Here is a 110,138-nt window from a genome sequence, read left to right as displayed (position 1 = left end):
GAACTCCTGGAGTCGGTCGTCGCCGACTACGACGGCTTCGAGGTCGGCGACCCCGTCGATTGTCTCGGCGGCGTCGTCGTCGAATCCGACGAGTCGCGCGTTCGTGTCGACAACACGTTCGACTCCGCCCTCGAGGATGTCTGGGACGACAACCTGCGCGAGATAAGCGCACGCCTCTTCGAAGAATGAGCATCAAAACGGAAGGGAGTTCGAACTACGAATACGTCACGGCGCGAGTCCGTTCGCGGCGGGCGAAACTCTTCGACGCGGACGATTACCGCAAACTGGTCCGGATGGGCCCGAGCGAAATCGCCCGCTTCATGGAGGACACCGAGTACGAAACCGAGATGAACGCCCTGGGTGCGCGCCACTCCGGGGTCGACCTCATCGAGTACGCCCTCAACCGGAACCTCGCCAAGCACTTCGACGACCTGCTTTCGTGGTCCGAGGGCGACCTCTACGGGTACATCGCGAACTACCTCCGGAAGTTCGACGCGTGGAACGTCAAGACGGTCATCCGTGGCGTCTACACGGAGGCCGACCGCGAGGACATCGAGGACGACCTCACCCGCACGGGTGAGTTCTCCGAGCAACGCCTCGACCGCCTCGTCGAATCGACGAGCATCGAGGACGTCGTCGAACAACTCTCCGATACCATCTTCGGCGACCCGCTGGAGGAGGCCTTCGAGGACTTCGAAAGCGAGGGCGTCCTCGTGCCGCTGGAGAACGCCGTCGACCGCGCGTTCTACGCGCACCTGATGGACGATATCGGCCAGCCGGAACCCGACACGCCGAAGGCGCTGTATCGGGAGTTCCTCGAAGCCGAGATCGACTTCCGGAACCTCCGGAACGCCCTGCGTATCGCACGCAGCGGCGCCGACATCGAGCCGACCGCCTACTTCATCGAGGGTGGCCAGTTGTTCGGAGGCGAGGAACTCCGTCAACTGGCGACGAATATCGACGAGTTGGTCTCCCGCATTCGTGAGAGCACCTACGGCGACGACCTCGAGGAAGCGCTGACGAAACTGGAGGACGCCGACAGCCTCATCCAGTTCGAACACGGTCTCGACGCGGCGCTGTTGGAGTACTCGAGCAAGCTCTCGAACCGCTACCCGCTTTCGGTGTGTCCGGTTCTCTCCTACATTCTCGCCAAGGAGCGGGAAGTCGAGAACATCCGCGCCATCGCCCGCGGCCGCGAGGCCGGACTCGACGTCGAGGAAATCGAGGAGGAACTGGTGATAGAATGAGCCAGGAGATCGCAGTCATCGGCAGTCCGGACTTCACGACCGGCTTTCGCCTCGCCGGCGTCCGCCGGTTCGAGAACGTCCAGGACGCCGACAAGGAGGAGCAACTCGACGACGCCGTCGAGTCGGTGCTGGACGACGACAACGTCGGCATCGTCGTGATGCACGACGAGGACACCGAGTACCTCTCCCGTACAGTTCGACAGCGCGTCGAAACGAGCGTCGAACCGGTCGTCGTCACGCTGGGTGGCGGGACCGGTTCGGGCAACCTACGCGAGCAAATCAAACGCGCCATCGGCATCGACCTGATGGAAGACTAATCATGAGCCAAGCAACTGCAAGCGAAATCACGGACGAGGGCGTCATCGAGAGCGTCAGCGGTCCGGTCGTGACCGCGGTCGACCTCGACGCCCGGATGAACGACGTCGTCTACGTGGGCGAGGAAGGCCTGATGGGCGAGGTCATCGAAATCGAGGGGAACCTCACCACCATCCAGGTGTACGAGGAGACCTCCGACGTCGCCCCCGGCGAACCGGTCGAGAACACGGGCGAACCGCTGTCCGTCGACCTCGGACCGGGGATGCTGGACAGTATCTACGACGGCGTCCAGCGTCCGCTGGACGTCCTCGAAGAACAGATGGGCGCCTTCCTCGACCGCGGTGTCGACGCCCCCGGTATCGACCTCGAAAAGACCTGGGAGTTCAACCCCGAAGTCGAGGAGGGCGACGATGTGTCCTCCGGCGACGTCGTGGGTATCGTCCCCGAAACCGAGAGCATCGACCACAAAGTGCTGGTACCGCCGGGCTACGAGGGCGGCGAGGTCGTCTCCGTCGAGTCGGGTAACTTCACCGTCGAGGAGACGGTCGTCGAACTCGACAACGGCGAGGAAATCCAGATGCGACAGGAGTGGCCGGTCCGAGAGGCCCGACCGACCGTCGAGAAGGAGACCCCGACGACGCCGCTGGTGTCGGGCCAGCGCGTCCTCGACGGCCTCTTCCCCATCGCGAAGGGTGGGACTGCGGCCATTCCGGGCCCGTTCGGCTCCGGGAAGACGGTCACCCAGCACCAACTCGCCAAGTGGGCCGACGCGGACATTGTCGTCTACGTCGGCTGTGGCGAGCGTGGCAACGAGATGACCGAGGTCATCGAGGACTTCCCGGAACTGGAAGACCCCAAGACGGGCAAGCCCCTGATGTCTCGGACCTGCCTCATCGCGAACACGTCCAACATGCCGGTCGCGGCGCGTGAGTCCTGTGTCTACACGGGCATCACCATCGCCGAGTACTACCGCGACATGGGCTACGACGTCGCGCTGATGGCCGACTCCACCTCGCGGTGGGCCGAGGCCATGCGCGAAATCTCCTCGCGTCTCGAGGAGATGCCCGGCGAGGAGGGCTACCCGGCATATCTGGCCGCGCGCCTCAGCGAGTTCTACGAGCGCGCCGGCAAGTTCCAGAACATCAACGGCAGCGAGGGCTCGATTTCCGTTATCGGCGCCGTCTCGCCGCCGGGCGGGGACTTCTCCGAGCCGGTCACCCAGAACACCCTGCGTATCGTCAAGTGCTTCTGGGCGCTGGACGCCGACCTCGCGGAGCGTCGGCACTTCCCATCTATCAACTGGAACGAGTCGTACTCGCTGTACAAGGAACAGCTCGACCCGTGGTGGCGGGAGAACGTCCACGAGGAGTTCCCCGAGGTACGCCAGTGGGGCGTCGACGTCCTCGACGAGGAGGCTGAACTGCAGGAGATCGTTCAGCTCGTCGGGAAGGACGCTCTGCCGGAAGACCAGCAGCTCACCCTCGAGGTCGCCCGGTACATCCGCGAGGCGTGGCTCCAGCAGAACGCGTTCCACGACGTGGACACCTACTGTGAGCCGGAGAAGACCCACGAGATGCTCGTGGCGATCCAGCACTTCAACGACGAGGCCTTCGAGGCGCTGGAGGCCGGCGTTCCCGTCGAGGAGATCATCGACGTCGACGCCCTCCCGCGGCTCAACCGGATGAACACTCAGGAAGAGTGGGAATCGTACATCGAGGAGCTGAAAGACGACATCACCGAGCAGCTCCGGGAGCTGTACTAACGATGCAGAAGGAATACAAAACTATCACGGAGATCAGCGGACCGCTGGTGTTCGCCGAGGTCGACGAGCCGGTCGGCTACGACGAAATCGTCGAGATCGAGACGCCGAACGGCGAAACGCGACGCGGCCAGGTGCTGGAATCCACCTCCGAGTACGTCGCGATTCAGGTGTTCGAGGGTACCTCGGGCATCGACCGCAACTCGTCGGTTCGGTTCCTCGGTGAGACCCTGCAGATGCCGCTGACCGAGGACCTCCTCGGCCGCGTCCTGTCGGGCTCCGGCGAACCCATCGACGGCGGTCCCGAAATCGAACCGGACGAGGAACAGCCCATCGTTGGGGCGGCTATCAACCCGACGGCCCGCGAATATCCCGAGGAGTTCATCCAGACGGGTGTCTCGGCCATCGACGGCATGAACACCCTCATTCGGGGTCAGAAGCTCCCCATCTTCTCGGGGTCGGGGCTGCCGCACAACGACCTCGCACTGCAGATTGCCCGTCAGGCGACGGTGCCCGAGGAAGAAGGGGACGACGACGAATCCGAGTTCGCAGTCATCTTCGGTGCGATGGGCATCACGGCCGAGGAGGCCAACGAGTTCATGGACGACTTCGAGCGCACCGGCGCGCTGGAACGGTCGGTCGTCTTCATGAACCTCGCGGACGACCCCGCAGTCGAGCGGACGGTCACGCCGCGGATGGCCCTGACCACCGCCGAGTACCTCGCCTTCGAGAAGGATTACCACGTGCTGGTCATCCTGACGGACATGACCAACTACTGCGAGGCGCTGCGCGAAATCGGTGCCGCGCGTGAGGAGGTCCCCGGCCGCCGTGGCTACCCCGGCTACATGTACACGGACCTCGCACAGCTCTACGAGCGGGCCGGCCGCATCGAGGGCCGTGAGGGTTCCGTCACGCAGATTCCCATCCTCACGATGCCGGGTGACGACGACACCCACCCGATTCCGGACCTGACCGGCTACATTACCGAGGGGCAGATCTACATCGACCGTGACCTCAACAGTCAGGGTATCGAACCGCCCGTCAACGTCCTGCCGAGTCTCTCGCGGCTGATGGACGACGGTATCGGCGAGGGGTACACCCGCGAGGACCACGCCGACGTCTCCGACCAGTTGTACGCCGCGTACGCAGAGGGTGAAGACCTGCGTGACCTCGTGAACATCGTCGGTCGTGAAGCGCTCTCCGAGCGTGACAACAAGTACCTCGACTTCGCGGACGCCTTCGAGGAGGAGTTCGTCCAGCAGGGCTACGACACGGACCGCGACGTCGGCGAGACGCTCGACCTCGGTTGGGACCTGCTGAGCGAGTTCCCGAAAGAGGAACTCAACCGTATCGACGAGGACCTCATCGACGAGTACTACGTCGAAGAGGAAGAAGCGACTCAGACCGCGGACTAACCTGCTGAGTCGGCCAACGCCTTCTTTACCGACCGCTCGGATAGGAAACGTACATGGAAGAGCACCTCGTGGGGGGTATTCCGGACGATGCCACGACGGTGCTGGTGTTGTCGCCGACTATCGATAGTGACGCCGGCGTCTGTTCGGCGCTCTCCGCGCGCGCGAAGGATATCCTTCTGGTCGGATACGCCGGCGCCGACGTGGCGACGCTCCGCGAGCGACTCGCGGCCGACGGCTCCGAGGGGCCGCGAATCGATACCCTCGATATCGGGACGGACGTCGAGCCGAACGACCTGACCGGACAGGGTATCGCCATCACCGAGGCGCTGAGCGCCGGAACCGAGGTGTGTTTCGACTCCCTGACCGCCCTCCTGCAGTACGCCGACCGCGAGCGGTCCTTCCAGTTCCTCCATTCGCTCGGCGAGCGGTGTGTCGACGCCTCGGCGACGATTCATTACCACCTCGACCCCGCAACGACCGACGACAGGACGGTCGCCGCGCTGTCGATGTTGATGGACGCGGTCGTCGACACCGAGGCCGACGAACTGCGTGTTCGGCCGGAACTCCAGAAGGATTAACCCGGTTCGGACAGAATCGCCTCGTAAGAATGGCCCAGGACGTCAAGCCGACGCGGAAGAACCTCATGCAGATCGAGGACCGCATCGAACTCTCCGAGCGGGGCCACGACACGCTCGAAAAGAAGCGTGACGGCCTCATCATGGAGTTCATGGACATCCTCGATCAGGCACAGGACGTTCGCTCCGACCTCGATGCCGACTACGAGCGCGCCCAGCGGAACATCAACATGGCCCGCGCCATGGAGGGCGACGTTGCGGTCCGCGGTGCCGCGGCGGCGCTGAAGGAACACCCCGAAATCACGACCCAGTCGAAGAACATCATGGGCGTGGTCGTTCCCCAGATCGAGTCCACGAAGGTCAAGAAGTCGCTGGACCAGCGTGGCTACGGACTGGTCGGCACCTCCGCGCGCATCGACGAGGCCGCCGACGCCTACGAGGAACTGCTGGAGTCGGTCATCCTCGCCGCGGAGGTCGAGACGGCGATGAAGAAGATGCTCGACGAGATCGAGAAGACCAAGCGGCGCGTCAACGCCCTCGAGTTCAAACTCCTGCCGGACCTCTACGAGGCACAGGAGTATATCGAGCAGAAACTCGAAGAGCAGGAGCGCGAGGAGATCTTCCGCATGAAGAAGATCAAGGCCAAGAAGGAAGAGGAAGAAGCGGAGGAAGCCGCCGAAGCCGAGGCCGCCGAGGCCGAACCGGTCACCGCCGACGACTAAAGCCCGGTTCTTTCCGGCAGTACCTTCATTCCCCTGGGTTCGAAATCGCCACCAACAGATGCTAGTGGGCTGGACCACCGTTGGCGGCGCGGCACGGCGCCCGCGAACGAACGGACGGATGGGGGGTCGAGCGAATGCCGGGCGCTGACCCGCTGTCGGGCGCCGACAACGCGTGGCGGCGACTCGGAGCCGTAGAGAACCTGACGACCATCACCGGCGTACTCTGGTTCGAGGAGCGGATAACCTACGAGGAGTTGTGCGACCGGCTCGAAGCCCGCCTCCTCCGGTTCGACCGGTTCCGACAGTGCGTCGATACGAGCGGCGTCGGTCGGCCACGCTGGACGTTCAACGACGAGTTCGACATCGAGACGCACGTCTACCACCTCTCGCTGCCGGAACCGGGTGATACGGCGACGTTCAAGCGGTTCGTCAGTAGCCTGTTGAGTCGGCCGCTCGACGAGTGCCGGCCGCTGTGGGAGGCCTATCTCGTCGAGAACGCGGGCGACGGCAACGCCGTCGCCTTCCGCATCAACCACAGCATCGGCGACGGGTTCGCGCTGCTGTACGTCCTCTTCGGGCTGGTCGATTCCCCGGGGGAAATCGAGATGCCGATGGGTATCGTGCCGGACCCGCCGAGCGCCGACGCGTTTCGGGACGACGCGGCGGAAGCGGACGGCGGGTTACAGACGGCCGCTGCCGACCCACCCTCGGAGACCGAATCGGCGGTATCTACCGGCGAACAGAGCGTTTCCGTCGGTCCCGACGGGCCGCTCGATGCGGCCCGGTTGGCCGGCAAGGCGGTCAAAACCGGCTGGAACCTGCTGACACAGAAAGACGAGATTGAGACCTCCCTGCGTGGCGACCTCGGGACGGCGAAACGGGCCGGTTGGACCGACGAGATCGACCTCGCGAGGGTCAAGGAGATCGGCGCGGCCCACGATGCGACGGTCAACGACGTGCTGCTCGGGACGCTCGCCGGCGCGTTCCGGCGGGTACTGCAGGCCCGTGGTGACCCCGTCGAGGGGCGGGAACTCCGGGTGAGCGTTCCCGTCAACCTGCGGCCGATGGAGCGGCGGGACGGGACGCTGGGCAACTACTTCGGACTGGCGTTCGTGCCGCTGCCCATCGGCGAGGCCGACCTCGACGAGCGCATCCGCATCATCCACGAGCGGATGGACGCGGAGACGGCCGGCATCGAGGCGTTCCTGATGTACCTGACGCTGACGCTCGGCGGTCACACGCCGGATTTCGTCCTCGACCGACTCCTCGAACAGTTCGAGAATCAGGCGACGGGCGTCGTGACGAACGTCCCGGGACCGATGGAGACCGTCGAGTTCGCGGGGCACGAGGTCAGCGACATCATGTTCTGGGTGCCGCAGGCCAACGACCAGGGCATCGGCATCAGCATCTTCAGCTACGACGGCAGCGTCCGACTGGGCATCGCGGGCGATTCGAACCTGCTGGCGGACCCCGACGAACTCTCGGAGGCCTTCCGGGCGGAGATCGACGCCGAATCGGCGGCAATCGAGTAGGACCGCGCCCCCTATCCGTCGGCGCTGGCTACGGCCGGTATGGACTGTCCGAACTGCGGTGCCCCGATGGTTTCGTTCGCCGTTCCCGAACGGTTCCGCGAGCACGCCCCCGAGGAGAGCGACCACGCTGCGCTCTGTCCCGAGTGTCTCACGCTTTCGGCCGCCGAATCGGCCCCGCCGACGCCGCGCTTCGACCGCATCACCGGTACCTTCCCCGAGGACGAAGCGGCCGTACCGCTGGCTATCGCTATCGGCCTGCTGGACTCGCTGGCGCTGCACCGCCGGGACATCGAGGCCCTGCTGGAAGCCGTCGAGGAGGCGGGAACCGACCCGCTGTTGATTTTCGACCGGCTTCAGGCACAGGGCGGCGTCGACCCCGTCTTCGACCTCGAACGGCGGCGGGTGCAGGTCGAGCAACTGCTGGAGTGACCGACGACTGAATACGCACGTCTGCGAGGGTAAGCGACGAAAAGCGATGGTGGTCGTGGGGAGCCACCTCGACTCTGGCCGTCGTTAGACGCCCGTCGAGTAGCGGAGGATGCCGGCGATGCCGCCGAAGGCGGTCAGGAGCTGTTCGCCCTTCTCGAAGTCCGTCGAGATGAACTGCATATCGGAGCCGCGCTGCTCGGCCAGTTCCATCAGGTGGTCGATGGCGTCCTCGCGTTCGACCACGTCGGCCTCGCCGCCGCCGTCACAGGTGTGGTCGGGCGTGTCGGCGCGGCGGTCGACGAGTTCGAACTCCTCGCGGCCGTCGCAGTCGTAGGTGACGACGTCCTTTCGGAGGTCCTCGCTGATGAGCAGGCGGTCGACAGAGCCCATCATCAGGTTCTGTCGGGTGGCATCGAAGCCGTAGGTCGCCTTCTGGCCGTCGTGGAGTTGCTCGAAGAACTCCTCCATCTCGGCCTTGTCCTGCATGAGTTCGGCTTCGGCCAGCACGTCCTGTCCGGCGTCGACGAGGTCGTAGAGCCCGGACTCGTCGGTGTAGGAGACGTCGAACTTGCCCAACACGAGGTCCTGCAGTTCGTGGTGGAGGTAGTCGCCGTCGAGGAACTCGTCTTTGGTCGGGGAGGGACCCCCCACGAGGATGCCGTCCATCTCGTGGCGCTTGGGGACGAAGAGGTCGTCGGCCATCTCCGCGACCTCCTGATAGAAGTTGTCGATGGCCTCCAGTCGGAGTCGGGCGAACCGCTGGGCTGACTGACCACCTTTCCGCTGCTTGCCGGGGACCAGCGAGGAGGCCGACTTGACGGGCTCGACCCGCTTGCCCTTCAGCCAGCCGACGTTGGCCTCCCGGCGGTCCAGCACGATGAGGCCGTAGAGGCCCTTGTCGCCCAGCATCTCCTGGAGCGGCTCGGTCAGGAAATGCGAATCGCAGTGATACCGGAACGACTCGATGGGGTCCGGCGGCGATTCGAGGACCTCGGTGACCATGTCGGTCTGACCGCCGCCGGCGTCGACCGCCCCGGAGAAGATGACCATCCCGTTCTCCGGCGGGTAGACGTCGTAATACTTCAGACGGTCCTTGATGCTGGTCAGCGCGTCCTGCACCGCGGTACGGGTCTGCTTGGATTTGATGTTGGAGGCTTCGCTGTGCTCTTGGGTGACGTGGGCGACCACGTCGCTTATCTGTCTGTCCTCGGGAATATAAATCGAGACGAGCTGCGTGCCGGACCCAGAGTAGTCGTCGAGTTCCTCGATGACCTTCTGGAATTCGTACTTTTGTTTGTCCGACTGCTCCCCTTCGTCTTCGCTCATTACTTTTCGTTTTGCTCCCCGAACGGTAAAACTCCGTCCTTTAGGACGGGGCCTCGGTCGAGAGGACAAAACCTATCGGTGGACCCTCCCAACCGTCGAATATGGCAACATCGGTGGACTCGAACGGTGGCGTTCCGGTCTCGTGGATAGCTATCTTCCTGCTGTTGGCCCTCGGTATGGGCGCCTCGGCAGTCCTGTACGTCGGTGGGAGCATCCTTCCGACCATCGCGCCGCTCGTCTAGACGCTCGGTGTCCCAATCGGCGGGGCGGCGGCCGTCTCGGTCGTGGTTTTATACGTCTCATCGACGTTGACCGAGGTATGGTAGACCGTCTCCTCTTTCCGACGGACGGCAGCGACGCCGCACAGGCCGGCCTCGAGTACGCGGTCGCGCTGGCGGCGGATACGGGCGCCGAACTCCTCGTTCTCCACGTCGCCGACACCTCCGAAATCAGCCACACGCGCGTCGACGGTGAGGTGGTCGACGCCTTCGTCGACGAGGGCGAATCCATCGTCGAGGAGGCGGTCGCGGGTACCGAAACGAAGGACGTCGACGTGACGACGGACGTGGTACAGGGCGTCCCGGACGAAACGATCGTCCAGTACGCCGAGCAGTACGATATCGATACCATCGTGATGCCGACGCAGGGCCGACAGGGCACCCAGCACCTCGTCGGAAGCGTAACCGAACGGGTCCTTCGGCGAGCGCCGATGCCCGTCGTCGCGCTCCCGCCCGAGGCGGATGCCGCCGCCCACTTCCCCTACGCGGAGGTCCTCGTCGCCATCGATGGGAGCGCTCCGTCGGCAGCGGCGGTAGCGGCCGCCGTCGAGACGGCATCCCGCCACGGCGCATCGTTGCATCTCGTACACGTCGTCGAGGAGTCGCTTCTGGGCGGTCGACTCCCCGGGGACGTCGACGCCGAGGCGGAATCGCTGGTCGAGGCGGCCGTCGAGACGGTCCCGTCCTCGTTTGCGGGGTCGGTGACCACGAGCATCGAGCGGGCGCTGTCGGCCGAGCAGGGCCTGTTGAACTACGTCGAGGCCAACGACATCGACCTCGTGGTCTCCGGTTCCAGCGCGGGGTCGGGACTGAGCCAGCACCTCATCGGCAGTACGACGGAGCGCCTGATTCGGAACGCGTCGGTTCCCGTGATGGCGGTCCCCGAGGAATCGTAGTTCGACGCTTCTTTGTCGCTTTGCTGTGCTTCAACCCCCGACCGCGAGCGAATCGAGGGGGCCGTGCAAAACGTGAGTTAGAACTGGTCGATGTCGGTCCCGACCGAGCAGACGTATTCGCCGGTCGCGACCTGCGGGAGTCGGCGGTGGCGCCAGAAGACGCCCTTGGAGTCGGCGGTGACTTCGGCCTTGACGGTGCCGAAGGGGTCGGTCACCTCGAAGAGGGTGTCGCCGCGTTCGACCTCGTCGCCGAGGTCGACTCTGAAGGAGACGAGGCCGCCGGCGGGTGCGCCGTGCTGTTCGAAACTGGAGGCTCGCGTCTGCGGCTGGCGTTCGATGTCACCATCGAGGAAGCCGTAGTAGTGGAGGACGTTGAAGACGCCCTTGACGCCCTTCTGGATGGATTCCTCGTCCCAGCCGACGGCGCCGCCGAGTTCGGGGTCGATGGTGGGGATGCCCTCGTCGGGCGCGGCGCGGGCGAGTTGGCCGTCGGGGCCCTTCTGGTCGAGGATGTGACCGCAACCGAAGACCTTCGCGAGTTCGAGGCAGTCCCGATGGAGCCGGTGGCGGCTGCCACAGCGAACCCGGGTCTCGTTTATCATACAGGAGGTCGAGCCCTGATGGAGGTCGAGAACGAGGTCGGCGCGGCTGGCGGCGTCGAAGGTCGCCGCCGCGATGCGTTCCGAGGCCGTCCCGGAGCTATCGCCGGGGTAGGCGCGGTTGAGTTTCGTGTCGTCGATGGGGTTGCGGTGTTCGGCAACCTGGAAGCCGTAGTAGTTCACGATGCCGACGATGAGGATTTCGCCGGCCAACTCCGCTGGGTCGAGTTGCGGGACGAGTCGCTGGAGGACGCCCAGTCCGTTGAGTTCGTCGCCGTCGGAGACGGCCTGCATATAGAGGGTCTTGCCGTCCCGGGAGCCGTTGATGACGGCGACCGGCAGCCCGACCTCGGACCCGTCTCTGGCCTCGCCGACCGACAGCCGCCCGGTGTCCATCTCGCCGGGGTCCGCATTCGCCGTGCCGAGGGTCGTCATTACTACCAATCGTCGGCCGTGTGTTCTTAGACCTACTGATACCCGCCGAGTTTTCCGAATGCCGCGCTCGCTTCCTGTTCCCACCCTTTCGACAGGCTGAGGAAAAGGCCTATCCCGACGACCGACCCACCTACCGATAATGAGTGTCGACCTCGCCTTCGACGAACAGGACCTCCTGCCCGCGGTCGCACAGGACGCCGACAGCGGCGACGTCCTGATGTTGGCCTACGTCTCCGAGGAAGCCTTCGAGGAGACGAAGGAGACGGGCTATGCCCACTACTACTCCCGGAGCCGCGACGAACTCTGGAAGAAGGGCGGCTCCAGCGGCCACACACAGGCAATCGAGGAGATACGCGTCGACTGCGACGGCGACGCGCTGCTGTACATCGTCGACCAGGAGGGCGGCGCCTGCCACACGGGCTACGAGAGCTGTTTCCACCGGACGGCCGACGGCGACGTCGTCGGCGAACGAGTCTTCGACCCCGACGAGGTCTACGAATAAGTGTCCGACGCTGCCGCGGAACTCCGAGACGCCTGCGAGCGACTCCGGGAGTACCGCGAGCGCGCCGACGAACGCGAGGGCCTCGACGAGGTGGCCGACGCCTACGAGGCCGTCGAGCGGGTGCTGGACCGCTGGGAGGAGCGGGCCACCGACTGGGACGACTTCGAGGGCTACGTCGAGTTCCGCAACGACATCTCGGAGACGCTCGAATCGATTCCCGAGGACATCCCCGAGAGCGACGCCTTCGTCGAGGCCGACCGCCACGTCAAGACCAAAGGGGTCTCCAAATCGCTCGACGAAGGGGATTTCGAGGCGGCCCGCGAGGCGCTGTCGCCGGCCGCCGAATACGCCGAATTGCGCGAGGAACTGGCGGCCGCCGAAAGCGACCACCGGAAGGCCCGCCAGCGGGCGAAGGACCGCCGCCGCGAACTCGACGACCGCATCGACGACCTCGAACGGCTGGTCGAGTTGGGCGAGGCCGACCTCGACGCGCCGGTCGAGGAGTTACGCGAGCCGATAGCGCGATACGACGAGGCCGTCCGAGAGGACTTCGCGGCGTTTCGTCGCGACGCCTCGGCCCGCGAGTTCCTCGAATGGGTGCGGACCGCGGCCGCGACCCCGCTGGTCGAGTACGACGCGCCACCCGAGCGACTGCTGGAGTACGTCCGCGCGCAGCCGGCCGGGACGGAGTCGGTCACCAAACTGCTGGAGTACGCCGACTACTCGGGGTCGAAACTGAGCCACTACGTCGACGACGCGGACCGCCTCAAGCGCCGCGTGGCGACCAACCGGACGTATCTCGAAGGCCTCTCGGCGGACCCGCTGTGTATCGGGTGGCCGCCGCCGGCCGCCGACACCCTCCGATTTCGGGCCGACGAACTCGTCTCGGTCGTCGGACGGTTCGCCGACGAGGAGACGGTCGCGACGCTTCGTGAGGTGCGGGCCCTGACGCGGCGCGAGGAGTACGACCGCCTGCGGACGGCCGCGGTCGCGCGCGCTGAGATGACCGACGAGGAGCGACGGCGGGTAGCAAGCGGTACGGTCGCCGAGGACCTCGAATCGGCCCGCGAAACGCGACGGCGCATCGAGGCGGCGCTGGAGGATTGCGAGTTATAACCGGTCCGGCCCGTTACTCCCGTGCGGATTCCATCGCCTCGCGCATTCCCGCAAGCAGTTGCTCGGCGCGGTCGCGGTCCCGCGCCTCGGCGTAGATGCGAACGAGCGGTTCGGTGCCGCTGGGGCGGGCGAGCACCCACGCGTCGCCGTAATCCAGCCGGTAGCCGTCGATGGTCGTCAGGTCGGCGTCGGCGTCGGCGGCGTAGGCTTCGGCCGCGGCGAGCATGGCCTCGCGTTCCTCGGCGTCCGCGTAATCGAGGTTGACGCGGACGTTGGCGTAGCCGGCGTGGGCGGCAGCGATCTCGCTGGCCGGTCGGTCGGCGAGCAGCGAGAGGAACTTGGCGGCGGTGTAGGCGCCGTCGCGAGCGATACGATACTCCGGGAAGATGATGCCGCCGTTGCCCTCGCCGGCGACCGGTACCGCATGGCCCTCGTTGCGGAGTTTTCGAATCCGAGAGATGATGTAGGTGCTGCCGATGGGCGCGAGTTCGAGGCCGGCCTCGGCGTCCTTGACGGCGTCGACGAGGCGCTGGGAGACGTTGACCGCCGAGACGGCTATTTCGCCCGCATCGATTTCGGCGGCCGTGAGGGCCGCAAGGGCGGCGTCTCCTTCGATGTGGTCGCCCGTCTCGTCGACGAAGATGGCGCGGTCGGCGTCGCCGTCGTGGGCGATGCCGACGTCGGCGTCGGTCGCCGCGACGAGTCGGCGGAGGTCAGCGAGGTTCTCGGCGACCGGTTCGGGGTTCCGACCGGGGAAGTGGCCATCGGGTTGCCCGTTGACGGTGACGACGCGACAGCCGAGTTCGCGGAAGAACCCGGGATTTGTGAGACAGCCGGCGCCGTGGCCGGGGTCGACGGCGACGGTCAACTCGGCGTCGGCGATGCGCTCGCGGTGGCCCTCGCTGTCGAGGTGGGCCAGCAACTGCTCGACGTAGGCCGTATCCGCGCTCTCGATTCGGCGGTGGCCGCCGGTGTCGTCGTAACTGACGAGGTCGAAATTCTCGGCGAGCAGCCGTTCCTCGATGCGTTCGAGGGTTTCTTGGGGGAGTTCGACGCCGTCACCACCGATGAGTTTCACGCCGTTGTATTCCGGTGGGTTGTGACTCGCCGTTATCATGACGACGGGGATGCCCTCGCGTTCGGCGTAGGCCTGTGCGCCGGGCGTGGGGACGATGCCGAGGCGGTGGACCGTACAGCCGACACCGGCGAGCGCGCTGGCGGCGGCGTCGGCGAACATCCGGCCCGTCGTGCGGGTATCACGGGCGACTGCGACCGCCTCGGCGTCGAGGACCGTGCCGGCGACGGCCGCGATTCGGCCGACGAAGGGTGGCGTCAACTCCTCGCCTGCGATGCCGCGGACGCCGCTCGACCCGAACACTTGCATGTGCGACTACTGGGACGGTGACGGCAAAGGGGTTCCGGGACAGGGGTGAAACCCCGAACTGCTGGAGGGCAGCGCCAGCGGGCGCGTCTATTCGTGGGGTCGGTTGGGCCTTCATGTTACGGCCCGACCGTTGTCTCGTACTGCGAACGATGTTTCGCGAGGCGAAACGTTCAGTATCGCGCCGCCCGAAAACATCGGGAAATGAGCAACCCACAGGACGTGGGCGTCGAGCGACCGGTCGTCGCCGACCTGCTGGACAAGCGGGCGGACCTGCTGGCGTGTCTGGCCGACGGGGCGAAATCCCAACGCGGTCTCCGCGAGGAACTCGACCGGTCGCGGTCGACCGTCTACAAGGCGGTGACCGAACTGGAGGAGGCCGGCCTCGTCACCGAGGGCGCCGACGGCTACGAACTGACCGGTGTCGGGCGGTTGGCGTGGCGTCGCCACGACGCCTACCGGGCGCGACTCGACCGCCTCGTCACGGCCGAACCGATCCTGAACGCGATTCCGGCCGACGCGCGCGTGCCGCTTTCGGCCTTCGAACACGGACGGGTCATCGTCCCCGGCCGACACGCCCCCGAGCGACCGCTTGACCACCTCGAAACCCGTGCAGAGGGCGCCGACACCCTCCGGTGTTTCTCGCCGGCCGGCATGCCCCGATACTTCTCGGACATCCACGAGCAGGTCGCCGCCGCCGACCTGACGGCGAAACTGGTCATCGAAGACGACGGCATCGACCGCGTCAAAACCGCGTACGACCACTTCGAGGCGGCCGTCGAGGACCCCTCGTTCGACGTCCGAATCGCCGACGACGAACTCCCCTTCGCCGTCGTCGTCTTCGACGAGGCCGAACTCGGACTGTTCGTCTACGAGGACGGCAGCCTCGCCGGCGCGGCCTTCTGTGACGACGAGGCCGTCCTGACGTGGGGCGAACGGCTGTTCGAACGGGTCCACGAGCAGGCGAGGCCGGTATAAACGCTTTCGGCGGATGCCGCCCCGTCTACACACATGACCGACGAGGACATCACCATCGACGAAAAGCGGGTCTACGACGAGAAGTCGGGGGCGACGACGACCTACGTGGCGACGAGCGCCGGCCTCGCGCGCGTGAACGTCTCCGACGACATCGTCGGCGAGTTCAGCCTCGACTACCGCGGCGAGACCGTCGACGTGGCGGCCGACGACCGCCTTGCGGTCGCGACGCCCGAGGACGTACTTCTGGAGACCGCCGACGGCTTCGCCGAAACCGGCTTCGGCCCCGCCACCGCGGTCGGCTTCGACGGCGACCTGCTGGCGGCCGGCGACGGCCGACTCGCCCGCTACGATGACGGCTGGGAGCCCATCGCCGACATCGAGGACGTCCGGGCCATCTCCGGCGGCCTCGTCGCCGCGGCCGATGGCGTCTACCGGACCGACGGCACGTCGGTCGGCCTCGATGGGGCCAACGACGTGGCCGCGGACGGCGACCTGCTGGCGGCGACCGACGCGGGACTCTACTACCTCGCCAACGGCTGGATGCAGGCCCGGGAGGGAGCCTTCCTCGTCGTCGCGGCCGGCGACGACCGTGCGCACGCCGCGACCGCTGACGGACTGTTCGAACGGACGGACGGCGGTACCGAGAGCGGCGCCGGCGACGACTGGGTGCCGGTCGACCTCCCGGTCGGCGGCCGGATCGCGGACGTGGCCTACGACGAGGCGACCTATGCGGTCACCGAGGACGGAACGTTCTTCGCGGACGCGGGTGACGGCTGGCGGCACCGCTCGCTGGGGCTGCCGGGCGTCGTGGGGCTGGCGGTGCGGTAACGCTCAGCCGATTAGTTCCGATTCCGACTCGGAGTCGCCGGTCGGCGAGAACCGCTGTTCGGCGACGGCGAAGGCGAGCGTGCTGGCCAGCCCCAGCAGCGTGCCAGCGGTCAGCGTCGCCGCGAGATACGAGAGGCCGACCGACTCGACGTCGAGGAAGAAGGCACTCAGTCCGTGGAGGACGATGGCGATAGCGACCACGTAGAAGGGCGCGTTGAGGTAGCGCCACCGGAAGTTGCCGGCCAGATACTCGTCGGTGATGCGGCCAAGGGCGGCGACGATGCCCGCGGCGGCGACCCACTGAACGGCGCCGAAGACGAAGCCGGCGACCGCCGAGAGCGGTCGGGGGTCGCCCATCCGGTCGACAGTGTCGAGACCGCCGACGCCGCCGACGACCATGAGCGCCGCCGCGACGACGTAGGTGATGAGCTGGGCCCGCCCCGAGAACAGTCCGACGCGGACGCGTTCGAGTGCGCTGTCGATGGCGTCCTCGAGGCCGAGGCCGCGAAAGAGGACGTACAGGCCGATGAGCGCGGAGACGACCCCCAGCGTCGACCCCGGCAGGCCGATGATGTCGGCGACGATGGCCACCGGATAGATGAGCAGGAGAATCCCGAGTGGGATGAGGATGGTCCCGCGGGTCTCGGGGTCCGCCAGCACCTGCTTGAAGGTGTAGTACATCGATTCGAGGTCCTGTGCCTGCCGGACGACGACCCGGCGGACGGCGTCGATGGGCACCCGCGAGCGGATGACCGGCAGGACGGATTCGTCCTGTGCGCCGTCGGTGACCACCAGCGCCCGGACGTCCTCGCCGGTCGACAGCGAGGCCAGCACGGTGTCGACCTCCTCGCCGACCTTCCGGTTCGCGGAGACGTCGGCCTTCGCCGTGCCCGTGACGACCGCGACCTCGACGCTTTCGTCGTCGATGGCGTCGTGGAGGTGGACGCCCTGAAAGCAGACGTTGACGTCGGAGTCCTCGGGGTCGGCGTTCGCGAGGGCGACGGCGGCCGCCTCGACGTTATCGCGGCCGACGACGGGGGTATCGAACTCCGTCTTCCGGCCGAGGTCGTCGTCGAGGTCGACACAGAGGATGAGCAGCATCGCTCGTTGTCACTCCTTTTCACGCGGGCGCTTAAGTTCCTTCCGTCGAACTTTTTGCCGGTCGCTCGCCGCCGGCAAAAACCCACGTGAATCGCCCTCGGCGATTCGCTGGATGACGAGAGTCGCCGGAGGCGACTCTCGAACCACTTCGATGAAACCCCCCCGCCCCCCCCCCCTCCCGGGGGGCGGGGCCCGCGGGGGCCCCGCCCCCCCCCCCCCACGACCATTCGGTTGCGGGCTCCGCCCGCAACCCGCGCCTCCCTTCGGTCGGCGCGGAGAACCGCTCGGTCGCTTCGCTCCCTCGCGGATGCTTCTCCAACCGCGTAAATTCCTGTTACTCGTGCGTGACGCCGCCCATCAGGGTCCGAACGGTCTCCTCGTTTCGGCCGAACGCCGTCGGATGCCCCGCAAGCGTCACGACGAAATCCTCGCCGACCTCGACCGGTTCGCTAACGTAGAGGTAGATCTCGACGCCCTGCCCGATTTCGACGAGGCGTGCGTCGGCCGTAAACCGCGTCACTGCCGTCGTCTCCCCCGCGACCTCGGTCTCGAAACTGGCGTCTTCCTGTAGGTTCCGGATGTTGTCGTACCGCTGTTGAATCATGCCCGCGATGGCGGCGGCGTCCATCTCCGCGACGGGATTGAAATCGCGGCCGAGAATCGTTATCGTCGGCGTCGATAGCGTCGCGAAGATGGCCGCCTGAATCCGCGTCCCGAGGAAGCCGAGTTCGATGGCCCGGTCGTACTCCGAGATGGAACTCGTTACCTCGACGGTCCGGGAGATGCCGAACCGACTGAACTGCCGGGTTCGTGTGTCCTCGACCGTCCGGTGGTGGGAGTAGCCCGTCTCGCTTTGGACGCTCGCCGACAGACTCGCCTCGGCCGCGCCGAAGGCCGCCCCCTCGGCGGTGAGTTGTCCGGTGCAACCAGCCAACCCCGCCGCACCGGCGAGGCCGGCCGCGGCAAGGAACTCGCGTCGCGTCTCCTTCATCGTGTGTAGGAACGTGATTCGCAGTCATGAGTTCGTTGGCTAGGACGGTATCACGCCTCACGCGAGCTCCGTTTATAAGGAAGCGCGGCGAATCGCCGTTCAGAAATCCACAACGCACGACTTTTCCCGTTCGACGGATAAACAGGGATAACGAATGATTTCGAAGGGCTGTGAACAGTGCGCCGTGGGGGGCAAGATGGTACTCTTCGTCTACGGGTACTGCGACCAGCGTGACTGTTTCTACTGCCCGCTGGGCGAGAACCGCAAGAACGTCACCCAGACCTACGCCAACGAGCGGCCCATCGAGAACGACGAGGAGATAATCGAGGAGGCAAAGCGCATGGACGCACTCGGCTCCTCGATTACCGGCGGCGAACCGCAGGAAGCCATGGAGAAGACCTGTCGATACATCGAACTCCTCAAAGACGAGTTCGGCGAGGACCACCACATCCACCTCTATACCGGCATCACGGGCGGCCGCGAGAACATGCGCCGCCTCGCCGAGGCCGGCCTCGACGAGATTCGCTTCCACCCGCCGCTGGAGCTGTGGGGCGACATGCACGGCACCGAGTGGGAGGACATCCTCTATATCGCCCGCGAGGAAGGCCTGACGCCGGCCTTCGAGATTCCGGGCATCCGCGCGGAACCGGAGTTCCTCGAGTTCCTCGACGAGGGCGCCGCCGACTTCTGCAACATCAACGAGTTCGAGATGTCCGACGGGAACTACCGCCGGATGCAGGAGGAGGGCTTCGAACTGCAGGAAGACCACATGTCGGCCGTCGAGGGGTCGAAGGACGACGCCATCCTGGAGGAGATGGGTTCCCACGAGAAGGTCTACTTCTGTACGAGCGTCTTCAAGGACGCCGCCCAGCATCGCTCCCGTCTCAAGCGAATGGCCCGGAACATCCAGCGAGAGTTCGACGAGATTACCGACGACGGCACCATCGTCTACGGGAAGACGTGGGTGACCGAGAAGCGCCTCGAGGAGTTGGGCGTCCCCGAGGAGTTCTACACCGTCAAATCCGACCACGTCGAGTTGGCGTGGTGGCTCCTCGAGGAGATGGTCGAGGACGGCGACGTCGAAGACGGCGAAATCGTCGAGCAGTATCCGACTTACGACGGGACGGTCGTCGAACGGACGCCGCTGGCGTAATCGGCGAATTTATCTAAATACTCCTACGCCGCGAGCACCTGATTTTTGAGGAACGCTCGCACTGAGTTAGTGAAGAACGGGGGATTATCGAGATTCGAGGCGTGGCCGGCGTCGGGAACGGCCTGTACCGTCACGTCGGGGACGGTTTCGGCCAGTGCAATCGCATGCTGTTTTATAAATGGCGGCTCGTTCTCGCCGTAGAGGACCAGCGTCGGGACGGCGATGGCAGCGTGTTCGACGTTGGTTTCGTGAAACGACGCGAGCGCGCGGATGACCTTGGCGAACTCGGCTGTTGCCATCGGCGGGCCCTCCTCGCGCAGTGCTTCGACGCGGCCGTATTCGCCGCTGACGCCCTCGCCGTGGACGCGCTCGTTCACCCAGACCATCAGTTCCTCGACGCGCTCGTAGCCGACCAGCCGAACGATGGGAATGATTCCCCGCATGGACGTCGACCGCTGGAAGCGCTCCCTGCGGCTGAAGTAGGGTGGCGTGAACGTGTCCGCGAGCACGAGACCCGAGAGGCTTTCGGGGTATTTCGTCGCGTAGACCTGCGCGATACAGCCGCCGAGCGAGAGCCCGCAGATGACTGGCCGGTCGAGGTCCAGGGCCTCGACGAGGGCATGGAGGTCGTCGGCGAGGAGTTCGACGGAGTAGACGTTGCGGTCGGAACCGCCGGTTCGTCCGTGCCCCCGGACATCGTAGGTAACAGTAGTGTACTCATCGCTGAGGGCGTCGGCCTGCTCGAGCCAGGCGGCGGAATCGAGAATCGCGCCGTGAACGAAGACGATGGCCGGCCCCTCGCCGTTGCGTTCGTAGTACGTATCGATGTCGCCGGTTCGGACGGAAGCCATAGGTCTACTACGTGCCACAAGGAGATAGCTTGGTCCTCGAACAGCTACGATGCGAGTCGAACGTTTGCAGTGGCCAGTATCCCTTTTATATCCCCAGCGGTACGGCTCCTATGGGAAGCGACAAGCCGCCGCTGTTGGGGCTTTTCGGCATCGGGAGCGACAACCGCATCCCGGCGCGGGTCGACCTCCACGAGGACCTGAATCTGGTCGACGCCGTCGACCGCCTCGAACTCGGTGGCATCCTCCTCTTCGGACAACTGGTTCTACTGGGGCTGTTCACGAACCTGCCGGTCACCGCACAGGTCGGCATCGCGGGACTGGTCGTCATCGTGCTGGACCTGCTGGACCGGAAACTGCTGGCGCGGTACCTCGGTTAGGCGGATTCGGCGCCGAAGGCGACGAACGCGCCGATGACGACCAGCACGCCCCCGGCGGCCAGTCCCTCGGTCGGCCGGCCGGTTGCCGCCAGTACGCCGAAGGCGAGGAGGCCGCCGCCGAGACAGCCCACGAGCGCGATAGTTCGGGTGCGGCGCTCGATTGGGCCGCCCCGCTGGCGCCGATAATCGACCGCCGCAGCCCCGAGGATGGCGGCTGACGCCGACCCGACGAGCAGGCTCGACACCGCGGCGTAGGCCAGCAGGCCGGCAGCCCCGAGCAGGCCTGCGGCGAGGGTTTGGTCGGGCGACAGCGGGTTGACCGACTCGCCGAACCGGGCGTGATACAGGGTCGGCGGGACGCCGACGACGAGCGCGACGAGCGCACCGAAAAGGGCTTGCCCGATGGCGATGCCGTAGAGGAGGATGGGCGCGCTCCCGAGGAACCCGGCGGCGAGGACGTAATCCGGGACGAAGACGTTCGTGGGGTCCGCCGAGCGGACGATACCGAAGGCGACGAAGGGATAGAAAACGAGCGCGCTGACCAGCAGGGTGCCGAGGTGGTTCGACGAGAAGAGGAGGCCGAACAGCGCGAAGGTGAAGGCGAGGACGAGGCCGACGAGTGGGGCGGCCTCGGGGACGCGACGACTCATCTACCCACAGGTTGGGCGTCGACCGGCAAAGCGCTGGCGTTGGCGGCGGACGTGTCCGACCCGCAAGCGTTTAATCGACAGCGGGGCAAGCCAACCGTATGCCGGACTGCCCACTCGCGGACGATTGCCCGCAGTTCTCCGAACGCATCGAGGGCATGGGATGCCAGCACTACGGCGACCGCGGCGGTGCCGAGTGGTGTTCTCACTACAACCAGCCCATCCGCGACCTGAAACAACAGCCCGTGAAGATGGGCGAGACGGTCGTCGTCGACGTCGAGGACATCCACGAGTCCGGCGCCGGCGTCGGCAAGACCGAGGACGGCTTCATCGTCATGGTCGACGGCCTGCTGCCGCCCGTCCGCGCGAAGGTGCGGATTACCGAGGTCCGATCGAGCCACGCCCGCGCCGACATCGTCGAGAAGATTCCTGACGAGGAAGAGGAGGCGGACGACGAGGAGGCAGACGCCGAGGATGCCGACGAGACCGAAAGCGAGGGCGATACCGGGGACGGCGAGGAGAAAAGCGACCGTCAGAAGGCACTCGAACGTGAGCGACTGGGCAGTCGCGAGAACTTCTGGGGCAACTGAACCAGCCGTGCCGTCCCGTCCTCCTGTACCGACCTTCGAACCCGCCGCCGGATACGACCCATGAGCCTGCCGAACGTCGACGACCTGCTCGACCGCGCCGGATTCGACGCCGACGAGAGCGTTCTGACCCGCCGGCAGGCCGAGGTACTCGCGCTCCGCGAGCAGGACATCCAGCAGGCGACCATCGCAGAGGAGTTGGGTACCTCCCGTGCGAACGTCTCAAGCATCGAGGCCAGCGCCCGCGAGAACATCGCCAAGGCCCGCGAGACGGTGGCCTTCGCCGACGCGCTGTCGGCGCCCGTCCAGTTGACCGTCGAGGGCGGCACCGACCTCTACGACGTGCCGAACCGCGTGTATTCGGCCTGCGACGACGCGGGCGTGAAGGTAAACCGGACCGCCCCCGAGTTGATGAAACTGGTCGGCGACGCCGCCGGCGATGCCGTCCACGGCCGCGAGGTCCGACGGGATATCACCGTCACCGTCACCACCGACGGGACCGTTCAGGTCCGCGAGTAACAGAGGCCGCGCGCCGACGACGTGACGCCGACGCTGCCGCGAGGAGCCCTTTTATACTGCCGGCGGGCGATTTCCCGATATGGACCTCGGAATCGACGGTAACGCTGCGCTCGTAACGGCCGGAACCGCAGGATTGGGGCTCGCAAGCGCGGAGGCGCTCGCGCGTGCGGGCTGTGACGTGGCGGTCTGTGGACGGGATACGGACCGCCTCGCGGAGGCGGAGGCCCAACTCGAATCACTCGGCGACGGCGACGTACTCGCTGTCGAGGCCGACATCACCGACGAGGCGGCACTGGAGGGCTTCGTCGGGGAGACCATCGAGACGTTCGGCGGCCTCGACCACGTCGTCACCAGCGCCGGCGGCCCGCCCTCGGGGCCCTTCTCGGAGACGACCGACGAGGAGTGGTACGACGCCTACGACCTGCTGGTGATGAGCGTCGTCCGGACCGTCCGGGCCGCCCAGCCGACCCTCTCGGAGGACGGCGGCGGCACCGTCGTCAACATCACCTCCCGGTCGGTCAAGGAGGTCATCGACGACCTCGTCCTCTCCAACTCCGTCCGGCGGGCCGTCATCGGCCTGATGAAGACGCTGTCCCACGAGTTCGCTCCCGACGTGCGGGTCAACGCCGTCATGCCGGGCGCCCACGAGACGAGCCGCATCGAGGAACTGGTCGAACAGGGCGTCGAACGGGGCGATTATCCGGACTACGAGGCGGGACTGGACGACTGGTCGGAGGGCATCCCGCTGGAGCGAGTCGGCGACCCTGCGGAACTCGGCGAGGCGGTCGCGTGGCTCGCCAGCGAGCGCGCCTCCTACATCAACGGCGCGGCGGTGCCGGTCGACGGCGGGTCGACCCGGAGCGTCTGATACGACTCGATTCGGCCGTGAATTCTCGCCCGCCGTTTAAATATCATCAGCCCTATCCTCCATAACGAATGGACGCGAACGGACCCGACTCGCTTCGGTGGTTTCTTTCGGAGCGGGACCTGCCGGAACGGACGCTCGTCGTCATCAATCGTCGACAGCCCGAGCCGGTACAGCGGCTCTTCGAGGAATCCTTCGGGGCGCTATCGGTCGACATCGAGGAACGGGAACTCCCCGAGGAGACGGACGACGTCGTCGTCCTCCTCGAAGACGGGGAGGTCGTCGCCACCTCGCCGCTCGAGAAGCTCCAGAACGCGGTGCTGTACGTCAACGCCGACCTCTACCGGACGGGGCTGAGCGGCGTCGATAAATACGAGGCGCCCGAGGTGCTGACCGCCCTCGACGAGATGGTCTTCTCGCTCCGTGGCTTCCCGAAATCGAACAAGGAGAAACTCCTGCTTATCGTCATGTCCCGGTACATCGAGAACCGGGCGCTCACGGCCGACGGCGGCCGACTCGACGTCGCGTTTCAGGAACTCTCCCGGATTCGAGACGAGCGGGGAACCGAGACGGTTTATAAACGCTTGGCCGAAAGCGACGTCGAAACCCACATCTACGGTCTGCCGGACATCACCTACGAGCGGGACGGCCTCGACATCCACACCGGCACCGACGAGGAGTACCAGCGGTCGTGGTTCGTCGTGTATACGCCCGATGGGTCCGACGCCGACCCGGCGGCGCTGGTCGCCATCGAGACGGGGCCGAACATCTGGGAGGCGATGTGGACCTACGAGCCCGGGCAGGTCGGGAACATCCAGCAGCACATCATCGAGAACTTCTGATCACGCCGACCGGACGATGAAGACGTCGTATTCGAGGCCGCCCGCGACCGAATCGCCGACGCTGGCGATGGGTTTGACGATGCGGCCGGCGTTGTTGCTGCCGACGAAGACGACATCCGCTCCCTCCTGTCGGGCCGCTCTCCGTATCTTGGTCGCGATCTGTCCCTTGCCGGCATAGCGGTCGATATGCTCGGCGCGGAACTCGGCGTCGGGAGCGATATCCAGGGCCGTCTCCCGGAGGCGGTCGGCGGCGGCCTCCGGGTCGTATTCGTCGCCCTCGACCAGTCCGTACTGCTCGGCCAGCGACCGGTCTGTCGGGAGGACGCTCACGACGACGAGGCGTTCCCCGTTCGTCTCGGCGAACGACGCCGCCCGGCGGAGCGCGGTGCTCGAAAGGTCGGTCCCGTCGAACGCGACGAGATAGCTCATGCTCGTCTCCAGGGACAGGGGCGTAATATAAGACCGCGGTCGCGGGTCGGCCTGCGGAGTGTCTGCCCTCACATCTCGTCTTCGTCCTCGGTTTCCCGAACCACGAGCCAGTAGACCGGCAGCGCGATGGCCAGTCCGAAGGCGACGAGGGCGACGAGGCTCCCGAGGGTCCGTGAGTCGGTCACCTGTCTCACGGCCAGCAGGGTTCCGACGAGGACCAGCACGCTGAAGCCGACCCCGAGACCGACGGCGAGCGTATAGACGAACAGCCGGAGGCCACGACGGGCGAGTGCCAGCGGGCGGTCGACGGGGAAGGGGTCGGTTCGAGCCATCGGGCGGTTACAGCAAGCCGACCGTCCCGTTCCTAATAACGGTTACTGGACCGGACGCCGACGGCGGCCTACCACGTTTCGATGCGGTTCTCACGGATGTCCTCCATACAGCCACGGCAGTCCTGATGGTCGGCGTCGAAACACGCCGGCCGGGCCTCCGCATCCAGGGAGACGGCGCGTTTCTCGGCGTATCGGCGGCAGACGATTCTCGCCCGGCCCTCCTCGTCGGTCGGCAGCCCCGCGAGGGTCGCCGTCTTGGCGCCGCTGTAGGCCTTCTTGGCCTCCTCGTACTGCTGGCCCGCCGACTGCAGTTTCGTCCGCAGGAGCCGTTTGAGGCGACGACGGTTGCTCACACGCGCCGTTTGGAACGCGGACCACAAAGAGCCGTCGGCCCCCCGCGTGTGACCGCGGCGGGGCAGATACCACGGCCAACCACTCGCCTCCGGCCGGTTTTCACTTTCACTACGCTACCGACGACTTTTATATCATCAAGCACCAACCGGCGTACGTCTCCCACTGAAAACACGCGGAGACGGACACACCATGACAGACCTGCGACAGCACGCGGACGAGATACACGAACAGTTCTCCGACTCGCTCGATGTGAGCGTCGACGAAATCGAAACACGCCTCGAGACGCTGGTCTCCGAATACCGCGTTCCCATCGAGGAAGCGCGCCGCAGCGTGGTTTCGACCTACCTCGACGAGGCCGACATGGACCGTGAGGAACTGGCCGGCGGCGGCAGCGAGGCCGCGAACGTCGAGGACATCGACGCGCCCGAAGAGTGGCTCGACCTCACCGTCAAAGTGGTCGATTTGTGGGAGCCACGCGCGGACTCCATCGCACAGGTCGGCCTCGTGGGCGACGAGACCGGGCGCATCAAGTTCACCAAGTGGGCGAAAAGCGACCTCCCCGAACTCGAAGAGGGGACGGTCTACCGCCTCGGTAACCTCGTCACCGACGAGTACGAGGGCAGTTTCTCGGTGAAGCTCAACTCGACGACCACCATCGAGGAGGTCGACGAGGACATCGAGGTCGGCGACAACGCCGACGAAGTCGAGGGCGCGCTGGTGGACATCCAGTCGGGCTCGGGGCTCATCAAGCGCTGTCCCGAGGACGACTGCACGCGCGTCCTTCAGAACGGCCGCTGTTCGGAACACGGCGACGTCGAAGGCGAGTTCGACCTCCGTATCAAGGGCGTCATCGACGACGGCGAGGCCGTCCACGAGGTCATCTTCAATCAGGAATCCACCGAGGAATTGACCGGAATTACGCTCGATGAAGCCCAGGAGATGGCGATGGACGCCCTCGACACCGAAGTCGTCGTCGAGGAGATGGGCGAGACCGTTCTCGGCCGCTACTACCGCGTTCGCGGCCCGACGATGGGCCGGTACGTGCTGGCCGACGACATCGAGACGCTGGGCGCACCGGACGATGCCGAAAGCGTGCTGATCAAAGCGAGGTCCCTGTAATGAGTGAATCCGCACCCACCCGCGAGGTCGCCCGACGCGCCTTCGCGGCCGAGTTCAACGACGCAACGTACACGTTCAAGGAATCCGACGACGAGCGCGCGCCCGTCTACTCGCTGCTTCCCACGGGCGAGCGGGCCAACCGCGTCTTCATCGTCGGGACGCTCACCGAGACGGAGGACGTCGGCGAGGACTCCGAGTACTGGCGCGGCCGCATCGTCGACCCGACGGGCACGTTCTTCACCTACGCCGGCCAGTACCAGCCCGAAGCCGCCTCGGCGCTTCGGGAGGCCGAAACGCCGGCCTACGTGGCCGTCGTCGGCAAGCCCCGGACCTACGAGACCGACGACGGCGAGGTGAACGTCTCGCTGCGGCCGGAGTCCATCACCGTCGTCGACGCCGGCACTCGCGACCGCTGGGTCGTCGAGACCGCAAAGCGAACGCTCGACCGCATCGAGACGTTCGATGGGACGGGCGAGTACGACGCGATGTCCGAAACCCAGTACGGCGTCGACCTCGGCATCTACCGCGACCAGGTCGTCAAGGCGCTGGAGGACCTCGAAGAAGACGCCGAAGTCGCCGCCGAAGCCTAACCTACGCGCTCTTTTCCCCTTTCGAACCGTCGATGCACCGACAAGCGACGCCTCCAGCCCGCTCAGGCCAACCCCACGACCCGCATCAGCACGAACAGCAGGTCGCCGAACGTGAATGCGAGGACGAGGCCGACGAACATCGGGACGATGAACGGGATGCCGGGCGTAATCCAGACCTGCCCGCGGTCGGGGGCGGTGAGCGTCTCCAGCCCATCGCGCAACTGCTCGGGAGTCGTCCCGTAGGCGCTGTGGTCGTCGAGGAAGCGCTCGGCGCCCCACTCGTCGAGCGGCCGGACGGCGGCCGTCGGGGCCTCAACGGTGGCGTCGCCGCCGTCGGTCAACGCGCGCTCGTCGGCGGCGATGGAGCCGTCTCCGGGGTCGTTGCGCTCGGTGGGCAAGGGGTGCCGATACCGGTCGGGGTTCCCACGGAGTTCAGCGAAGGAGACGCCGCGCCAGCGCAGGTACATCCGGAGGGCGTCGATATCGAGGCCACGACGGGTGAAGCCGTCGGCCGTTTCCAGCAGGCGGCCGTACTCGCTCAGAACGTCGTCGATGGCAACCGGCCGGCCGATGAACATCGCGGGCGTGAGTTCGCCGTTCGGGAGGTTCCGCACCGCGAGCGCGACGGGATAGAAGAGGCCGACGAGTACCGTATTCGACAGCACCGTCAGCGAGAAGACGCCGAGCGGCGGCATGGTGGCGGGATAGGCGCCGCTGGCGAGGTAGAAGGTCGGATAGACGGGGACGACCACCGCCAGCGTGATGACGGCCTTGGCGTCGGCGCCGCCGAAGCCGCCGAGTCGCCAGAAGACGTAGCCGAGGGGGGCGACGAGTCCCAACGAGAGGACGACCCGAATCACGAAGAACTGCTGTTCGTAGGCCGAAAGGCCCGTCGCGAGCCACGCGTCCCAGACGAGCGCGAGAAAGCCGACGACCAGAAGCGGCGCCCACGTCCGGTTCGGGACCCGACGCGTCCGAACGTCGCGGTAGGCCGCCCACGCGAAGACGGGTACCGCGAGCAACCGCAGGAGGTCGGGACCGGTCGCGATACCGAAGACGGGCGAGGACACACGCCGTCCTGCGGCGAGCGAGTATATAAACGCCCGGCTTCCAGCCGGCCGAACGGCGTCGGTGGACGGACGTCCACTCGTTCGGAGATACCGCCGGAGAGGGAAGCTATATCCCCGCCGCTCGGGTACCTGTCGGTAGATGCCGTACCGGGATTACGAGACGCTCGACCTCGAGCGGGTCGCGCTGGTGCCCATCGACGTCCAGCAGGGGTTCGACGACGAGCGATGGGGCGACCGGAACAATCCCGACGCCGAACGCCACATCGGGGAACTCATCGCGGCGTTCCGCGAGGCCGACCTCCCCGTGTTTCACGTCAAGCACGATTCGACGGAGCGCGGGTCGCCGCTCCGGCCCGACCGGCCCGGCAACGCGTTCAAGCCCGAGGCGGAACCGGCAGACGGCGAACCCGTCATCACCAAGGAGGTAAACAGTGCGTTCATCGGGACGGACCTCGAGATGCGGCTCCGGGGGGCGGGGGTTCGGCGGCCGGTCTTCGTCGGCTTCACGACCGACCACTGCGTCTCGACGACGACGCGGATGGCGGAGAACCTCGGCTTCGAGCCGTTCGTCGTCGGCGACGCCTGCGTCACCCACGACCGGGAGTTGAACGGGACGCGCTATGCGGCCGAACAGAACCACCGCATCGCGCTGGCGCAACTCTCGGGGGAGTTCGCCGAGATAATCGAGACGGCGACGCTTCTGGCGGCGCTGGAAGCACGCCACTAGGCCTGTCGATACTCGCCGTCGTCGCTCCCGTCTCGACTGCCGACCTGCGAGACAGCCGTTCGATGCGGCCCGTGGGGCGGCTATACTGATTCGTCGTCGGCTTCTTCCTGCGCTTTCGTCTCTCCCCCGCGGTCGGAGTAGCGCTTCCGGCCGATAGCCCCGTCGCCGACCATCCCGACGACGTTCTGTTTGACGTCTTCAGCGGACTCGAACGTCATTTCACCCTGTGGTTCGAGCACGGCCTGGAGCGTCTCGGTTCCGTCCTCGAGTTCGAGTTCGCGGTCCCCATGAGTTTCCAGCAGTTCCGCTCCGGTCATCGGGTACTCGGCGTCTTCGAGGGCCTCGGCCAGCGGCCCGAACTCGACGCCCTGTCGACGGCTGTCGTCATCGTTGGTCATACATGAATAATGGTGGAGGATACGCAAAGGGCTTGCGCAGGCTGATATCGTCGTCGGTTATACGGTCCCCGTGCTACGGGCGTGTTCCGTCATCGCACAGAATCGAGAGAAGTCGGCGTTTAAACGCCTCTGCACGCAAAATCTGCCAGAACCACATTCGCCATGATTCCGGCGATACCGCAGTCGTCGGACGCGGGGAAATCGGCTTAGATGACGCGGTTCTGCAGGTAGTCGAGGTGCTTGGCGTTGTAGACGATTTTGACCGTGTCGGCAGCGGGGCTACCGATACAGGTCAGGCGGACGCCCTTCTCCTCGACTTCCTCGTCCGAGAGGATCTGCTGCATGTCCATCTCGATTTCGCCCTCTTTGATGATGGCGGCGCAGTTCGCACAGGCACCGGCACGGCACGAGAAGGGCCAGTCGTAGCCCTGGGCCTCGGCCGCCTCGAGGATGTACTCGCCCTCGGCGACGTCGAGGGTCCCGTAGTCCTCTCCGTCGAGGCCCGCGTCAGCGGCCTGCTCGAAGAGGTCGTCGTCGTCCATGTCCATCCCGTGGTCGTCCAGTACTTCGTAGTTGAGGTATTCTACCGTGGGCATCAACACGTGAGTTCACGCCCCTGTGTGTTGAAGGTTGCTGTTACAGCCAGTGCACCCTCCGTACACGAACGATTGTGCACTTTCTCCCGACGACGTGAGAAGCATCCGCCGAACGGTCGGGGAAAACATCGCAAACGACCGCGAGGGCGACCGAACACGGAATCCGCGAACAGCGCTTCAGAACGGGAAGAACCGGAAGACCAGAAACGCGCCAGCGGTCGCCAGCGTGGGGACGAAGTTCTGCATCAGGATGACCCGGCCCGTGGTTTCGGGGTCGAAGAGGTCCGAGGCCGCGGGGATGTCGTCGGGCTCCTCCTCGCCGATTGGCGGGGCGTTCTTGCCGCGCTTTTCGGCGTCGCCGACGGTTGCGGCCTCGTCGGCCGCGAGGGCCCCGACCGAGACGTTGGCGCCCTCCCCGCGAACCGCATCGCGGGCGGTCGTCGTCCGGGTCGCCCGCCCCCACCCGAGACCGACGATACTCATCGTCGCGATGATGACGAAACTCGCGGGGATGCCGATGGCCGCCAGCGCCGCCGTCGCCGTTGAGGAGACGACGGCCACGACGATGGCGGCGGTCAGCGGCAGGTCCGTCAGGTCGTTGCCCATCGTATCCAGCGTCTTCCGAGCGATGGTGAAGGCGCCGACGCCGACCGCTCCCACCGCCAGCAGGATGGCGATGTTCATCGAGAGTTCGCCGCTGCCGACGAGCGGCGCGACGGCGTTGGCGGCGTTGGAGGCGCCCGCCGAAAAGGCCATCAGACAGCCGATGGCGATGACGACGACGGCGCCGACCATCTCCCGACGGGTCGCGTCCCCGGAGAAGGGGCTGCCGTCGGATTCGGGGATGGCAATCCACTCGTTGAGCATGGGATAGAAATATCGGCCGATGACGCCGCAGATCCAGAAGGTGATGATGGGCGAGACGATCCACCACGAGACGATGCGGCCCATCACGCCCCAGTTGAGCGACCCCGTCGCCATCCCGAGGCCCGCGATGGAGCCGACGGCGGTCATCGACGTCGAGGCGGGGACGCCGAAGGAATTGGAGATGAACAGCGCAAAGCCGATGAAGAACAGCACGACGATGCTGGCTTCGAGCGTAAAGAGCGCGCTCGGGACGATGCGACCGCCGAGGGTCTCGATGACCTCCCGGCCGATGGTCCAGCCACCGACGAAGAAGAAGACCGTCATGAGCGCGGCCGCGAGGAGCTTCGAGAGCACGCCGGCCCCGACCGCCGGCCCGAAGGCCGGTGCCGTCGAGGAGCCGCCGATGTTGTATCCGACGAACGCGGCGACCACGATACCGACGACGAGCAAGAGTTCCACCATACGGAGCGAAACGATGGGGCGGCAGATAAGCGCCGTGCTTGCGACTAATGGGTGGGTTTTTGATGCGGCGCTGCCCCGCTTCGAACATGTTCCCGGAGTTCGAAGTGATTCCGGCCGTCGACATGCAGGACGGACAGGTCGTCCAGCTGGTTGGCGGCGAGCGCGGCACCGGCACGGAGTACGGCGACCCGGTCGAGGCGGCCGAACGCTGGGTCGACGCGGGCGCCGAGACGCTCCATCTGGTCGACCTCGACGGGGCCTTCGAGGGCGAGCGAGGGAACGCACCGGCCGTCGAGGCGATACTGGACGCCGTCGACGTCGACGTGCAGTTGGGCGGCGGCATCCGGACCGCCGAGGACGCGACGGGCCTGCTGGCGTTGGGCGTCGACCGCGTCATCCTCGGAACTGCGGCGGTCGAGAATCCCGACATCGTCGGCGAAATCAGCGAGGAGTATCCCGGCACCGTGATAGTCAGCCTCGACGCAAAGGGCGGCGAAGTCGTCGTTTCGGGGTGGACCGAGGGGACGGGACTGGACCCCGCCGAGGCCGCCGCCCGCTACGAGGAACTGGGTGCGGGCGCGATCCTCTTTACCGACGTGGACGTCGAGGGGCAACTGGAGGGCATCCGCCGCGAACCCGTCGAGCGAGTGGTCGAAGCGGTCGATATCCCGGTCGTCGCCAGCGGCGGCGTCTCGACGCTGGATGACGTGCGCGCGCTGAAGGAGGTGGGTGCGGCCGCCGTCGTCGTCGGCACGGCCCTCTACGAGGGACGCTTTACGCTCGAAGAAGCGATGGCGGTGTAGCTCACCCCCGGCCTCATCGGACCAGCGCGTGGAACCGCCGGTAGACGGCCGCCGCTCGCGCCAGCAGGCCGGCCTTCGTCGTCGGCGGCAACGCGGGCCTGATGGGGTCGGTGAGGGCTGCCGCGACGGGCAGCAGGTTGCGGGCGCTCATACGCCACTCGTCCTTTATCCGCCCACCACAAAACGTTCAGTCAGACGGCCGTCACGCGGTCGTCGGACCTAGACGGCGTCGTCGACCTTCTTGCCGATCTTCGGGTAGCGCTCGCCGACCCAGTCCCGAAACAGGACGAACCCGACGACGACTGCCAGCGCGAAGACGACGCCGCCGACCGGTCCGAGTCGCTTGACGCTGAGTTTCCACGCCGACCACGCGAGACCGAGCAGTTCGAGCATGCTTCGGATTCGGTCGCTCGGCATAAAAATAGGCGGTCCGATAGAGATGTAGGGGCCGCATACCCCGGCAGTAATCGTCAACACTCATTACGGGCCCGGTCCACAGACTGAGTATGTCTTTCGAGGAAATGGACGTCGACACCATCTGGCAGGACGGTGAGTTCGTCGACTGGGACGACGCACAGACCCACATCCTGACGCACTCGCTGCACTACGGGACGGCCGTCTTCGAGGGCGCCCGCTGTTACGATACGGCCAGCGGCCCCGCGCTCTTCCGGTGGGAGGAACACCTCGACCGGCTGTTCGATTCGGCGAAGGTGCTGGACCACGACATCGAACACACCCGCGAGGAACTCACCGAGGCGACGCTGGAACTCATCCGCCGGCAGGACCTCGAATCCTGTTACATTCGGCCGCTCGTCTACTACGGCTACAACTCGCTGGGCGTCTCGCCGAAAGACTGCCCGACCGAGACGATGGTCGCCTGCTGGCCGTGGGGCACCTACCTCGGCGAGAACGCCATCGAGAACGGCGTCGACGTGATGGTCTCGTCGTGGCGCAAGCACGCCTCCAGCCAGATTCCGACCAACGTGAAGGCCACCGGCCCCTACGTCAACTCCATGCTCGCCGGCGAGGAGGCCCGCCGCAACGGCTACGTCGAGGCCATCGTCCTCAACAAGGAGGGCAACGTCGCGGAAGGCCCCGGCGAGAACATCTTCATGGTCAACGACGGCGAAATCTACACCACGGGTCTCTCCGAGTCCATCCTCGACGGCATCACCCGCGATACCGTCATCAAACTGGCCCGCGACATGGGCTATACGGTCCACGACGATACGGCCATCTCGCGCGGCCAACTCTACACCGCCGACGAACTGTTCTTCTCGGGGACCGCCGCCGAAGTCACCCCGATTCGGAGCGTCGACGACACCGAAATCGGCAACGGCTCCCGCGGTCCCGTCACCGAGCAGATCCAACAGCAGTTCTTCGACCTCGTCAACGGGGAACTCGGCGGCTACGACGACTGGTTCCTGTACGTCTAGCCACTTTTTGCACGACCCGGCGGCATAGCCGCCGGGTCGGCAAAAACATGGGGAAAATATGCGCGACTCGTTCCTGCCGCGCCCTTCGGGCGCGTTAGTCACTCGTCGCTACGGCGCCTCCCTTCGGTCGGCGCCGGGAACTGCCTCGGGGACGACCTCCGGACGCCCCACTCGGCGGATGCTCGTATGCGGATTAATAAATGGGGTGTTGGTTATGCGACCTGCTCGTTGCTCCCCGGTTCGATCGGTGTAGGAGATAAAAATATGATTTCGGAGTACGATTGCACCGTGGATGAGAGAGAACAATATCAAAGAGAGGCTACAGGAGGTACAGGAAGGGGACTATCTATTGTGGAATGGAAGGACGAGTCCACAACCCGTTACAAGCGTCGACGGTGACACGTTTATCGTGGAAGGGAGGCAAGGGGGACGGTATCGGTTCTACACCTCTGGGTTCCCGAAGTTGACTAATTTAAGCAGTAGAAATGACTTCGATATTGACGAATTAACGGTTCTACGTCCTCTCTGCTCGATTGATAGGTAAGAACTTCCCTTCGAACGGACACCTCACCTCAGACCCGCCAGCGAACGACTCTACGAAATCTTCAGACGAACCTACTCAAGCTTTTTCGGTTTCCAGGGCCTGCTCGATACGCCGCTGTGCCTGTTCGAGGCGGTTCTGAACGGTCGCGTTCAGCGTCTCGTCGAAGTCGTTCTTTTGCAGCGCCTCGCCGACCTTCTCCAGCCGCGTTCGGGCCGCCTCCAGCGCGCGGTCGGCGCCCCGCGTGTCGGACTGTTCGGCGCGTTCGACGGCCCGCTGGGCGGACTCGGCGACCGCCTGAAGCGCGCGCTGAAGCCCCGTGACGCCGCTGACGTCGATGTCGTCGGTCGGGCCGCCACCGCCGCCGCCGTCCGTCGGCGTCTCCGTGAGGTCGTCATCGTCGTCGTCGGAATCGCCGTCGTCGCTGGTATCGTCGTCGCCCGAAAACGCGGGAGCCTGCTCGGAGGTCTCGGTCGTGATGTTCGCGACGAACTCGGCCAGCGAGGCCTTCCCGGTCCGTGGGTTCTCGATGGTCCGGCGGTTCTCCTCGCCCGGGTTGACGCGGTAGGCGCCGGGCGTCCCCTCGGTGTCGCGAATCTCGGTCGTGTAGGCGCCCCCGCTGTGGACGTAGGCCGCGAACTTGTCGGGGGAATCCGGCTTGAATTCGAACAGGCGGCCGCCGAAGTCGTCCTCGATGGCGACCCGCTCGATGTCCGGGCCGTCGCTGGAATCGCCGTCGATTTTGACGGCGTTCTCGTTCGCGACGAGCGTGACCTGTCCGTCAGCTCCGGGAGTGGTGGGCGTCTCGCTTTCCTCGCCGACCGAGAGCCGTTCGCTGTAGGGGGCTGTTCCGGGAGCGTTGACCGTCAGGCGGTGCTCGCCGGGGTCGACGTCCTGCATCACGACGGCGCCGCCGACGCTCGGCACGGCCGTCGGGTCGCTTTCCAGCAGACAGAAGGCGAGCGTGCCGGTGGCCGCCGTCGTCACGCCGTTGCCGTCCGGGGCCTCGGCGTCCTCGACGGCCTCGCCGATGGCGCCCACAAGCGAGGTGGTCGGGCCGCCGTAGTCGATGGCGTCGTAGCGGTCCGCCAGCATCCGCCGGTGGTTCGGGTCCGTGATGTCCGCTCCGGGGTTCTCGTAGCGCGGTTGGTCCCACGGGACGCCGGAGGTGGTGAGGTGGCCGGCGATGGCGTCCTCGGCGAAGTCGGGAATCGAGAACTCGAAGCGGAGCATCGGCCCGACGAAGCCGCCGATGTCTTCGAGTTCGGTCGAGGGTTCGAGTCGGTACTCGTGGTCCGGGTCCGCGTCGTCGTCCACCTCGGCCGCGAAGTGCAGGCCCGTCTCCCGCGTCGGGAAGTCGGTCGGCGGGGCGGCGAGGTCGCTGAAGGACCGGACCGTCAGGTCGGCGTCGATGAACGCCTCGCGGGGCACGTCGGGCAGGCGGTCGTCCTCGTAGAGGGGTTGGCCATCGAGGGTCGGCATCGCGAACGCCAGCGTCAGGTTCTCGTCGCGCGGGAGGCCGTAGGCGAGCGGAATCTCGGCGAGTTCCTCGACGCCCTCGACGAGCTGGTTCGTGATATCGGCACCGAGGTCGCCGGTCGGGAACCGCTGGAAGCGGTCCGGGTTGGCGTTGACGCCGAGGCCGCTGGCGTGGGCTCCGAGTTCGGTAACGATAGCGGGTTGGGCGTCGGGGTCGAGATATTCGTTGTTCGGTATCTTCCGACTGTGGGCGCTGGCGACGTAGAGTTGGACCTCCTCGGTTTCGGTGTCGACGAAGACGTGCAGCACCTCCCAGTCGTGCCAGTGGAAGTTCGTCGCGAACTGGTCGAAGGCCGAGTACATCCAGTACTGGACGACCGCGAGCGGTGAGTCCTCGTACTGGACGGCGTTGTAGAAGACGACCGACTCGGGCGGTTCGCCCGCCTCCTCGAAGGCGCGGGTGTAGTCGTTGAGAGCGGCGAAGCCGTCGACGACCGTCTCGCCGTCCCGGTCGGTCGTGTAGGGACGGGGGTCAGTCATGAACCACTTCTCGTAGCGGTCGTAGTAGACCTCGGGGGCGAACTGCTCGGCGAGCGCGCGGGACTCCGCCTCGTCGACCGAACTCGTCTCGGCGTCCTCGGGGTCGGAGAGCATTCGCCCGCCGACGGCGGCGCCACCGAGGCCGCCGGCGCCGAGGACCGCGAGCAACTGGCGTCGGGTCCACTCGCGCGGGTTCGCACGAGCAGGGAGGGACGCGTCGGAGCCCGATGTCATCGTAACCCCTGTTAGCGGGAGCCAGCGGAAGTACCTGCCGGCCACGCGGTTCCGACCTACCACCCGCACACCGAAGCGGGTTTATCCGCGCCGCCGCTTGCCCCGGGTATGTCTCTGTGTGTGACGTTCCTCGGGACGGGTGGGGCCGTGCCGACCACCCAGCGGAACACGAGTTCGGTCTTCGTCCGCCGGGAGGGCGACCGCTTCCTCTTCGACTGCGGCGAGGGGACCCAACGGCAGATGATGCGCTTCGGCACCGGCTTCGCCGTCGACGAGATGTTCGTCACACACCTCCACGGCGACCACGTTCTCGGCATCCCCGGCCTCCTTCAGACGATGGACTTCAACGAGCGGGAGGCGCCCATTACCCTCCACGTTCCGGTCGGCACCCAGCCCGACATCGACCGTCTCATCTCGGCGACCGGCACCGACCCTTCCTTTCCCGTCCACATCGACCCCGTCACCGACGGCGACGTGGCCTACGAGGCCGACGACTACGAAATCCGCGCCTTCGAGACCGACCACGACGCCCGGTCGGTCGGCTACGTGCTCATCGAGGAGAAACGCAAGGGCCGGTTCCACCGCGACCGCGCCGAGGAGTTGGGCGTCCCCGTCGGCCCGAAGTTCCAGCAACTCCACGCCGGCGAAAGCGTCGAACTCGAAGACGGCACCGTCGTCGAACCCGAACAGGTCGTCGGCGACCCCCGCCCCGGCCGCCGACTCGTCTACACCGGCGACACCCGCCCCTCGGACCGTACCATCGAGGTCTCGGAGAACGCCGACCTGCTGATTCACGACGCCACCTTCGCCGCCGACAACGCCGGCCGCGCCGGACAGACCGCTCACACCACCGCCGCCCGCGCCGCCGAACTCGCCAACGAGGCCGGCGTGAAACAGCTGGCGCTCGTTCACGTCTCCTCTCGATACGCCGGCAACGTCTCGCCCATCGAGCGGGAAGCGCGTGAAGTGTTCGAAGGAGAGCGTGCTTTCGTGCCCGACGACGGCGACGAAATCGAGGTTCCGTTCCCGGAGTAGTTTCAGGCTCTGTCTATGGCGGTTGTTTATAAATGAAGTCTGGTGACTGCGTGACCGCCAACAGCCAGAAAGCCCTCGGCGCGCTGGCGGTCGCTCAGCGACATATCCTCACTACGTTCGGATAGGGGTCGCTGAGACGACTATATAAACGCCAGCGCGCCTCGCCCTTTCATTCCACCAAGGACTGCACAGCCCTGCCCTTCCCCGGGTTGCGCGGGCCTGCGGCCCGCGGACCTACATCGCGGCGCGTAGCGCCGCGCATGTCGCGCGACGGCCTCCGGCCGCACGCGCTCCCGGCCGATTGATTTTATAAATAGCGCGCGCTGGTCGACCGCCGCGAGGCTCACCCGAGCGGCGGTCGGACGAAACCGTGCGAGGGACGACTGAACCCGAGCGAAGCGAGGGTGAGGGAGTCGGCTGGGGAGGTGTGTGGATGCGGTTTCCTGGCGGACTCGAAGGGCGAGGTGGTTCGAGAGAGCGAAGCTCTCTCGTCATCACGAAAGGCGCGGAGCGCCTTTCGAACGACCGGGTGGACGAAGCACGGCGACGCAAGCACCGAGCGAACAGGGTGAGCGAGGCGCGCAGCGAGCCGCGCGAGTCGACCCGGCCGAGGGCTTCGGAGGCGTTGCTACCGGGAAAGAATACTGAAAATCAGCCCAAATCCCAAGAAAACCAGACTCCTAGTCGCTTTTCGCGTAGGTGCCCTCACTCCAGAACTCGGAGCCGCCCTTGAGTTCGGGCACCCACGTATCCTCCTCGCGCGCGAGCAGCGCCACCCGAGACGCCTCGATGTCCCGAATCACGGGGAACTCCGGCAGGTACTCGCCGACGGCCTCGGTGAATTCGAGGACGTCCTCGTGTTCGGGCATGATGTCGCGGTCCAGTCGGTCGCGGGAGTTGCCGACGTGCATGTAGGCCTTCATCTCGACGAAGTCTGCGTCGGCGCGGTCGACCATCGCGGCGTACCACTCGGGCGTCTCCATGTTGTACCCGTTCAGGAGAGTGGTCCGAAGGACGGTGCGGGTCTCGTCTTTCTCGGCCAGCACGTCGAGCGTCTCGATGAGGTTGTCCCACGCGTCGTCGTCGACGGCCTTGACGACCTCGTCGAAGGTCTTGCGGTCGGGGGCGTCGACGCTGACGTAGAGTTGGGTGGGGTCGCATTCGGCGAGCACCTCGGGGTTGGTGCCGTTCGAGACGAGGAACGTGGTGATATCGCGGTCGTGGAAGGCCTCGATGAGTTCCGGGAGGTAGGGATAGAGCGTCGGTTCGCCGTCCAGGGAGATGGCGACGTGGCGGGGTTCCATGGCCTCCTCGAAGACCTCGCGGGGGACGTCGTCGTTGCCGCCGAAGCCCGAGAGGAGTTTTCGCTGGAGGTCGATGGAGGCGTCGACGACCGCCTCGGGGTCGTCCCACTCAACGCCGTCGAGTTCGTAGGCGTGGCCGGAGTGGTCCCGCCAGCAGAAGACACACCGCTCGTTGCATTTGACGACGGGCGTCATCTGGATACAGCGGTGCGATTGGATACCGTAGAAGTGGTTCTTGTAACAGCGGCCCTCTCCCCGGAGGGCGTTGGCCGTCCACCCGCAGGTCTGGGCGGCCGTGTGGTTCTCGCTGTGGTAATCGGGGTCGCTGACCTGCTTGGGCATATCCGCCCCTAGACGCAGGACGCCCTAAAGGCCGTGGTTCGGGTGTCGAGAACGGCGTTGGTCCTGCCCGAACGCAGGACGGTACACCCGCTAGCAGGTGTGTCGGGTGTTCACGTAGAAACCCCTAATACACATTGTACAGAATCCTTATGGGTCGTCTCGGAGGTTCTCAGATATGCTTCGCGGACTCGACGTGTGGGGGACATCCGACGGGGAACCGACCATAATCAAGGCGGCCGGAAGGGACGCACTCGACGGTACGGTGACCGTCTACGTCGCCGACTCCCTTTCGGCGGAGAGCCACGACCGCCTGCGCTCGGTGCTGGACAACTTCGACCGGCTCGAAGCCGCCGAAGTCGTCGACGAGGTTCGCGTCACCCGCTGGCCGAAGACGGTCGAGGCACCGACCGACGGCCCCGCCGCCGCGGCGCTTGCCTGCTACGACGAGTTCGTCGAGGCGGTCGGCGCCGATGCGCTCGAACCGGGCTTCGAGGAGCGTAGCGGTGATGGTTCACACGGACGCACCGTCGAGTTCGCCGACATCTGCATCGCCATCCGCGAGGACGGCGAACTGACCGGTCTCTACCCCCGCGCCGACGAGGACGCCTCCGTCGAGGACTGTCTGACCGCACTCGCGGCCGGGAACCCCGTCGAGAACGTCTAAGCCGTCACGAGCACCGTCTCCCGCGCGTCCGCAGTCGAGAACCCCCGACTTACCTCAGTCTGTTCGTTTTCGAGAGCGTCGATACGCCCCCAGTAGTACGACCCACGAGAACTGATTCGCGCCGCTAACCCGTTATCCCTATACCCCGCGCTCGGGAAGTGCAGGTATGTTCCTTGCGTTCCGCGAGTCGGTTACCCGGGCGCTTCGGGAGGCCCTCGAAGCCAACGGCTACCCGACCGACGACCTCGGCATCGAGGAGCCCCCGGAAGACGTCGACGCCGTGTTGGCCTCCAGCGTCGCCTTCCGGTTGGCCGGCGAAGCACAGGCGCCGCCACCGCAGGTCGCCGCCGAACTCGCCGACGAGATCGACACCGACGACTACGACTACATCGCTGCCGTCGAACCACAGGGCCCCTACCTCAACTTCCTGCCCGACGAGTCCTACTTCGAGGGTGCGGTCGAGGCCGGACAGGCGTCCGACTACGGCGCACTCGACGACCGCGACACCTCCGTCGTCGTCGAACACACCTCCGCGAACCCGACCGGCCCCGTCCACGTCGGCCGCGCGCGCAATCCGATAATCGGCGACGCCGTCGCGAACCTGCTAGATTACGCCGGTTACGACGTCGAACGCCACTACTACGTCAACGACGCCGGCCGTCAGATTGCCGTCTTCACGTGGGCCTACGAGACCTTCGACGAATCGGACCTCCCCGAACCGGCCCGTGACCGCGCCGAATACCGGATGGTCCGCTACTACCGGAAGGGCAACGACTTCCTCGAGAACGCCGACCCCGAGGCCGTCGAGGAAGCCGAAGACGAGATTCAGGCCATCCTGCAGGGCCTCGAAGAGGGCGACGAGGCCGTCTACGAGCGCGTCGAGGAGGTCGTCGACACCGTCCTCGGTGGGATGAAGGAGTGTCTCGGTCGCCTGCCCGCCGAGTTCGACGAGTTCGTCAAGGAGACCCGCTTCATGCGAGACGGCTCCACGGACGACATCGTCGGCCGACTCAAAGACCACGACCGGGCCGTCTACGAGGAGGACGCGTGGCAACTCGAATTCGAGGACATCGACAAGAACCTCGTCTTCCTTCGCGCCGACGGCACCTCCCTCTATACCACCCGTGACCTCGCCCACCACGAATGGAAGTTCGACAACTTCGACCGCGCCGTCACAGTCCTCGGCGAGGACCACAAACTCCAGGCCGACCAACTGCAGTCGGCCCTCGAACTGCTGGGCAACGATACCGACCAACTGGCGAACGTCATCTACTCCTACGTCAACCTCCCCGAGGGCAAGATGTCCACCCGGAAGGGCACCGGCGTCCAACTGGACGACCTGCTCGACGAGGCCATCACACGCGCCCGCGAGGAAGTCGAGGACCGCGTCGAGGACCGCCTCCGGGACGACGAACTCGACGAAGAGGATATCGAGCGCATCGCCCGACAGGTCGGCGTCGGCGCCGTCCGCTACGACATCGTCTCCAAACAGCCGACAAAGGGCATCACCTTCGAGTGGGAGCAAGCACTCGACTTCGAGGCCCAGTCGGCGCCCTACGTCCAGTACGTCCACGCGCGCTGTTGTGGAATCCTGGACGAGGCCGGCGACATCGAACCGGTCGCCGACACTGGGCACCTGACGACCGACGCCGAACGCGACCTCATCCGCGCCGTCGCCCGCCTCCCGGGCGTCATCGACGAGGCCGCCGAGGACCTCGAACCCCATCAACTCGCCACCTACACCCGCGAACTCGCCGACCAGTTCAACACCTTCTATCGGGAATGTCCCGTCCTCACCGCCGACGATGAGGACACCCGCGCCGCGCGCCTGGCGCTGGTCGCCGCCTCCAAACACGCGATGGCCAACGCCCTCGACGTGCTCGGTGTGGAAGCGCCCACGTCGATGTAGAACTGGCCGACTCTTTTTAAGTGATAGCGCGGCCAGACGGCCCGTGACCTGACGAGTCGCCGGCTATCCGCCGAGACAGTAGCGTGGAATACGGATAGTCGCCCGGAAGCGTTCCGCCTGTTCGCCACCGAAACCCACAGGGATGCGTCCGCCGACCTACCGGTATGGACCTCGCCTGTCCTGAGTGCGGTCGGACCTACGCCGACCGCTGGCGCTGTGAATGCGGCGCACCGTTGGCGTTCGCCGACCAGTCGCTCCCGTCGGTCGATTCGCCCGAGAAAGCGTCCCTCGACCCCCGCGACGGCCTGTGGACCTTCGAGGAGTTCCTGCCCGTCGGCGCGGAGTCCGAGGACCGCGTCACGCTCGGAGAGGGCTATACGCCGCTGGTCGAGGCACCCGAGTGGGACGCGACGTTCAAACTGGAGTACGTCTTCCCCACCGGGTCGTTCAAGGACCGCGGCGCGACGACGACGCTCACCCGCGCGAGGGAGGTCGGTGCGGACCGCGTCGTCGAGGACTCCTCCGGCAACGCCGGCGCCGCCATCGCCACCTACGCGGCACGCGCGGACATTCCTGCCGAGATCTACGTTCCCGCAGGCGTCAAGGAGTCGAAGGTCAAGGCCATCCGCCGCGCCGGAGCGACCGTCACTCGCATCGAAGGAACGCGACAGGACGTCACCGATGCCTGCATCGACGCGGTCAAAGACGGCGACGCGTGGTACGCCAGCCACGCGTGGAACCCCGCCTTCTTCGCCGGGACGGCCACCTTCGCCTACGAGGTGGCCCACCAGCGGGACTGGTCGGTCCCCGATGCCGTCGTCACGCCGCTGGGCCACGGCACGCTGTTCCTCGGTGCCTACTACGGGTTCCGAGCGCTTCGGGACGCCGGCTGGACCGACCGCATGCCGAAGCTCCTCGGGGCTCAGGCAGCAGGGTACGCGCCCATCGCCGCGGAACGCCACGGCGAAGACGCTGTGGAACAGCACAACGACATTGTGGATGGAATCCAGATTCGAGAACCGGTCCAGCGGGACCGCATTCTCGATGCTATCGAGGAGACCGATGGCGATGCCATCGCGCTCTCCGAGAAGGCCGTGGCGACCGAACTGGAGCGTCTCCACGAGGCCGGCTTCTACACGGAACCGACCTGTGCGGTCGCCCCCGCGGCGCTCCGTGCCTATCGAGACCGGGGGGTCATCGAGCCGGCCGACGACGTGGTCGTGCCGCTGACTGGCAGTGGCCTGAAAGGATAACGGCCCCCTACGGTGGCTCGTTCGAGCCGTCCGCCCCGTCTATTTTTCGGGGTGAATCGGTGCGTCGAACCCGCTGCGGACGAGCGGCTTGGCGATGTGCCGCCGCGCTCGCGGTGGGACCTCGTACCAGCCGACCTCCAGGTCGCGGTCGATTCGGCGTTCGGCTTTCCCCTCGGCCGACGTCCCGCAGTCCCGACAGCGATAGCCCTGTCCGCGGCCCGCTGATTCCATCGTCCGCCCGCAGTCGGGACAGGTCGGTGTCACCAGTTCCGCCCGGTTCAACGCACGGACGGCGAACTTCTCGAGTTTCAACGTCCCGTCGCCCACCTCGCCGCAGACGGTGAGGCGGTCGCCGACGCGAAGCTTTCGGACCCGATCGCGGAACCGCTTTGTCGGCTCGAACGCCGCACAGGTGAGGGCCGCCTCGTCGTCCTCGATGCCGAAGAAGACGTGGCCCCCGCGGCGCGTCTCGGGAACTTCGGCGACGCGTCCATCGAGATGATAGGCGTGGCCAGCGCGGGCACCCGAAACCGTGCCGGCCCGGAGATGGGCGTCGGTGCCCTGATTCGTCACGAAGGTTCGTGCGCGGGCGACCGGTTCGCTTTCGATGCGGTCCGAAACGGCACGACACGATTCGGCGTCGTCTCCACGAATCCCGTAGAGTACGGGCCCCGGCGTCCGCGGAACGCAAACTGCTTCCCCGCTCTCCCGGTCAACGGTATCCCACACCTCGGGATAGTAGTCGTCTGCGGCCTCGAAGACGGAATCGAAGTCAACGTTGCGGTCGGTTCCCCAGCGACTCGGCTCCCGGTAGGCGATGTGCTCGTAGGTCCAGTCGTCGAACGCGCGGCAGGCGCCGACCGCCGCGAGCGCGCCGATGACCCCGCGGCCGTTCTTCCAGCTACGGGTCCGATAGCCGGCCGCTTCGATGTGCTCGAGGGCCGTCTCGCGGGTGTGATGACTCCGGGCGGCTTCGCGAGCGAACGAGGCGACACCGTCCGGAACGCCGTCGGGACTGCCGGGGGCGCCGACGAGGCCGGGATTGGTCCGGTCGTCGGCGGTTTCCGCGTGCTCGTCGACGATTCCTTCGGCGGCTTCGAAGGCCGTCTCGACGGATGCGTCCGTATGAACCGCCAACGCCGCGTTCCCTCGGGTCTTGTGTTCGACCGCGGGATTACAGCGAATCAGGAGGACGCGCTCGACGGTCGCGCCATCGTCGACCAGTCGGCGAGCGACGGTATCGGCGACGTAGGTCGTACACATCCCGCGTTCCCGCGAATCCGTGTCATCGAGGCCGAGGACGGTCACTACCGGCCGTAGACGGCGCTATCCCAACGGGGTTTCGGTCCCGGTCTCTTGATTTCCACTTCGATTGGGTAGATAACCGCCGGATAGCGGCGGTTTGACTCGGGGAAACACATTTAACCGGCGAAACGCTTACATACCACTATGTCACGGTCCGCACTGGTCGGTAACATCACCGCGATGCTCGATGACGCAGGCTTCACGGTGAGCGACCGGTGTGCCATCCGGCCGAAGAGCTTCGATATCGCCGCTCGCCGCGGTGACGACGTGTTGCTGTTGAAGATACTGGCGAACATCGATGCCTTCGACGGCTACACCGGCGCCGAGATGCGTCGCCTCGGCGAATATCTGGATGCCACCCCCATCGTCATCGGGCTTCGGACCCGCGACGAGGACCTGAAACCAGGGGTCGTCTACTTCCGACACGGCGTCCCGGTGTTTTCGCCGGAGACCGCGATGGACCTCTTCATCGAGGAGGTGCCACCGCTCATCTACGCCGCCCCCGGCGGACTCTACGTCAACATCGACGGCGAGTTGCTCGAAGACGCCCGCTCGGAGCGGGACTGGTCGCTCGGCAAACTCGCCAACGAACTCGGCGTCTCGCGACGCACCGTCTCGAAATACGAGGACGGCATGAACGCCTCCGTCGAGGTCGCCGCGGAACTTGAGGACCTCTTCGACCAGCCGCTGGCCAGCCCCGTCGAGGTCCTCGACGGCGCCGACGAGGTGCGCGACGAGATGGACGACCCCGACGAACCGGAGGCCGACCCCGACGACTCCCATCTCATCACCGTCCTCACTCGCGTGGGCTTCGAGGTCCACCCGACGATGCGCGCGCCGTTCAAAGCCGTCAGCGAGGACGAACAGCGCGAACGCAAGATGCTCACCGGCCACTCGGATTTCAACCGGACGGCCGAAAAGCGCGCCCGCATCATGTCCTCCGTCGGCGAGGTGACCCGCACCCGTTCGGTCTACGTCGTCGACCGTGCGCGACAGGACTCCGTCAAGGGAACGGCCCTCATCGAACGCGAGGAGATCGAACGGATCACCGACCCCGACGAACTGGAAGACCTCATCCGCGAGCGCGCGGAGATGGCCTGACCGCGCCGTTCCGCACACCGATTCTCCGCTGTTCGACGCGAACGTCGACAGTGACTTCGATGCGATTTGTCTATCCGAAACGCCGAGGGCTTCTATCCGAGCGTATAACGTGGACGTAGTAGTAGCCGGTGGAGACGGACAGCAGCGATTTGCTATATCGAATATTCGTTTATCGTCGCCGCCCTCGGAAACACGGGCTCCCGTTCGGAGAAGCCGAAGGGCGTTTCAACCGGCGCACCGGAGATTCGGGTATGACCGAAACGATACGGCTGGCGACTCGCGGGTCCGACCTCGCCTTGCGGCAGGCCCAGTCGGTGGCCGACCAGTTGCGGGGTCGCCGCCGCGAGGTCGAACTCGTGGAGGTGTCGACGACCGGCGACGAAGTACGGGACGAACTCATCCACCGACTCGGCAAGACCGGCGCCTTCGTCCGCAGCCTCGACGAGAAGGTCCTCGATGGCGAGGTGGATGCGGCCGTCCACTCGCTGAAGGACATGCCGACGGAGTTCCCGGAGGACCTCATCGTCGCGGGCCTGCCCGAACGGGCGCCGCCGGGCGACGTACTCCTCACGCCGGAGGGCACGGCGTTGGATGACCTGCCCGACGGCGCGACGGTGGGTACCTCCAGTCTGCGGCGGAAGGCACAACTGCTCGCGGCCCGCCCGGACCTCGACGTCCAGCCGCTGCGAGGGAACGTCGATACGAGGGTCCAGAAACTGCTGGCGCCGACCCTGCAGGCCGAACACGAGCGCCGTGTCGATGCCGAGGAGGGCGAAACCGATGCGGTCTTCAACCGGACCGTGGACGAGTGGTTCGACGACTGCACCGAACTCGAACGGCAGGCACTCGGCCGCGAGGTCGACACGGAATTCGACGCCATCGTGCTCGCTGAGGCCGGTCTCGAACGGAGCGGCCTGCTGTCCCAACTCGACTACGAGCGATTCCCGGAGACGTTCGTTCCCGCGCCGGGACAGGGTGCCATCGCGGTGACGGCCCGAGACGACGAACTCGCCGAACGCCTCCATGCCGACCTCGACCACCCGCGAACACGGGTCGAAACCACCGTCGAGCGAGCGATTCTCGGGACACTTGGCGGTGGGTGTGTCGCACCCATCGGCATCCACGCGGTCCTGCAGGGTGAGTACGTCCACACGCGTGTGCGCGTCCTCTCACAGGACGGCACCGAGGAGATCGAGGCGACCGAGGACATCCCGGCCGAACAACACCCCTCGGCCGCCCGGGAGTTCGCCGAGGAACTGGCCGACCGGGGTGCAGCGGAGCTCATCGAACGGGCCCGCAAGGAGACGGGCGAATGACCGGCAAAGTCTATCTCGTCGGAAGCGGCCCCGGCGACCCGGACCTGCTGACCGTCAAGGCCAAGCGACTCATCGACGAGGCCGACGTCGTCCTCCACGACAAACTGCCGGGCCCCGAGATTCTCGGCTCGATTCCAGAGGCCAAACGCGAGGACGTGGGCAAGCGGGCCGATGGCGAACGCACCTCACAGGAGTACACCAACCGGCGCCTCGTCGAACTGGCCGAGGCGGGCAACACCGTCGTCCGTCTCAAGGGCGGCGACCCCTTCGTCTTCGGTCGCGGCGGCGAGGAGGCTGAACACCTCGCGGCCAACGAGATTCCCTTCGAGTATGTCCCCGGTATCACGAGCGCGGTCGCCGGCCCCGGAGTCGCCGGGGTCCCGGTCACCCACCGCGACCACGCCTCGTCGGTGACGTTCGTCACCGGCCACGAGGACCCGACCAAAGACGAATCGGCCGTCGACTGGGAGGCGCTGGCGGCGACCGGCGGGACGCTCGTCGTACTGATGGGCGTCGGCAAGTTGCCGATGTACACCGATGCGTTGCTTTCGGCGGGGATGGCACCCGACACGCCCGTCGCGCTGGTCGAACGGGCGACGTGGCCCGACCAACAGGTCGCAGTCGGAACGCTGGAGACTATCGTCGACGTGCGCGACGAGGAAAGTATCGAACCGCCGGCGATTACCGTTATCGGCGGCGTTGCGGCCTCACGAGAGCGAGTCGCGGCGTTCCTGCGGAACGGCCGTAACCCGGCCGACGAGAGGTGATGTATCCTATGACGCTATATCAAATCGAATACACGCGGCAGACGGAGGCCACGAGCGATGGGTAAGATAGCCTTCTTCCGTCCCGACGACGAGCGTGCGACCGAAGCGGCCGAAATCGTCCGCGAACTCGGTCACGAACCGGTTTCGGACCCGATGCTCGAAGTCGACCCGACGGGCGAAGCGCCCCGGGTCGACGCTGACTACACGGTGTTGACGAGCAAGACGGGTGTGGAACTCGCCGCCGACGTCGAGTGGGAGCCGTCCGGCGAGGTAGCTGCCATCGGCTCGCCGACCGCCGACGTGTTGCGTTCGGCTGGCTACGCTGTCGACCACGTTCCCGAGGAGTTCTCCTCGACTGGGTTGGTCTCTCATATGCGCGATATGGTCGAGGGGTCGCGCGTCGAAGTCGCCCGCTCGGACCACGGCTCACCGGTGCTGACCGACGGGCTGGAGGACGCCGGCGCGTACGTCCATGAAACGGTGCTCTATCGACTGGTTCGGCCGCCGACGGCGGGGAAATCGGTCGAACTGGCCGCCGACGGTGAACTCGGCGGCGCCTGCTTTACCTCCTCGCTGACCGTCGAGCACTTCCTCGATGCCGCCGACGAGCGGGGCATCCGGTCGGAGGCCGTCGCCGGCCTGAATCGGGCCGTCGTCGGTGCCATCGGCGAACCGACCGCGGAGACGGCCGAAGCAAACGGCATCGATGTCGATGTCGTCCCCGAGGTAGCGGCGTTCGAGACGCTGGCCGAAGCCGTCGCCGAGCGACTTTAATCGAGCGGCTTCCGCATTTTCACGGACTCGACTTCCGTGTTGGCAGTCGTCGTGTTCGTGACTCGTTTGACCCGTTCGTAGCCAGCGGCCTCGTAGAAGCCAACCGCGTTCAGTACTGCTTCGAGGCAACTGGTTTCCACACCGAGGTCCCGGAGGCGCGTTTCACACTCGTCCAGAAGCGCGGTGCCGATCCCCGATCCACCGTGTTCGGGGGCGACGAACAGCGCCTCGATTTTCTCGTCAGCACGGTCGAGTTCCGCGAAACCGGCCACCTCGCCGTCGGCTTCGGCAACGAGTAGGTCCGTGGTCGGATCTTCGACGGCCTGCTCGTAGCGTGCCACGCCTTCGGTTTTGGCTGCCCACGTCGCCACCTGCCGGTCGCTGTAGGCTTTCGGCCCGTGTTCGATGATGGCGCCGACGTGGACGAGCATGATCGCTTCGCAGTCCTCGCGTTCGGCCGGACGGATCCGCATGCAAGAACCGACTGTGCGGAGGTTTAAATTCCATACCGCATTAGCAACCCTACGATGAGTCTCGCCGACGCTCCCGTTCCGACGCTACAGGCTCGCGCCGAGGCGTGTGCCGAACGGCTCCTACAGGCCGACCGCGTCCTACTCGCCTCCCACATCGACGCCGACGGCCTGACGAGCGCCGCCGTCGCGTCGACGGCGCTGGAACGGGCGGGACTGGCATTCGAGACGGTCTTCGAGAAGCAACTCGACGCCGACTCCATCGCCGGAATCGCAGAACGCGACTACGAGACCGTGCTTTTCACCGACTTCGGGAGCGGCCAACTCGATATCATCGCCGACCACGAGAAGGCGGGCGATTTCACCCCTGTCATCGCCGACCACCACCAGCCGGCCGAGGCCGAGACGGAGTTCCATCTCAACCCCCTGCTGGAGGGTATCGACGGCGCCTCGGAGATGTCCGGCGCGGGCGCGGCCTACGTGCTCGCGCGAGCGCTCGCAGCCAACTCCGGGCAAGACGAACGGCTGGACAACCGCGATTTGGCCGCGCTCGCCGTGGTCGGCGCGGTCGGCGACATGCAGGCCTCCGGCGGGGAACTCCACGGCGCCAACGAGGAGATAGTCGCCGACGGGGTCGACGCCGGCGTTCTGGAGGAGACCAAGGACCTCGCGGTCTACGGCAAGCAGACCCGGCCCCTGCCGAAACTGCTGGAGTTCGCCTCCGACGTCCGCATTCCGGGCATCACCAACGACGAACGGGGTGCCGTCTCGTTTCTCGACGACCTCGACGTCGAGTGTCGGGCCGACAGGTCGTGGAAACGGTGGGTCGACCTGACCGACGACGAACGGCAGACGGTCGCTAGCGCCCTCGTCCAGCACGCGGTCAGCCGTGGCGTCCCGGCGTTCAAGATCGACCGCCTTGTCGGGACGACCTACGTCCTCCGTGAGGAGGCGGTCGGGACGGAACTGCGGGACGCAAGCGAGTTCTCGACGCTTCTGAACGCGACGGCCCGATACGAACGGGCGGACGTCGGCCTTGCCGTCTGTCTCGGCGACCGCGACAGTGCCTACGACCGCGCGAAGGAACTCCTGCGGAACCACCGCCGGAACCTCTCGGAGGGCATCGAGTGGGTCGAACAGAACGGCGTCACCACCGAAGACCACCTCCAGTGGTTCGATTCGGGCGAGGAAATACGCGAGACCATCGTCGGCATCATCGCGGGGATGTCGATGGGTGCCGACGGCGTCTCCCGAGAGATGCCCATCATCGCCTTCGCTCGAAAGAACGACGAGGAGACGAAGGTGTCGAGTCGTGGAACGGGCCCGCTCGTGAGTCAGGGACTGGACCTCTCGGTCGTGATGCGGGAGGCCTCACAGGCGGTCGGCGGGGACGGCGGCGGCCACGACGTCGCGGCGGGCGCGACGATTCCGGCCGGCGAGGAGGAGGCGTTCATCGAACACGCCGACCGCATCGTCGGCGAGCAGTTGTAACGGGCGGGGTCCGGTGCTGCCCGTCAAAGCGCCAGTGAGATACTTCCGAAGAACCCGACCGTGACGATGAGTCGCCCGAGACTCCCGACGAAGGTCGCCGCAGCGAACCGAACGTAGTCCCGTTCGAGCACGGCGAAGGCGTATATCGAGATGGTATCTGGGAAGAAAGGGACCGACAGCGCCATCGCGAGCCCGCCGTAGCCGTACCGTTGTGCGAGCTGGACTGACCGCCGCTCCGACCATTCCATGACGTTCCACCGGGATCGGCGGAGCCACCGGACGATTGGTCCGGCCTGTTTGACCTCCTGACCGATGTGGAACGCCAGTACGCTGCCGGCGGCCTTTCCGACCGCACTGACGAGCATGATGCTCCCGAGGCTGGCCCACGTCGGGAGCCCGAGTTCCAGCGGCGCGACGAGAACGACCTCGCTCGGGCCGGGGAGTACGAACGCGATCAGAAACGAGTACACGAAGATGATGCCCATACCGGGCCACCCCGTCGCTGACTCGACGAGCGCCTCCACACCCCCCGCGAGGGAAAGCAGTAGCGAACTCAGCGGCAATGACAGTGTTATGGGCAAGTCGCTAGGTACTCCATCTTTCTCGTCCGGCTAGTACGTGTCGGTGTCGGACGCTGATGCCGACTACCGTGTGTGCCATTTATTGCCACAGTTGACGCCGTCGCTCGTATCCGTCGACGCGCCCGTGGTCTCGCCGCGTTCCCCATATTCGTAATTCTATATCGTGGTATATAGTTTATCTTGTGGTTCCTGCCATGCTTTTTATACTTATATCGGTCGTTCGGCGAGCCATGACGGTTCACTACGAGCGAGAGGGTCCGGTCGCCGTCGTCAGGGTCGACCGGCCGGAGCGGCGCAACGCCATCGACAACGCGACCGCGGAGGAACTCGGTCGGGCGTGGGAACGCTTCGACGAGGACGACGACGTGTCGGTCGGCGTGCTGACTGGCAGCGAGGGCACCTTCTCCGCGGGCGCGGACCTGAAGGCGATGGACCTGCAGGACCGCCCGGATGGATGGCTCGGCTTCACCCGCACGCGCGTTTCGAAGCCGACCATTGCCGCCATCGAGGGCCACTGTGTCGCTGGCGGTCTGGAGATGGCACTGTGGTGTGACCTCCGGGTCGCCAGCGACGCCGCCACGTTCGGCTGTTTCGAGCGCCGGTTCGGCGTGCCGCTGGTCGACGGCGGCACCCAGCGACTCCCGCATATCGTTGGCCTCGGACGAGCCCTCGAACTTATCCTGACCGGCCGGGAACTCGACCCACAGACGGCCAAGGAGTGGGGACTCGTCAACCGCCTCGCCGACGAGGGCGAGGCGCTCGATGCGGCCGTCGAACTCGGCGAGGTCGTCGCGGGATTCCCACAGGAGACGGTTCGAACCGACCGGCAGGCGGTCTACGACGGTCTCGGGGAGAGCCTCGAACGAGGGTTGGCCGTCGAGGGCTGGCACGGTTCTCGTGCGCTGGAGACCGCCCGAGAGGGTGCCGACCGCTTCGCCGGCGGCGACGGCCGAAGCGGCGAGGGCGTGCCGGACGAGGAGTGAGGTCTCTCGAAATACGCCGGCGTATCTACGCGCAGTGTGAGGCTACAGCCGACTTTCGTAGAGGTTCGCCTGCCCGGCCTCGCCGAACCACCGGACGACGACGCGCTGGCCCGCCTCGAAGCGCGGGTCGTCGAGTTCCAGTCGGTCACCCGGCCGGACCGTCGTGTTCGTCTCCCACGTCGTCCGGTGGACCGTGCGGTCGGGGACGACCGGCCGGTCCTCGTAGACGATAACGGCGAGTTCGCCCGACTCGAACGCGTCGCCGTCGGCGTATTCGACGACGAGGCTGTCTTCGGCGGGGTCGCTACTCACATCGAAAGACGCGTCCGGGACGGCCTCCGGTGGCGCTCGTAGAAACGCCGGGAGCAACCAGAGGCCGGCGGCGACGACGGCGATCAAAACCAGCGCGACAGCGGAAGCGCGACGCATTCGGGGGTCTCGTTCGAGCCTCGTTACTCCTCTCGGAGCAGTCGGTCGACGATTTCGTCAGGGTCGAACCGTTCGAGGTGGTCGTAACCCTGTCCGGTGCCGAGGAAGAGGATCGGCTTGCCGGTGACGTGGGCGATGGAGATGGCCGCACCACCCTGCGAATCGGCGTCGGCCTTCGTCAGCACGACGCCGTCGATTTCGGCGGCGTCGTTGAACTCCTTGGCGCGGTTCGTCGCGTCCTGGCCGGCGACGGCCTCGTCGACGAACAGCGTCAGGTCGGGGTCGACGACGCGGTCAATCTTCTCCAGTTGGGCCATCAGGTCGTTGGAGGTATGCAGGCGACCGGCGGTGTCGCCCAACACGACGTCGACGTCGTTGGCTTCGGCGTACTCGACGGCGTCGTAGATGACGGCCGCCGGGTCGCCGCCCTGCTCGTGGGTGATGATCTTGGTATCGAGGGCGTCGGCGTGCTCCTCGATCTGCTCGTTGGCGCCCGCCCGGTAGGTGTCGCCGTTGGCCATGACCGACGAGTAGCCGCGCTCCTCGAGCCACCGGGACATCTTCGCGATGGTGGTGGTCTTGCCGACGCCGTTGACGCCGGTGAAGACGACGACGACGGGCTTGTCGGTCTCGGCGATGCGCTGTTCGAAGTCGAACTGGCCGACACTGATGACGTCCCGAAGCGCCTCCGCGATGGCGCGTTCGACCACCTGCTCGCCGGACTCGACCTGCTTGCGGGTCTCGCCGACCAGTTCCTCGTGGATGCGGTCGGTGATCGCGTTCGCGACGCTCATCTCCACGTCGCCCTGCAGGAGTTCGAGTTCGAGCTGTTCGAGGGGCTCTTCGAGCTCCTCCTCGGTGATGACGGTCCGGCCGGTCGCCGCGAGGGCGGCCTTCTTCGCGAGGCCCGGGCCGTCGTCTTCCTCGTCCGCGTCGGGCTCTGCAGCCGGCTCCTCGGCCGTCTCGGCCGACTCCTCGGGGACCGACTCGCCCGCTTCGGCTTCGGGCTCGTCGGATTCCTCTTCGACGTCGTCCTTGAACCGGCCGAGTTTATCCTTCAGTCCGTCGAACATCTACCCTACTCGTCTTCCTGCTGCATCTGCTGTTGCATCTGCTGCATCTGCTGTTGCTGCATCTCCTGGGCCTGCTCCTCGAGGTCCGAGGTCTCCTCTTCGACCTCCTCGATTTCGGCTTCGAGTTCCGCGATGCGGTCGTCGAGGGTGTCCTTCTTGGTTTCGAGGGACTCGACGGCGCCCTCGCTGTCTCGCTCCGCGGCGTAGCCGCCGCCCAATCCGACGACGACCTCGTCCATGTCCTGAACCTCCGCGCGGACGTAGGCGCCGCCGCCGAGGGGGACCTGCACGGTCGCGCCGCTTTCGAGCGTCTCGATGGCCTCGATGGCCTCGTCGATCTCGTCCTGCTCTTGCTCGACGCTCTGGATTTCGGCCTCGATGGCCTCTTTTTCCTCTTCGAGGGCCTGCATCTGCTGTTGAATCTGCTGCATCGCGCCGCCGCCACCGCCGCCACCGCCGCCACCGAGGCTCATGCGTCCACCTCGGCGATGTCGATCTGGGTGCGCTTCAGGCCGTGCTGGGAGCCGAAGTTCGTGTAGACGCGCTCGACGGCCACGTTCTCGTTCGGTGCCTCGACCTGCTTCTCGAAGTCCTGCTCGCCGAAGCGAGCGGGGAAGGAACCGCGGACAGTAAACTCACTCATATACGTGACACGGCGCGCGAGCGGGAAGTATCTTCCTAACCCGACTCTGTTGGACCCCACACTGAGGGCGTGATTCGTCCCGCCGTTTCTTTGTAAGTCGAGCGTGGCGACGCCCTGACCGCAAACAACCGGAAAGCCCTCGGCCCGCTGGCTAGCAGTCGTCTGTTTATAAGGAGTGCTCGGGAGTAAGCCGACCGCAACCACCTCGAAAGCCCTCGGTGAGTTCGCGGTCGCTAAGCGGGATATCCTCCCTGCGGTCGGATAGTGCCCGCTTAGCGACTATATAAACGCGAACCCACCTCGCCCTTTCATTCCTCCAAGGACCGCACCTGCCCTTTCCCGGGTTTCGCGGGCCTACGGCCCGCAGACCTACACCACGGCGCGTAGCGCCGTGCATGTCGCGCGGCGGCCCAAGGGGCCGCACGCGCTCCCGGCCGAGTGGCTTTTATAAATGGCGCGCGCTGGCCGACCGCTGCGAGCAGACCGCGAGCAGCGGTCAGGCCAGCCAGCGCGCGAGGGACGACCGAGCGGAGCGAGGGAGTCGGTTGGGGAGGTATGTGGCTGTGGTTGCGGTGCGGTCCTGGCGGAATCGAAGGGCGAAGCCGGGTGGCGCTTGCTTGGTCGTCTGAGCGACCACTATCCGAGCGACCGCAGGGAGCGAGGATATGTCGCTCAGCGACCGCCAGCCGGCTGAGGGCTTCGGGGGTGGTGTTAACGGGTGAGAGGCCACGCTCTATTTATAAAAAAACAGAGCTGAAACGATTCGAAAGCTCGTACTATCCAGACCAGAATCGGTCCAGAGCGAAATCGAACATATCGGTGCTGACGGGCTGGAACTCCTCCCGTTCGGCCTCGCCGAGCAACTCCCGAACGCTGTCCCACGAGTCTCGGGCGAATCGCTCGTCACACAGCACCCGCACGCCCGTCTCCTCTGGGCCGCGAATCACGCGGCCGATGGCCTGTCGGGCCTTCCGGACGGCGGGCACCGACAGCGCGTATTTGAAGCCGTCGCCGAAGGCCCGGTCGTAGGCGGTCCGCACGGCCCGCGTCCGGGGACTGGCGGTGTTGATGATGGGGACGCCGCAGACGATGGCCGCCGACAGCCGGTCGCCCTTGTAGTCGACGCCCTCGGTCAGCGTCCCGCGGAGGCTCGTCACCAGCACCTTCGGATCGCCCTCGAAGAACTCCTGTTTGAGGTTCTCCGTGGCCACGTCGTCGGTCGCCTCGTCGAGGAGGACCTCCTTGTCGCAGTCGTCCAGCACGGAGGCGGCCCACTCGGTTTCCCGGTAGGAGGGCATCCCGACGAGGACGTTGCCCGGCGAGTCGGCGACCCGTCGAATCGCCGCAGCGTGGGCCCGCCGGGTGTCGGTCTCCTCGCCGGGGTCGCCGCGGTTCGCGTAGGTGAACTTCGGCGCCGACAGCGCGAAGGAGGCGCGGTTGTCCTCGGAGAATTCGAGGCCGTAGGTCCGCTCGACGACCGGCCGGTCTTCCTCCCGTTCCAGATGCTGGAGGCCCGTCACCTCGGTGAAGACGTCCAGCGGCTCCAGCGTCGCGCTCATCAGCACGCCCGCGCCGAACTCTCCCAACTGCTCGCCGATGGCGCCCGCCGGCAGGCAGTTGTGCAGCGAGAAACTGGCGGTGTAGGCCCGCTTCCAGGATTCGGCCGGTTGGGTGTCGTCCCAGGTGCGTTCGAGTTCGATTTCACGGAAGAAGTCGGTGTGGTCGACCCGGTACCACGTCGCCAGCGTGCGGCCGACCCCCGAGACCGCGCGGCGCTTGTCGTCGTCATCGATGGTATCGAGGACGTGCTTGGCGACCGCACAGACCGTCTCCGCGCGCGTCCAGATGCGTGCGTCGAAGCCGTTGCGCTCGGCCCACCGCGTCAACTCGTCGGTACCGGGCGTTTCGGGGTCTCGAAGCGGAATTTCGTCGTCTTCGAGGTCGGTCAGGTCCCGCTTCCAGCCCGGTCGTTCCTCGTCCAGATGGTCGGTCACCCGTCGGTCGAGTTCGTCGCCGAGGGCGGCGAAGAAACGGCGCGTGTCGCGAAACTCCGAAAGGGAGACCTCGGTCTCCTGGAGTTCCTCCCGAATCGTCGCGGCCTTCTGTCTGGCCTCGGCGCCGTGCTGGGCGCCCTGGCCGGCTTCCTCGATAGCGGCGACCGGTTGGATGACTCGCGAGAGTTCGTTTTCGGCATCCCGCAGCGACCGGTCGGAGACGCTGTCGCCGACGAGGTCCCGGACGCGGGGTTCCAGCATGTGGGCCTCGTCGCAGACGACGAACGTCTCGTCGTCGATGAGCGCGCCCGTAAAGGACTCGACTGTCGTCGGGTCGAAGGCGTGGTAGTAGTTCCCAACGAGGACTTCGACGTGCGGCAGGAGCGCACCCATCACCGAGTGGGGGCAGGAGCCGTGGCCACCGGCCCGGCGGACGAGGTCCTCGCTTTCGATGAGACCCATCTCGGTGTGGTCGAAGGGGACGGCTTCGACCGGGTCGCCGTCCTCGGGCAGGTCGTCGAGGTACTGCGCGTAGAAGGGGCAGTACTCGACGTCGTGGTCGCCGGCCTCGGGCGTGTCGTGGGGATACGGCGTCGGTTCGCCCGCGGTTTCCAGAAAACTCGCGCCGTTGCCCTGGGCCCCGGAATCGGCGAGGCCGACCTGCTGGCTTCTGGCTTGGTCGACCAACGACCCGGGTGTCGTCTCGTCGGCCAGTCCCCGCGTGCGCTCGCGGAGGCCCTCGCATCGCTCGTAGACGTTCGTGTCGTCGATATCGCCCGCGTTGGCGAGGTTGTAGGGACAGACGTCGGCCTTCCCGACCAGCGTCATCGCCGAAATCGGTTGCCAGTCGTCGGGCAGGTTGTCGTTGATGGTCCGGAGGTCCTCCTCGAACTGTCGGAGTTGCTGTTTGACGCTCGTGAGGACGAACACGCGCTCGAACGTCGAGTCGGGGTCGCGGACGAGGTGGATGCCGGCGGTCAGCGCGAGCATCGTCTTGCCCGTCCCGCAGGCACCCTCTAGGGCGAGAAAGCCGCCGTCTTCGGCGGTGTCGATGGCCGTCTCGATGCCGTCGATTTGGTCGTCGTAGGGCTCGTCGTGGCCGAATATCGGCCGCCAGTCGGGGCGGGCACTCGTCTCGTCGTCGGCGGTTGCGGCCGCCTCGTCACCCTCGGAGGACACACCGCGAACTGACGCGGCTTCACCTAAAGACGTGTCGTCTAGACGAGGCTGGCGCCGTCGAACTCGTTGCGGTCGACCTCGATGTCGAGCAACTCGAGGATGGTGGGCGCGATGTCGTAGAGGTCGGCATCGGAGATGCTGGCGTCGTCGTCATCGACGAACAGACACGCGTTGTCGAAACTGTGCATGCCGTTGCGAGGGCCGGTATCGAAGACCTTGTTGCCGCCGCTGAATCCGGATTTGAGGTCGAAACCGTGGTTCGGGATGACCACGAGGTCCGGCGCGATGTCGTCGTGGTCGCCGCGGAAGGCCTTCTCCTTGGTCACGACGCGGTCGGCGACCTTCCGGCCGTCGGGACCCTCCAGTTCCTCCAGTTCGGCTTTCAGTTCGGCGCGGACCTCCTCGTAGTCGTCTTCGGGGACGGACCCGCGCGGTTCGCGGCCCTCGAGGTTGATGTAGAAGCGGCCGGGAATCAGCGAGTAGGCCGTCGTCTCGTCGCTGATGTCGCCGAGGCTGTCGTGGTCGTCGTCCTCGTAGGAGAGCCAGTCGTTCTCCTCGAGCCAGACGTTGCATTTGACCTCGTGGTCCAGTTGCGTGAAGCCGTGGTCGGAGGCGACGATCATCGTCGTCTCGTCGTCGAGCATGTCACGCAGCTCGCCGAGATAGCGGTCGACCTTCTCGTAGAAGTCGAGGAACTCCTGTTTGTACTCGCCGTCCTGGGTGTAGTGTTTGAACAGGAAGTGGTTGACCCGGTCGGTCGTCATGAAGACGCCGAAAAAGAGGTTCCAGTCGTCCTCCTGGATGTAGTGTTTGAACGCGTCGAAGCGGGCGTCTAGCGTCCGGTGGGCGTCCTCGATGAACTTCTCTTTGTCCTCCTTGTGGCCCAACTTGGCGTTGACGTCGATCTTGTAGTCGAGGTCCTCCAGCGTCTCGCGGAGTTCGTCGGGGTAGGCGGCCTTCTCGACGCCGGGCGAGAGGAACCCGGAGACCATCCGCTGGACGTCCCGGTCCGGCGGGAACGTGACGGGGACGTTCATGACCGTCGCCTCGCGGCCGGCGTCGTCGACGCGACTCCAGAGGCGCTTGGCCTGTACGTCACGGCCCATCGGAACGTAGGTGTCGTAGCTGCCGACCTCCCGGTCCTGGAAGCCGTAGACCCCCGTCTCGCCGGGGTTGACGCCGGTGGTCAACGCGGGCCAGCAGGCGCTGGATTCGGGCGGGACGATGGAGTCTATCGCGCCGCCGCTGCCGGCGGCACCCATCTCGTTGAGGTTCTCGAAGACGTCTTCGTTGTCCGCGATGAGGCTGTACGGAACGCCGTCGATACCGAAAAAGGCGACTCGCGGTCCCTCGCCGCCGCGAAGTCGGTCGAACAATCCCATACACGCGTGTGGGACTGGCGGCTACAAGAAGGTTCGTTTCGCGTGCGAAAAGCGGCACCCCTCGTCGAAACCGGCAAACGCGTGGCGGAACGTTACGATTCGTCGTCCTCGTCGTCCTCGTCGTCGGACGGCACCTCGAAGTTCTCCGGAACGACGGTCATGTGTTTCATCCCCATTGGGGCCTGCTTTTGGGCGCTCATACACGAACGTAACACGCCCACCCCCATATATCACTCCATAAACATAATGTATTGTCCGCATACGGGGTATGCTTGGTGGGTATACTGTATGAGGAAAACGCAAGATGACGGTTGATTCTATGGCTATTACTAAAGGGCATTTAACGTGGGCCGGTATGTCTACAGCGAATCCATCGTTCGGTTCGTAGCCCGGTTCGCGCGGGCACGAGCAGTCCGATGGACTGAGCGAGCCGTGGCTGTCGACAGCTACTAATAAAAAACGAGACGGCGCGGCCGCGTTACTCGAAGTGTTCCTCGTAGAGGTCCTGAGCGTGTTCGATGGCCTCTTTGGCGGCCTGTTTGTCCTCCCAACCCAGCGTCTCGACTTCCTTGCCCTCCTCGAGGTTCTTGTAGGTCGAGAAGAACTCGTCGATCTCGTCGAGCTGCTGTTGGGGGATGTCCTCGAGGTCCTGGATGTGGTCGTAGCGGGGGTCCTCGCTGGGGACGGCGATGACCTTGTCGTCCTGCTCGCCGTCGTCGTCCATCTTCATGAGGGCGACGGGGCGGGCCTCGATGACACAGCCGGGGAAGGTCTGGTCTTCGACCAGCACGAGCACGTCGAAGGGGTCCTCGTCGTCGTAGTAGGACTGCGGGATGAAGCCGTAGTCCGAGGGGTAATGGACGTTCGAGTGGAGCACGCGGTCCAGCACGACGCCGGGGATGTCCTTGTCGTATTCGTACTTGTTGCGCTCGCCTTTCAGACACTCGACGACGGCGTAGATCTCGTCGGGGGCGTTCGGCCCCGTCTCGAGGTCTTCCCAGAGGTTCGCTCCAGCCATGTTCGGCGATGGGCGTGACGCCCGCAAAGACCTTTCGACACGCGCTTGACGCCCGAGGACCTCGGTAGCCCGTTGCGGCCGCCCCTCGACGTCCGTACATCCGCGACTCTCGACAGATACCTGATATCACGGTTCGAATACCTCTCCATTGTTCGATGTTTTATAAATAATATGCCCAGAATGTGAATGGAGGAGGACAATGCCGGTCGTTTCGTTGTTGTTGGATAAATGTTAAGTAGGTTCCTAACGTGTTGATTCGTATGTCAGAGGCACAGACAACTGCTCCCGACCCGGGCATCGCACGGGAGCTCACGGCGTTCCAGCAGAACATCCTGACCATCCTCGCGGAGGACCCACGGTACGGGCTCGCCATCAAGCGCGAACTCGAAACGTACTACGGCAGCGAGGTAAACCACGGGCGGCTCTACCCCAATCTCGACGACCTCGTCGAGATGGGCCTCGTCGAGAAGAGCGAACTCGACAAGCGAACCAACGAGTACGGCCTGACGGACGACGGGCTCGAAGCGGTCCTCGACCAGCTATCGTGGACCTTCGCGAAGGTCGCGACCGACGACGAGCGGGCCGACCGGCTGCACGACCTCGTCGACCAGCACGCCTAACGGAGTTCTCGACCCGTTCTTTCGACCAGTCGCAGCGACGCAGCGACGGCCTCTAGCTGTTCGTCGGTCGGCCACGCGTTCCGGGGGAGATACTCGGCGGTGAACTCCTCGCGTTCGCCTTCGGTGGCCTCCTCGACGCGTTTGGCGTAGTGATTGCTCATGAAGTCCGCGAAGGCGTGGGCCGTCGGGCCGTGTGGCTCGCCGTGTTCGGCCTCGATTTCGTCGGCGACGCGGCGGTTGTGCTCGGCGACGGCGTCCCAGTCGTCGGGGTCGCCGACCCCCGACAGGGACGCCTCGACGGCGCGGTCGGTGTCCTCGATGCGGTCGAGTTGGACGACCCCGTCGTCGACCCACTCCTCCGGATACAACACGAGCGTTTCGCCGGTGTCCTCCTCGCGGACGCGGGGGACGTAGTCGTGGTCGGCCAGCAGGGATTCCCGTTCGTCCAGATACGCCTCGCGTTCGTTGTCGTCGACGGCCTCGCGTGCGCGCCGAGTAAGCGTCGTCACCCGGTCGATAACGTCTCCGGAGAGGCCGTCGCCGCTGGCCTCCTCGTCGGTGGTGTTCCCGTCGTCGGCGTCGCCGTCGGTGGCGGTTCCATCGCTGGCGTCCTCGTGTGTGCCGGTAGGTTCGTCAACCATCGAGTGCGTCGTTGACTAGGTCGTCGGCGCGCTCGTTTATCTCCCGCGGAACGTGGTCGATGGACCACTCGTCGAACTCCCGGAGCAACTCGCGGGCCCGGACGCGCTTCTCGCGGAGCGTCGGGTCGTTGGTGTCCCACTCGCCGCGGACCTGTTTGACGATGAGTTCGGAGTCGCCCTTGACGAGGAGTTCCTCGAAGCCGATGTCGGCGGCCGCTTCCAGCGCACGAAGCAGCGCCTCGTATTCGGCCTGATTGTTCGTCGCGTTCCCGATCCGTTCCGACCCCTCGGCGGCGATGCCGTCGCTGGTGACGATGACCCACCCGATGGCGGCGGGGCCGGGATTGCCCCGAGAGCCGCCGTCGAAGTAGACGTGTGCGCGCCCGCCGCCGCCCTCGATGACGCCGACGAGTCGGCCCGGCGACCCGCCCTGGACGACGACTTTCCCCTCGTAGGCGACCGCCGTCGCCCCCGCGTGGCTCGCCCGCCACAGTTCGTGGTCGGTATTGCCCGGTTCGACCTCGATACCGGCGGCTTCGAGCCGTTCGCGAGCGGTCGCGGGGTCGCAGTCGATGACGGGCATCGTTCCCGCTTCCCACCGTCCCGGTTTTAGCCCTTCCGGTTTCCGACCCGTTCCCGGGGGGCCGACAGTTTTCGGACGGTCGCTCTCTTGCGGTTCATGTCAGATTTAATAATAGGTTTGCGAGGGTTTAAGTCGAATGCTCGTATCACTATAAAAACGCGATGACACGGCCCACCCGTCAACGGGAGCGCGAGACCGAAACCGAGGGGGAAACCGCCGACCAGGACGAAGCGACGGTCTGCCCGGAGTGTTCTTCCGACAACATCGTCAAGGACGCCGACAGGGGTGAGATGGTCTGTGACGACTGTGGGCTCGTCGTCGAGGAAGACCACATCGACCCCGGGCCGGAGTGGCGCGCGTTCAATCATTCGGAACGACAGGAGAAGTCCCGCGTCGGCGCGCCGACCACCCAGACGATGCACGACAAGGGGCTGACGACCACCATCGACTGGAAGGACAAGGACGCCTACGGCCGCTCTATCTCCTCGAAGAAACGCTCCCAGATGCACCGACTCCGGAAATGGCAGGAACGCATCCGGACCAAGGACGCCGGCGAACGCAACCTCCAGTTCGCCCTCAGCGAAATCGACCGGATGGCATCCGCACTCGGCGTTCCCCGCTCGGTCCGCGAAGTCGCCTCGGTCATCTACCGGCGCGCCCTCGACGACGACCTGATTCGGGGCCGCTCCATCGAAGGTGTCGCCACCGCCGCGCTGTATGCCGCCTGCCGCAAGGAAGGCATCCCCCGCTCGCTGGAGGAAATCAGCGAAGTCTCCCGCGTCGAACGGAAGGAAATCGGCCGGACCTATCGCTATATCTCGCAGGAACTCGGCCTCGAGATGGAACCTGTCGACCCCAAGAAGTACGTCCCCCGCTTCTGCTCGGAACTCGAACTCTCCGAGGAGGTCCAGACCAAGGCCAACGAAATCATCGAGACGACCGCCGAGAAGGGCCTGCTCTCCGGCAAATCCCCGACTGGCTACGCCGCCGCGGCCATCTACGCCGCCTCGCTGCTCTGCAACGAGAAGAAGACCCAACGCGAGGTCGCTGACGTCGCGCAGGTGACCGAAGTCACCATCCGTAACCGGTATCAGGAACAGATCGAAGCGATGGGCATCCACTCCTGACCTGAGCGGCCCGCCGTTTTCGGTTCTCCCCTCGCCGTCCGAACAGTCTTTATTAGTCCAACCGTAAGGACCGCCATGCGCCTCGACGAGTACGTCGACGACCTCGACCGCGACGAGTCGGTCGAGTTGCGGAAACTCGCCGAGGAGAAATCCTACGCCATCACCGACCACCTCGATTCGGCCAAGACGCGGTTCGACGAGACGCTCTCGGACGACACGCTGGTCGGCTCGACCGCCCCCTCGGTGTTCGTCGGCAGCGGCTCCTATCCCAGCGTCTCCGCGGGCCTGCTGGCCCCCGTCGGCGACGAGGACGACGCCGAACAGTACGTCACCTCCGGAAAGTGGTACCGGCAGGGCTACTCCATCGACGACGTCTTCCAGCGGCGGACCAATCTCCTAAACTCAACGCGCCGCTCGAACGTCGACGTCGACGACGTCTGGGACGGCTTCGTCGGCACCCAGCGAGAGGTCGCCATCGCCGACCGGCCGGTCGACGTGGAACTCGGACTCGACGAGCGACCGGGCTTCGACCTCGACGGCACGCTGGAGGACATTGCCGCCCCGCGCGGTCCCCGCGCCAGCGCCGAATCCGCCAGCCTCACCGAGAACCCACACGTGCCCCGCGCCATCGAGAAGACCCTCTCGGACGACGACTGGCGGGCCGAGGGCGCGATGACCTACCTCTACCGCAAGGGCTTCGACGTCTACGACATCAACAACGTCCTCTCGGTCGGCGCGCTCGGTCAGGGGGACAACCGCCGACTCGTCCCCACGCGCTGGTCGATCACCGCCGTCGACGACACCGTCGGGAAGTACCTCCGCGGTACCATCCGAAACGCACCTTCTATCGACCAGACGCTCGTGTGGCACAACAGCTACATCGGCAACGACTACTGGGTCATCGCGACGCCCGGCGACTGGGAGTTCGAGTTGGTCGAACTGAAAGCCCCCGGCTCCATCTGGAATCCCGACCCGAACGGCCAACTCTACATGGCCGCCGACAGCGAGGGCTTCGAGGGCCGCACCGACTACGTCGACGAGACCTCCGGCGCCTACTACGCCTCTCGCCTCGGCGTCCTCGAAGAACTCGCCGACCGCGGCCGACAGGCCAAGGTGTTCGTCATCCGCCACGCCACCAACGAGTACTGGGCCCCCGTCGGCGTCTGGCAGATCCGCGAGTCGGTTCGGGACGCCTTCGACTCGGAACCGGCCGTCGCCGAAACCTTCCACGATGCCGTCCGGCAACTGGTCCCGCAACTGCCCGTCTCCCTGAATGACCTCCGCAGAAAATCGACGATGGCCGCCGGCATCCAGACCGACCTGTCGGCCTTCGGCATCGAGTGAACCGCTCGTTTAGAGCAACACGAGCGGCGCCATCATCCCGACGAAGGCGATATCGAGGTACGCGAGGATGATGACCAGTATCGCGCCCGGAATCCCGCCGACCGCACAGACGAGTATCGCTATCAGCGAGATATCGATTCCACCAGCCAACCCGAGGAAGTTGGCGATAAAGAGGATGATAACGCCGACGATGGCGTTGACGATGAGCGGCTTGACCGCCTTAATTATCCGGTAGGCGCCGAACAGCAGCGCCAACACGAGCACGAGCAGGCCGATTTCGACGGGCGTGACCATACCCGCGATTCTCGGGGATGACAAAAAGCCGTTCCGGCCGGAACGAAACGTTTTCACGGGGGCGGGAGTTACGAATATACGAGGGACCGTGGGGTAGCTTGGTATCCTTCAGCGTTTGGGACGCTGTAACCCCGATTCAAATTCGGGCGGTCCCACCTCATTTTATTCTGAATAGCCGATGCTAAGGTGTGTCCTTGATTTAAAAACTAGCGGGGGTGGCGCGCTCGCCCGCTAGACGGAACTTGCGTCACCTACAGCGGCTCTACTTTCACTTCGGGGTTGGATTCATTTTTATACCGAACGGATAGCAGTTCCGCGCAGCCATGGAGTCCCACGAGAAGGGCGACCTCACCGAAGCCGCCGTCATCACCGAACTGAAACGGCGCGGAATTCCCGTTTTGATTCCGTTCAGCGACAATCAGCGGTACGACTTGGTTCTCGAGGCACAGAACGGTCGGATGCAGCGGATGCAGGTCAAAACAGGCTGGCTTAGCGATGGGGTCATCCAGTTCCACACGAAGAGTCAGCACACGAATTCACAGGGAAACGTCTACAAGCACTATGACGGTGACATCGACGGGTTCCTCGTCTGTGTGCACGAACTAGAGACGCTGTATCTGGTCTACGAAGACGAGTTCAACAGTCGAATCACGCTTCGCGTCGAGACTCCCGACCAACCCGACGCCTCGATAAACTGGGCGTCGGACTACACCTTCGACGAGCGGTGGCCGCCGTAGACCTCGGTTCGACGGTCTGTCGCGGTTGGCCTTTCAGCATGTTTTTGCCCGCGCCGGCCCTACGCTCGCGTAGCTATGGACGGCACGCTCGACCACGTGATGCTTCGCGTTTCGGACCTGCAGGAGTCGCTGGACTGGTACCAGACCCACCTCGAATACGAGGAGAAGGACCGCTACGAGGGCGACGGCTTCACCATCGTCTACCTCGGGCCGGAGGACATGCACGAGGACGGCGCCCTGCTCGAACTCACCCACAACGAGGGCGAAGAACCAGAGGTGGGCGACGCGTGGGGCCACATCGCCGTTCGCGTGCCCGAGGGCGAACTCGAAGCCGCCTACGAGGGGCTCATGGAGGGCGGTGTCGAGGACTATCGCGACCCCGAATCCTGCGGCGGGCGCTACGCGTTCGTCAAGGACCCCGATGGCCACGAGATCGAGATCGTCAAGCGGGACCACGGCGCGCGCTGGAGTCTCGACCACACCATGATTCGCGTCGAGGACGCCGACGAGGCCATCGGCTTCTGGACCCGCAAGTTCGAGTACGACGAGGTCGGCCGCTGGGAGGCCGACACGTTCGCGAATTACTTCCTCGAACCGCGAGACGCCGCCCCCGAGGAGATGTCCGTCGAGTTGACCTACAACTACGACGGCCGCTCCTACGAGTTCGGCGACGCGTGGGGCCACCTCTGTGTCCGCATCGACGACCTCCACGACGACTGGGAGACGCTCATGACGCGGGAGGCCGCCGACTACCGGGACCCGGCCGACTGTGACGACCTCTACGCGTTCACGAAGGACCAAGACGGCCACGAAATCGAACTCATCGAACGGGATACCGACGCCGAGTCGCTGTTCCCGTTCTGACCGTCACGGACTATTTCACAGTAACCGAAACTGGTCCCTCGAAATCGAGGGACCGTGACTATACGTGGTCCGTTCTTCCTGCGGTGCATGGTAGCGCCCGACGGTCTCGGCATCGACGACGCCGAAACGCCCGACCACGACGTACGGGTTCACACCATCGATTGGCTGGACGACGGGTTGGCGCCGTCGTATAGCGTGACGATGGCGGTTTCGAAGGTGACCGAAACGCCGGTGGAGGAGCTGCAACCGCTCTACGATGTCGTCGACCCCGACGCGCTCGACGAACTGTTCGACCGTATGTCCGATACGGAGTCCGCGACCCAAAAGGGACATCTCAGGTTCGGTTACGAGGGCTGTGACGTGACGGTGTATGCGGACGGCCGGACCGTTGCGCTGCTGTCGGACGTCGACACGCCCTGACGCCGTGGGTCGACGGCCGCCGATTCGGAGGGACACCTACCGCGAGTTCAGTCCGTCGAACAGCACGGTAAGCAGTTTCCGCTCGGCCGTGTGGATGTGCTCGGAGAACGTCGCCGAGGAGATGTCGAACTCGTCGGCGATTTCCTCGCCCGTACACTCCCGGGGCCAGTCGTAGTAGCCGGCTTCGAAGGCGGCTTCGAGGACCTCGAACTGCCGGTCCGTCAGGTGTGCGTGGAGGACCTCCTGGAACGCCGACTGGGTGAAAAGCGGAGTGACCGCCTCCTTCTCACGTTTACGGACGAGTTCCGTCCCGGGAATCTCATCGAGGAACTCCCCGATGACGGCGGGGGATTCACACTGTGACGGAATCTCGGCGACGATGCGTCCGTCGCCGTCGGTGCTGTGAACCTCCCGGGGATGGGCGCCGAGTTCGGCCAGCGTCACGGCCGGACAGTCGCCGTCGACGAGGAACTCGAAGAGGCCGCCGTCGTCGTACTCGTTGAGAAGGGTGACGTCCACCGTCTCGTGGGTCGCCGCAATCTCCACGATCCGCGCCGGATCGACGCCGGTGACGTTGAAGAACTCCGAATACTCCCCGCCGCAACGGGGCATGATCTTGGCGAGTTCGAACGTACACGACTCCGCTTCCGAGACGCCGACGAACGGATATTCGGGGCTCTGGAGGGAGAATTCCGCCTCGATGACGGGAGCGTGTTGCTCACGCGGAGAAGTCTTGCTCATGGTCTATCCTCCCGATATCTCGTCCGCCACGGTATGAATCTTCGGGCCTGACAGTTCGCCATCAAAACGGCTCGATATCGGCGTCTCTCGCTGGATTCCTCTCAACCTCCGGGGAACTCTACTTTCACTGTGGTTGCGAAACTTCTTATTCCGGGAAGCGCCAAGAGGTGATACTCTCATGGCGCGCGCGGAGAACACCGAAGTCATCGACAAGTTCGAGCAGTTCTACCGCGATTACTATCGCAACGAGATCGGGGACCTCGCCCAGAAGTACCCCAACGAAAAGCGGTCGCTCTACATCGACTGGGACGACCTCTACCGCTTCGACCCTGACCTCGCGGACGACTTCATCGCCCAACCCGAGCAGATGCGCGACTACGCCGAGGAGGCCCTCCGCCTCTACGACCTCCCGGTCGACGTCAAACTCGGGCAGGCCCACGTTCGCGTCCAGAACCTCCAGGAGTCGACCCCGATTCGCGACATCCGCGCGCGCCATCGCGGCCAACTCATCGCCGTCTCCGGTATCGTCCGCAAGGCGACCGACGTGCGCCCGAAGGTGACCGAGGCGGCCTTCGAATGCCAGCGTTGCGGCACCCTCACGCGCATCCCGCAGACCTCCGGGGAGTTCCACGAACCCCACGAGTGTCAGGGCTGTGAGCGACAGGGGCCGTTCAACATCAACTTCGACCAATCGGAGTTCGTCGACGCCCAGAAACTCCGCGTGCAGGAATCCCCCGAGGGCCTGCGCGGCGGCGAGACGCCCCAGAGCATCGACGTCCACATCGAAGACGACATCACCGGCCACGTGACCGCCGGCGACCACGTTCGCGTCTCGGGCATCCTCCATCTCGACCAACAGGAGTCCAATCAGGAGAAATCGCCCATCTTCGACGTCTACATGGACGGCCTCTCGGTGGAGATCGAAGACGAGCAGTTCGAGGACATGGACATCACCGACGAGGACAAGAAGGAAATCATCGAACTCTCCAACGACGACGACATCTACGAGAAGATGGTCGAGTCGATGGCGCCGTCCATCTACGGCTACGAACAGCAGAAACTCGCCATCATCATGCAGTTGTTCTCCGGTGTCACGAAGCACCTGCCCGACGGCTCTCGGATTCGGGGTGACCTGCACATGCTTCTAATAGGGGACCCTGGAACTGGAAAATCTCAACTTTTACAGTACGTACGGAACTTGGCTCCAAGGTCTGTTTATACATCTGGTAAAGGTTCGTCCAGCGCTGGTCTTACGGCAGCAGCTGTTAGAGACGACTTCGGCGACGGCCAGCAATGGACGCTGGAAGCCGGCGCGCTCGTGCTTGCAGACCAGGGGATTGCGGCCGTTGACGAACTCGACAAGATGCGTTGTGTCACCGGTGACACACTTGTTCATCTGGCTGATGGCCGGATCTCGCGCATCAGTGAACTTGCCCGGGAGGCGGAAGCCGAGGGTTCCATCGAAGAACTCTCGAACGGCCGTACGATTCGCGATGTCGATTTCACGGCGTGGACGATGGCCGCCGATGGTCGACTGGTCGAACGTCCGGTGACGGCTATCCACGAATACGACGCGCCGACCGACCTCACCGAGGTCACACTCGAATCTGGCGAGTCACTCACCGCGACCGATGATCACCCGTTCTTCGTGTTCGAGGACGGCCAACACGTCGAGCGGTCGGCAGCAGATCTCCAGCAAGGAGACTGGGTGTACGTTCCCAAGCATCTCACGCCGTCCGCAACCGATGGTGGAGCAGTATCGTCACCTGCCCAATCGGAGATGTCGGAACCACACATGCCTCCCGCTATGGGGGCGGTACTCGGCTATCTCTCGGGCGATGGGAACGTCTACTACGAGCGACAGGAGGGTAGTTACGGTATCCGGTTCACCAACAAGGAGGAACAACTCCTCGCGGACTTCGAACGAGCGTGTAACGAAGCGTTCGACGCCGAACCGGTTCGGCATCCCAGCGAACAGCGCGATGATGGGGTAGGGACGGTTCGGCTACACGGTCGGGAGTACGCCGATGCGGTCATCGAGGCGGGGATGAATCTGGAAGCGTACGATGGCAAGTCGTTCCCCGATGGCGTCTCGAAAGGGGACAGACGGACCAAAGCGGCCTTCGTGCGTGCGATGGCGGATAGTGAGGGGACTGTCGATACAGCCAGTAACAACGTTCGCCTCTCCTCTGCGAGCATGGAACTCCTTCAGGGCATCAAGAGCGTCCTGCTTGAGTTCGGTGTATCATGCCAGATCCGTACCAGAAAACGTCGCGAGAAGCGAGATTTACACGTTCTCGCGATTACCTCGGCAGACTCGCTTCGTGCGTATAATCGCCATATCGGCTTCACACTCGACCGGAAACAGGCCGCTCTCGAAGAGGTCTGTGCCGCCGTCGACGGTGACCGAACGATTATCGACGTCCTGCCGGATTGTGGTGCACTATTGCAGGACCTTCGTGAATCGCTCCGCCTCTACCAGTCGGAATGTGGGCTCGATGGTGCTACGTACTGCAACTTCGAGAACGGCGATGCGAACATCTCGCTCGCTCGAGCCGAAACCGTACTCACGGTATTCGAGACTCGCGTTGAACGTGCTACCGAAGATGCTTCGAGGTTGTCCGAGACGGCCGACTGGGAACGCCTCGAAGAACTGAAGGCACGATACAACGTCTCCCAGCGCGAACTGGCCGAGGAAACGAGATTTAGCCAGCAGCAGATCTCGAGAGGCTGGGAGGAAAACGAGGCAGTCCGCGACGTGGTCCGGCAGCGCCTCGAAACCATAATCGAACGCGTTTCGAAGACTGATGTCTCTCCCCTGCATGAACTCGTCGATGGGGACGTCAAATGGCGTCGAGTCGCCGAGGTCGAGAGCACGACTGAACAATCCGACGATGACCGAATCCCTCTCCTCAGAGGAGAAATCGCGGAGGTTCTCGGCTGTGACACAGCGAACGCAGAGCAGCAAGCGAATGAATTGGTCGCTATCGAACCTGAAACCGACTCTTGGCAGAGTTTGCGAGACGAGTTAGAGCGGCATGGAATTCCGCTACAGCGGCTCGCTGACGACCTCAATGTGGCCGGCTCGACTGTTTCGAGATGGTTCCGGGGAGTCGTCGACACCGAGCGATTCGAGGAGGTTCGAGATGTCGCCGAGTCGCGTCTCTCTGAAAAACGTCGCCATATCGGTTCGCTGTTGCAGGAAATCGAGTCCCGTCGTGAGTCGAAAGTGTACGACCTAACTGTCGAGGAGACGCACAACTTCGTCGCTAACGGAATGGTCGTGCACAACTCGGAGGACCGCTCTGCCATGCACGAAGCACTAGAGCAGCAGTCGATTTCGGTCTCCAAGGCCGGTATCAACGCGACCCTGAAATCCCGGTGTTCGCTGCTCGGCGCGGCGAACCCGAAATACGGCCGGTTCGACCAGTACGAACCCATCGGCGAGCAGATCGACCTCGAACCCGCGCTCGTCTCCCGGTTCGACCTCATCTTCACGGTGACCGACAAGCCTAACGAGGAGGAGGACGCCAACCTCGCCGAGCACATCATCAACACGAACTACGCCGGCGAGTTGCACACCCACCGGGAGAACACCGCGACCTCGAACGTCACCGAGGAGGAGGTCGCCAACGTCACCGAGGAGGTCGAACCGACCATCGAGGCCGAACTCCTCCGGAAGTATATCGCCTACTCGAAGCGGAACTGCTATCCGACGATGACCGAGGAGGCCAAAAAGGAGATTCGGGATTTCTACGTCGACCTGCGTGCACGCGGGCAGGACGAGGATTCGCCGGTTCCCGTGACGGCCCGGAAACTGGAGGCGCTGGTGCGGCTCGCGGAGGCCTCCGCGCGGATGCGGCTCGCGGATTCGGTCGAACAGGAAGACGCGACGCGGGTCATCGAAATCGTTCGGTCGTGTCTACAGGACATCGGCGTCGACCCCGAGACGGGCGAGTTCGACGCCGACGTCGTCGAGACGGGCCAATCCAAGAGCCAGCGGGACCGCATCAAGGACATCAAATCGCTCATCAGCGAGATCGAGGAGGAATACGACGAGGGCGCGCCCATCGAGGAGGTGCTGGACCGCGCCGAGGAGATGGGCACCGAGCGGTCGAAGGCCGAACACGAAATCGAGAAACTGCGACAGAAGGGTGACGTCTACGAGCCGAAGACGGATCACCTGCGGACGGTCTGATGGACCGGATTGCCGCAATCCGACGCATGGAGGACGCACTCGCCGACTTCGAGGACGGCGAGGCCACGCTCGAAGAGTGCGAACGGCGGGTTCGAGCGGCCGTCCGCACCTTCGCGTCCGAGTTCGACGGCGAGCTATCGGCATATCGGTCGGGTGAGGGAACCGTCGTGGTCGCGGGTTCGGAGGCCGAGGCCCGTGAGCGCGTCCGGGAGCTAACTGATGTCGAAGCGCCGGTCGTCGAGAAGCTATCCGAATAGGTTAATTTTAAATCTAAGTGTGAAGCAAAAATAGCTGTGCTACTGGTGGTGACGTACTCGCAGTCGGCGCGGGCGTCGCTTCGGAACGCCTGTGGCGCCCACGAGGAGAGCGTGGTCCGTCGGTTCGGGCGGGCGGCGCTGCTAGAGGGGACCGAACACGGGGCGTTTCTGGCGTTACGACTCCGTGCGAAGCATCCGGACGACGTACAGGTCGAGCGAACCGAGCCGTTCAACGAGTTCCGCGACGTTCCCGAGCGCGTTCGGGAGGCGGCGACGGCCTACGAGAATCGACCGAACCCGAGCACGCCGTACGCGAAGTTCGCGGTCGGCGAACCGTACCCGTTGCCGGCGGAACTGAAACAACGAGAGCTGTGACGCTCGTCGAGAAGGTCGGCGTCATCGCGCCGGGGCTGTCGCTGGACCGGCAGGCGGTACTGGTCGCCGTCGCCCGTTCGCGCGGGGCGAAAAGCGAGGTCGCCGACGAACTCGCCGGCGTCCGCGAACAGCTCGGGGAACTCGATGCATCGGTGCCCTCGCTGGCCGACGCGCGGCGCCGGGTCGCGGAGACGGAAGCCGACCTCGACGCGAAGCGCGAGCGGGTCGCGACGCTTCGGGGACGGGCCAACGAGACCGACGACGAGTCCGTGACTGTGGCCTATCGCGAGGCGATTCGGGAGCTTTCGGAAGCCGAAACCGAACACGCGGCGGCCCGAGAGGAACTGGCGGCGACGCGCCGTCGGGCGCGGAACGTGCGCGACGAGCGCCAGCGCCGTCTCGAACTGCAGGACCGGGCTCGGAACCTCCAACGGCGAGCGAAACGGAAACTGGCGGAAGCGGTACGTCCCGCGATCGACGATGCGGTTCCGTCGGTGCCCGGCAGTCAGGCAGCGACGTTCTCGGATGCTGACCCGATTACGGCGGCTCTCGCAGCGCTTCGGGTCGGTCGCCCCCGAATTCCGGTCGTCCTCGCTTGTGGGCGATTTCCCGACAGGAGGCGTGCGGAAGCGTGGCTCCATGCGCCGGTCGCGCGTCGATATCCGGACGCCGTCTCGGACGGTTTTTTATAAGCGATAGGGCAGCCACCCACCGTATGCCGACGGTAACGGTCGATACGAGGCGAACGAATGGAGTGACGTTCGTCGAGACGCGTGTGTTCGCGGAGGTACCCCACCGGATTCGGCTGGAGAGTCGCCTCGGCGGCCCGGTCTGGCCGCCACGCTCGGGTGGGCAGGTGGCCGCCGGATGGGACGAACGCGGCGTCACACGAGAGGTTCCGGCTGGAGCGACCGGATTCGGGTTCGCAACGCCGGCCCCGCCGACCGAACCGGCCGTCGAACTGACGGCTGCCGAACCGATAGCGGGGTTGCCCGACGGGATTGGGACGTGGCTGGACCGGCTGGAAGAGCGAGTCGCGACTGCGGAGACGCTGGCGGACGCCGACGGCCTGCCATCGGCGACGAGCGCGGTCGAATCGGCCGGCGGCCTCGCCGGGGTCGAGGCGCTTGCGGCCGCACTGGCGCGGGACCGACGGACGGTTTCGCGGCTCTCGCTGGTGCCGGAGGGACTGCGCCAGCGAATCGAGGGAGTCGACGTGCCGACGGCGACGCTGGCCCGTATCGCGGACGAATAGGATGGGGAGACGACTCGGTTTACCGCAGGTCGTGGTAGGTGTTTCGTACGGTAACCGGTGAGACGTCTGCGATTTCGGCGACCTCGTTTTGCGTCAGGTCGTACTGCTCGCCCCTCGCGACCGTATAGAGGCAGGCGGCCGCGACGCCGCCGGGGTTTCGGCCGGTCGCGAGACCGGTCTCGTGGGTCTCCGCGGCCAGTTCGCGGGCGCGGCGTTCGAGCCACGTCGGCACGTCGAGTTCCGAGGCGAAGCGCGCGAGGTATTCGCTGGGATCGATGGGCCCGGTCGGCAAGCCGAGGTCGCGGTTGAGGGCATCGTAGGCGACCTTGAGTTCCTCCTCGTCGGCGGTCGCGACGGCGACGATTTCCCCGAGAGTCCGTGAGACTGAGGCGGTTCGGCAGACGGCGTAGACGGCCGCCGCGGCGAAGCCCTCGATGGAGCGGCCCTGCAGGAGGTTCTCGTCCTGTGCGGATTCGAAGAGGACGCAGGCACGTTCCTGGAGGCTTTCGGGAAGTTCGAGCCGGCCGACCATGCGTCGAATCTCGGTGAAGCCGTAGACCTGATTGCGGTCCCGCTTGGACGATATTTGCGACCGCTTGTGTTGTCGACGGAGGCGGGTAATTTGACGCCGTTTGCGGCCTTTGAGGCGTGTCGAGCGTCCAATTTCCGTCGAGAGCCCGCGGTCGTGCCGCGAGCGGGTCAGCGGCGCCCCGCACCGTTCGGGGTTCGTATCGTCGTCGGCGAACGAGCGCCACTCGGGGCCGCGGTCGATGGCGTCCTCGTCGACGACGAGACCGCACTCGCTGCAGACCGTCTCGGTGCCGCTGTGCTGGAGGCTGCCCTCACACTCGGGGCAGACCTGTCGCGTGCTCGTGCTCATCACATGCGAAACTCGGTCCCGATATCACTTTAAAAAGCGTCGGGCTGGTGGGAAACGAACCGGTCTGGACGGTGAGAACGTATCGGTAACCGATAGGCTTCCGTTCGCAGCCAGCGCGTTTGTTTTCGCTTAGCAACAACTTTAACTAATATGGGGGAACCAGCATGGCGCATGGGGCTGTCGGATATCGCCGCCGGACTGGAGGTGACGGCCGAACAGCGCGACCGCGGGGTCGCCGCGGTCGACGAAACGGGCGCGCCGCTGGCCGAACGGTTGGCCGAGTTCGCCTCGGAACTTCCCTGCTCGGCGGAGGCGGCAGCCACGCTCGTGGAAGCCTACGCCGAGGGTGCGAGCATCGACCGCGCGGCCGCGGTCGCGGCCATGCCCCCGACGACGGCGGCGAAGACGCTGCATCTGCTCGGCGAACCGGTCGACCCGCTTTCGCCGACGGCCAAGCGCGTCCTCGACGATTGGCTGGCCGGCGAGCTATCGCGGACCGAAGCCCAACAGCTCATGAGCGTCGGTGATTCGGAGTTCGCACTCGGAGCCTACGTCGCGACCCACGAACCCATCGAGGCGGCCGACCCCGTCGTCGCCGACGCCCTCTCGGTCGATGCGATGGACGACCCGCTCTCGGAGGCCCGAAGCGACGTCGACGACCTCCTTTAGAAGGGCAGGGATTCCCGGAGACCGTCGGTTTCGTCGCGTTCGATATCCACGCCGAGGGCCGTCTCCAGCACCTCGGCGACGGCTTCTCGGGCCGTTTCGTTCGTCGTTACTGCGGGTGTTGAGGCGTCGAAGTCGGGAACCGTCGCGTCGGCGTCGGGGTGGTCTGTCGTGCGGGTCACGACGGTCGCATCGGCAGGCGCGCCGACGTCTTCGAGTCGGTCACGCAGACGCGGGAGGGCGTCGGCGGCCCGCCCGTCGTCACAGACGATGGCGACCCGGTCAGCCACGTTCACCGCGGCGACGGCCTGATTCGCCGCGATGGGCGGCGTATCGACGAGGATGTGGTCGAACGCCCGGGTGGCCTCGGCCACGCGACGCTCGAAGGCCTCGGCGGCCTCGGGGGTCTTCGCACGGGCGAGGCGCTCGAAGGGAGCGCGGGCGGGACAGACCGCAAGCCGCCCCGCGGCCTCGATGTCGCGGTCGACGAGCGCATCGCGTATCGGTACGTCGTCGACGCAGGCGGTCGTCATGTCGGGGTCGATGCGTCCGGGAGTGTAGTCGGCCAAGCCCTGCGTCGCGTAGGCCGCATCGAGGACGGCTACGTCCCGTCCGTCCCGGGCGAGCAGGGTCGCACATTCGAGGGTCAAACGCGTCGTTCCGGCACCGCCGGCCGCGCCGACGAGCGCGAGCGTATCGCTGGTCACAGCATATTTCCTCTCCCTTTCGATTAAAAATATGCTGCTCTTCGGTCTTTACGACTACAGCAGCGACCCCACCCGTCGGGCGGCATCGACCCGGTGGAGCCCGTACTCGATTCCCGCCGTGACCAGCACGAGACCGAGATAGAGGAACCACGCACCGAAGTACAGCGTGTGTGGGTCCTCGACGCTCGCGGTAAACTCCGCGCGGGCGTTGAGCAGGACGAACGCGGTCATCAGCGTCACGGGCGCGAGCAGTCGATGGCGATACAGGAGGTACAGCGGGACGGCCGCGAGCAGCCACATCCCGATGGCGCCGTACCCGTACAGCAGCCACGCGAACCCGCCGGACACCGTGACGCCGAGCCGGTACGCGAACCACGTCATGGCGACCGCGTGGAGGACACCGCCGCCCGCGGCGACCGTTGCGGCCTCGCGTCGGTCAGCGGGAACCGATAGCCACGATGGGAAATCGTCGACTGGTGGCAGTCGGTCCCAAAGCGAGCGGACCGCGGCCTCGACCACGCCGGCGAACAGGAAGCCGACCGTCCAGACCGATGCGTTCACCATATAGCGAACGATGTAGAGCCCGTTTTCGACGACCGTGTAACCGGTCGGTTCGGCGAGGCCTTCCAGTTCGGCGACGTCGCGGAAGGTCGGGCCGGGCGGTGTGAGTTCCATCCCGACGACGTAGCCGCTCGTCAGCAGGACCGCCACGAGGGGAACGACGAGTCGATAGCGCACCGCGAGCCAGACGGGCACGGCCGCGACGACGACGAGGCCGCCGTATCGCCACGCCATCCCGGGAATCGAGTACTCGGCGGGACCGACGGCGTATCCGAGTTCGAGGGCGACGGCGAGGAGGCCGGCCGCGTGTACCAGCCCGACGAGGAGGCTGAACGAAACGGAGCGTATGGAGGGCATCGCTTCCAACGTGTCCGGCCGCCGCTATTTAGCTTCTCCATTTATAAGGGCCGTGCTCACGACCGGCGGAACGGCATTTTTGGTCGGAGGGCGTCTGTGGTCCCGTATGGAGACCCGGACTGCGGGCGTCCTCATCGGCGCGCTGGCGCTGTGCTGTCTCACGCTCGTCGTTGCTGCCGTCTACCCCGTTTCCACGTCGAGTTCCCACGCGAACGTCCCGGCCAGCGAACGGTTCGAAGTCGGCGACGACGCCGACGCCTACCGCACAAGCGGTCGAATCGTCGTCGAGGGGAACGTATCGTTGGCTTTCGAGGCCACGGTGACCGCCGACGGCGCGCGATACCAACGCCTCGAAGAGGAAGGAGTCACCTCCGAGCAGTATCAGGCGTCACCGAGCGACCCGGTCTACGAACGCCTCCGAATCGAAGACGAGTCGGACGCCGAGCGACTGCGGGCCCGGATTACGGACGACGAGGCCCGTAGGCTCCTTCATACGGAGCGTACGGACGATAACGTCACGCTCGTCGTCGCGGAGAACGGGACGGATCTGGCCGCCGAGATATCCGGGTCGGCGTCGGTGTTCGTCCGGAGTCTGTACGTCGTCGGCTACGAGCGCGTGGACGCCGATGCGACCGATACGACGGTCTACGGGCCGCAGAGTGGCTGGTACGAGGGAACCGAACCGTACCGTGTGACGGACGCCACCGGAACCGTCAGCACCGGCGCCGATACACCGACGGTCGAATCGGCGTCCGTCTCGTGGAAGGTAACGGACCCGGCCGGTAGCTACGCCGAATACCTGCTGGTTCGCCTCACGGGACCGGACCCGAGGCACTACGAACTCGCCTACGAGTTCGAGGGCGGCGCTGTTGACCTCGACCGGCCGGCATGGGTCGAGGACGCACGGGACGAGTCGTGAGGCCGCTCAGGCGCCGCCGATGGCGGTCTTGATATCCTCGGCGACCTCGTCGAGTTCCTCGTCGCTGAGGTCCGCCGTCGAGCGGAAGATGTTGTGAATCGGGCCAGCGCTGTCGCCGTCGAATCGGGGAACGAGATGGCCGTGGACGTGGGGGACCTCCTGGCCGGCGGCCTCGCCGTCGTTCATCCCGACGGTGACGCCGTCGGCGTCGACGGCCGCTTCGACGACGGGCGCGAGGCGGCCCAGCGCCTCGAAGACGGCCGCCCGGTCCCCAGCGGGGAGGTCCGAGACCCGTTCGTGGTGGCTCTTCGGGATGACGAGCGTGTGGCCGCGCGACAGCGGGTTCGCATCGAGGAAGGCGAACACGTCGTCGTCCTCGTAGACGGTCCGTCCGGGGATGTCCCCGTCGATAATCTGGCAGAATACGCAGTCCTCGCTCATGGGTGAATATGCGCGAGGGGAGATTATTAAATCCGACCCAATCCCGGGCTCGAACCGGGCTATGCACGGTGGTTTATAGATGAATTATAAACTAACCTGTGCTAACATACGCTATACCAATGCCTATATGTGCCAATTCTCGCACACGCGGCGTCATCTCGGCGCTGGCGGACCTCACCGGCGCGGCACCGTTCGTCGGGTCGCTCGGCCGCTATACGCCGACCATCGACCTCCGGGTCGACTACCTCTCGCATGCCGGCCCGAGGACCTCGACGCCTACGCCGAGGTGCGGCGCCGCGGCGAGACGGTCGGCGTCGCCAGCATGGAAGTCGAATCCGGCGGGGATATCTGTGCCGAGGCCAAGGGGGTCTACAAGCTCATACGATGACCGACGACAGCGAACCCCCCCGTCCGGACGGCGCGACCGACGTCCACGTCCACCTGATGCCCGACCGGCTCATGCGGGCGATACGCGGCGCATTGAACGACGAGGCCGGCTGGGAATTTCCCCATCCGACCGACCGCAAGTCGATGGAGGCCGAACTCCGCGAGCACGGCATCGACCGCTACTGTGCGCTGCCGTACGCGCACAAGCCGAATATCGCCCGCGACCTCAACCAGTGGGTCCTCGACCGGGCCGCCGACTCCGAGATGTGCGTCCCCTTCGCGACGGTCCACGGCGACGACGACGTGCGGGCGGTCGTCCGCGAAGCCTTCGAGGCCGGCGCTCGCGGCCTGAAGTTCCAGTGTCCCGTCCAGGAACTCGCGCCGGACGACTCGCGGCTCGACCCCGCCTTCGAGTTGGCCGCCGAGTTCGACCGGCCCGTACTCTTCCACGCCGGCACCGCGCCCATGTTCCGTGATTCGCCGCACGTCGGCGTCGATTCCTTCCGGTCGTTCCTCGAATCCTATCCAGAGGTTCGGGCCTGTGCGGCCCACATGGGTACCTTCGAGACCGAGGAATTCATCGAGACGACCCGGAACCACGACAACGCCTTCCTCGATACCTGTTTCGCCATGTCGACGGCTGTCGGCGACTACGTCGACTTCGACCCGAAGTCCATCGACGATTCGGTCTTCGAAGAACTGGCCGGGCAGGTCATGTACGGGTCGGACTACCCGAACATGCCACATCCCTATCGCGCGGAGTACGAGGGTCTGCTCGAACGCGACCTCTCCGAGGAGGCCTTCGAGGCACTGTTTTCGGGCGCGGCCGAGCGGTTCCTCGGCGAACGGTAGCTACTCGTCCGCCGGGTCGCCGTCCGTCTCCCGCGGCCGCGTCCCCTCGAAGCGTCGCGCCTGCTGTTCCTCGCGGGCGAGAAACGCCTCGGCGCGCTCGGAGAACTCCTGTGAGTCCCACACCCGCGCGGTGAGGTCTCTGGCCATCTCCTGGCCGACCAGCCCGAAGTTCGTCCACTGTTTCATGATGGCCTTGATGGTCCGGTAGGCCTGCGGGCTCTTCTCGTCGAGGATGGTCCCCAGCAGGTCGGCCGCGGCGGCCTCGGCGCCGCCATCGTCGACGACGCGGTTGATGAGGCCGATGGCCTTCGCCTCATCGGCTTCCAGCAGGCGGCCCGTCAGAAGGAGGTCGCGGGCGCGTTTCTCGCCGACCATCAGCGGGAGCAACTGGACGCCGCCGCCGGCCGCCGTCGACCCGACGCCGACCTCCGGTTGCCCGAAGCGGGTCGACGCGCCGGCCACGATGAGGTCACACGCCGAGGCGAGTTCGTTGCCGCCCGCGACGCAGGTGCCCTCGGCGGCGGCGACGACCGGCTTGCCGGTATCCCGGAGCAGGTCCAGCGTCTCGAAGTACGCCGTCATCCAGCGGGCGCCCTCCTCCCACGAGAGGTCGTTCAACTCTTCGAGGGAGGCCCCCGAGCAGAACGGCGGTTCGGTCGACCCCAGCAGGACCCCGCCCACCTCGCCGTCGCGGTCGGCGTCGGTGATGGCGACGGTCAACTCGTCGAGCGTCCGGGCGGTGATGACGTTGTTCTGTTCCGGGCGGTCCAGTCGGATGCGGGCGATGCGGTCGTCGTCGGGATGGCGGTCGACGGTGATGGTCTCGTAGCCCATGATAACGCATGACGCGGGACGGGACCAAAAACCGCAGGGCGAATCCGGGGCACGTCCGCGGTTTATAAACACCAACCAGCCGAAACCGCGCGGCTACGGCGGTACCAGCGCGACCACTTCGCTCGGGTCGCCGAGCAGTGTGTCGACGGCCGCCCCGGGCCTGACCAGATACACCGCGTTCGCCGTTACGGCGGGTCGAGTTCGGGCCTTGCCGTAGGTAGCGACGGCCTCGCCCGCACGCGTGTAGACGCGCAGTCGGCCGTCGCTGGTGTCTCCGGCCCGCACCCAGACGTGGTCACCGGCGACGACGGGCGCACCGGTGAGGCCGTCGCCGGCCTGCCACAGTCGGTCGCCGTCGGCCAGCGAGACCGCTTCGATGCCCGCCGTCGTCGGTGCGTAGACGCGCTGGCCGTCGACGGCCGGTTGGGTGTAGGTCCGGTAGCCGTCCAGTTCGGTCTGCCATGCGGGTTCGCCGTCGTCTGTCCAGCGGACGACGACGTCCCACGCGTCGATATGCTCGTCGGGGGCGTCGGGTTCGACCTGCCGCTGGCCGACGGTGACGAGGTCGCCCTCGGGCGTGACGACGGGCCGGTGGTAGACCAGACCCGTTCCGGCGTGCCACCGCTCGCTGCCGTCGTCGGCGTTGAGGGCGAAGACGTCGGGGACGTCGTGACCGCCGCGCTCCCGGACGGCATAGACCGTGCCGTCGGCGACCGCGAGGGTTCGATGCAGCGTGACGGTACCGGCACCGTAGGCCTCGCCCGGTGTGGTACTCCACAGGAGGTCCCCGGTAGCGGCGTCGAAGGCCTTGACCGTCGAGACGTAGGTGACGTAGACGGTGCCGTCGACGACGACCGGCGACCCGCGGGCGCTACTGACGTCGTCGGCATGCCAGCGCTGGGTGCCGTCGTGGTCGTGGGCGAACAGGCCGGACCGGGTCGCGGTGTAGATGCCGCTCTCGTCGACGGTCGGCCGGGTGCCGCCGGCCTCCTCGTCGCCGAGGCTGACCGACCAGTCGGTCGTCCCCTCGGTCGCATCGAGCGCGAAGAGGGTGCCCGCCCAGTCGTTGAGGTAGGCGCGTCCCGCGTGGATGCTCGGGGGCGGGGTCGCCGTCGACGGAACCGACAGCGACCACGAGACCCCCAGCGACGCCGGCGGTTCGAGCGCATCGGTGACGGTCGCGGCCCGCCCGGGTGCGTACCGGTCCATCGGATAGTCGCTGCCCGGCGGAACCGGGCCCGCCGACGCGGACGAACCGAGACAGCCAGCCAACGAAGCGATGCCAGCGGCGCCGGCGGCGAGAACCGCACGACGGGTCGACCGTGATGGGACCATTCGACGGCGAGTGCTCGCCGCGCGCTTATAAATGCCCGCTACGCGGGCGGTCCCGCATCGAGGTCGGCCAGCGCCTCGCCGATGGCCTGCCGGTATTCGTCGGGTTCGTAGCCGAGGCGAGAAACCCAAACGTCCTGATACGAGGGGTGTAAAATCGGCAACAGCGGCGGCAGGTCGTCGGGTTCGATGGGCGTGAGGACGCTCTCGAGGAAGCCGTCGAGAGTCCGGTCGGTCGCGGCCAGCAGGGATTCGGTGGCGTGTCGGCCCGTCGGGACGACGCAGTCGGGGTCGACCTGCCGGAGTTCCTCCAGCAGGTAGGGCCGGCAGTTCGCACGTTCCTCGGCCGTCGGTTCGCGGTTCGAGCCCTCGCCACCGTCGGACGAGTCCGACGAGCCTCCGCTCGCTTCGCTCGCGGAGACATCCGCCGGGAAGCACTTGACGGCGTTCGTGAAGTAGAGGGTCTCGGGTGGGTAGCCGAGTCCCTCCAAGAGGTCACGCACGCGGCGGCCGCTGTGGCGGGCGGTGTAGGCCATCCCGGTGTGATTGCCGCCCTGCCAGCGGTCGGCCCCGGGGTCGCCGGCGCCCGGCGCTTCGCCAACGACGACGAGCGTGGCATCGAGCGAGCCGACGCCCCACGAGATGCGGGTGCGGTCCTCGACGAGGGCGGGACAGTGCCGGCAGTCGTCGGCCAGCGGGTTGCGCTCGTCGGGGTCCGGAAAGGTCGCCATCCGGCGGCAGTGCAGTCCCGAGTGAGGTCAGTCTTCGGGTCCGTCCCGAAAATTGGGTCGCTTTCCGGGCAACATTTAAATCCTCCAATGGCTTCTGGTCGGCTACGATGAAGGATATTCCCTCTCCATCGGATGCCGACTCGCCGTTCGAATCGTCGACGACGGCGCTGGACAGCGGTCGCTACTCCTCGTTGACGCTCGATAACGGGGATTTCGTCATCTACGACCGGGAGGGAACCGAGACGTGGTTGCAGTCGGACCTCGCGGTCGACGTGTCGGCCTGAGCGTAACTACTCGACCAGCGGGAGGACGATGCCGAACACGAGCGGGACGAGCAGGCCGACGAGAACGCCGACGGCCTCGAGGCTGATGAACAGTTGGTCGGCGGCCGCCGGGACACCTGCGGTCATGGTCCGGCCGATGACCTCGCCGACGGCGCCGAGAAGGAACATGGCGACCCCGGCGAAGAAGCCAAGTTTCGCGATTCGTGCGTAATCGAGATCCTGCTGTTGACCGCCGTAACTCATTGGGTGCGCTTGCCCAGCGTTCGTTGAAGGCCTTTCGGTACGTCCGAAAGGCCTATCTTGTTGACCGGTTGAGTGACTCTATGCGAGAACTACTGGTCGCGGCACTGGAACTCGGCGGCTACCTGCTGGGAACCGTCGTCTTCGCCGTCGTCGGCCTCTTCGCGGAACTGAACAGCCTATCGTACCTGTCGGCCGGCAATCAGATATTCGCCGGTTGGCTGGTGGTCATCGGCGTGGTCGCGCTGTATGCCGCCTACTCGGTCGGCACCGAGAAACTGCTGCCGCACCTCCGCGAACTCACCGCGTAACCGACCGCGACGACTCGCTTTTTCGACCGCCGTCGTTTTTCGAGAGTGGACACACCGGTACAGAACCCGTCGCACAGTACCGATTGTCCTTTAACAACGGCGCGAAATTGGTGCAACATGAGCAGGTTCGCCGAGGTGGACGACCAGTACGAACCCCACGACGTCGAAGACGGGGTCTTCGACTACTGGGACGCGGTCGACGCCTACGAAAAGACGAAGCAGCACCGCGAGGACGGCGAGGACTTCTTCTTCGTGGACGGCCCGCCCTATACCTCCGGTGCGGCCCACATGGGGACGACGTGGAACAAGACCCTCAAGGACGCCTACATCCGGTATCACCGGATGCAGGGGTACGACGTCACCGACCGGCCGGGCTACGACATGCACGGCCTCCCCATCGAGACGCGGGTCGAGGAGGAACTCGGCTTCGAGAACAAGAAGGACATCGAGGCCTTCGGCGAGGAGAAGTTCATCGAGGAGTGCAAGTCCTTCGCCGAGGAGCAACTCGACGGTCTGCAGGCGGACTTCAAGTCCTTCGGCGTCTGGATGGACTGGGACGACCCCTACAAGACGGTCGACCCCGAGTACATGGAGGCCGCGTGGTGGGGCTTCCAGCAGGCCCACGACCGCGACCTCGTCGAGCAGGGCCAGCGCTCTATCAGCCAGTGTCCGCGGTGTGAGACGGCCATCGCGAACAACGAGGTCGAATACGACCACGTCGAGGACCCCTCCATCTACGTGAAGTTCCCGCTGGTCGACCGCGACGGCTACCTCGTCATCTGGACGACGACCCCGTGGACCATCCCCGCCAACACCTTCGTCGCCGTCGACGAGGAGATGACCTACGTGGCCGTCGAGGCCGAACGCGGTGGCGAGACGGAGACGCTCTACCTCGAGGAATCCTGCGTCGAGGACGTCCTCGAAGCGGGCGGCTACGGTGACTACGAAATCGTCGAGGAGGTCTCCGGCGAGGAGATGGTCGGCTGGGAGTACGACCACCCGCTGGCCGACGAGGTTCCCGACTCGCCCGACAGCGAGGACGCCCTGCAGGTCTACACGGCCGATTACGTCGAGGCGGACCGAACCGGTCTCGTCCACTCCGCGCCCGGCCACGGTGAGGTCGACTTCGAGCGCGGCCGCGAACTCGGCCTCGACATCTTCTGTCCGGTCGGCCCGGACGGCGTCTACGAGGACGAGGCGGGCAAGTACGCCGGCCAGTTCGTCAAGGACGCCGACGAGGAGATCATGGACGACCTCGAAGCGAAGGGGCTGCTCCTCCGTCGGGACACCGTCCACCACGACTACGGCCACTGCTGGCGCTGCGATACGGGCATCATCCAGATGGTGACCGACCAGTGGTTCATCACGGTCACCGACATCAAAGAGGAACTGCTGGCGAACATCGAAGACAGCGAGTGGTACCCGGCGGAGGCCCGCGACAACCGCTTTCGTGACTTCGTCGAGGGGTCGCCGGACTGGAACGTCTCTCGGCAGCGCTACTGGGGCATCCCCATCCCCATCTGGACGCCTGAGGACAGCGAGGACTCGTCCTCGAACGGAGGCGGCGAAGCCGCCGGAGGTTGGTCCGGAGACGTCGAGGAGGCCATCGTCGTCGGCACGCGTGAGGAACTCGCCGAGCGGGTCGACCAGGACGTCGACCCCGAGTCGGTCGACCTGCATAAGGACACCGTCGACGAGTTGACCATCACCGAGGACGGGACGACCTACACGCGCGTTCCCGACGTCTTCGACGTCTGGCTGGATTCGTCGGTCGCCTCGTGGGGCACGCTCGGCTACCCGAGCGACGAGGAGCAATTCGAGGAACTGTGGCCGGCGGACCTCATCATGGAGGCCCACGACCAGACCCGCGGGTGGTTCTGGTCGCAACTCGGCATGGGCTCGGCCGCACTCGGCGAGATTCCGTACAAGGAGGTGCTGATGCACGGCTGGGCGCTGATGCCCGACGGACGGACGATGTCCAAATCGAAGGGCATCCTCGTCGAACCGCAGGAGGTCATCGACCAGCACGGCGTCGACCCGATGCGGCTGTTCCTGCTCGGCCAGACGCCGCAGGGCGACGACATGCGCTTCTCGTGGGACGAACTGGAGAACCGCCAGCGGGACCTCAACATCCTCTGGAACGTTTTCCGGTTCCCGCTGCCGTACATGCGTCTGGACGACTTCGACCCCGAGGCCGTCTCCCTTGACGACGCCGAACTCGAAACCGTCGACGAGTGGGTCCTCTCGCGGCTTCAGTCGGTCACCGGGGAGATGACCGACCAGTGGGAGGAGCGCCGTCAGGACAAGGGCCTCGACGAACTACTCAGCTTCATCGTCGAGGACGTCTCTCGGTTCTACATTCAGGTCGTCCGCGAGCGGATGTGGGAGGAAGACGACTCCGAGAGCAAGCAGGCCGCCTACGCGACGCTGTATCACGTCCTCCGGGAGACGACGAAACTGCTGGCGCCGTACGCGCCCTTCGTCTCCGAGGAAATCTACGGTACGCTGACCGGCGACGCCGGCCACGAGACGGTCCACATGTGCGACTGGCCCGAGGTCGACGAGCGGTTCCACGACCCGCAACTCGAAGCCGACATCGAGGTCGTCGACGCCGTCGAGGAAGCCGGGTCGAACGCCCGCCAGCAGGCCGAGCGGAAACTCCGCTGGCCCGTCACGCGCGTGGTCGTGGCCGCGGACGACGACGAGGCCGCCGCCGCGGTCGACCGGCACCGCGACCTGCTCCGTGACCGCCTGAACGCCCGCGAAATCGAGTTGGTCGACCCCGGTGCCGACTGGGAAGAACTCAGTTACAGCGCCCGCGCGGACATGTCGGTTCTCGGGCCGAAGTTCGGCGACGAGGCCGGCGACGTGATGAACGCCATCAACGCCGTCACCGTCACCGAACAGCGCGTCGATGCGCTACAGGAAGCCGTCGTCGAGGAACTCGGCCGCGAGGTCGAACTCACCGAGGAGATGGTGACGTTCAACACCGACACGCCTGAGACGGTCGAGGGAACGGCCTTTACCGTCGACGGCGACGACCGCGGCGTCGTCTACGTCGACACGTCGCTGACCGAAGACATCGAATCGGAGGGCTACGCCCGCGAGGTCATCCGCCGCGTCCAGGAGATGCGGAAGGACCTCGACCTCGATATCGAGGCCGAAATCCGCGTCGACCTCGACATCGACGACGACCGGGTGGCCGGCCTCGTCGACGAACACCGCGACCTCATCGCCAGCGAGGTCCGGGCCGCCGAGTTCGGCGACGTATCGGACGGCCACGCCCGCGACTGGGACGTCGAGGGCACCGACATGCGGATAACTATCGAATCCGTATCCGGCCAGTAAATGAACGGTCGGGCCGTCGTCGTCGCGACGCTGCTCGTCGGGTGGCTGCTCGCGGGAAGCGCCGTTCTCGCCGCGCCCGCCGCCGCCAACTCCATCGATATCGATTCCACGCTGTCGGAGTCGCCGGCGTCCGGCGAGGTCGACGTACGGACGACGGTGACGATTCCGGACGGAATCACGTCGCTTCGAATCACGTTACCCGAGGAAACCGACGTCTACGAGACCGACGGCTTCCAGCAGTCGGCGGACGACCCCAACGCCTACGAGTGGACGCGGGAGACCGACCAGCCGTCGCTTCGGTACAGCTACGAGGGTAACATCACCGTCGACCGCGGCGACGGGCAGGAGTACATTTACGCCGTCACCGACGAATGGGCAGTCGTCCGGTCGCCGAGCATCGGCGTCAAGTGGTCGCCGGTCGATGCCGACGTGAACCGCAACTACAGCGTCGCCGGCGAGGGCGTCGCCGGCCGCCACATCTCCTATCTCGGTCCCTACACCGAACACGACCGGGAGGCGTCGGGCCAGCGGTTCCGATTGGTGGTCTCCGACCGAAGCGACATGGCCGAGTCCCCCGAGGATGTGCTGGATTCGCTTGCGGCCGCCGCCCGGCGCATCGAGGGCGGCGAACGCGACGCGGAGGTCCTCGTGTTCGCGGTTCCCTCGACCGTCGAGTGGGCCGCGACCGGCCTCCAGCGAGGCGATTCGGACATGTGGGTGCGCGACGTCGAACGGCTCGATACCCCGGCGAACACGTGGGTCCACGAGTACGTCCACACCCGACAGGACTACGACCGGACCGAGAAGACCCGCTGGACCGTCGAGGGGATGGCCGACTACTACGCGGCGCTTATCGCCTATGAGCAGGGCCATATCGACTACGAGGCCTTCCGGCGGCGAATGGAACGCGGCACCGCGGACCGCCACGACGACGTCCGACTCACCGACCCCGCGACGTGGGAGGGCACGCGCGGCAACTACGAGAAGGGAGCGCTCGTCTTCGGCCACCTCGACCGCCGGCTCAGGGCCGACGCCGACAGCTCTCTCGACGCCGCCATCCAGCGGTTCAACCAGCCGAACGAGGAACTGACCCACGAGGCGTTTCTCGACGCCATCGAGGATGCCGGCAACGCCGACATCCGCGAGGACGCGGCCCGCTACACCGAAACGACGGACACGCCCGAAGTCTGGAGCCGCGAGGAACACGTCGCGGCCTTCGGCGGCCCCGAGATGCGCTACGAGTTCGTCGGCTTCGCCGTCGACGGCCCCTACCGGACGACCGGCCTCGACGAGCCGCGTCTCGTGACCGGCGAGACGCTCCGGCCGACGGTTCGGGTCCGGAACGTCGGCACGCAGGAGGGCGACTTTTCGGCGGGGTTCACGGTCGACGGCGAGGCCGTCGCCACCGAAACCGGAACGCTCGCGCCCGACGAGGAGACGACCGTCGAGTTCGCCCACGCGTTCGAGTCGACCGGCGAGTACGGTATCGGCGTCGGCGCGGCCACCGACACCGTCACCGTCGAGGCCCCCGCCGCCCCCGAGGTGACCGGGGTTTCGGTCGAACCGACCGATCCCGCCCTCGGCGAGACGGTGGCGATAACGGCGACCGTCGAATCCTCGGCCGAGCGCCCCGCCGCCGGCGACGTCACTATCGCCGTCGATGGCGGGGCTATTGGCTCGGAGGATGTCGCAATCGGTTCGGGAACGACGACGGTTTCCGCGGAGACGAGTTTCGACGCGCCGGGCGAGTACACGGTCAGCGCGGGCGCACGGTCGACGACGGTGACCGTCCGCGACGAAACGGCCAACGTCGTGACGCCGACGGCGGGGTCCGACGGCACGCCACCGGCGGATGGGAGAGTTACGCCGACGGCCGACGACGGCGCTGGACTCGGCGCCGGAGTGGCGATACTCGGACTCCTCGGAAGCCTCCTGTTCGCGCGGCGGCGCTGATTACAGCTTTTCGGCGATAGCCGGCGCGGCGCTGACCGCCGAGACGCCGCGTTCGATGGTGTCGGTGCCGTAAATGGCGTCGACGCCCGCGTTCGCCAGTTTCGTCCGGGCGTTGGCCGCCAGCATCGGATGGACGCAGGTGACGAAGGTGCGGGCCGGCCCCGTCAGTTGGGCGATGGCGCTGCTCATCGTCGACCCCGTGGCGATGATGTCGTCCACGAGCACCACGTCCCGGCCCGTCGTGTCGGCGTCACTGGGCTGGATTTCGACTTCGGTATCGGAGACGCGGTGTTTCTCGAAGTAGTCGGTCTCGCCGGCCCCGTACGCGTCCCGGACGGTCTCCGTGAGGTCGACGGCGCCCGCATCCGGCGAGAGAAAGAGGGGGTCGGAGAGGTCCGGCAGCGGTTCGGCGAGCCGCCCCGCCGCATCGACGGGCTCGCAGGGCACGTCGAAGAAGTCACAGACGGCGTCCTCGTGGGGGTTGACCGTCAGCACGCGGTCGGTGCCCGTCGAGACCGCCTTCGCCATCGCGCGGGCCGAGACCGGCTGGCCCTCCTCGAAGGGTTCGTCCTGTCGGGCATAGCCCATGTACGGCAGGACGGTGATTACCTCGTCGGCCTGCTGGCGGGCGGCGTCCTGCAACTGGAGCAACTGGACGTGGGCCGCATCCGAGACGGTTGAGGCGACGACGACCGCGCGGTCGGCCGACTCGGGGACGCGGACGATCTGCTCGCCGTCGGCGAAGCGGTCGTATTCGACGGCGGCGAGCGGCTCGTCGAGTTCGGCCGAAAGCGCCGCGGCGAGGTCCTGTGAGGCGGAGCCCGGGAGTATCATGGCTGTGGGTCTATCGCCCGTCGGTAAACCCGTTTTCGTTCGGTGATGAGGGCGGCTCTATCCCTTTAAGCATGATGTGGGCTGTTTTACGAGATGCGGTCTTCGCTTCTCTATCGGTGAAACTGCCGCGAGAACGGTGTTGCATATGTATCGGACTCCGCGTAGCAATCTGGTACCTTCTCCATTGTGCACCAAGCCGTATCTTTACCAGTAGATGTATCCTATAGTTTAAATATGACGGGTATAGGGAGAATTGAATCAACAGAGTTTGGGTATATCTACGTTGAACCGAACGACTGAACAGGGGGAACCGTTGTCTGATAATGGAAAAGCGTCGTCACCAACCGCTACCGACACTGAAGAAGGCGTCGGGGGTGGTGAACCTGCTGCATTGGGGCCGGATACCGTATTCGATGCACTCAGAAACGCTCGGCGGCGGCAACTGCTTCGGTATCTCAACGACCAGAACGGTCAGGTGACGTTGAGCGACCTCGCTGAACACATCGCTGCCATCGAGAATGACACGACTCCTGAGTTGCTCGACTCGCAGCAACGGAAGCGTGTCTACGTCAGCCTCTATCAGTCACATCTCCCCAAACTCGACAGTATGGGTGTCCTAACGTTCGACCAACAACGCGGCACTATCGAACTGACACCAGCGGCCTCCCACCTCAACGAGTACCTCGACGACGATACTGCCGATGCCCGTTCATCGAAACGGTATTACATAGAATGTGTCGCCGTTAGTGCGTTGGTACTCGTGCTTAGCGCGATAACGGGAATCGTCGGGGTTATCGGGGCAATCTCGGCGTTTGTCGGTATCTCAATCGGCGTCGTTGGGCTTGCCGTATTTCACGCCTCCGACCAAGCGTAGAATCAACAGTACACAATACAAAACATGACAACGATAAAATCAAAACTCGGGTCGATACTCACTCGTTCACAACCCAGCGATTCCGACGGGAACGAAGACGGCACAGAAAGAACCGGGGAAGACGAGGCGGAAGACCACTCACCCACCAACCTCCTGTACGAGTGTCCCGACTGTAGTACAGTCTATTTAAGCGAGGAACCGCGTACCTGCTCTACTTGTAACTCGATGACGACGGCTATCGAGACGACGGACTGAACACCCGCTGTATGCGTCGTTGAGACGCTATCGCTTGCGTGCGTCTGACAAACCCTTATATACGTGGACCGTCCAGCTAGGAATTAGCCATGGGCAACAAGAACAAGACCATCTCCTTTCGGGTCAACGAGGACGCCTTCGAGACCCTTCGGGAGATAGCCGAGGAGCGGGACATCTCGCTTTCGGCCGTGTTCCGGGACTACGTCGACACGCTGGTTGCCCACGACGGGCAGGTTCGCGTCGTCCCCGAACACGAACTCAAGCAGGGCAGCGCCACCGAAACCTCCTCGGCGGCCGAGAGCTTCCCGCCGAAGGTCGAGGTCCCCAAGAGCTTCGTTCGCGAACACGAACGGCTCGAACTCGAAGCCGAGCACCTCCGCGAACAGCTCGACGAGTACAAGCAGTACGTCACCAAACTCAGCCAGCAGGTCGAAGAGCAGGAAGCCGACGACGTCATCCAGCTCGAAGACCTCGACGGCGAGGAGAACGAAGAAGAGCCGTTCCGCCTCGGTTAGCCCGACAACTCGCGTTTCTTCCGCCGGATCTTCTCGGCCATCTCTTTCCGTTCGTCGACCTCGGCCAGTTGCTCGGCCGCCTCCAGCGTCCGAACGCCGTTGTCGAGGAAGGAGAGGATGTCGCCCGGATACGCGTACAGCATGTAATCGTCGCCCATCACGTCGACGATGGCGTCGGGGCCCAGCCCCTCGGCGCGCAACTCCAGCAGATACGCGATGAACTTCCGCTGTGGACAGCCGCAGTGGGGGTTCGACTGACAGTCGCAGTCCAGAAAGTCCTCCGCGAAATCCAGCGCCCGGTCCCGGGAGGCGTCGTCGAGTTTGGCGAGGCCGTCGCCGGTAAAGAGGATGTCCAGCGTCGCCCCGGAGAAGGCGCTCTTGGGGAAGGACGTCTCCAGTTGGGAGGCCAACTGCCGGTGGTTCTTCACGTATATCTTGTCCGTAATCGCCACGGTATCGGTGGTAGTCGGTCGGCGCTTAAAAATGGACGGACAGGTATGCGTTGGCGTTGCACGGGTTGGAAAAGTCGTAACGTATATGAAGCGGAGTGCGCTTAGATTTACATGCGTGTCCGGGTTGGGGTAGTGGCATCCTACAGCCCTGTGGCGGCTGTGAGGCGGATTCAATTTCCGCACCCGGACCTAATTACCCTCCGTAATATCTCGTTCGTGAGTCTCCTCTTTCTGGTGCGTTACTATTTGTGACATCGGGCATGATGCGATTTTATGCATCGGTGCCCGACATGCAACAGGGAGTTCGACACCGAACGTGGCCTTCGGGTTCATCACAGTCTGGGCCACGACGAACCGTTGCCGAATCGTACGTGTAGTCACTGCTACGTCGAATTTTACTCCGAGACGAAACGAAAATACTGCAGTGACGAGTGTCGCGATACTGCTATCTCGTTTACTGGAGCGAACAATCCCAATTACAGCGGTGGGAAGGAAACCACCGAGTGTACAATATGCGGAACGGCGTTCGACTATTACCCGTCGGAGAAGGAGGGCCTGTATTGTGGGAACTGTATCGAAGAAGCGAACTGGCGGTATCGTCCGGACGTCTCGGGCGAGAACAATCCCCGCTGGGCCGGTGGCGAACAGGAACTCGCTTGTGACTGGTGTGATGCCAAGGTGGTCCGCCAGCAGAACAACATCAACAGCGAACACGTCTTCTGCAGCGACGACTGTCAGTACGAGTGGATATCCGAGGCGTTCACCGGAGAGGGCCATCCGAACTGGAAGGGCGGCGTCGAGGCCAACTACGGCAGGGGGTGGAACCGGGTTCGCAAGCGCGCGCTCGAACGGGACGGCTACGAGTGTGTGCTCTGTGGAACGACAAGAGAGGAACTCGGTCGGAACCCGGACGTACACCACATCGTCCCGGTCCGGGCGTTCGTCGAGACGCCGGTGACGACCGAGGCCGACGCCCACTACCTCGAAAACGTCGTCTCGTTGTGTCCGTCCTGCCACCGGAAGGCGGAGTTCGGTCATATCGGTCGGGCGGAGCTGGAGGCGGCGACCTGACGCGAGCGTCGGGCCTCGTCGGTGAGAAAGCCTAACCGTCAGCGCCTCCGACCATCGGGCATGCAGGCGGCACTTCTGACGGTCGGTGACGAGCTCCTCGCCGGCGATACCGAGAACACGAACGCGACGTGGCTGGCGACTCAGCTCACGGACCGCGGCGTCTCGGTCGCACGGATTCTGACCGTTCCGGACGACGAGTCGGTCATCGTCGAGGCGGTCCGGCGGTACAGCGACGCCTTCGATGCGGTCATCGTGACGGGTGGGCTCGGCCGAACGCCGGACGACCTGACGATGGACGCTGTCGCGGCCGCGTTCGACCGCGACCTCGCTGTCGACGACCTCGCGCTCGCGGACGTCGAGCGGACGCTGGAGGCCATCGCGGGCGAGTACCCTGACCTCGACGTCGACGCGGCGGCGGAGGCGACTCTGCCGGAGGGGTCGCGGCCGCTTATCAATCACGCGGGACTCTCGCCGGGCTGTGTCGTCGAGAACGTCTACGTCTTCCCGGGAATTCCCTCGGAGATGCAGCGGATGTTCGAGGAGGTCGAAGCCGAGTTCTCCGGGGACGTGGAATCGCGGTTCGTCTACACCTCCGAACCCGAGGCGAGCCTCCTCGGCCGACTCGACGAGGTACACGAGCGGTTCGGCGTCGCCGTCGGCTGTTACCCGGAACAGGAATCCGGCCACAATCGGCTGAAGCTCACGTCGGCCGATACCGACGCTCTCGAGGAGGCCGAGGCGTGGCTCGCGGCCAACGTCGACGGCGCGGAGTGACAGCGAGGGAGCCACTGGCCTGCGACGGGGTATTATATGTCGACGCCCACTGATGGTTGGTAACACATGAGAACGCCATCGGATCGGTGTCCGAACTCGGACTGTGCGAACAGCCTCGGCGGGCCGTTCCAGAAATCCCAGTTCGAGAAGATCGAGGACGGGGTCTGGGAGTGCCGCGAGTGCGGCTACCGCCGCGAGTTTTAGCCGGGGTCACGTGCGCTCTCGCTCCAGCGTTTCGACGGGGGGTGCGGCCTCGCTGTCGAGTCGTCTGCTCCCCGGCTGACCGCCGGATTTGACGATTTCCAGCGCCGTCATCACGTCGGTTCGGGAGACGAGGCCGACGAGCGTGCCGTCGTCGTCGATGACGAGCAGGCGGCCGATGTCCTCGCGTTGCATGGTCTCGAAGGCGTCTATCACCGGCGTCTCCGAGGTGACCGTCCGGAGGTCGCTGCTCATCACGTCCTCGACGCGATAGGCGTCGCGTTCGACCTCGTCGATGCCCCGTGCGTCCGAGAGGGTGACGACGCCGACCGGTCGGTCGCCCGCTTGTGCTCTGTCGCCGCCCGCGCCAGCTGTGGTTCCCGCCCCGCGCTCGACGACGGGATAGCCGGTGTGCCGCTCCCGGAACATTCGGTCCATGAACTCCGCGACGGTGGTCTTCGGTGAGACCACGTCGAGGCGTTCTCGCGGCGTCATCACGTCGGCGACGGTGACGCCCTCGAAGGCGGCGTTCATGACCGTCCGCTTGGACTCGGAGGCGGCGGCGATGTAGATGAAAAAGGCGAGGATGATGAGGAAGATGTTGAAGCCCACGAGCAGGCCGAAGAAGCCGAGCATGACGGCGAAGGCCTGACCGACTTTCGCGGCCTGCTGGGTGGCCTGTGCGTGCGGGCGGTCGCGAGCCAGAAGCGCCCGGAGGATGCGGCCGCCGTCCATCGGGAACCCGGGAAGCAGGTTGAACCCGGCCAGTATGACGTTCATGATGGCGAGATACGCGAGCGTGAAGCGGGTGGCCTCCAGCAGGAAACTGCCGCCGGGCACGAACTGGAGGGCGACGTAGGAGAGGCCGCCGACGAGCACCGAGACGATGGGGCCGGCGATGGCGATGGTGAACTCCTTCTTCCAGTCCTCGGGAATTTCCTCCATCTGGGCGACGCCGCCGAGCAGCCACAGCGTGATGGACTCGATTGGGACGCCGTACCGTCGTGCGACGAGCGAGTGGCCGAACTCGTGGGCGACGACGCAGACGAACAGGCCGACGGCGACGACGGTGCCGATGCCGTAGCGGGCGAGTCCCGACCCGGTCAGTGCGTCGGGTTCGATGCCGAGGCCGACCGAGTCGTTGAGAAGGACGACCAACTCGCCCATCTGCGCGCCGATGACGTAGGCGAACACCGGCAACACCAGCAGGAAGGTCAGATCCAACCGTATCGGGATGCCGAAGGCGCTCCCGATGCGAAAACCCTTCATAGCCTCTGTTAGGGTCGCCGTGCTTTTAAAGCCGACCGGCCGAGACGGGCGCGCCAACCGGGGGTTTCGTAGTGGTCGGTGTCGTAGGTGAGTGCATGACAGCATCCGAACCTAAACCGCTGATTCGCCGCGCGGACGAGATCGATTACGAGACCGTCGACGCCGCCGAGGGGATGCAGAAGGGCGTCCTCGTCGGCGCCGAAGACGGCGCGCCGAACCTCGCCATCCGCCGGTTCGTCCTCGAACCGGGTGCCGAGGTGCCGAAACACACCAACGACATCGAACACGAGCAGTACGTCCTCGACGGCGAGTACGTCGTCGGAATGGGCGACGAGGAGTACACTGTCAGCGAAGGCGATTCCCTGCACATTCCGGCGGGGACGGTCCACTGGTACCGCAACGAGAGCGACCAGCAGGGCTCGTTCATCTGTGCGGTGCCGACCGGCGACGACAGCATCGAACTGGTCAAATAGCGGCGTGCCGGCCCGATGCCGGCTATTCCATCCCCGCGACGACCTGTTCGTCCCACTCGGCCTCGGTGAAGGCCGGCAGCGTCTCGACGTTCGTGTTGCCCTCGCCGCGGAACCGGATCGCGGCGCGTGCGGCCGCGCCGTCGTCCGGATATTCGGCGACGGCGACCACGTCGTGGCGGCCGAACGTGTAGTACATCTCCCGCAACTCACCGCCGTACTCGGTGACCATCTCCCGTGCGGCCTGCCGTCGGTCCGGGCTTTTGTCCATCGTTTCGAGACTCTCCTCGCCGAGTTCCATCAGGTGAATGTACGTTGCCATCGTGGTCCCCTCCTGTCGGTGTCCTCCCCGACGTGCGGCGGGACGGAGAGGACAGTGTGTTACACTAACACACGCACGGTCTTATAAGACGGCCCCGCTGGGTGTGGCATCCGTCCACACCGATCCCGGACGACTGAAATACCCAGATACACTACAGACGCCCAGTGTCACAGCAGGTCGCCGACGTCGATACCCTCTTCCTCCACGAGGGTCGCGACGAGTACACCGTCGTCGTCCGCCGCGATGGCGAGCGACTGCTCCGCGGGCGACTCGAACTCAAGGAGACCAGCGCCGGCCCGCGACCCGGCCGATTCCGCGTCAAGGACGGCGACGACGAGGTGCCGCGCCGACCCGAACAGTTCGTCGAGATGGCTCGTCGCGCCCGTCGCATCCGCATCTCCGAACAGACTTCACGGGAGGGGCGGCGGGACCTCGAAGCGATGCTCGACGGTTACCAACTCGACGCCAAACAGGTCCGGACCTGCCGGTACTGCGCCGGCAAGGGTCGCTATTCGCCGCTGACCGCCGAGACGGCCATCGAGGCCGACGACGAGCACATCTGTCCGGACTGTGCCCGCCGCGAACTCGAACGGGAGGCCAACTACCGCGGCCTCCGGTCGGGCGCCCGGGACCGCCTCGAGGACCTCCTGCTCGAAGTCGGCGACCTCGAACGCGTCAAGAACCTCCTGTCGGGGCAACTCGACCCCGAACTCACGAAGTTCGACGAGATCAGCGCGACGACCGACGACATCGACCTCGTCTCCACGCGCGACCTCGACGTCCACGGCGACCTGAAATCGCAACTCCAGAAGTTCGACGAACTCCTGCCGGTCCAGAGTCTGGCCGTCGAAAACGGCCTGCTGGACGGCGACGACCAACTGGTCGTCTCCGCGACCGCGACCGGCAAGACGCTCGTCGGCGAACTCGCCGGTATCGACCGCGCGCTGAAGGGCGAGGGGAAGATGCTCTTTCTCGTCCCGCTGGTCGCGCTCGCGAACCAGAAACACGAGGACTTCGAGGACGATTACGGCGACCTGCTCGACGTGTCGATTCGGGTCGGTTCCTCGCGAATCCGCGACGACGGCAACCGCTTCGACCCCAACGCCGACGTCATCGTCGGCACCTACGAGGGCATCGACCACGCCCTCCGGACCGGCAAGGACATGGGCGATATCGGCACCGTCGTCATCGACGAGGTCCACAACCTCGGCGAGGAGGGCCGCGGCCACCGCCTCGACGGCCTCATCTCCCGCCTCAAGCACTACTGCGAGACGAACCGCTGCGATACGCAGTGGGTCTACCTCTCGGCGACGGTCGGCAACCCCGGCGAACTCGCGAGCAAACTCGAAGCCAAATGCATCGAGTTCGAGGAGCGGCCGGTGCCCATCGAACGCCACGTCACCTTCGCCGACGGCCAGGAGAAACTCGATATCGAGAACAAACTGGTCAAACGCGCCTTCGACTCGAAATCCTCGATGGGCTACCGCGGGCAGACTATCATCTTCACCAACTCCCGGCGGCGCTGTCACGAGATTTCGCGGAAACTGGAATACGACTCGGCCCCGTACCATGCCGGCCTCGATTACGGCCGCCGGAAGAAGGTCGAACGCCAGTTCGGCAATCAGGACCTCGCGGCCGTCGTCACCACCGCCGCACTCGCCGCGGGTGTCGACTTCCCGGCCTCGCAGGTTGTCTTCGACTCGCTGGCGATGGGCATCGAGTGGCTCAACGTTCAGGAGTTCGAGCAGATGCTCGGCCGGGCGGGCCGCCCGGACTACCACGACCAGGGGACGATGTACATGCTGGTCGAACCGGATACCACCTATCACAACTCGATGGAGATGAGCGAGGACGAGGTGGCCTTCAAACTCCTCAAGGGCGAGATGGAGCCGGTCATCACTCGCTACGACGAGACCTCGGCCATCGAGGAGACGCTCGCGAACATCACCGTCGCCGGGAAGGGCGCCAAACGCCTCAACGACCGCATGGTCGGCGAGGTGCCGACGAAACACGCCGTCGGGAAACTGCTGGAGTACGACTTCATCGACGGCTTCACGCCGACGCCCATCGGTCGCGCGGTCACCGAGCACTTCCTCGAACCCGACGAGGCCTTCGCGATGCTCGATGCGATTCGGAAAGGGAAGGACCCCTATGAGTTGGTTGCGGAGATTGAACTGCGCGACGAGCACTAGGAAACGTCGCTGGTTCCGTCGGTGGTTACTTATAAATCTAGTTTGGGACTGGCGTGACTACAAACAGCCGGAAAGCCCTCGGTCCGCTGGCGGTCGCTGCGGAGGATACCCTCGCTGCGCTCGGGTAGTGCCTCTGCAGCGACTCCCCCTCGGCGCCACCGAACCTCGCCCTTTCAGTCCTCCAGGACCGCGACCGCACAGCCCTGCCTTTCCCCGGGTCACGAGGGTCGCCGCGTAAGGCGGCGACCACTCGCTCCCGGCCGTGAGGCTATTTAAATGGCGCGCGCTGGCCGACCGCCGCGAGGCTTGCCCGAGCGGCGGTCGGGTGCCAGCGCGCGAGGGACGACCGACTGAGCGAAGCGAAGGAGGGAGTCGGTTGGGGAGGCGTGTGGCTGCGGTTGCGGCGCGGTCCTTGGCGGACTCGAAGGGCGAAGTCGGCTGGCGTTCAGTTTAGTCGCTAAGCGGGCTCTATCCGAGCGAGCGAAGCGAGCGAGGATATCCCGCTTAGCGACCGCCAGCCGGCTGAGGGCTTCGGAGGTGTTGTGGTCAGACGAGTCCCCTCACTCAAAAACGAAATCAAACAATCCTATCGCCGCAATCACCTTAAACGAGCGCGCAAATACACAGCCATGACCGACCGGACGGCGGCCGTCACCCGCGAGACGGCCGAGACGGATATCGAGGTGACCCTCGATTTGGATGGCGACGGCGACAGCACCGTCGACACCGGCATCGGCTTTTTCGACCACATGCTCGAAGCCCTCGCCAAGCACGGCCTCTTCGACCTCACCGTGCGCTGCGACGGCGATTTAGATATCGACGACCACCACACCGTCGAGGACGTCGGCATCACGCTGGGCGAGGCCTTCGAGGAGGCGCTGGGCGACAAGCGCGGCATCGTCCGGTATGCGGACCGGAAGGTGCCGCTCGACGAGGCCGTCGCCGAGGTCGTCGTCGACGTCTCGAGGCGGCCCCGATTCTACTTCGACGGCGCGTTCAGCCAGCCCTCGATTGGCGATTTCACCAGCGACATGGCCCGGCACTTCGTCGAGTCGCTGACGCTGAACGCCGGCCTGACGGTCCACGCGTCGGTCGAGGGCGAGAACGCCCACCACGAAGTGGAGGCGCTATTCAAAAGCCTCGCGCGGACGCTGGACGACGCGACGCGAATCGACGAGCGGCGAAGCGACACGCCGAGCACGAAGGGCGAACTGTAACGCCGATTACCGCACTTCTTCTCGGCTGTCGATGCCCCGATAGATAGCCATCGCGGTGAAGTAGACGCCGACGAAGAGCAGGAACCCCACGGAGAACATGGCGACCGTGCCGGGCGTCAGGTCGACGGCCGTTCGAGTCACGAGTACGGCCATCGCGACGGCGAAGACGACGAGGGCGAAGACCCCCGAGACGACGTAGACGCCGAGGTCGCTCTCCATCGGGTTCATCGCGTAAACGGACGGTCCAGTCTATCAAAACGCTGGCGCCCCGCTACGCTTTGCGAAACGGGTCTCCCCTTTCAGTAGTGGATTTCGTCCCATTTCTCCACGCATTTCTCACAGAGGCGACCGGTGAACCCATCGACTTCGTGGCGTTCGAGCCAGGTGTCCTCCCCACACCGATTGCATCTCATGAGCGGCAGACTCACACGACTCCCGGATAGTTAGATACTCTATACGGGCGTTTAACCCGCGGCTGTTGAACCGTACGTCGACGCAAAAATCGCGTGAGGGATGCGGTGTTCGCAGTTATCGCGCGTGGAACTCGATGGCTGCGCCCTGCCCGAAGCCGACACATTCGGTGGCGAGGCCGCGTTCGGCGTCGTCGCGCTTCTGCATCTCGTGGATGAGCGTCACGGGCAGGCGGGCGCCGGAGGCGCCGAGCGGGTGGCCGATGGCGATGGCGCCGCCGTTGACGTTGTAGATGTCGTTGTCGAAGCCGAGTTCGTCGCGGCAGTAAACACACTGGGAGGCGAAGGCCTCGTTGAGTTCGACGAGGTCGTAGTCGTCGGCCTCGGTGCCGGAGCGCTCGAAGAGGTTCTCACAGGCCGGGACGGGGCCGATGCCCATCACTTCGGGTTCGACGCCGGCGATGGCGTTGTTGCCGATTTCGGCGAGGACCTCGAAGCCGTGTTCCTCGGCGAAGGCCTCGGAGGTGACCAGTAGCGCGGCGGCGCCGTCGGTCGTCTGGGAGGCATTGCCCGGGGTCACGGTGCCGTCGGATTTGAAGACCGTCGGCAGTTCGGCGAGTTTCTCCGCCGTGGTTCCGGGACGGAGCCCTTCGTCCTTTTTGACGACGATCTCGTTACCCTCGTCGTCGTGGCCCTCGATGGGGACGATTTCGTCGTCGAAGCGGCCCTCCTCGGTGGCGGCGACGGCGCGCTGCTGGGACTGGGCGGCGTACTCGTCTTGGGTCTCGCGGGTCACGTCGTAGCGTTCGGCGACCTCCTCGGCGGTCATGCCCATCTGGAGGGCGGCGACGTTGTGGTACTCGTTGAGGCCGGGGTGGACCTCGTTGTTTTGGCCCATCTTCACGCGGGACATCGACTCGACGCCACCGGCGATGACACAGTCACGCTGGCCGGCGCGGATGGCGTCGGCGGCGTTGATGACCGCCTCCGCGGAGGAGGCACACCAGCGGTTGATGGTCGTCGCGGGCGTGTCCTCGCCGAGGTCGCTCATCAGCGCGATGACGCGGGCCATGTTGTTGCCCTGTTCGCTGCGCTGCTGGGCACAGCCCCACTTGAGGTCGTCGACGTCCTCGCCGGTGAGGTCGGTCTCCTCGAGGATGTGGTCGATGAGCGGAATCGACAGGTCCTCGGGCCGGACGTCAGCGAAGACGCCGTCCTCCTTGCCGAACGGAGTACGATACGCTTTTACCACGACGGGCGTGTTGTCACTCATACACTCTTTCATTATTGTCCACCTACGTTAAACCTGCTACTAAGGCGGGTTTTTCTTGTTAGGCTCGAAGCACAGTTTCTCTTATATTGTAAGCCGTCTACGACAGGGGTATTTATATTGCGAACCGAACGCGTGTCGATTCGGCCGCCCGTTCGGGGTCCTTCGGTGTGGGGTCACAGGGGTTCGCGGCGGCGGCCTCTCGAAAGATGGGCGTTTCGACGGCCTTATACCGTACGCGCGGTAATTTCTCGGAGAATGAGCAGCCCCGAGCTCGACGTCGTTGAGTTTCTGCTGACTGCGTCCCTCTACACCGAAAACCGGGACCTGGACGAACGGGACCTTCCCCCGCGCTACCGCCGCGTCTTCTGGGAGGACGGCGAGGTCGAACGCCCCCTGACCACGACCACGAACACCGCCGCCGCCGCGACCGGCGTCGAACGCCCGTGGGAGGCCGTCTCCGGCCTGATGTTCACCGACCGGGACGACTTCTCCGGGAAGATCGAGTTCACCGACCGTGACATGGCCGAAGAGTGGCTCTTGGAGCGGATTCCCGACGAGCGCCTCGCCAACAACCCCACGCTCGTCTACGCCTTCGAGGACCGACTGGAGGACGTCACCTACGAGGAGGCCCGCGAACAGAACCGCCCCATCCACGCCGACCGCGTCTGGATCGACTCCCTGCTCGAGGAGATGTTCGACGAGGACGAAGAGGAGATGCTCGACCTCGTCGACGTCCGCGCGCCCGAGGAAATCGAGATGACCCTCGAGGACCTCGTGTTGACCGACGACCAGGAACAGGAGATCCACAAGGTCGTCAAGGCCATCGAACACCGCGATTACCTCGCGGAAATCGGCCTTCGAGAGATCGGGAAACTCCTCTTCGTCGGCCCGCCGGGCACCGGGAAAACCTCCGTCGCCCGCGCGCTGGCACAGGACCTCGACCTCCCGTTCGTCGAGGTCAAACTCTCGATGATTACGAGCCAGTACCTCGGCGAGACGGCCAAGAACGTCGACAAGACCTTCGAGGTCGCCAAGCGGCTCTCGCCGTGTATCCTCTTCATGGACGAGTTCGACTTCGTCGCGAAGACGCGCTCGTCGGACGAACACGCCGCCATCAAACGCGCCGTGAACACCCTGCTGAAGAGCATCGACGAAATCTCGCTGATTCAGGACGACGTCCTCCTCATCGGGGCGACCAATCACCCCGACCAACTGGACGCCGCCGCGTGGCGACGCTTCGACGAAATCGTCAACTTCCCCAAGCCGGACCGCGACATGCGCTCGGACATCCTCCGCATCGTCACCCGGCGGATGGACGTCGACGACTTCGACCCCGACGAACTCGCCGAGGCAACCGAAGGCCTGACCGGCAGCGACCTCCGACTCGTCCTCCGGGAGGCCGTCCTCGACGCGCTGACCGAAAACCGGACCACCCTCACCCAGCAGGACATGCTGGACGCAATCGAGGACTTCGAGGAGCGGGACAACCTCAAGAACATGGACATGATTGAGGGCGACGCTGACGCGCTCGTCGCGGGCGGCAGCGACGGTCACGACCACGACGACTGAGTTCGGGGTTCCCGTCTTCGTCACCGGAACCGCGACTTTTAGGCGTGCGTCGACCCTCGAAGCCACCGATGGAGGTCACGCTACTCGGCACCGGCGACACGACGGGAACGCCGACGCCGAACTGCGACTGTGACACCTGCACCACGGCCCGCGAACGCGGCGTCGAGCGCTCGCGCTTTTCGGTCCACGTCCGCAACGAGCGGACCGACGAGTGCCTGCTGGTCGATGCCAGCCCCGATCTTCGACAGCAGTTCCTCGACAACGACGTCGCGCTGCCGGACGGGATTCTGGTGAGCCACATCCACTTCGACCACCTCGACGGCCTCGGCAACGCCTATCGACTCCTCGACGACGTACCCGTCTACGCCGCCGACGAGACCGACCCGGCGACCGACGAGAGCGTCGCCGAGACCGTCGACCGGAAGTACGACTACCTCGACGCAATTGAGGTTCGTCCGCGTTCGCCGTACGAGACCTTCGAAGCCTGCGGCTTCGAGGTGACGCTCGTCCCGGTCGAACACCCGCCGCTGGTCTGCTACGGGCTGGCCATCGAGGACCCTGAAACCGGCGCGAAGCTCTCGCTTTCGGGCGATACCAACTACGGCGTCGCCGAGCGCGCCCGCGACGTCCTCCGAAACCCGAACCTGCTTTTGGCGGACGGCATCGTTCCCGCGAAGTACTGCGAGTACCACCCGCTCGGCGGCGACCACGCCGACGAGGCGGGCGTCTACCGCACCTTCGGAACCAAGCACATGACCATCGAGGGCGCGCGACGGCTGGCCGAGGACCTCGATGCCGACGACCACCTGCTGGTCCACCTCTCCCATTACATCCCCGCCGAGGACGCCTTCGCCGAGGACATGGCCGTCGACGGCGAGACGTTCACGTTGTAACGGTCACATCGCCGACCGACGCGATTCAGCCGCGGTAGCGATAGCCGACGGCACCCAGCGCGGCGAGCAGGACGACGACACCGCCGGCCGCGAGCGGCACGAGGGGGATGCCCCCGTCATCGCTGGTGTTGGGGTCGTCACTGGGGAGGTTCGGCGCGAAGCCGCTCTCCGACGGGGCGAACGAATAGAGGTCGGCGGCGCAGTCGGCGATTTCCTCGTCGGAGAAGTTCGCGTCGCCGTGGGCCTCGACGGTCCCTTCGGCGCCGTATTCGCGCATGGTCGGGCCGTTGGACCCGGCGTCGCCGCGTTCGGCGTCGTAGGTCTCGTAGGGGGTGTAGACCTCCCAGACGACCTCGCCGTCGGGGGTTATCTCGACGGTGCGGTGGCCCATCCGGTCGCTGACGAGCGTGTTGCCGTTCGGGAGGCGGTCGGCGTCGCGCGGTTCGTCGAAGCCGGTCGCCGCCCAGACGCGGTCCCACTCCTCGGATGCGTGGTCGTACTCGTACTCGACGACGCGGTCGTTGAGGCTGTCGGCCACGAGGACGGTGTGTTCGCCGTTCGGCCCCCACAGGTGGTCGGGGTTGTGGTGTTCGTCGAGGATAGCGTCGTTGTCGTCCTCGCCGAGGGTCAACTCGACCTCCTTCGAGGAGCGGTTGATGAACGCGACCTGGTCGAAGTTTCGCACCGAGGCCATGAACCACTCGCCGGTGGCGTCGACGCGGTCGGATTCGCTGACGTTCACCACGTCGACGTCGTTGACGTGCGTCCAGTCGTCGGCGGGGCCGCCGCCGCTCTCGGGGAAGTGTTCGGGATGGTTCTCGAAGCGCCACTCCCACGTCGTCTCGCCCCGCGTGCGGTTGTAGACCAGCAGGCGTTCGTGGCCCTCGCCCTTGTCCGCGGCGACGAGTTCGCCGTCGTCCAGCAGGTCGATGTCGTGGGCGTCGGTCACCTGCGGGTTCGTCGAACTGTTAGGGGGGCCGTCGAAGTGCTTGGTCCAGACGTAGTCGTTGGTCTCGGGGTCGAGTTCGCCGACGACGGTGGCCCCGCTTTCGGTCGTGACGAAGATGACGTTCCCGTTCGGCAGGGGGTCGACGTCGTAGGCCCACCAGCGGCCGTTGGCCGAGGCGTTTCGGGCCCACTCGAAGCTCCCGTTGGGCCCGAAGGAGACCAGCAGGGCGGGCCGCTTCTCGTAGCCATCGCTGGTGAGGTGGGCGCCCTGTATGCTGACGAGCGTGTTCTCGTCGGGCTGGTCGGTCACTGTCCCGACACAGGGGTTGGGCCGGTCGTCGGGTTGGGCGGCGACGGCGGGGCCAAGGGCCAGCGACAGGACGAGCAGTACCGCCAACACGAGCGCGGGGCGGGCACGCATGGGAGACCGGTGGAATGGTGGGATAAAGAGTATTGGCTTACGGTGCGGTCGCGGTACGGCGGAAGCGGGGTGGACGCCTCTCCGTCTACTCCTCGCCGAAGCGGTCGAGGCCCACCTGCCGTCGGTCCCGTCCGTCGGGGTCGGGGTCCCACGGCGAGTGGCGGGCGCGTGCGGCCGCGGCGTCGGCCTCGGGCGGGTCGGCAGGGTCGTAGCCCTCGCAATCGACGCCACACTCCCGGGCGGGGTCGACGAACCGTCCCTTCCACGCACAGTACGGAAGCGCGTCGTCGGGGCGGAACTCGGGGGCGCTCGCTTCGGCCCGCTCGCAGGCCGGCAACGCGTCGGGCCGCCAGCCCTTGCCGTAAGCGCGTTCGGCGATGCGGCGACGGTATCGTGCCTTCTCGTCGGCCGTCACGGGTTCGATGTCGACTCGCGCGGGCGACTCGTCGAGGACCGCGATGCCGGGTTCGTCGGTCGACAGCGGCGTCGCCTCGCGGACGACCTCGAAGCGGCCTTCCTCGGGGAAGAAGCGCCAGACGCCGACCGCCTCGGGGATGCGGTTCAGGTGCGCGCCGGTGACGTAGGATTCGGTGACGAGCACGACCTCGTCGAACAGACCCAGCGAGACGTCCTTCCGCAACTGTAACCGCAGGTCGCCGGGGCGGCCGAGGTCCGGTTTGTTCTCGAAGGCCCGGAGGCCGCCGAACCAGTCCGGATAGCGCGCGGTCTGCCGGACGTATCGCCGGCCGTTGCGGCGTTCGGCGGTATAAAAGCCGATATCGACCGCGCGGTCGACGGCGTTTTCGGCGCGGTCGGGCGCGGCGTCGAAGGCGTCCTTCCAGTAGCGGGCGCGGCCGACGCCGACGTCGCTCTCGATGGCAAGGTCGGGAATCGCTTCGGCGGTGATGTCCGCCCGGGCCGAAACGTCGGGGCTGGGGCGGACTTCGACGACGTCGACGATGCGGGTGTGGCTGCCGAGTTGCCGGGCGACGAGGCCGTCGCTGTCGGCCTCGACGGCGGCACACATCGCCAACTCGAAGGCGTACTCCCGCACGGGTGATGGCAGGGCGGCGAGGGAGAAAAACGACGCGCTCGGCGGAGGGGCGGGGTTACAGGGATTCGCGCGTCGCGTCCACGACGGTCAGTTCCTCGTCGAGGTCGGCCACGAGACGCTCGTCGTCGAGTTCGATGTGGACGCGGAACCGCCACGGGTCCTCCGAGAGGACTTCGGTGTGGTCGTCGGAGACGCACCACTCCAGCGTCCAGAACGGCGCGGCGTTGAGGTCGATGCCGTGGTCCCGGTAGAAGGAGACCACTTCGGCATCGTCGAGGAGGGCGATGGTGACCGAGGTGGGGTCGGTCTGTCCGCAGCGCTGACACTCGTGTTCGATGTGGACGTCGTAGTCGACGAACTCTCCCGTCCGAGTGATGGTCATCTCCGTGCGGCCGTTGCAGGCCGGACAGACGCCGTCGGAGACGAGACACAGCAGGTGGCGGACACGCTGGTTGAACGCGTCCATCACCTCGTCTTTGGTCCGGTCCTCGAGGCCGCCGGGCGGGAACTCGCCGTCGGCGTGGAGTCGGCCGCAGTCGGCACACTCGACCCGGAGCGTCTCGTCGGCGTAGTGGGCGACGAGCGAACCCCCGCAGTCGACGCACTCGCCGTCGACCTCGACGGGGCCGAACTCGGGGTCCTGATTGAGGCTCCCCGAGAGGACGGCCTGAATGACCGCGCGGCCGGCCCCGCGGAAGTCGTAGCCCTCCTCGCACTTCCGGACGAACTGGCCGGTCAGCTTCTGGAGGTGGTAGTTGAACTGCGCGCTGTCGCGGGTCCCCACGCGGCGGCGAAGGTCCGAGAAGGACACGGGGCGTTCGGGCGCTTCCCAGAGGGCTTCGAGGATGGCCAGCCGCGTCTCGTTGCCGATGACCGCGAAGGCCTCGGCGGGCTGGAGACACTCCTCGCAGGCGAAGGCGCCCGCGGTTTCTGCGTCGCTCATGTTCGTTCCGTGTACCGCTACCGGCTAATAACTTGCCTCAACGCCGTTTTTGTAATATAGCTGTCAATCGGCGCTATCCGTCCATATCGAGGCGGTCGTCGAGCGCGCGGATGTCGTCGACGACGGCGTCGGGGTCGCCGGCGACCCCGTCCCACGGGACCTTCCCGCGGTCCAGCCAGACGCCGGTCATGCCCGCGTGTTTCGCGCCGAGAACGTCGTAGAACAGCGCGCTGACGTGGGCGATGCGGTCGATGGGCGTGCCCGTCCGGGCCGCGGCGTGTCGATAGATTTCGACGTTCGGCTTGAACGTCGCCACCTCGTCGGCGCTGATGGTATCCTCGATGGCGTCTTCGATGCCGGCGTGGCTGACCATCGAGGCGAGCATCTCGGGGTTGCCGTTCGAGACGACGTACGTATCGACCCCGGCGTCGTGGAGGCGCTGGAGTCCCTCGCGCACGTCGTCGAAGACGGCGAGTTCGTGGTATGTTTCGAGGATGGTCTCCCGCTCCGACTCGGGGAGGTCGACGCCGTGGGCGTCGAGCGCGTGTTCCAGCGCCGCGCGGTTCAGCGCGTAGAAGGTGTCGTAGGCGTCGACCTCGTTGGCGACCATCGTGTACATGAGTGACCGGGACCGCCAGTGGTTCGAGACGGGCTCGGGGTCGTCGACGACGTCGGCGAGGGCCTCCTCGACGGCCTCGACGTCGACCAGCGTGCTGTACGAATCGAGGGTGACGGTCTCGATGCTTCCCATGTCCTTGATTCACACACCGTTCGCCGTGACTGTTTGGGAAGCGGCGACCGGACGGCCGTTCGCGGCCGGGTCGCACGGTCGAACTCGCCCGCGTATCGGTGCCGAAGGTATAGTAAGCGTTATCAGGCGCACGGGAGGATATTCACGTCATTACTAAATGACGCAAGAACACCGACAACCGGAGGTGAACATCGGACTGGTTGGACACGTCGACCACGGCAAGACGACCCTCGTCCAGGCGCTTTCGGGCGAGTGGACCGACCAGCACTCCGAGGAGATGAAACGCGGCATCTCCATTCGCCTCGGATACGCCGACGCGACGTTCCGGGAGTGTCCGGACCTCGAAGAGCCGGACCGCTACACCGTCGACGAGACGTGCCCGGACGGCTCGGAGAGCGAGCATCTCCGTACGGTGTCGTTCGTCGACGCACCGGGCCACGAGACGCTCATGGCGACGATGCTCTCGGGGGCGTCCATCATGGACGGCGCCGTGCTCGTCATCGCCGCCAACGAGCCGGTCCCCCGCGCCCAGACCGAAGAACACCTGATGGCGCTGGACATCATCGGCATCGACAACATCGTCATCGCCCAGAACAAGATCGACCTCGTCGACCGCGAGCAGGCCGTCGACAACTACGAACAGATTCAGGAGTTCGTCGAGGGCACGGTCGCCGAGGACGCGCCCATCGTCCCCACCTCCGCCCAGCAGGAGGTCAACATGGACCTCCTCATCCAGACCATCGAGGAGGAGATTCCGACGCCGGACCGGGACCCCGAGGCGGACGCCCGCCTGCAGGTCGCCCGCTCGTTCGACATCAACCGCCCCGGCACGACGTACGAGGACCTCACCGGCGGCGTTCTGGGCGGGTCGCTCACGCAGGGCCGCCTCGAAAACGAGGACGACATCGAAATCAAGCCCGGCCGCGAAATCGAGGAGGGCGGTCGCTCGGAGTACCACCCCGTCGAGACGACCGTCCGGTCGCTGCAGGCCGGCGGCGAGTTCGTCGACGAGGTGACGCCGGGCGGGCTGCTCGGCGTCGGCACGGGACTCGACCCCTCGCTGACGAAGGGCGACGCCTTGGCCGGACAGGTCGCTGGCCCGCCGGGCAGTCTCCCGCCGACCCACGACGAGTTCACGATGGACGTCGAACTGCTCGACCGCATCGTCGGCGAGGAGGACGTCGAACCCATCAGCACGGGCGAACCGCTCATGCTGACCGTCGGGACGGCGACGACCGTCGGGTCGGTCACCAGCGCGCGCGACGGCGAGTGTGAGGTCAAACTCAAACGCCCCGTCTGTGCACAGGCGGGCGCCAAGATAGCCATCAACCGCCGCGTCGGCGCGCGCTGGCGACTCATCGGCGTCGGAACGCTTCGGTGATGCGCGTGGTGCTCGATACGAACGCACTGATGATGCCGGTCGAAGTCGGGGTGCGGACCTTCGAGGAACTCGACCGCCTGCTCGGCGACTACGAGGCGGTGGTCCCCGAGGCGGTCCTCGAGGAACTCGACAAACTGGCCGGCGGCCACGGCAAGGAGGCGACCGCGGCGAGCGTCGGCGCGGACCTCGCCCGTCGGGAGTGCGAGGCCATCGAGCACGACGCGGACTACGCCGACGACGCGGTGTTGGAACTCGGCCAGGGGGCCGACTACGTGGTGACGAACGACGGGCCGCTGCAAACGCGGCTTTTAGAGGCGAACGTTCCCGTAATTAGTTTACGCGGGAGCAACAAACTGGAACTCAACGAACCATAGCATGTACAAACGGGTACGACTCAAGGATACGGTTGAGGTGCCGCCGAAGCACCTCGCGGATGTGTCGCCCGAGCTGGTCAAGCGGTTGCTGCAGGACAAGCTCGAAGGACAGATGGACGAGAAGGTCGGCAGCGTGGTCTCCATCTCGGAGGTCCACGATATCGGACAGGGCGCGGTCCTGCCGAACCGGCCGGGCGTCTACTACGAGGCGGAGTTCGACGCCGTCACGTTCGACCCCCAGATGCAGGAGGTCGTCGACGGCGAGGTCGTCGAGGTCGTCAACTTCGGCGCCTTCGTCGGCATCGGGCCCGTCGACGGCCTGCTCCACGTCTCCCAGATTTCGGACGAGTATCTGGCCTACGACGAGGAGAACCAGCAACTGGCCTCGCGGGACTCCAACCGCGTGCTCTCGGTCGGCGACTCGGTGCGCGCACGCATCGTCACCAAGAGCATCGACGAGCGGAACCCCCGCGATACGAAGATCGGTCTGACGGCCAAACAGCCGGGACTCGGCAAGCACGGCTGGCTCGAAGAGGAACGCAAGCGCCGCGAGGCGCAGGCGGGTGATTAGATGGCCGACCGACTGGTGTGTCGGGACTGCCACCGCGTCCTCGAGGTCGACGAAGGCGAGCAATGCCCGGCCTGCGGCTCGAACTCGCTGACCGAGGACTGGGCCGGCTACGTCGTCATCGCCCACCCCGAGAAAAGCGAGATTGCGGCGGAGATGGAAGTCACCGAACCCGGCCGCTACGCGCTGAAGGTCAGATAGATGGCCGAGGTGGTCGCCGAACTCCCCGAGGAGATGCGGCACGAACTCAAAGAGCCGCTGGGCCCCGTTTACACGGAGGCCGAAGTGCTGCTCGCCGAGGCGACCGAACCCATCATCGCCGTCGGCGACATCGTCACCTACCACCTGCTGACGGCGGGCTATCAGCCCGACGTGGCGCTGGTCGACGGCAAGACCAAACGCGAACGCGTCGAGCGCGAGGTGCTGGACGCCATCGACGGCTTCGACCACCGGATAGAGGTCGAGAACCCGGCGGGGACGCTGACCGAGGAACTGCTGGAGGCGCTGGTCGACGCCATCGAACGCCCCGGCACCGTCGTCATCACCGTCGTCGGCGAGGAGGACCTCGCCGCGCTACCGGCCATCGTCACCGCTCCGGACGGCGCGTCGGTCGTCTACGGCCAGCCTGACGAGGGGATGGTGCTGGCCGTCGTCGACGAGGGCCTGCGCATCGAGTGCCGCAACCTGCTGGAGAAGATGGACGGCGACTACACCCGTATCGCGTCGATTCTCGCGCCCTGAGTTCCAGTCGCTGTTGCCCCAGCCCTTTTGCGTGCCGAGCGTGAGGCGGGTCTATGGACGAGGACCGCAAGGAGTGGGTCCGCGAATACTGGCCGTTCCTCGTCGGGGTGGTCATCATCGTCGCCGGGAACATCTACATTCAGGTGGTCTACGGCGAGGACTGGGTGCCCGGTGGGCCGCCGCTGGTGCTCGCGGTCATCGTCGTGTTGGCCATCGAGTTGGGGCGGTCGGCGTACGACCGACTGGCCTGACGGTCGTCGGTCGCCTCACCGGTTCGGCTGAATCCGCCGCTTCGAAATCCTTTTACGCGCTTCGAGGGAAAAAAGCGGTAACGTAACCATGGACGTCGAAATCATCGATGAAGACGAGAATCCGATGTTGCACCGAACGGACGTTCGGTTCCAACTGACCCACGAGGAAGCGACGCCCTCCCGCCTCTCCGTTCGCGACTCGCTGGCCGCAAAGCTCAACAAGGACGCCAGCGAGGTCGTCGTGCACACCCTCGATACGAAATACGGCATGCGCAAGAGCGTGGGCTACGCGAAGGTCTACGACAGCGCCGAGCAAGCCAAGGAGGTCGAACAGGAGTACATGCTCGAGCGGAACAAGATCACGGCCGACGAGGACGCCGAGGAGGCCGACGCCGACGCCGAAGCCGAAGCGGAGGAAGCCTAAATGCCCCGCCACGAGTACTATAACGACGACGGCTCCACCGACAAGGAGCAGTGTCCCCGCTGCGGTGACACCTTCCTCGGTGACTACGGCGACCGCCTGCACTGCGGCAAGTGTAGCTACACCGAATTCAAATAGGCCGTGACCCGCGTGCTCGGCATCGAGGGGACCGCCTGGTG

At 65.6% G+C, this 110,138-nt stretch carries 122 protein-coding genes, 1 tRNA gene and 1 pseudogene (2 of these 124 running past the window's edge); 74 read left to right on the top strand and 50 right to left on the bottom strand.

Features of this window, described 5'->3' with window-relative positions; genetic code table 11:
* The 9 genes from U5914_RS06505 to U5914_RS06465 all read left to right on the top strand — a co-directional run.
* Positions 1-189: the end of a V-type ATP synthase subunit E gene (locus U5914_RS06505; protein WP_336134949.1), read on the top strand. Its footprint begins 393 nt before the window's first position; only the last 189 of its 582 coding nucleotides appear in the window; its start codon lies off the left edge, out of view; it ends in the stop codon at positions 187-189.
* Positions 186-1,247, top strand: coding sequence for a V-type ATP synthase subunit C (locus U5914_RS06500; protein WP_336134948.1), 1,062 nt, complete (start codon positions 186-188; stop codon positions 1,245-1,247). The genes U5914_RS06505 and U5914_RS06500 overlap by 4 nt, the downstream gene beginning before the upstream one ends.
* Positions 1,244-1,564, top strand: a complete 321-nt coding sequence (locus U5914_RS06495) for a V-type ATP synthase subunit F (RefSeq protein ID WP_336134947.1) — start codon at positions 1,244-1,246, stop codon at positions 1,562-1,564. Before U5914_RS06500 ends, U5914_RS06495 begins: the two co-directional genes overlap by 4 nt.
* A 2-nt stretch (positions 1,565-1,566) precedes the next feature.
* Complete coding sequence (locus U5914_RS06490) at positions 1,567-3,324, top strand: ATP synthase subunit A (protein ID WP_336134946.1); 1,758 nt, start codon at positions 1,567-1,569, stop codon at positions 3,322-3,324.
* Positions 3,325-3,326: 2 nt separating this feature from the next.
* Positions 3,327-4,736, top strand: a complete 1,410-nt coding sequence (locus U5914_RS06485; RefSeq protein ID WP_336134945.1) for an ATP synthase subunit B — start codon at positions 3,327-3,329, stop codon at positions 4,734-4,736.
* A gap of 53 nt (positions 4,737-4,789) precedes the next feature.
* Positions 4,790-5,314, top strand: coding sequence for a DUF7504 family protein (locus U5914_RS06480; RefSeq protein ID WP_336134944.1), 525 nt, complete (start codon positions 4,790-4,792; stop codon positions 5,312-5,314).
* Positions 5,315-5,343: 29 nt separating this feature from the next.
* Entirely contained in the window at positions 5,344-6,033 is a 690-nt protein-coding gene (locus U5914_RS06475; RefSeq protein WP_336134943.1) for a V-type ATP synthase subunit D, read from the top strand.
* A 134-nt stretch (positions 6,034-6,167) separates the two neighbouring features.
* Positions 6,168-7,565 (top strand): wax ester/triacylglycerol synthase family O-acyltransferase, encoded by a 1,398-nt coding sequence (locus tag U5914_RS06470; RefSeq protein ID WP_336134942.1) that lies wholly within the window; start codon positions 6,168-6,170, stop codon positions 7,563-7,565.
* Positions 7,566-7,604: 39 nt separating this feature from the next.
* A complete protein-coding gene (locus tag U5914_RS06465; RefSeq protein WP_336134941.1) occupies positions 7,605-7,994 on the top strand; it encodes a DUF6276 family protein in 390 nt (129 codons plus the stop codon).
* 84 nt (positions 7,995-8,078) lie between these two features.
* On the opposite strand, the gene prf1 is transcribed toward U5914_RS06465, so the two are convergent.
* Positions 8,079-9,320, bottom strand: a complete 1,242-nt coding sequence (gene prf1, locus U5914_RS06460) for a peptide chain release factor aRF-1 (protein ID WP_336134940.1) — start codon at positions 9,318-9,320, stop codon at positions 8,079-8,081.
* Between the two features lie 101 nt (positions 9,321-9,421).
* Between prf1 and U5914_RS06455 the strand changes: the two genes are divergently transcribed.
* On the top strand, positions 9,422-9,562 hold the full coding sequence (locus tag U5914_RS06455) for a hypothetical protein (RefSeq protein ID WP_336134939.1): 141 nt from the start codon (positions 9,422-9,424) through the stop codon (positions 9,560-9,562).
* Between the two features lie 77 nt (positions 9,563-9,639).
* Positions 9,640-10,494: a universal stress protein gene (locus tag U5914_RS06450; protein ID WP_336134938.1), complete on the top strand. Its 855-nt coding sequence runs from the start codon at positions 9,640-9,642 to the stop codon at positions 10,492-10,494.
* Positions 10,495-10,571: 77 nt separating this feature from the next.
* Here the strand turns inward: U5914_RS06450 and U5914_RS06445 are convergent, their stop codons facing one another.
* Positions 10,572-11,528 (bottom strand): succinylglutamate desuccinylase/aspartoacylase family protein, encoded by a 957-nt coding sequence (locus U5914_RS06445; protein WP_336134937.1) that lies wholly within the window; start codon positions 11,526-11,528, stop codon positions 10,572-10,574.
* Positions 11,529-11,664: 136 nt separating this feature from the next.
* On the opposite strand from U5914_RS06445, the gene hisI reads away from it, so the two are divergent.
* A complete protein-coding gene (gene hisI / locus U5914_RS06440) occupies positions 11,665-12,030 on the top strand; it encodes a phosphoribosyl-AMP cyclohydrolase (RefSeq protein ID WP_336135224.1) in 366 nt (121 codons plus the stop codon).
* Positions 12,031-13,146 (top strand): DUF7118 family protein, encoded by a 1,116-nt coding sequence (locus U5914_RS06435; RefSeq protein WP_336134936.1) that lies wholly within the window; start codon positions 12,031-12,033, stop codon positions 13,144-13,146. It begins immediately after the preceding gene.
* A 13-nt stretch (positions 13,147-13,159) separates the two neighbouring features.
* Here U5914_RS06435 and glmM read toward each other — a convergent pair whose 3' ends face one another.
* Positions 13,160-14,530, bottom strand: coding sequence for a phosphoglucosamine mutase (gene glmM / locus U5914_RS06430; protein ID WP_336134935.1), 1,371 nt, complete (start codon positions 14,528-14,530; stop codon positions 13,160-13,162).
* 201 nt (positions 14,531-14,731) lie between these two features.
* On the opposite strand from glmM, the gene U5914_RS06425 reads away from it, so the two are divergent.
* Positions 14,732-15,505: a helix-turn-helix transcriptional regulator gene (locus tag U5914_RS06425; protein ID WP_336134934.1), complete on the top strand. Its 774-nt coding sequence runs from the start codon at positions 14,732-14,734 to the stop codon at positions 15,503-15,505.
* Positions 15,506-15,538: 33 nt separating this feature from the next.
* On the top strand, positions 15,539-16,333 hold the full coding sequence (locus U5914_RS06420; RefSeq protein ID WP_336134933.1) for an HVO_0234 family beta-propeller protein: 795 nt from the start codon (positions 15,539-15,541) through the stop codon (positions 16,331-16,333).
* A 3-nt stretch (positions 16,334-16,336) separates the two neighbouring features.
* Here U5914_RS06420 and U5914_RS06415 read toward each other — a convergent pair whose 3' ends face one another.
* Both U5914_RS06415 and U5914_RS06410 read right to left on the bottom strand, forming a co-directional pair.
* Entirely contained in the window at positions 16,337-17,434 is a 1,098-nt protein-coding gene (locus U5914_RS06415; protein ID WP_336134932.1) for a DUF373 family protein, read from the bottom strand.
* A 334-nt stretch (positions 17,435-17,768) separates the two neighbouring features.
* Positions 17,769-18,425: a DUF6517 family protein gene (locus U5914_RS06410; RefSeq protein ID WP_336134931.1), complete on the bottom strand. Its 657-nt coding sequence runs from the start codon at positions 18,423-18,425 to the stop codon at positions 17,769-17,771.
* Positions 18,426-18,579: 154 nt separating this feature from the next.
* Here U5914_RS06410 and U5914_RS06405 point away from each other — a divergent pair, with 154 nt between their 5' ends.
* A complete protein-coding gene (locus U5914_RS06405) occupies positions 18,580-19,578 on the top strand; it encodes a radical SAM protein (RefSeq protein ID WP_336134930.1) in 999 nt (332 codons plus the stop codon).
* Between the two features lie 23 nt (positions 19,579-19,601).
* On the opposite strand, the gene U5914_RS06400 is transcribed toward U5914_RS06405, so the two are convergent.
* Positions 19,602-20,429, bottom strand: coding sequence for an alpha/beta fold hydrolase (locus U5914_RS06400; RefSeq protein WP_336134929.1), 828 nt, complete (start codon positions 20,427-20,429; stop codon positions 19,602-19,604).
* A gap of 110 nt (positions 20,430-20,539) precedes the next feature.
* On the opposite strand from U5914_RS06400, the gene U5914_RS06395 reads away from it, so the two are divergent.
* Entirely contained in the window at positions 20,540-20,806 is a 267-nt protein-coding gene (locus tag U5914_RS06395; RefSeq protein ID WP_336134928.1) for a hypothetical protein, read from the top strand.
* On the opposite strand, the gene U5914_RS06390 is transcribed toward U5914_RS06395, so the two are convergent.
* Positions 20,803-21,456, bottom strand: coding sequence for a hypothetical protein (locus U5914_RS06390; RefSeq protein ID WP_336134927.1), 654 nt, complete (start codon positions 21,454-21,456; stop codon positions 20,803-20,805). The genes U5914_RS06395 and U5914_RS06390 overlap by 4 nt on opposite strands.
* 98 nt (positions 21,457-21,554) lie before the next feature.
* Between U5914_RS06390 and U5914_RS06385 the strand changes: the two genes are divergently transcribed.
* The 4 genes from U5914_RS06385 to U5914_RS06370 all read left to right on the top strand — a co-directional run bounded on the left by U5914_RS06385 (position 21,555) and on the right by U5914_RS06370 (position 24,266).
* Positions 21,555-22,043: a TRAM domain-containing protein gene (locus tag U5914_RS06385; protein WP_336134926.1), complete on the top strand. Its 489-nt coding sequence runs from the start codon at positions 21,555-21,557 to the stop codon at positions 22,041-22,043.
* A gap of 60 nt (positions 22,044-22,103) precedes the next feature.
* Entirely contained in the window at positions 22,104-22,559 is a 456-nt protein-coding gene (locus U5914_RS06380) for a Tfx family DNA-binding protein (protein ID WP_336134925.1), read from the top strand.
* Positions 22,560-22,638: 79 nt separating this feature from the next.
* Entirely contained in the window at positions 22,639-23,427 is a 789-nt protein-coding gene (locus U5914_RS06375; protein WP_336134924.1) for an SDR family oxidoreductase, read from the top strand.
* 68 nt (positions 23,428-23,495) lie between these two features.
* Positions 23,496-24,266, top strand: a complete 771-nt coding sequence (locus U5914_RS06370) for a DICT sensory domain-containing protein (RefSeq protein ID WP_336134923.1) — start codon at positions 23,496-23,498, stop codon at positions 24,264-24,266.
* On the opposite strand, the gene U5914_RS06365 is transcribed toward U5914_RS06370, so the two are convergent.
* The 3 genes from U5914_RS06365 to U5914_RS06355 all read right to left on the bottom strand — a co-directional run bounded on the left by U5914_RS06365 (position 24,267) and on the right by U5914_RS06355 (position 25,380).
* Positions 24,267-24,695, bottom strand: coding sequence for a universal stress protein (locus U5914_RS06365; protein WP_336134922.1), 429 nt, complete (start codon positions 24,693-24,695; stop codon positions 24,267-24,269).
* A 68-nt stretch (positions 24,696-24,763) separates the two neighbouring features.
* Complete coding sequence (locus tag U5914_RS06360) at positions 24,764-25,027, bottom strand: hypothetical protein (protein WP_336134921.1); 264 nt, start codon at positions 25,025-25,027, stop codon at positions 24,764-24,766.
* Positions 25,028-25,095: 68 nt separating this feature from the next.
* Positions 25,096-25,380 carry a DUF7091 family protein gene (locus U5914_RS06355; protein ID WP_336134920.1) on the bottom strand — a complete coding sequence of 95 codons (285 nt, stop codon included), beginning with the start codon at positions 25,378-25,380 and terminating at the stop codon, positions 25,096-25,098.
* Between the two features lie 190 nt (positions 25,381-25,570).
* Here U5914_RS06355 and U5914_RS06350 point away from each other — a divergent pair, with 190 nt between their 5' ends.
* Positions 25,571-26,500, top strand: coding sequence for a replication factor A (locus U5914_RS06350; protein WP_336134919.1), 930 nt, complete (start codon positions 25,571-25,573; stop codon positions 26,498-26,500).
* Entirely contained in the window at positions 26,500-27,090 is a 591-nt protein-coding gene (locus U5914_RS06345) for an RPA family protein (protein WP_336134918.1), read from the top strand. The genes U5914_RS06350 and U5914_RS06345 overlap by 1 nt, the downstream gene beginning before the upstream one ends.
* Positions 27,091-27,152: 62 nt before the next feature.
* Here the strand turns inward: U5914_RS06345 and U5914_RS06340 are convergent, their stop codons facing one another.
* Positions 27,153-28,160 carry an A24 family peptidase gene (locus U5914_RS06340; protein ID WP_336134917.1) on the bottom strand — a complete coding sequence of 336 codons (1,008 nt, stop codon included), beginning with the start codon at positions 28,158-28,160 and terminating at the stop codon, positions 27,153-27,155.
* 139 nt (positions 28,161-28,299) lie between these two features.
* Between U5914_RS06340 and U5914_RS06335 the strand changes: the two genes are divergently transcribed.
* On the top strand, positions 28,300-28,887 hold the full coding sequence (locus U5914_RS06335) for a cysteine hydrolase family protein (protein WP_336134916.1): 588 nt from the start codon (positions 28,300-28,302) through the stop codon (positions 28,885-28,887).
* A gap of 80 nt (positions 28,888-28,967) precedes the next feature.
* On the opposite strand, the gene U5914_RS06330 is transcribed toward U5914_RS06335, so the two are convergent.
* From U5914_RS06330 to U5914_RS06320, 3 genes are all read right to left on the bottom strand, one after another.
* Positions 28,968-29,285 (bottom strand): DUF5789 family protein, encoded by a 318-nt coding sequence (locus U5914_RS06330; RefSeq protein ID WP_336134915.1) that lies wholly within the window; start codon positions 29,283-29,285, stop codon positions 28,968-28,970.
* Between the two features lie 206 nt (positions 29,286-29,491).
* Positions 29,492-29,881, bottom strand: coding sequence for a ferredoxin Fer (fer, locus tag U5914_RS06325; RefSeq protein ID WP_336134914.1), 390 nt, complete (start codon positions 29,879-29,881; stop codon positions 29,492-29,494).
* A 177-nt stretch (positions 29,882-30,058) separates the two neighbouring features.
* On the bottom strand, positions 30,059-31,210 hold the full coding sequence (locus U5914_RS06320) for an inorganic phosphate transporter (protein WP_336134913.1): 1,152 nt from the start codon (positions 31,208-31,210) through the stop codon (positions 30,059-30,061).
* A gap of 86 nt (positions 31,211-31,296) precedes the next feature.
* On the opposite strand from U5914_RS06320, the gene hisA reads away from it, so the two are divergent.
* Positions 31,297-32,013 carry a 1-(5-phosphoribosyl)-5-[(5-phosphoribosylamino)methylideneamino]imidazole-4-carboxamide isomerase gene (gene hisA, locus U5914_RS06315; protein WP_336134912.1) on the top strand — a complete coding sequence of 239 codons (717 nt, stop codon included), beginning with the start codon at positions 31,297-31,299 and terminating at the stop codon, positions 32,011-32,013.
* Positions 32,014-32,026: 13 nt separating this feature from the next.
* Here the strand turns inward: hisA and U5914_RS06310 are convergent, their stop codons facing one another.
* Positions 32,027-32,164, bottom strand: coding sequence for a hypothetical protein (locus U5914_RS06310; protein WP_336134911.1), 138 nt, complete (start codon positions 32,162-32,164; stop codon positions 32,027-32,029).
* Positions 32,165-32,232: 68 nt separating this feature from the next.
* Complete coding sequence (locus U5914_RS06305) at positions 32,233-32,406, bottom strand: hypothetical protein (RefSeq protein WP_336134910.1); 174 nt, start codon at positions 32,404-32,406, stop codon at positions 32,233-32,235.
* A gap of 113 nt (positions 32,407-32,519) precedes the next feature.
* Between U5914_RS06305 and U5914_RS06300 the strand changes: the two genes are divergently transcribed.
* Positions 32,520-33,449 (top strand): branched-chain amino acid transaminase, encoded by a 930-nt coding sequence (locus U5914_RS06300; protein WP_336134909.1) that lies wholly within the window; start codon positions 32,520-32,522, stop codon positions 33,447-33,449.
* A 619-nt stretch (positions 33,450-34,068) separates the two neighbouring features.
* On the opposite strand, the gene U5914_RS06295 is transcribed toward U5914_RS06300, so the two are convergent.
* Complete coding sequence (locus U5914_RS06295) at positions 34,069-36,243, bottom strand: hypothetical protein (RefSeq protein ID WP_336134908.1); 2,175 nt, start codon at positions 36,241-36,243, stop codon at positions 34,069-34,071.
* A gap of 108 nt (positions 36,244-36,351) precedes the next feature.
* Here U5914_RS06295 and rnz point away from each other — a divergent pair, with 108 nt between their 5' ends.
* Positions 36,352-37,278, top strand: coding sequence for a ribonuclease Z (gene rnz, locus U5914_RS06290; protein ID WP_336134907.1), 927 nt, complete (start codon positions 36,352-36,354; stop codon positions 37,276-37,278).
* A 680-nt stretch (positions 37,279-37,958) separates the two neighbouring features.
* On the opposite strand, the gene twy1 is transcribed toward rnz, so the two are convergent.
* A complete protein-coding gene (gene twy1 / locus U5914_RS06285) occupies positions 37,959-38,924 on the bottom strand; it encodes a 4-demethylwyosine synthase TYW1 (RefSeq protein ID WP_336134906.1) in 966 nt (321 codons plus the stop codon).
* A 175-nt stretch (positions 38,925-39,099) separates the two neighbouring features.
* Here twy1 and U5914_RS06280 point away from each other — a divergent pair, with 175 nt between their 5' ends.
* From U5914_RS06280 to U5914_RS06270, 3 genes are all read left to right on the top strand, one after another.
* Complete coding sequence (locus U5914_RS06280) at positions 39,100-39,588, top strand: HTH domain-containing protein (protein ID WP_336134905.1); 489 nt, start codon at positions 39,100-39,102, stop codon at positions 39,586-39,588.
* Positions 39,589-39,754: 166 nt separating this feature from the next.
* On the top strand, positions 39,755-41,497 hold the full coding sequence (gene argS / locus U5914_RS06275; RefSeq protein ID WP_336134904.1) for an arginine--tRNA ligase: 1,743 nt from the start codon (positions 39,755-39,757) through the stop codon (positions 41,495-41,497).
* Between the two features lie 164 nt (positions 41,498-41,661).
* A complete protein-coding gene (locus U5914_RS06270) occupies positions 41,662-42,750 on the top strand; it encodes a pyridoxal-phosphate dependent enzyme (RefSeq protein WP_336134903.1) in 1,089 nt (362 codons plus the stop codon).
* A 39-nt stretch (positions 42,751-42,789) separates the two neighbouring features.
* On the opposite strand, the gene U5914_RS06265 is transcribed toward U5914_RS06270, so the two are convergent.
* On the bottom strand, positions 42,790-44,058 hold the full coding sequence (locus U5914_RS06265) for a tRNA(Ile)(2)-agmatinylcytidine synthase (protein ID WP_336134902.1): 1,269 nt from the start codon (positions 44,056-44,058) through the stop codon (positions 42,790-42,792).
* A 141-nt stretch (positions 44,059-44,199) separates the two neighbouring features.
* On the opposite strand from U5914_RS06265, the gene U5914_RS06260 reads away from it, so the two are divergent.
* From U5914_RS06260 to U5914_RS06245, 4 genes are all read left to right on the top strand, one after another.
* Positions 44,200-45,156 carry a transcriptional regulator gene (locus tag U5914_RS06260; RefSeq protein WP_336134901.1) on the top strand — a complete coding sequence of 319 codons (957 nt, stop codon included), beginning with the start codon at positions 44,200-44,202 and terminating at the stop codon, positions 45,154-45,156.
* Positions 45,157-45,407: 251 nt separating this feature from the next.
* Positions 45,408-46,472: a hydroxymethylbilane synthase gene (gene hemC, locus U5914_RS06255; protein WP_336134900.1), complete on the top strand. Its 1,065-nt coding sequence runs from the start codon at positions 45,408-45,410 to the stop codon at positions 46,470-46,472.
* The gene (gene cobA, locus U5914_RS06250; RefSeq protein ID WP_336134899.1) at positions 46,469-47,239 is read left to right on the top strand and encodes a uroporphyrinogen-III C-methyltransferase; all 771 of its coding nucleotides are present in this window, start codon (positions 46,469-46,471) and stop codon (positions 47,237-47,239) included. The genes hemC and cobA overlap by 4 nt, the downstream gene beginning before the upstream one ends.
* 57 nt (positions 47,240-47,296) lie before the next feature.
* The gene (locus U5914_RS06245) at positions 47,297-48,013 is read left to right on the top strand and encodes a uroporphyrinogen-III synthase (RefSeq protein ID WP_336134898.1); all 717 of its coding nucleotides are present in this window, start codon (positions 47,297-47,299) and stop codon (positions 48,011-48,013) included.
* Here U5914_RS06245 and U5914_RS06240 read toward each other — a convergent pair.
* On the bottom strand, positions 48,010-48,486 hold the full coding sequence (locus U5914_RS06240; protein WP_336134897.1) for a GNAT family N-acetyltransferase: 477 nt from the start codon (positions 48,484-48,486) through the stop codon (positions 48,010-48,012). The genes U5914_RS06245 and U5914_RS06240 overlap by 4 nt on opposite strands.
* 54 nt (positions 48,487-48,540) lie before the next feature.
* Here U5914_RS06240 and U5914_RS06235 point away from each other — a divergent pair, with 54 nt between their 5' ends.
* Entirely contained in the window at positions 48,541-49,974 is a 1,434-nt protein-coding gene (locus tag U5914_RS06235) for a DHH family phosphoesterase (protein WP_336134896.1), read from the top strand.
* Positions 49,975-49,997: 23 nt separating this feature from the next.
* Here the strand turns inward: U5914_RS06235 and U5914_RS06230 are convergent, their stop codons facing one another.
* Positions 49,998-50,459, bottom strand: coding sequence for a YqaA family protein (locus U5914_RS06230; RefSeq protein WP_336135223.1), 462 nt, complete (start codon positions 50,457-50,459; stop codon positions 49,998-50,000).
* Between the two features lie 326 nt (positions 50,460-50,785).
* Here U5914_RS06230 and U5914_RS06225 point away from each other — a divergent pair, with 326 nt between their 5' ends.
* On the top strand, positions 50,786-51,538 hold the full coding sequence (locus U5914_RS06225; RefSeq protein ID WP_336134895.1) for a crotonase/enoyl-CoA hydratase family protein: 753 nt from the start codon (positions 50,786-50,788) through the stop codon (positions 51,536-51,538).
* A gap of 42 nt (positions 51,539-51,580) precedes the next feature.
* Here U5914_RS06225 and U5914_RS06220 read toward each other — a convergent pair whose 3' ends face one another.
* The 7 genes from U5914_RS06220 to U5914_RS06190 all read right to left on the bottom strand — a co-directional run bounded on the left by U5914_RS06220 (position 51,581) and on the right by U5914_RS06190 (position 59,256).
* On the bottom strand, positions 51,581-51,967 hold the full coding sequence (locus U5914_RS06220; RefSeq protein WP_336134894.1) for a hypothetical protein: 387 nt from the start codon (positions 51,965-51,967) through the stop codon (positions 51,581-51,583).
* Positions 51,968-51,990: 23 nt separating this feature from the next.
* Positions 51,991-53,040, bottom strand: a complete 1,050-nt coding sequence (gene ftsY, locus U5914_RS06215; protein ID WP_336134893.1) for a signal recognition particle-docking protein FtsY — start codon at positions 53,038-53,040, stop codon at positions 51,991-51,993.
* Positions 53,041-53,045: 5 nt separating this feature from the next.
* Positions 53,046-53,513: a prefoldin subunit alpha gene (pfdA, locus tag U5914_RS06210; RefSeq protein ID WP_336134892.1), complete on the bottom strand. Its 468-nt coding sequence runs from the start codon at positions 53,511-53,513 to the stop codon at positions 53,046-53,048.
* Positions 53,510-53,683, bottom strand: coding sequence for a 50S ribosomal protein L18Ae (gene rpl18a, locus U5914_RS06205; RefSeq protein WP_336134891.1), 174 nt, complete (start codon positions 53,681-53,683; stop codon positions 53,510-53,512). The genes pfdA and rpl18a overlap by 4 nt, the downstream gene beginning before the upstream one ends.
* Before the next feature lie 776 nt (positions 53,684-54,459).
* Positions 54,460-56,856 (bottom strand): ATP-dependent DNA helicase, encoded by a 2,397-nt coding sequence (locus U5914_RS06200; protein WP_336134890.1) that lies wholly within the window; start codon positions 56,854-56,856, stop codon positions 54,460-54,462.
* A 38-nt stretch (positions 56,857-56,894) separates the two neighbouring features.
* Entirely contained in the window at positions 56,895-58,238 is a 1,344-nt protein-coding gene (locus U5914_RS06195) for an alkaline phosphatase family protein (protein WP_336134889.1), read from the bottom strand.
* Positions 58,239-58,716: 478 nt separating this feature from the next.
* The gene (locus tag U5914_RS06190; RefSeq protein WP_336134888.1) at positions 58,717-59,256 is read right to left on the bottom strand and encodes an inorganic diphosphatase; all 540 of its coding nucleotides are present in this window, start codon (positions 59,254-59,256) and stop codon (positions 58,717-58,719) included.
* Between the two features lie 260 nt (positions 59,257-59,516).
* Between U5914_RS06190 and U5914_RS06185 the strand changes: the two genes are divergently transcribed.
* Complete coding sequence (locus U5914_RS06185) at positions 59,517-59,876, top strand: PadR family transcriptional regulator (protein ID WP_336134887.1); 360 nt, start codon at positions 59,517-59,519, stop codon at positions 59,874-59,876.
* Here the strand turns inward: U5914_RS06185 and U5914_RS06180 are convergent.
* Positions 59,873-60,517: a DUF7108 family protein gene (locus U5914_RS06180; RefSeq protein WP_336134886.1), complete on the bottom strand. Its 645-nt coding sequence runs from the start codon at positions 60,515-60,517 to the stop codon at positions 59,873-59,875. The genes U5914_RS06185 and U5914_RS06180 overlap by 4 nt on opposite strands.
* Entirely contained in the window at positions 60,510-61,100 is a 591-nt protein-coding gene (gene rnhA, locus U5914_RS06175; RefSeq protein ID WP_336134885.1) for a ribonuclease HI, read from the bottom strand. Before rnhA ends, U5914_RS06180 begins: the two co-directional genes overlap by 8 nt.
* A gap of 161 nt (positions 61,101-61,261) precedes the next feature.
* Between rnhA and U5914_RS06170 the strand changes: the two genes are divergently transcribed.
* Together U5914_RS06170 and nreA are read left to right on the top strand one after the other, a co-directional pair.
* Positions 61,262-62,227 (top strand): transcription initiation factor IIB, encoded by a 966-nt coding sequence (locus U5914_RS06170; RefSeq protein ID WP_336134884.1) that lies wholly within the window; start codon positions 61,262-61,264, stop codon positions 62,225-62,227.
* 75 nt (positions 62,228-62,302) lie between these two features.
* Entirely contained in the window at positions 62,303-63,571 is a 1,269-nt protein-coding gene (gene nreA / locus U5914_RS06165; RefSeq protein WP_336134883.1) for a DNA repair protein NreA, read from the top strand.
* A 9-nt stretch (positions 63,572-63,580) separates the two neighbouring features.
* On the opposite strand, the gene U5914_RS06160 is transcribed toward nreA, so the two are convergent.
* Complete coding sequence (locus U5914_RS06160; RefSeq protein WP_336134882.1) at positions 63,581-63,865, bottom strand: pro-sigmaK processing inhibitor BofA family protein; 285 nt, start codon at positions 63,863-63,865, stop codon at positions 63,581-63,583.
* An 82-nt stretch (positions 63,866-63,947) separates the two neighbouring features.
* Here U5914_RS06160 and U5914_RS06155 point away from each other — a divergent pair.
* The 4 genes from U5914_RS06155 (at position 63,948) to U5914_RS06140 (ending at position 65,886) form a co-directional block, all read left to right on the top strand.
* Positions 63,948-64,020: transfer RNA gene (locus tag U5914_RS06155), tRNA-Pro, on the top strand.
* Positions 64,021-64,188: 168 nt separating this feature from the next.
* Positions 64,189-64,602: a group I intron-associated PD-(D/E)XK endonuclease gene (locus tag U5914_RS06150; protein ID WP_336134881.1), complete on the top strand. Its 414-nt coding sequence runs from the start codon at positions 64,189-64,191 to the stop codon at positions 64,600-64,602.
* 75 nt (positions 64,603-64,677) lie between these two features.
* A complete protein-coding gene (locus U5914_RS06145) occupies positions 64,678-65,466 on the top strand; it encodes a VOC family protein (protein WP_336134880.1) in 789 nt (262 codons plus the stop codon).
* Between the two features lie 87 nt (positions 65,467-65,553).
* The gene (locus U5914_RS06140; RefSeq protein WP_336134879.1) at positions 65,554-65,886 is read left to right on the top strand and encodes a HalOD1 output domain-containing protein; all 333 of its coding nucleotides are present in this window, start codon (positions 65,554-65,556) and stop codon (positions 65,884-65,886) included.
* Positions 65,887-65,922: 36 nt separating this feature from the next.
* Here the strand turns inward: U5914_RS06140 and U5914_RS06135 are convergent, their stop codons facing one another.
* Positions 65,923-66,627 (bottom strand): helix-turn-helix domain-containing protein, encoded by a 705-nt coding sequence (locus U5914_RS06135; RefSeq protein WP_336134878.1) that lies wholly within the window; start codon positions 66,625-66,627, stop codon positions 65,923-65,925.
* Positions 66,628-66,805: 178 nt separating this feature from the next.
* On the opposite strand from U5914_RS06135, the gene U5914_RS06130 reads away from it, so the two are divergent.
* The 5 genes and pseudogenes from U5914_RS06130 (at position 66,806) to U5914_RS06110 (ending at position 72,712) form a co-directional block, all read left to right on the top strand.
* Positions 66,806-70,825, top strand: a complete 4,020-nt coding sequence (locus U5914_RS06130; protein ID WP_336134877.1) for an LAGLIDADG family homing endonuclease — start codon at positions 66,806-66,808, stop codon at positions 70,823-70,825.
* Entirely contained in the window at positions 70,825-71,082 is a 258-nt protein-coding gene (locus U5914_RS06125; protein ID WP_336134876.1) for a DUF7854 family protein, read from the top strand. The genes U5914_RS06130 and U5914_RS06125 overlap by 1 nt, the downstream gene beginning before the upstream one ends.
* A gap of 36 nt (positions 71,083-71,118) precedes the next feature.
* The gene (locus U5914_RS06120) at positions 71,119-71,457 is read left to right on the top strand and encodes a DUF7855 family protein (RefSeq protein ID WP_336134875.1); all 339 of its coding nucleotides are present in this window, start codon (positions 71,119-71,121) and stop codon (positions 71,455-71,457) included.
* Positions 71,439-72,149 (top strand): annotated as a pseudogene (locus tag U5914_RS06115) (DUF7856 family protein); the annotation flags it as partial. The gene U5914_RS06120 and the pseudogene U5914_RS06115, both read left to right, overlap by 19 nt.
* A 23-nt stretch (positions 72,150-72,172) precedes the next feature.
* Entirely contained in the window at positions 72,173-72,712 is a 540-nt protein-coding gene (locus tag U5914_RS06110; protein WP_336134873.1) for a DUF8080 domain-containing protein, read from the top strand.
* Positions 72,713-72,731: 19 nt separating this feature from the next.
* On the opposite strand, the gene U5914_RS06105 is transcribed toward U5914_RS06110, so the two are convergent.
* Positions 72,732-73,592 carry a transcription initiation factor IIB gene (locus tag U5914_RS06105; RefSeq protein WP_336134872.1) on the bottom strand — a complete coding sequence of 287 codons (861 nt, stop codon included), beginning with the start codon at positions 73,590-73,592 and terminating at the stop codon, positions 72,732-72,734.
* Between the two features lie 171 nt (positions 73,593-73,763).
* Here U5914_RS06105 and U5914_RS06100 point away from each other — a divergent pair, with 171 nt between their 5' ends.
* Positions 73,764-74,261 (top strand): DUF7858 family protein, encoded by a 498-nt coding sequence (locus U5914_RS06100; protein ID WP_336135222.1) that lies wholly within the window; start codon positions 73,764-73,766, stop codon positions 74,259-74,261.
* On the opposite strand, the gene U5914_RS06095 is transcribed toward U5914_RS06100, so the two are convergent.
* Positions 74,258-74,965 (bottom strand): ParA family protein, encoded by a 708-nt coding sequence (locus U5914_RS06095; protein ID WP_336134871.1) that lies wholly within the window; start codon positions 74,963-74,965, stop codon positions 74,258-74,260. The two genes, U5914_RS06100 and U5914_RS06095, sit on opposite strands and share 4 nt — an antisense overlap.
* Positions 74,966-75,019: 54 nt before the next feature.
* Positions 75,020-75,883 carry a hypothetical protein gene (locus U5914_RS06090; protein ID WP_336134870.1) on the bottom strand — a complete coding sequence of 288 codons (864 nt, stop codon included), beginning with the start codon at positions 75,881-75,883 and terminating at the stop codon, positions 75,020-75,022.
* 106 nt (positions 75,884-75,989) lie between these two features.
* On the opposite strand from U5914_RS06090, the gene U5914_RS06085 reads away from it, so the two are divergent.
* Complete coding sequence (locus U5914_RS06085) at positions 75,990-76,802, top strand: hypothetical protein (protein ID WP_336134869.1); 813 nt, start codon at positions 75,990-75,992, stop codon at positions 76,800-76,802.
* Between the two features lie 6 nt (positions 76,803-76,808).
* Here the strand turns inward: U5914_RS06085 and U5914_RS06080 are convergent, their stop codons facing one another.
* A complete protein-coding gene (locus U5914_RS06080) occupies positions 76,809-77,243 on the bottom strand; it encodes an HIT family protein (RefSeq protein ID WP_336134868.1) in 435 nt (144 codons plus the stop codon).
* 384 nt (positions 77,244-77,627) lie between these two features.
* Here U5914_RS06080 and U5914_RS06075 point away from each other — a divergent pair, with 384 nt between their 5' ends.
* Positions 77,628-78,482 (top strand): amidohydrolase family protein, encoded by an 855-nt coding sequence (locus tag U5914_RS06075; protein WP_336134867.1) that lies wholly within the window; start codon positions 77,628-77,630, stop codon positions 78,480-78,482.
* Here U5914_RS06075 and U5914_RS06070 read toward each other — a convergent pair whose 3' ends face one another.
* The 3 genes from U5914_RS06070 to U5914_RS06060 all read right to left on the bottom strand — a co-directional run bounded on the left by U5914_RS06070 (position 78,483) and on the right by U5914_RS06060 (position 81,379).
* Positions 78,483-79,316, bottom strand: a complete 834-nt coding sequence (locus U5914_RS06070; RefSeq protein ID WP_336134866.1) for an enoyl-CoA hydratase/isomerase family protein — start codon at positions 79,314-79,316, stop codon at positions 78,483-78,485.
* Between the two features lie 93 nt (positions 79,317-79,409).
* Positions 79,410-80,651 (bottom strand): outer membrane protein assembly factor BamB family protein, encoded by a 1,242-nt coding sequence (locus U5914_RS06065; RefSeq protein WP_336134865.1) that lies wholly within the window; start codon positions 80,649-80,651, stop codon positions 79,410-79,412.
* A 38-nt stretch (positions 80,652-80,689) separates the two neighbouring features.
* A complete protein-coding gene (locus U5914_RS06060) occupies positions 80,690-81,379 on the bottom strand; it encodes a uracil-DNA glycosylase (protein WP_336134864.1) in 690 nt (229 codons plus the stop codon).
* A gap of 107 nt (positions 81,380-81,486) precedes the next feature.
* Here U5914_RS06060 and U5914_RS06055 point away from each other — a divergent pair, with 107 nt between their 5' ends.
* Positions 81,487-81,663, top strand: coding sequence for a hypothetical protein (locus U5914_RS06055; protein ID WP_336134863.1), 177 nt, complete (start codon positions 81,487-81,489; stop codon positions 81,661-81,663).
* A gap of 6 nt (positions 81,664-81,669) precedes the next feature.
* Here U5914_RS06055 and U5914_RS06050 read toward each other — a convergent pair whose 3' ends face one another.
* Positions 81,670-81,906 carry a DUF7860 family protein gene (locus U5914_RS06050; protein ID WP_336134862.1) on the bottom strand — a complete coding sequence of 79 codons (237 nt, stop codon included), beginning with the start codon at positions 81,904-81,906 and terminating at the stop codon, positions 81,670-81,672.
* Positions 81,907-81,986: 80 nt separating this feature from the next.
* On the opposite strand from U5914_RS06050, the gene U5914_RS06045 reads away from it, so the two are divergent.
* From U5914_RS06045 to U5914_RS06035, 3 genes are all read left to right on the top strand, one after another.
* Positions 81,987-82,214 (top strand): DUF8151 family protein, encoded by a 228-nt coding sequence (locus tag U5914_RS06045; RefSeq protein WP_336134861.1) that lies wholly within the window; start codon positions 81,987-81,989, stop codon positions 82,212-82,214.
* Positions 82,215-82,331: 117 nt separating this feature from the next.
* Entirely contained in the window at positions 82,332-85,562 is a 3,231-nt protein-coding gene (gene ileS, locus U5914_RS06040; protein WP_336134860.1) for an isoleucine--tRNA ligase, read from the top strand.
* Positions 85,563-87,515, top strand: a complete 1,953-nt coding sequence (locus tag U5914_RS06035; protein WP_336134859.1) for a CARDB domain-containing protein — start codon at positions 85,563-85,565, stop codon at positions 87,513-87,515.
* Here the strand turns inward: U5914_RS06035 and prs are convergent, their stop codons facing one another.
* A complete protein-coding gene (gene prs / locus U5914_RS06030; protein WP_336134858.1) occupies positions 87,516-88,349 on the bottom strand; it encodes a ribose-phosphate diphosphokinase in 834 nt (277 codons plus the stop codon). It abuts the gene before it with no gap.
* A 313-nt stretch (positions 88,350-88,662) separates the two neighbouring features.
* Between prs and U5914_RS06025 the strand changes: the two genes are divergently transcribed.
* Together U5914_RS06025 and U5914_RS06020 are read left to right on the top strand one after the other, a co-directional pair.
* Entirely contained in the window at positions 88,663-89,223 is a 561-nt protein-coding gene (locus tag U5914_RS06025; protein ID WP_336134857.1) for a DUF7344 domain-containing protein, read from the top strand.
* Between the two features lie 344 nt (positions 89,224-89,567).
* Positions 89,568-89,993: a DUF8146 domain-containing protein gene (locus U5914_RS06020; RefSeq protein WP_336134856.1), complete on the top strand. Its 426-nt coding sequence runs from the start codon at positions 89,568-89,570 to the stop codon at positions 89,991-89,993.
* Here the strand turns inward: U5914_RS06020 and U5914_RS06015 are convergent.
* Positions 89,990-90,445 (bottom strand): DUF5814 domain-containing protein, encoded by a 456-nt coding sequence (locus U5914_RS06015; protein WP_336134855.1) that lies wholly within the window; start codon positions 90,443-90,445, stop codon positions 89,990-89,992. The genes U5914_RS06020 and U5914_RS06015 overlap by 4 nt on opposite strands.
* 678 nt (positions 90,446-91,123) lie before the next feature.
* On the opposite strand from U5914_RS06015, the gene U5914_RS06010 reads away from it, so the two are divergent.
* From U5914_RS06010 to U5914_RS06000, 3 genes are all read left to right on the top strand, one after another.
* Positions 91,124-91,516: an HNH endonuclease gene (locus U5914_RS06010; RefSeq protein WP_336134854.1), complete on the top strand. Its 393-nt coding sequence runs from the start codon at positions 91,124-91,126 to the stop codon at positions 91,514-91,516.
* 60 nt (positions 91,517-91,576) lie between these two features.
* The gene (locus U5914_RS06005; RefSeq protein ID WP_336134853.1) at positions 91,577-92,290 is read left to right on the top strand and encodes a competence/damage-inducible protein A; all 714 of its coding nucleotides are present in this window, start codon (positions 91,577-91,579) and stop codon (positions 92,288-92,290) included.
* 66 nt (positions 92,291-92,356) lie between these two features.
* Positions 92,357-92,494: a hypothetical protein gene (locus U5914_RS06000; RefSeq protein ID WP_336134852.1), complete on the top strand. Its 138-nt coding sequence runs from the start codon at positions 92,357-92,359 to the stop codon at positions 92,492-92,494.
* Between the two features lie 6 nt (positions 92,495-92,500).
* On the opposite strand, the gene U5914_RS05995 is transcribed toward U5914_RS06000, so the two are convergent.
* Complete coding sequence (locus U5914_RS05995; RefSeq protein WP_336134851.1) at positions 92,501-93,760, bottom strand: site-2 protease family protein; 1,260 nt, start codon at positions 93,758-93,760, stop codon at positions 92,501-92,503.
* A 95-nt stretch (positions 93,761-93,855) separates the two neighbouring features.
* On the opposite strand from U5914_RS05995, the gene U5914_RS05990 reads away from it, so the two are divergent.
* Positions 93,856-94,233 (top strand): cupin domain-containing protein, encoded by a 378-nt coding sequence (locus tag U5914_RS05990; protein WP_336134850.1) that lies wholly within the window; start codon positions 93,856-93,858, stop codon positions 94,231-94,233.
* Between the two features lie 22 nt (positions 94,234-94,255).
* Here U5914_RS05990 and U5914_RS05985 read toward each other — a convergent pair whose 3' ends face one another.
* On the bottom strand, positions 94,256-94,552 hold the full coding sequence (locus U5914_RS05985) for a GYD domain-containing protein (protein WP_336134849.1): 297 nt from the start codon (positions 94,550-94,552) through the stop codon (positions 94,256-94,258).
* Between the two features lie 164 nt (positions 94,553-94,716).
* On the opposite strand from U5914_RS05985, the gene U5914_RS05980 reads away from it, so the two are divergent.
* Complete coding sequence (locus U5914_RS05980; RefSeq protein ID WP_336134848.1) at positions 94,717-96,744, top strand: DEAD/DEAH box helicase; 2,028 nt, start codon at positions 94,717-94,719, stop codon at positions 96,742-96,744.
* A 629-nt stretch (positions 96,745-97,373) separates the two neighbouring features.
* The gene (gene hisB, locus U5914_RS05975; RefSeq protein ID WP_336134847.1) at positions 97,374-97,961 is read left to right on the top strand and encodes an imidazoleglycerol-phosphate dehydratase HisB; all 588 of its coding nucleotides are present in this window, start codon (positions 97,374-97,376) and stop codon (positions 97,959-97,961) included.
* Positions 97,962-97,967: 6 nt separating this feature from the next.
* Here the strand turns inward: hisB and U5914_RS05970 are convergent, their stop codons facing one another.
* Both U5914_RS05970 and U5914_RS05965 read right to left on the bottom strand, forming a co-directional pair.
* Positions 97,968-98,189 carry a hypothetical protein gene (locus tag U5914_RS05970; RefSeq protein WP_336134846.1) on the bottom strand — a complete coding sequence of 74 codons (222 nt, stop codon included), beginning with the start codon at positions 98,187-98,189 and terminating at the stop codon, positions 97,968-97,970.
* A gap of 300 nt (positions 98,190-98,489) precedes the next feature.
* Complete coding sequence (locus tag U5914_RS05965; RefSeq protein WP_336134845.1) at positions 98,490-99,644, bottom strand: thiolase family protein; 1,155 nt, start codon at positions 99,642-99,644, stop codon at positions 98,490-98,492.
* A gap of 255 nt (positions 99,645-99,899) precedes the next feature.
* On the opposite strand from U5914_RS05965, the gene U5914_RS05960 reads away from it, so the two are divergent.
* Both U5914_RS05960 and U5914_RS05955 read left to right on the top strand, forming a co-directional pair.
* The gene (locus U5914_RS05960) at positions 99,900-101,213 is read left to right on the top strand and encodes an ATP-binding protein (protein WP_336134844.1); all 1,314 of its coding nucleotides are present in this window, start codon (positions 99,900-99,902) and stop codon (positions 101,211-101,213) included.
* A 68-nt stretch (positions 101,214-101,281) separates the two neighbouring features.
* The gene (locus U5914_RS05955) at positions 101,282-102,106 is read left to right on the top strand and encodes an MBL fold metallo-hydrolase (protein WP_336134843.1); all 825 of its coding nucleotides are present in this window, start codon (positions 101,282-101,284) and stop codon (positions 102,104-102,106) included.
* A 25-nt stretch (positions 102,107-102,131) separates the two neighbouring features.
* Here U5914_RS05955 and U5914_RS05950 read toward each other — a convergent pair whose 3' ends face one another.
* The 4 genes from U5914_RS05950 to U5914_RS05935 form a co-directional block, all read right to left on the bottom strand.
* On the bottom strand, positions 102,132-103,475 hold the full coding sequence (locus U5914_RS05950; RefSeq protein WP_336134842.1) for an NHL repeat-containing protein: 1,344 nt from the start codon (positions 103,473-103,475) through the stop codon (positions 102,132-102,134).
* A gap of 85 nt (positions 103,476-103,560) precedes the next feature.
* Positions 103,561-104,529 (bottom strand): DUF5787 family protein, encoded by a 969-nt coding sequence (locus U5914_RS05945; protein WP_336134841.1) that lies wholly within the window; start codon positions 104,527-104,529, stop codon positions 103,561-103,563.
* 55 nt (positions 104,530-104,584) lie between these two features.
* Positions 104,585-105,472, bottom strand: coding sequence for a winged helix-turn-helix domain-containing protein (locus U5914_RS05940; protein WP_336134840.1), 888 nt, complete (start codon positions 105,470-105,472; stop codon positions 104,585-104,587).
* A 73-nt stretch (positions 105,473-105,545) separates the two neighbouring features.
* Positions 105,546-106,223 carry a haloacid dehalogenase type II gene (locus U5914_RS05935; protein WP_336134839.1) on the bottom strand — a complete coding sequence of 226 codons (678 nt, stop codon included), beginning with the start codon at positions 106,221-106,223 and terminating at the stop codon, positions 105,546-105,548.
* A 157-nt stretch (positions 106,224-106,380) separates the two neighbouring features.
* Between U5914_RS05935 and U5914_RS05930 the strand changes: the two genes are divergently transcribed.
* The 9 genes from U5914_RS05930 to U5914_RS05890 form a co-directional block, all read left to right on the top strand.
* Positions 106,381-107,604, top strand: a complete 1,224-nt coding sequence (locus U5914_RS05930) for a translation initiation factor IF-2 subunit gamma (RefSeq protein WP_336134838.1) — start codon at positions 106,381-106,383, stop codon at positions 107,602-107,604.
* Positions 107,604-107,978 (top strand): DUF188 domain-containing protein, encoded by a 375-nt coding sequence (locus U5914_RS05925; RefSeq protein WP_336134837.1) that lies wholly within the window; start codon positions 107,604-107,606, stop codon positions 107,976-107,978. The genes U5914_RS05930 and U5914_RS05925 overlap by 1 nt, the downstream gene beginning before the upstream one ends.
* 1 nt (position 107,979) lies before the next feature.
* Positions 107,980-108,549, top strand: coding sequence for a DNA-directed RNA polymerase (locus U5914_RS05920; protein WP_336134836.1), 570 nt, complete (start codon positions 107,980-107,982; stop codon positions 108,547-108,549).
* On the top strand, positions 108,550-108,747 hold the full coding sequence (gene spt4, locus U5914_RS05915; RefSeq protein ID WP_332312759.1) for a transcription elongation factor subunit Spt4: 198 nt from the start codon (positions 108,550-108,552) through the stop codon (positions 108,745-108,747).
* A complete protein-coding gene (locus U5914_RS05910) occupies positions 108,748-109,287 on the top strand; it encodes a GTP-dependent dephospho-CoA kinase family protein (protein WP_336134835.1) in 540 nt (179 codons plus the stop codon). It abuts the gene before it with no gap.
* Between the two features lie 53 nt (positions 109,288-109,340).
* Complete coding sequence (locus tag U5914_RS05905) at positions 109,341-109,538, top strand: hypothetical protein (protein ID WP_336134834.1); 198 nt, start codon at positions 109,341-109,343, stop codon at positions 109,536-109,538.
* 88 nt (positions 109,539-109,626) lie between these two features.
* Positions 109,627-109,962, top strand: a complete 336-nt coding sequence (locus U5914_RS05900) for a 30S ribosomal protein S24e (protein ID WP_336134833.1) — start codon at positions 109,627-109,629, stop codon at positions 109,960-109,962.
* Entirely contained in the window at positions 109,963-110,097 is a 135-nt protein-coding gene (locus U5914_RS05895; RefSeq protein WP_336134832.1) for a 30S ribosomal protein S27ae, read from the top strand.
* A gap of 3 nt (positions 110,098-110,100) precedes the next feature.
* Positions 110,101-110,138, top strand: the start of a protein-coding gene (locus U5914_RS05890) for a bifunctional N(6)-L-threonylcarbamoyladenine synthase/serine/threonine protein kinase (protein ID WP_336134831.1). Its footprint extends 1,579 nt past the window's final position; the window shows 38 of its 1,617 coding nt (coding positions 1-38); its start codon is at positions 110,101-110,103; its stop codon lies beyond the right edge, outside the window.

The sequence above is a fragment of the Natronomonas amylolytica genome (assembly GCF_037031205.1).
GTDB classification, from domain to species: Archaea; Halobacteriota; Halobacteria; order Halobacteriales; family Haloarculaceae; genus Natronomonas; species Natronomonas amylolytica.
This window is presented reverse-complemented; position numbering and strand designations above follow the sequence as displayed.

Coding starts and splice junctions, on each gene's coding strand:
- U5914_RS06420 (WP_336134933.1), top strand. CDS start 15,539: ATGACCGACGAGGACATCACCATCGACGAAAAGCGGGTCTACGACGAG.
- U5914_RS05920 (WP_336134836.1), top strand. CDS start 107,980: ATGTACAAACGGGTACGACTCAAGGATACGGTTGAGGTGCCGCCGAAG.
- U5914_RS06395 (WP_336134928.1), top strand. CDS start 20,540: ATGGGAAGCGACAAGCCGCCGCTGTTGGGGCTTTTCGGCATCGGGAGC.
- U5914_RS06160 (WP_336134882.1), bottom strand. CDS start 63,865: ATGGTCACGCCCGTCGAAATCGGCCTGCTCGTGCTCGTGTTGGCGCTG.
- U5914_RS06230 (WP_336135223.1), bottom strand. CDS start 50,459: ATGGGCATCATCTTCGTGTACTCGTTTCTGATCGCGTTCGTACTCCCC.
- U5914_RS05970 (WP_336134846.1), bottom strand. CDS start 98,189: ATGAACCCGATGGAGAGCGACCTCGGCGTCTACGTCGTCTCGGGGGTC.
- ftsY (WP_336134893.1), bottom strand. CDS start 53,040: ATGTTCGACGGACTGAAGGATAAACTCGGCCGGTTCAAGGACGACGTC.
- U5914_RS06055 (WP_336134863.1), top strand. CDS start 81,487: ATGAAGGATATTCCCTCTCCATCGGATGCCGACTCGCCGTTCGAATCG.
- U5914_RS06225 (WP_336134895.1), top strand. CDS start 50,786: ATGACGGTTCACTACGAGCGAGAGGGTCCGGTCGCCGTCGTCAGGGTC.
- hemC (WP_336134900.1), top strand. CDS start 45,408: ATGACCGAAACGATACGGCTGGCGACTCGCGGGTCCGACCTCGCCTTG.
- U5914_RS05895 (WP_336134832.1), top strand. CDS start 109,963: ATGCCCCGCCACGAGTACTATAACGACGACGGCTCCACCGACAAGGAG.
- U5914_RS06170 (WP_336134884.1), top strand. CDS start 61,262: ATGACACGGCCCACCCGTCAACGGGAGCGCGAGACCGAAACCGAGGGG.
- nreA (WP_336134883.1), top strand. CDS start 62,303: ATGCGCCTCGACGAGTACGTCGACGACCTCGACCGCGACGAGTCGGTC.
- U5914_RS06415 (WP_336134932.1), bottom strand. CDS start 17,434: ATGCTGCTCATCCTCTGTGTCGACCTCGACGACGACCTCGGCCGGAAG.
- U5914_RS06270 (WP_336134903.1), top strand. CDS start 41,662: ATGGACCTCGCCTGTCCTGAGTGCGGTCGGACCTACGCCGACCGCTGG.
- U5914_RS06130 (WP_336134877.1), top strand. CDS start 66,806: ATGGCGCGCGCGGAGAACACCGAAGTCATCGACAAGTTCGAGCAGTTC.
- pfdA (WP_336134892.1), bottom strand. CDS start 53,513: ATGAGCCTCGGTGGCGGCGGTGGCGGCGGTGGCGGCGGCGCGATGCAG.
- cobA (WP_336134899.1), top strand. CDS start 46,469: ATGACCGGCAAAGTCTATCTCGTCGGAAGCGGCCCCGGCGACCCGGAC.
- U5914_RS06125 (WP_336134876.1), top strand. CDS start 70,825: ATGGACCGGATTGCCGCAATCCGACGCATGGAGGACGCACTCGCCGAC.
- U5914_RS06060 (WP_336134864.1), bottom strand. CDS start 81,379: ATGGCGACCTTTCCGGACCCCGACGAGCGCAACCCGCTGGCCGACGAC.
- U5914_RS06045 (WP_336134861.1), top strand. CDS start 81,987: ATGCGAGAACTACTGGTCGCGGCACTGGAACTCGGCGGCTACCTGCTG.
- U5914_RS06190 (WP_336134888.1), bottom strand. CDS start 59,256: ATGGCTGGAGCGAACCTCTGGGAAGACCTCGAGACGGGGCCGAACGCC.
- U5914_RS06135 (WP_336134878.1), bottom strand. CDS start 66,627: ATGAGCAAGACTTCTCCGCGTGAGCAACACGCTCCCGTCATCGAGGCG.
- U5914_RS06070 (WP_336134866.1), bottom strand. CDS start 79,316: ATGGGCTACGAGACCATCACCGTCGACCGCCATCCCGACGACGACCGC.
- U5914_RS06280 (WP_336134905.1), top strand. CDS start 39,100: ATGCTTCGCGGACTCGACGTGTGGGGGACATCCGACGGGGAACCGACC.
- U5914_RS06485 (WP_336134945.1), top strand. CDS start 3,327: ATGCAGAAGGAATACAAAACTATCACGGAGATCAGCGGACCGCTGGTG.
- U5914_RS06465 (WP_336134941.1), top strand. CDS start 7,605: ATGGACTGTCCGAACTGCGGTGCCCCGATGGTTTCGTTCGCCGTTCCC.
- U5914_RS06085 (WP_336134869.1), top strand. CDS start 75,990: ATGGAGACCCGGACTGCGGGCGTCCTCATCGGCGCGCTGGCGCTGTGC.
- U5914_RS06020 (WP_336134856.1), top strand. CDS start 89,568: ATGGGCAACAAGAACAAGACCATCTCCTTTCGGGTCAACGAGGACGCC.
- U5914_RS06320 (WP_336134913.1), bottom strand. CDS start 31,210: ATGGTGGAACTCTTGCTCGTCGTCGGTATCGTGGTCGCCGCGTTCGTC.
- U5914_RS06150 (WP_336134881.1), top strand. CDS start 64,189: ATGGAGTCCCACGAGAAGGGCGACCTCACCGAAGCCGCCGTCATCACC.
- U5914_RS06425 (WP_336134934.1), top strand. CDS start 14,732: ATGAGCAACCCACAGGACGTGGGCGTCGAGCGACCGGTCGTCGCCGAC.
- spt4 (WP_332312759.1), top strand. CDS start 108,550: ATGGCCGACCGACTGGTGTGTCGGGACTGCCACCGCGTCCTCGAGGTC.
- U5914_RS05910 (WP_336134835.1), top strand. CDS start 108,748: ATGGCCGAGGTGGTCGCCGAACTCCCCGAGGAGATGCGGCACGAACTC.
- U5914_RS06350 (WP_336134919.1), top strand. CDS start 25,571: ATGACAGACCTGCGACAGCACGCGGACGAGATACACGAACAGTTCTCC.
- U5914_RS06140 (WP_336134879.1), top strand. CDS start 65,554: ATGGTAGCGCCCGACGGTCTCGGCATCGACGACGCCGAAACGCCCGAC.
- U5914_RS06260 (WP_336134901.1), top strand. CDS start 44,200: ATGTCACGGTCCGCACTGGTCGGTAACATCACCGCGATGCTCGATGAC.
- U5914_RS06310 (WP_336134911.1), bottom strand. CDS start 32,164: ATGAGCGCCCGCAACCTGCTGCCCGTCGCGGCAGCCCTCACCGACCCC.
- hisB (WP_336134847.1), top strand. CDS start 97,374: ATGACCGACCGGACGGCGGCCGTCACCCGCGAGACGGCCGAGACGGAT.
- fer (WP_336134914.1), bottom strand. CDS start 29,881: ATGCCCACGGTAGAATACCTCAACTACGAAGTACTGGACGACCACGGG.
- U5914_RS06220 (WP_336134894.1), bottom strand. CDS start 51,967: ATGCGTCGCGCTTCCGCTGTCGCGCTGGTTTTGATCGCCGTCGTCGCC.
- U5914_RS05950 (WP_336134842.1), bottom strand. CDS start 103,475: ATGCGTGCCCGCCCCGCGCTCGTGTTGGCGGTACTGCTCGTCCTGTCG.
- U5914_RS06065 (WP_336134865.1), bottom strand. CDS start 80,651: ATGGTCCCATCACGGTCGACCCGTCGTGCGGTTCTCGCCGCCGGCGCC.
- U5914_RS06400 (WP_336134929.1), bottom strand. CDS start 20,429: ATGGCTTCCGTCCGAACCGGCGACATCGATACGTACTACGAACGCAAC.
- U5914_RS06345 (WP_336134918.1), top strand. CDS start 26,500: ATGAGTGAATCCGCACCCACCCGCGAGGTCGCCCGACGCGCCTTCGCG.
- rnhA (WP_336134885.1), bottom strand. CDS start 61,100: ATGCCCGTCATCGACTGCGACCCCGCGACCGCTCGCGAACGGCTCGAA.
- U5914_RS06305 (WP_336134910.1), bottom strand. CDS start 32,406: ATGCTCGAACTGCTCGGTCTCGCGTGGTCGGCGTGGAAACTCAGCGTC.
- U5914_RS06410 (WP_336134931.1), bottom strand. CDS start 18,425: ATGAAGGAGACGCGACGCGAGTTCCTTGCCGCGGCCGGCCTCGCCGGT.
- U5914_RS06470 (WP_336134942.1), top strand. CDS start 6,168: ATGCCGGGCGCTGACCCGCTGTCGGGCGCCGACAACGCGTGGCGGCGA.
- U5914_RS05940 (WP_336134840.1), bottom strand. CDS start 105,472: ATGAGCGACGCAGAAACCGCGGGCGCCTTCGCCTGCGAGGAGTGTCTC.
- U5914_RS05965 (WP_336134845.1), bottom strand. CDS start 99,644: ATGAGTGACAACACGCCCGTCGTGGTAAAAGCGTATCGTACTCCGTTC.
- U5914_RS06335 (WP_336134916.1), top strand. CDS start 28,300: ATGCCGTACCGGGATTACGAGACGCTCGACCTCGAGCGGGTCGCGCTG.
- hisA (WP_336134912.1), top strand. CDS start 31,297: ATGTTCCCGGAGTTCGAAGTGATTCCGGCCGTCGACATGCAGGACGGA.
- U5914_RS06000 (WP_336134852.1), top strand. CDS start 92,357: ATGAGAACGCCATCGGATCGGTGTCCGAACTCGGACTGTGCGAACAGC.
- U5914_RS05955 (WP_336134843.1), top strand. CDS start 101,282: ATGGAGGTCACGCTACTCGGCACCGGCGACACGACGGGAACGCCGACG.
- U5914_RS06180 (WP_336134886.1), bottom strand. CDS start 60,517: ATGGTTGACGAACCTACCGGCACACACGAGGACGCCAGCGATGGAACC.
- U5914_RS06360 (WP_336134921.1), bottom strand. CDS start 25,027: ATGGCTCGAACCGACCCCTTCCCCGTCGACCGCCCGCTGGCACTCGCC.
- U5914_RS06295 (WP_336134908.1), bottom strand. CDS start 36,243: ATGACATCGGGCTCCGACGCGTCCCTCCCTGCTCGTGCGAACCCGCGC.
- U5914_RS06235 (WP_336134896.1), top strand. CDS start 48,541: ATGAGTCTCGCCGACGCTCCCGTTCCGACGCTACAGGCTCGCGCCGAG.
- U5914_RS06110 (WP_336134873.1), top strand. CDS start 72,173: ATGCCGACGGTAACGGTCGATACGAGGCGAACGAATGGAGTGACGTTC.
- U5914_RS06475 (WP_336134943.1), top strand. CDS start 5,344: ATGGCCCAGGACGTCAAGCCGACGCGGAAGAACCTCATGCAGATCGAG.
- U5914_RS05990 (WP_336134850.1), top strand. CDS start 93,856: ATGACAGCATCCGAACCTAAACCGCTGATTCGCCGCGCGGACGAGATC.
- U5914_RS05925 (WP_336134837.1), top strand. CDS start 107,604: ATGCGCGTGGTGCTCGATACGAACGCACTGATGATGCCGGTCGAAGTC.
- U5914_RS06090 (WP_336134870.1), bottom strand. CDS start 75,883: ATGCCCTCCATACGCTCCGTTTCGTTCAGCCTCCTCGTCGGGCTGGTA.
- U5914_RS05995 (WP_336134851.1), bottom strand. CDS start 93,760: ATGAAGGGTTTTCGCATCGGGAGCGCCTTCGGCATCCCGATACGGTTG.
- U5914_RS06330 (WP_336134915.1), bottom strand. CDS start 29,285: ATGACCAACGATGACGACAGCCGTCGACAGGGCGTCGAGTTCGGGCCG.
- rpl18a (WP_336134891.1), bottom strand. CDS start 53,683: ATGAGTGAGTTTACTGTCCGCGGTTCCTTCCCCGCTCGCTTCGGCGAG.
- U5914_RS06480 (WP_336134944.1), top strand. CDS start 4,790: ATGGAAGAGCACCTCGTGGGGGGTATTCCGGACGATGCCACGACGGTG.
- U5914_RS06035 (WP_336134859.1), top strand. CDS start 85,563: ATGAACGGTCGGGCCGTCGTCGTCGCGACGCTGCTCGTCGGGTGGCTG.
- ileS (WP_336134860.1), top strand. CDS start 82,332: ATGAGCAGGTTCGCCGAGGTGGACGACCAGTACGAACCCCACGACGTC.
- U5914_RS06380 (WP_336134925.1), top strand. CDS start 22,104: ATGAGCCTGCCGAACGTCGACGACCTGCTCGACCGCGCCGGATTCGAC.
- prs (WP_336134858.1), bottom strand. CDS start 88,349: ATGATACTCCCGGGCTCCGCCTCACAGGACCTCGCCGCGGCGCTTTCG.
- U5914_RS05985 (WP_336134849.1), bottom strand. CDS start 94,552: ATGGCAACGTACATTCACCTGATGGAACTCGGCGAGGAGAGTCTCGAA.
- U5914_RS06240 (WP_336134897.1), bottom strand. CDS start 48,486: ATGCGGATCCGTCCGGCCGAACGCGAGGACTGCGAAGCGATCATGCTC.
- U5914_RS06500 (WP_336134948.1), top strand. CDS start 186: ATGAGCATCAAAACGGAAGGGAGTTCGAACTACGAATACGTCACGGCG.
- glmM (WP_336134935.1), bottom strand. CDS start 14,530: ATGCAAGTGTTCGGGTCGAGCGGCGTCCGCGGCATCGCAGGCGAGGAG.
- U5914_RS05960 (WP_336134844.1), top strand. CDS start 99,900: ATGAGCAGCCCCGAGCTCGACGTCGTTGAGTTTCTGCTGACTGCGTCC.
- U5914_RS06405 (WP_336134930.1), top strand. CDS start 18,580: ATGATTTCGAAGGGCTGTGAACAGTGCGCCGTGGGGGGCAAGATGGTA.
- U5914_RS05900 (WP_336134833.1), top strand. CDS start 109,627: ATGGACGTCGAAATCATCGATGAAGACGAGAATCCGATGTTGCACCGA.
- U5914_RS06145 (WP_336134880.1), top strand. CDS start 64,678: ATGGACGGCACGCTCGACCACGTGATGCTTCGCGTTTCGGACCTGCAG.
- prf1 (WP_336134940.1), bottom strand. CDS start 9,320: ATGAGCGAAGACGAAGGGGAGCAGTCGGACAAACAAAAGTACGAATTC.
- U5914_RS05905 (WP_336134834.1), top strand. CDS start 109,341: ATGGACGAGGACCGCAAGGAGTGGGTCCGCGAATACTGGCCGTTCCTC.
- rnz (WP_336134907.1), top strand. CDS start 36,352: ATGTCTCTGTGTGTGACGTTCCTCGGGACGGGTGGGGCCGTGCCGACC.
- U5914_RS06300 (WP_336134909.1), top strand. CDS start 32,520: ATGTCTTTCGAGGAAATGGACGTCGACACCATCTGGCAGGACGGTGAG.
- U5914_RS06450 (WP_336134938.1), top strand. CDS start 9,640: ATGGTAGACCGTCTCCTCTTTCCGACGGACGGCAGCGACGCCGCACAG.
- U5914_RS06005 (WP_336134853.1), top strand. CDS start 91,577: ATGCAGGCGGCACTTCTGACGGTCGGTGACGAGCTCCTCGCCGGCGAT.
- U5914_RS06370 (WP_336134923.1), top strand. CDS start 23,496: ATGGACGCGAACGGACCCGACTCGCTTCGGTGGTTTCTTTCGGAGCGG.
- U5914_RS06495 (WP_336134947.1), top strand. CDS start 1,244: ATGAGCCAGGAGATCGCAGTCATCGGCAGTCCGGACTTCACGACCGGC.
- U5914_RS06050 (WP_336134862.1), bottom strand. CDS start 81,906: ATGAGTTACGGCGGTCAACAGCAGGATCTCGATTACGCACGAATCGCG.
- U5914_RS06195 (WP_336134889.1), bottom strand. CDS start 58,238: ATGGGATTGTTCGACCGACTTCGCGGCGGCGAGGGACCGCGAGTCGCC.
- U5914_RS06075 (WP_336134867.1), top strand. CDS start 77,628: ATGACCGACGACAGCGAACCCCCCCGTCCGGACGGCGCGACCGACGTC.
- U5914_RS06385 (WP_336134926.1), top strand. CDS start 21,555: ATGCCGGACTGCCCACTCGCGGACGATTGCCCGCAGTTCTCCGAACGC.
- U5914_RS06445 (WP_336134937.1), bottom strand. CDS start 11,528: ATGACGACCCTCGGCACGGCGAATGCGGACCCCGGCGAGATGGACACC.
- U5914_RS05935 (WP_336134839.1), bottom strand. CDS start 106,223: ATGGGAAGCATCGAGACCGTCACCCTCGATTCGTACAGCACGCTGGTC.
- U5914_RS05930 (WP_336134838.1), top strand. CDS start 106,381: ATGACGCAAGAACACCGACAACCGGAGGTGAACATCGGACTGGTTGGA.
- U5914_RS06365 (WP_336134922.1), bottom strand. CDS start 24,695: ATGAGCTATCTCGTCGCGTTCGACGGGACCGACCTTTCGAGCACCGCG.
- U5914_RS06490 (WP_336134946.1), top strand. CDS start 1,567: ATGAGCCAAGCAACTGCAAGCGAAATCACGGACGAGGGCGTCATCGAG.
- U5914_RS06080 (WP_336134868.1), bottom strand. CDS start 77,243: ATGAGCGAGGACTGCGTATTCTGCCAGATTATCGACGGGGACATCCCC.
- U5914_RS06245 (WP_336134898.1), top strand. CDS start 47,297: ATGGGTAAGATAGCCTTCTTCCGTCCCGACGACGAGCGTGCGACCGAA.
- twy1 (WP_336134906.1), bottom strand. CDS start 38,924: ATGCCCAAGCAGGTCAGCGACCCCGATTACCACAGCGAGAACCACACG.
- U5914_RS06100 (WP_336135222.1), top strand. CDS start 73,764: ATGGGGCTGTCGGATATCGCCGCCGGACTGGAGGTGACGGCCGAACAG.
- U5914_RS06390 (WP_336134927.1), bottom strand. CDS start 21,456: ATGAGTCGTCGCGTCCCCGAGGCCGCCCCACTCGTCGGCCTCGTCCTC.
- argS (WP_336134904.1), top strand. CDS start 39,755: ATGTTCCTTGCGTTCCGCGAGTCGGTTACCCGGGCGCTTCGGGAGGCC.
- U5914_RS06105 (WP_336134872.1), bottom strand. CDS start 73,592: ATGAGCACGAGCACGCGACAGGTCTGCCCCGAGTGTGAGGGCAGCCTC.
- U5914_RS06455 (WP_336134939.1), top strand. CDS start 9,422: ATGGCAACATCGGTGGACTCGAACGGTGGCGTTCCGGTCTCGTGGATA.
- U5914_RS06185 (WP_336134887.1), top strand. CDS start 59,517: ATGTCAGAGGCACAGACAACTGCTCCCGACCCGGGCATCGCACGGGAG.
- U5914_RS06375 (WP_336134924.1), top strand. CDS start 22,639: ATGGACCTCGGAATCGACGGTAACGCTGCGCTCGTAACGGCCGGAACC.